71 protein-coding genes, 5 tRNA genes, 3 pseudogenes and 1 riboswitch are annotated in these 88,879 nt (G+C 60.1%); of the genes and pseudogenes, 56 read left to right on the forward strand and 23 right to left on the reverse strand.

Going from position 1 to position 88,879, the window contains the following annotated elements:
• Positions 1-103: 103 nt before the first annotated feature.
• The gene (locus tag Q7L05_RS01190; RefSeq protein WP_303900986.1) at positions 104-979 is read right to left on the reverse strand and encodes a PfkB family carbohydrate kinase; all 876 of its coding nucleotides are present in this window, start codon (positions 977-979) and stop codon (positions 104-106) included.
• 4 nt (positions 980-983) lie between these two features.
• Positions 984-2,081 (reverse strand): tRNA epoxyqueuosine(34) reductase QueG, encoded by a 1,098-nt coding sequence (gene queG / locus Q7L05_RS01195; protein WP_303900987.1) that lies wholly within the window; start codon positions 2,079-2,081, stop codon positions 984-986.
• Between the two features lie 19 nt (positions 2,082-2,100).
• Here queG and Q7L05_RS01200 point away from each other — a divergent pair, with 19 nt between their 5' ends.
• The 12 genes from Q7L05_RS01200 to Q7L05_RS01255 all read left to right on the forward strand — a co-directional run bounded on the left by Q7L05_RS01200 (position 2,101) and on the right by Q7L05_RS01255 (position 15,612).
• Positions 2,101-3,582: an NAD(P)H-hydrate dehydratase gene (locus tag Q7L05_RS01200; protein ID WP_303900988.1), complete on the forward strand. Its 1,482-nt coding sequence runs from the start codon at positions 2,101-2,103 to the stop codon at positions 3,580-3,582.
• A 44-nt stretch (positions 3,583-3,626) separates the two neighbouring features.
• Positions 3,627-4,049, forward strand: a complete 423-nt coding sequence (gene tsaE, locus Q7L05_RS01205) for a tRNA (adenosine(37)-N6)-threonylcarbamoyltransferase complex ATPase subunit type 1 TsaE (RefSeq protein WP_303901054.1) — start codon at positions 3,627-3,629, stop codon at positions 4,047-4,049.
• A gap of 197 nt (positions 4,050-4,246) precedes the next feature.
• Complete coding sequence (locus tag Q7L05_RS01210; RefSeq protein ID WP_303900989.1) at positions 4,247-5,536, forward strand: N-acetylmuramoyl-L-alanine amidase; 1,290 nt, start codon at positions 4,247-4,249, stop codon at positions 5,534-5,536.
• Positions 5,537-5,712: 176 nt separating this feature from the next.
• On the forward strand, positions 5,713-7,440 hold the full coding sequence (mutL, locus tag Q7L05_RS01215; RefSeq protein WP_303900990.1) for a DNA mismatch repair endonuclease MutL: 1,728 nt from the start codon (positions 5,713-5,715) through the stop codon (positions 7,438-7,440).
• A 60-nt stretch (positions 7,441-7,500) separates the two neighbouring features.
• A complete protein-coding gene (gene miaA / locus Q7L05_RS01220) occupies positions 7,501-8,448 on the forward strand; it encodes a tRNA (adenosine(37)-N6)-dimethylallyltransferase MiaA (protein ID WP_303900991.1) in 948 nt (315 codons plus the stop codon).
• Positions 8,449-8,599: 151 nt separating this feature from the next.
• Entirely contained in the window at positions 8,600-8,875 is a 276-nt protein-coding gene (gene hfq, locus Q7L05_RS01225; RefSeq protein WP_303900992.1) for an RNA chaperone Hfq, read from the forward strand.
• A 38-nt stretch (positions 8,876-8,913) separates the two neighbouring features.
• Positions 8,914-10,200 (forward strand): ribosome rescue GTPase HflX, encoded by a 1,287-nt coding sequence (gene hflX, locus Q7L05_RS01230; protein WP_303900993.1) that lies wholly within the window; start codon positions 8,914-8,916, stop codon positions 10,198-10,200.
• 234 nt (positions 10,201-10,434) lie between these two features.
• Positions 10,435-11,619, forward strand: coding sequence for an FtsH protease activity modulator HflK (gene hflK / locus Q7L05_RS01235; RefSeq protein WP_303900994.1), 1,185 nt, complete (start codon positions 10,435-10,437; stop codon positions 11,617-11,619).
• Positions 11,616-12,497, forward strand: coding sequence for a protease modulator HflC (hflC, locus tag Q7L05_RS01240; protein WP_303900995.1), 882 nt, complete (start codon positions 11,616-11,618; stop codon positions 12,495-12,497). The genes hflK and hflC overlap by 4 nt, the downstream gene beginning before the upstream one ends.
• A gap of 67 nt (positions 12,498-12,564) precedes the next feature.
• Positions 12,565-12,753, forward strand: a complete 189-nt coding sequence (locus tag Q7L05_RS01245) for a DUF2065 domain-containing protein (protein WP_303900996.1) — start codon at positions 12,565-12,567, stop codon at positions 12,751-12,753.
• A 2-nt stretch (positions 12,754-12,755) separates the two neighbouring features.
• A complete protein-coding gene (locus tag Q7L05_RS01250) occupies positions 12,756-13,934 on the forward strand; it encodes an ATP phosphoribosyltransferase regulatory subunit (RefSeq protein WP_303901055.1) in 1,179 nt (392 codons plus the stop codon).
• Between the two features lie 367 nt (positions 13,935-14,301).
• Positions 14,302-15,612, forward strand: coding sequence for an adenylosuccinate synthase (locus Q7L05_RS01255; protein ID WP_303900997.1), 1,311 nt, complete (start codon positions 14,302-14,304; stop codon positions 15,610-15,612).
• A 215-nt stretch (positions 15,613-15,827) separates the two neighbouring features.
• On the opposite strand, the gene Q7L05_RS01260 is transcribed toward Q7L05_RS01255, so the two are convergent.
• Positions 15,828-15,914: transfer RNA gene (locus tag Q7L05_RS01260), tRNA-Leu, on the reverse strand.
• A gap of 148 nt (positions 15,915-16,062) precedes the next feature.
• Between Q7L05_RS01260 and rnr the strand changes: the two are divergent.
• The 10 genes and pseudogenes from rnr to radA form a co-directional block, all read left to right on the forward strand.
• Positions 16,063-18,237, forward strand: a pseudogene (rnr, locus tag Q7L05_RS01265) (ribonuclease R); the annotation flags it as partial.
• Positions 18,237-18,989 carry a 23S rRNA (guanosine(2251)-2'-O)-methyltransferase RlmB gene (gene rlmB / locus Q7L05_RS01270; protein WP_303900999.1) on the forward strand — a complete coding sequence of 251 codons (753 nt, stop codon included), beginning with the start codon at positions 18,237-18,239 and terminating at the stop codon, positions 18,987-18,989. The pseudogene rnr and the gene rlmB, both read left to right, overlap by 1 nt.
• Positions 18,990-19,692: 703 nt before the next feature.
• Complete coding sequence (gene rpsF / locus Q7L05_RS01275) at positions 19,693-20,142, forward strand: 30S ribosomal protein S6 (protein WP_303901000.1); 450 nt, start codon at positions 19,693-19,695, stop codon at positions 20,140-20,142.
• Positions 20,143-20,212: 70 nt separating this feature from the next.
• On the forward strand, positions 20,213-20,437 hold the full coding sequence (rpsR, locus tag Q7L05_RS01280; protein ID WP_092991802.1) for a 30S ribosomal protein S18: 225 nt from the start codon (positions 20,213-20,215) through the stop codon (positions 20,435-20,437).
• A 49-nt stretch (positions 20,438-20,486) separates the two neighbouring features.
• Entirely contained in the window at positions 20,487-21,395 is a 909-nt protein-coding gene (locus tag Q7L05_RS01285; RefSeq protein WP_303901001.1) for a DUF2232 domain-containing protein, read from the forward strand.
• Positions 21,396-21,478: 83 nt separating this feature from the next.
• On the forward strand, positions 21,479-21,928 hold the full coding sequence (gene rplI / locus Q7L05_RS01290; protein ID WP_303901002.1) for a 50S ribosomal protein L9: 450 nt from the start codon (positions 21,479-21,481) through the stop codon (positions 21,926-21,928).
• Positions 21,929-22,345: 417 nt separating this feature from the next.
• Complete coding sequence (gene dnaB, locus Q7L05_RS01295) at positions 22,346-23,740, forward strand: replicative DNA helicase (protein WP_303901003.1); 1,395 nt, start codon at positions 22,346-22,348, stop codon at positions 23,738-23,740.
• A 1-nt stretch (position 23,741) separates the two neighbouring features.
• Positions 23,742-24,875 carry an alanine racemase gene (gene alr, locus Q7L05_RS01300; RefSeq protein WP_317623075.1) on the forward strand — a complete coding sequence of 378 codons (1,134 nt, stop codon included), beginning with the start codon at positions 23,742-23,744 and terminating at the stop codon, positions 24,873-24,875.
• Position 24,876: 1 nt separating this feature from the next.
• Complete coding sequence (locus Q7L05_RS01305; protein WP_303901004.1) at positions 24,877-25,320, forward strand: NUDIX hydrolase; 444 nt, start codon at positions 24,877-24,879, stop codon at positions 25,318-25,320.
• Positions 25,321-25,419: 99 nt separating this feature from the next.
• Complete coding sequence (gene radA, locus Q7L05_RS01310; protein ID WP_303901005.1) at positions 25,420-26,775, forward strand: DNA repair protein RadA; 1,356 nt, start codon at positions 25,420-25,422, stop codon at positions 26,773-26,775.
• Between the two features lie 25 nt (positions 26,776-26,800).
• Here radA and Q7L05_RS01315 read toward each other — a convergent pair whose 3' ends face one another.
• The 3 genes from Q7L05_RS01315 to Q7L05_RS01325 form a co-directional block, all read right to left on the reverse strand.
• Complete coding sequence (locus tag Q7L05_RS01315) at positions 26,801-27,403, reverse strand: FHA domain-containing protein (RefSeq protein WP_303901006.1); 603 nt, start codon at positions 27,401-27,403, stop codon at positions 26,801-26,803.
• Positions 27,404-27,525: 122 nt separating this feature from the next.
• A complete protein-coding gene (locus tag Q7L05_RS01320) occupies positions 27,526-28,812 on the reverse strand; it encodes an HlyC/CorC family transporter (RefSeq protein WP_303901007.1) in 1,287 nt (428 codons plus the stop codon).
• 71 nt (positions 28,813-28,883) lie between these two features.
• Positions 28,884-29,687, reverse strand: coding sequence for a cytochrome C assembly family protein (locus Q7L05_RS01325; RefSeq protein WP_303901008.1), 804 nt, complete (start codon positions 29,685-29,687; stop codon positions 28,884-28,886).
• Between the two features lie 280 nt (positions 29,688-29,967).
• On the opposite strand from Q7L05_RS01325, the gene Q7L05_RS01330 reads away from it, so the two are divergent.
• From Q7L05_RS01330 to Q7L05_RS01380, 11 genes are all read left to right on the forward strand, one after another.
• Positions 29,968-30,735: an MBL fold metallo-hydrolase gene (locus Q7L05_RS01330; RefSeq protein WP_303901009.1), complete on the forward strand. Its 768-nt coding sequence runs from the start codon at positions 29,968-29,970 to the stop codon at positions 30,733-30,735.
• Positions 30,736-31,015: 280 nt separating this feature from the next.
• Complete coding sequence (gene ffh, locus Q7L05_RS01335) at positions 31,016-32,386, forward strand: signal recognition particle protein (protein ID WP_303901010.1); 1,371 nt, start codon at positions 31,016-31,018, stop codon at positions 32,384-32,386.
• Positions 32,387-32,561: 175 nt separating this feature from the next.
• Complete coding sequence (gene rpsP / locus Q7L05_RS01340; protein ID WP_303901011.1) at positions 32,562-32,810, forward strand: 30S ribosomal protein S16; 249 nt, start codon at positions 32,562-32,564, stop codon at positions 32,808-32,810.
• Positions 32,811-32,826: 16 nt separating this feature from the next.
• On the forward strand, positions 32,827-33,339 hold the full coding sequence (gene rimM / locus Q7L05_RS01345) for a ribosome maturation factor RimM (RefSeq protein WP_303901012.1): 513 nt from the start codon (positions 32,827-32,829) through the stop codon (positions 33,337-33,339).
• Complete coding sequence (gene trmD / locus Q7L05_RS01350) at positions 33,306-34,082, forward strand: tRNA (guanosine(37)-N1)-methyltransferase TrmD (protein ID WP_317623076.1); 777 nt, start codon at positions 33,306-33,308, stop codon at positions 34,080-34,082. The genes rimM and trmD overlap by 34 nt, the downstream gene beginning before the upstream one ends.
• 38 nt (positions 34,083-34,120) lie before the next feature.
• Entirely contained in the window at positions 34,121-34,465 is a 345-nt protein-coding gene (rplS, locus tag Q7L05_RS01355) for a 50S ribosomal protein L19 (protein ID WP_303901014.1), read from the forward strand.
• A 5-nt stretch (positions 34,466-34,470) separates the two neighbouring features.
• On the forward strand, positions 34,471-36,321 hold the full coding sequence (locus tag Q7L05_RS01360) for a hypothetical protein (RefSeq protein WP_303901015.1): 1,851 nt from the start codon (positions 34,471-34,473) through the stop codon (positions 36,319-36,321).
• On the forward strand, positions 36,314-36,790 hold the full coding sequence (locus tag Q7L05_RS01365) for a methylated-DNA--[protein]-cysteine S-methyltransferase (RefSeq protein WP_303901016.1): 477 nt from the start codon (positions 36,314-36,316) through the stop codon (positions 36,788-36,790). Before Q7L05_RS01360 ends, Q7L05_RS01365 begins: the two co-directional genes overlap by 8 nt.
• Positions 36,777-37,679 carry a site-specific tyrosine recombinase XerD gene (gene xerD / locus Q7L05_RS01370; RefSeq protein WP_303901017.1) on the forward strand — a complete coding sequence of 301 codons (903 nt, stop codon included), beginning with the start codon at positions 36,777-36,779 and terminating at the stop codon, positions 37,677-37,679. The genes Q7L05_RS01365 and xerD overlap by 14 nt, the downstream gene beginning before the upstream one ends.
• A 206-nt stretch (positions 37,680-37,885) precedes the next feature.
• A complete protein-coding gene (locus Q7L05_RS01375) occupies positions 37,886-38,368 on the forward strand; it encodes a YajQ family cyclic di-GMP-binding protein (protein WP_303901018.1) in 483 nt (160 codons plus the stop codon).
• Between the two features lie 138 nt (positions 38,369-38,506).
• Entirely contained in the window at positions 38,507-39,241 is a 735-nt protein-coding gene (locus Q7L05_RS01380; RefSeq protein WP_303901019.1) for a DsbC family protein, read from the forward strand.
• Positions 39,242-39,532: 291 nt separating this feature from the next.
• Here the strand turns inward: Q7L05_RS01380 and Q7L05_RS01385 are convergent, their stop codons facing one another.
• The 4 genes and pseudogenes from Q7L05_RS01385 to Q7L05_RS01400 form a co-directional block, all read right to left on the reverse strand.
• Complete coding sequence (locus Q7L05_RS01385) at positions 39,533-42,949, reverse strand: UvrD-helicase domain-containing protein (RefSeq protein ID WP_303901020.1); 3,417 nt, start codon at positions 42,947-42,949, stop codon at positions 39,533-39,535.
• Between the two features lie 611 nt (positions 42,950-43,560).
• Positions 43,561-46,512, reverse strand: coding sequence for a PD-(D/E)XK nuclease family protein (locus Q7L05_RS01390; RefSeq protein ID WP_303901021.1), 2,952 nt, complete (start codon positions 46,510-46,512; stop codon positions 43,561-43,563).
• A gap of 3 nt (positions 46,513-46,515) precedes the next feature.
• On the reverse strand, positions 46,516-46,839 hold the full coding sequence (fdxA, locus tag Q7L05_RS01395) for a ferredoxin FdxA (RefSeq protein ID WP_303901022.1): 324 nt from the start codon (positions 46,837-46,839) through the stop codon (positions 46,516-46,518).
• Positions 46,840-46,961: 122 nt separating this feature from the next.
• Positions 46,962-48,067, reverse strand: a pseudogene (locus Q7L05_RS01400) (ISAs1 family transposase).
• A gap of 635 nt (positions 48,068-48,702) precedes the next feature.
• Here Q7L05_RS01400 and Q7L05_RS01405 point away from each other — a divergent pair.
• Both Q7L05_RS01405 and Q7L05_RS01410 read left to right on the forward strand, forming a co-directional pair.
• A complete protein-coding gene (locus Q7L05_RS01405; RefSeq protein ID WP_303901023.1) occupies positions 48,703-49,566 on the forward strand; it encodes a substrate-binding domain-containing protein in 864 nt (287 codons plus the stop codon).
• Positions 49,567-49,576: 10 nt separating this feature from the next.
• Positions 49,577-53,287 carry an EAL domain-containing protein gene (locus Q7L05_RS01410; RefSeq protein WP_303901024.1) on the forward strand — a complete coding sequence of 1,237 codons (3,711 nt, stop codon included), beginning with the start codon at positions 49,577-49,579 and terminating at the stop codon, positions 53,285-53,287.
• Between the two features lie 197 nt (positions 53,288-53,484).
• Here Q7L05_RS01410 and mutS read toward each other — a convergent pair whose 3' ends face one another.
• The gene (gene mutS, locus Q7L05_RS01415) at positions 53,485-56,061 is read right to left on the reverse strand and encodes a DNA mismatch repair protein MutS (protein ID WP_303901025.1); all 2,577 of its coding nucleotides are present in this window, start codon (positions 56,059-56,061) and stop codon (positions 53,485-53,487) included.
• Between the two features lie 332 nt (positions 56,062-56,393).
• On the opposite strand from mutS, the gene Q7L05_RS01420 reads away from it, so the two are divergent.
• From Q7L05_RS01420 to Q7L05_RS01490, 15 genes are all read left to right on the forward strand, one after another.
• Positions 56,394-56,879 carry a CinA family protein gene (locus Q7L05_RS01420; RefSeq protein ID WP_303901026.1) on the forward strand — a complete coding sequence of 162 codons (486 nt, stop codon included), beginning with the start codon at positions 56,394-56,396 and terminating at the stop codon, positions 56,877-56,879.
• Positions 56,866-57,414 carry an RNA 2',3'-cyclic phosphodiesterase gene (gene thpR, locus Q7L05_RS01425; protein WP_303901027.1) on the forward strand — a complete coding sequence of 183 codons (549 nt, stop codon included), beginning with the start codon at positions 56,866-56,868 and terminating at the stop codon, positions 57,412-57,414. Before Q7L05_RS01420 ends, thpR begins: the two co-directional genes overlap by 14 nt.
• Before the next feature lie 167 nt (positions 57,415-57,581).
• Positions 57,582-58,628, forward strand: coding sequence for a recombinase RecA (gene recA, locus Q7L05_RS01430; protein ID WP_303901057.1), 1,047 nt, complete (start codon positions 57,582-57,584; stop codon positions 58,626-58,628).
• 89 nt (positions 58,629-58,717) lie between these two features.
• Complete coding sequence (locus Q7L05_RS01435; protein ID WP_303901028.1) at positions 58,718-59,170, forward strand: regulatory protein RecX; 453 nt, start codon at positions 58,718-58,720, stop codon at positions 59,168-59,170.
• A 49-nt stretch (positions 59,171-59,219) separates the two neighbouring features.
• A complete protein-coding gene (gene alaS / locus Q7L05_RS01440) occupies positions 59,220-61,823 on the forward strand; it encodes an alanine--tRNA ligase (RefSeq protein WP_303901029.1) in 2,604 nt (867 codons plus the stop codon).
• A 328-nt stretch (positions 61,824-62,151) separates the two neighbouring features.
• On the forward strand, positions 62,152-63,393 hold the full coding sequence (locus Q7L05_RS01445) for an aspartate kinase (RefSeq protein ID WP_303901030.1): 1,242 nt from the start codon (positions 62,152-62,154) through the stop codon (positions 63,391-63,393).
• A 127-nt stretch (positions 63,394-63,520) separates the two neighbouring features.
• Positions 63,521-63,709, forward strand: coding sequence for a carbon storage regulator CsrA (gene csrA, locus Q7L05_RS01450; protein ID WP_303901031.1), 189 nt, complete (start codon positions 63,521-63,523; stop codon positions 63,707-63,709).
• Positions 63,710-63,765: 56 nt separating this feature from the next.
• A tRNA-Ser gene (locus Q7L05_RS01455) sits at positions 63,766-63,857 on the forward strand.
• A gap of 593 nt (positions 63,858-64,450) precedes the next feature.
• Positions 64,451-64,527, forward strand: a tRNA-Arg gene (locus Q7L05_RS01460).
• 281 nt (positions 64,528-64,808) lie between these two features.
• A complete protein-coding gene (locus tag Q7L05_RS01465) occupies positions 64,809-67,094 on the forward strand; it encodes an MASE3 domain-containing protein (protein WP_303901032.1) in 2,286 nt (761 codons plus the stop codon).
• Positions 67,095-67,205: 111 nt separating this feature from the next.
• The gene (locus tag Q7L05_RS01470; RefSeq protein WP_303901033.1) at positions 67,206-67,634 is read left to right on the forward strand and encodes a response regulator; all 429 of its coding nucleotides are present in this window, start codon (positions 67,206-67,208) and stop codon (positions 67,632-67,634) included.
• A gap of 25 nt (positions 67,635-67,659) precedes the next feature.
• Entirely contained in the window at positions 67,660-68,073 is a 414-nt protein-coding gene (locus Q7L05_RS01475) for a response regulator (RefSeq protein ID WP_303901034.1), read from the forward strand.
• A 499-nt stretch (positions 68,074-68,572) separates the two neighbouring features.
• The gene (locus Q7L05_RS01480; protein ID WP_303901035.1) at positions 68,573-69,193 is read left to right on the forward strand and encodes a response regulator transcription factor; all 621 of its coding nucleotides are present in this window, start codon (positions 68,573-68,575) and stop codon (positions 69,191-69,193) included.
• Between the two features lie 65 nt (positions 69,194-69,258).
• Complete coding sequence (locus tag Q7L05_RS01485) at positions 69,259-69,609, forward strand: PilZ domain-containing protein (protein ID WP_303901036.1); 351 nt, start codon at positions 69,259-69,261, stop codon at positions 69,607-69,609.
• A gap of 86 nt (positions 69,610-69,695) precedes the next feature.
• Positions 69,696-71,066 carry a diguanylate cyclase gene (locus Q7L05_RS01490; RefSeq protein WP_303901037.1) on the forward strand — a complete coding sequence of 457 codons (1,371 nt, stop codon included), beginning with the start codon at positions 69,696-69,698 and terminating at the stop codon, positions 71,064-71,066.
• Positions 71,067-71,071: 5 nt separating this feature from the next.
• On the opposite strand, the gene Q7L05_RS01495 is transcribed toward Q7L05_RS01490, so the two are convergent.
• From Q7L05_RS01495 to Q7L05_RS01510, 4 genes are read right to left on the reverse strand one after another with little or no spacing between them, the layout of a single operon-like run.
• Positions 71,072-73,474 carry a sucrose synthase gene (locus Q7L05_RS01495; protein WP_303901038.1) on the reverse strand — a complete coding sequence of 801 codons (2,403 nt, stop codon included), beginning with the start codon at positions 73,472-73,474 and terminating at the stop codon, positions 71,072-71,074.
• The gene (locus Q7L05_RS01500; protein WP_303901039.1) at positions 73,471-75,630 is read right to left on the reverse strand and encodes an HAD-IIB family hydrolase; all 2,160 of its coding nucleotides are present in this window, start codon (positions 75,628-75,630) and stop codon (positions 73,471-73,473) included. Before Q7L05_RS01500 ends, Q7L05_RS01495 begins: the two co-directional genes overlap by 4 nt.
• A complete protein-coding gene (locus Q7L05_RS01505; RefSeq protein ID WP_303901040.1) occupies positions 75,623-76,543 on the reverse strand; it encodes a carbohydrate kinase family protein in 921 nt (306 codons plus the stop codon). Before Q7L05_RS01505 ends, Q7L05_RS01500 begins: the two co-directional genes overlap by 8 nt.
• Before the next feature lie 16 nt (positions 76,544-76,559).
• Entirely contained in the window at positions 76,560-77,948 is a 1,389-nt protein-coding gene (locus Q7L05_RS01510; protein WP_303901041.1) for a KamA family radical SAM protein, read from the reverse strand.
• Between the two features lie 318 nt (positions 77,949-78,266).
• On the opposite strand from Q7L05_RS01510, the gene Q7L05_RS01515 reads away from it, so the two are divergent.
• The 3 genes from Q7L05_RS01515 to Q7L05_RS01525 all read left to right on the forward strand — a co-directional run bounded on the left by Q7L05_RS01515 (position 78,267) and on the right by Q7L05_RS01525 (position 79,183).
• Positions 78,267-78,342: transfer RNA gene (locus Q7L05_RS01515), tRNA-Ala, on the forward strand.
• A gap of 21 nt (positions 78,343-78,363) precedes the next feature.
• Positions 78,364-78,440, forward strand: a tRNA-Arg gene (locus Q7L05_RS01520).
• A 293-nt stretch (positions 78,441-78,733) separates the two neighbouring features.
• Positions 78,734-79,183, forward strand: coding sequence for a DUF1249 domain-containing protein (locus tag Q7L05_RS01525; protein ID WP_303901042.1), 450 nt, complete (start codon positions 78,734-78,736; stop codon positions 79,181-79,183).
• Positions 79,184-79,271: 88 nt separating this feature from the next.
• On the opposite strand, the gene Q7L05_RS01530 is transcribed toward Q7L05_RS01525, so the two are convergent.
• The 5 genes and pseudogenes from Q7L05_RS01530 to Q7L05_RS01550 all read right to left on the reverse strand — a co-directional run.
• Entirely contained in the window at positions 79,272-79,580 is a 309-nt protein-coding gene (locus tag Q7L05_RS01530; RefSeq protein ID WP_303901043.1) for a hypothetical protein, read from the reverse strand.
• 263 nt (positions 79,581-79,843) lie between these two features.
• The gene (locus tag Q7L05_RS01535; protein WP_303901044.1) at positions 79,844-81,043 is read right to left on the reverse strand and encodes an MBL fold metallo-hydrolase; all 1,200 of its coding nucleotides are present in this window, start codon (positions 81,041-81,043) and stop codon (positions 79,844-79,846) included.
• A gap of 112 nt (positions 81,044-81,155) precedes the next feature.
• Entirely contained in the window at positions 81,156-81,833 is a 678-nt protein-coding gene (locus tag Q7L05_RS01540; protein ID WP_303901045.1) for an SOS response-associated peptidase, read from the reverse strand.
• A complete protein-coding gene (locus Q7L05_RS01545; protein ID WP_303901046.1) occupies positions 81,833-82,474 on the reverse strand; it encodes an ATP-dependent DNA ligase in 642 nt (213 codons plus the stop codon). The genes Q7L05_RS01540 and Q7L05_RS01545 overlap by 1 nt, the downstream gene beginning before the upstream one ends.
• Positions 82,475-82,535: 61 nt before the next feature.
• Positions 82,536-82,772: pseudogene (locus tag Q7L05_RS01550) on the reverse strand (winged helix-turn-helix transcriptional regulator); the annotation flags it as partial.
• Between the two features lie 599 nt (positions 82,773-83,371).
• Positions 83,372-83,460: riboswitch (cyclic di-GMP riboswitch) on the forward strand.
• A 255-nt stretch (positions 83,461-83,715) separates the two neighbouring features.
• On the opposite strand from Q7L05_RS01550, the gene Q7L05_RS01555 reads away from it, so the two are divergent.
• The 3 genes from Q7L05_RS01555 to ybgF all read left to right on the forward strand — a co-directional run bounded on the left by Q7L05_RS01555 (position 83,716) and on the right by ybgF (position 85,830).
• Positions 83,716-84,075: a hypothetical protein gene (locus Q7L05_RS01555; protein WP_303901048.1), complete on the forward strand. Its 360-nt coding sequence runs from the start codon at positions 83,716-83,718 to the stop codon at positions 84,073-84,075.
• A gap of 40 nt (positions 84,076-84,115) precedes the next feature.
• Complete coding sequence (locus Q7L05_RS01560) at positions 84,116-84,394, forward strand: hypothetical protein (protein ID WP_303901049.1); 279 nt, start codon at positions 84,116-84,118, stop codon at positions 84,392-84,394.
• A gap of 689 nt (positions 84,395-85,083) precedes the next feature.
• Positions 85,084-85,830 (forward strand): tol-pal system protein YbgF, encoded by a 747-nt coding sequence (gene ybgF, locus Q7L05_RS01565; protein ID WP_303901050.1) that lies wholly within the window; start codon positions 85,084-85,086, stop codon positions 85,828-85,830.
• Between the two features lie 523 nt (positions 85,831-86,353).
• On the opposite strand, the gene Q7L05_RS01570 is transcribed toward ybgF, so the two are convergent.
• The 3 genes from Q7L05_RS01570 to Q7L05_RS01580 all read right to left on the reverse strand — a co-directional run.
• Positions 86,354-86,977, reverse strand: coding sequence for a hypothetical protein (locus Q7L05_RS01570; protein ID WP_303901051.1), 624 nt, complete (start codon positions 86,975-86,977; stop codon positions 86,354-86,356).
• A 40-nt stretch (positions 86,978-87,017) separates the two neighbouring features.
• Entirely contained in the window at positions 87,018-87,530 is a 513-nt protein-coding gene (locus Q7L05_RS01575) for a hypothetical protein (RefSeq protein ID WP_303901052.1), read from the reverse strand.
• Positions 87,531-87,676: 146 nt separating this feature from the next.
• The coding region (locus Q7L05_RS01580) for a YfjI family protein (protein ID WP_303901053.1) at positions 87,677-88,879 on the reverse strand (1,203 nt) is incomplete at its 5' end.

Here is an 88,879-nt window from a genome sequence, read left to right on the forward strand (position 1 = left end):
CCCCATTCCCCATTCCCCATTCCCCATTCCCCACTCCCCATTCCCCACTACCCACTACCCACTCCCCACTACCCACTACCCACTACCCACTACCCACTACCCACTACCCACTACCCACAATCCCTTCAATTCCCTCCTGCCCGCACTTGTGGCCCGCCAGCCTTGCCGCTGCAACCAGCGATGACTGCAGCGATTCCCCCCGAAGCCGGGCATCGATCACTCCGGCATTGAAGACGTCGCCGGCGCCGAGGGTATCCACCACCCGGGGAGGTACGAAGGCGGGCGTGGCCACCGGCTGACCCCGCCGGGTCAATCCGCAGGCGCCCTGTTCGCCCCAGGCGCAGACGAGATCGGATTCCGGTGCCTCATTGTGGATGCTTTCGAGGAAAGACTCCGCGGAGTCCGCCGCTCGGCTCTCCGCAAAGGTGCGCGAGAACAGCAGTAGATCCACGTAGTGGAAGAGCGCGTCGATTCCCGGCCGGTGCTTTTCCACCTCCAGCGAACAGGGCAGTTTCGGGCGTTCGGTCTTTACCCGTTGCAGCATTCGTTTTACCGCCTCCGGATTGCGGCCTTCAAAATGCACCCACTCCAGTTCCTGCAGGCCGATGCGCGCAAAGTGCTCGAAAGCATACTCCGGCAGGTCGCGGTAGTGGACGATGGTGCGCGAGCCGGTTCTCTTGTTCAGGGTTACATAGGAGGTCGGCACCTTGCCGTGAGAGATAGTGGCGGCGGCAGCGGTATCGATGTGGTGGCGTTCGAAATCATCCAGAATGGGCCGGGCGTCCCGTTCCTCGGCGAGGGTGCCTGCCCACCGGCAGCGGTGTCCGAGCTGGCTGAGCACCACCAGGCTATTGGCCGTATTGCCCCCGCGGTAGATGCGCTGCGCCTCGGCGCGGACCTCGTCGTCCTCGGCCGGGTAGCCATCCACGACATTGATGATGTCCAGGGTGGCGTTTCCCACTCCCAGGATGTTCGCCATTGCCTTACCCTGCTGATTCCGAAGTTGCGATACCGTGCTGGTTCAAGGCCCATTCCACATGCTCCCGTACCAGGGGGGAGCAAGCCTCGCGCCGGGCCTGCAAGGCCTCGATGATGGCCGGTTCCGAAGGGGCGTTGCCGAGCGCTACGGCGATGTTGCGCAGCCAGCGTTCGTGGCCGAGCCGGCGAATCGCCGAACCTTCGGTGCGCTGCAGAAAGCGGGCTTTATCCCAGGTAAACAGCTCCACCAGCGAAGTGCTGTCGAGTTCGTGACGTGGCTCGAAATCACCCTCGGCCGTATTGGCGGTGAAGCGGTTCCAGGGGCAGCACAGCTGGCAGTCGTCGCAGCCGTAGATGCGGTTGCCGATGAGCGGGCGCAGCTCTTCGGGGATCGAGCCGCGCAGTTCGATCGTGAGATAGGAGATGCAGAGCCGGGCATCGACCGCATAGGGGGCGACAATGGCCCGGGTGGGGCAGGCGTCCATGCACGCCCGGCAGGAGCCGCAGTGCGGTTCGGTCGCGGTGTCGACCGGCAGTGGCAGATCCACATAGATCTCGCCGAGAAAGAACCACGAACCCTCCCGGTGCAGCAGATTGGAGTGCTTGCCCACCCAGCCGAGCCCGGCCTTCTCGGCCAACGGCTTCTCGAGTACCGGCGCGCTGTCGACGAACACGCGATGGTCGAATGGACCCACTGCCGCCTCGATACGCCTGGCCAGGTTGGCCAGCCGTTTGCGCATCAGTTTGTGGTAGTCGCGGCCCAGTGCATAACGGGAGATATAGCCCTGGCGTGAATCCGCCAGCACGGCATCGGCATCGGCCGCCCCTGCGGGTCGATAGTCCATTCGCACGCTGATGACCCGGCAGGTGCCCTCCACCAGCTCCGCGGGACGTGAACGCCGGGTGCCGTGGCGGGCCATGTACTCCATGTCCCCGTGAAAACCCGCCTTGAGCCAATCGAGGAAGCGCCGCTCCGCGGCGGAGAGATCGATGTCCGTAATGCCGACCGCCTGAAACCCCAGTTCCCGCCCCCAATCGCGAATGTGCCGGGCGAGGTCGTTCGGCTCCAGGTTCTGCCGGTCCATGTTATATGAAATTGCCATAGTCGCTATGATAACGGTTATGACTGAATTACCGCTGGAACTTTATCGTGCCGAACAGGTTCGCGAGTTGGACCGCATTGCCATCGAGGAGTGCGGAATCGATGCCCTCACCTTGATGAACCGTGCCGGCAGGGCGGCATTCGACGGGTTGCGCCTGCTCTGGCCCGCCGCCAACCGGCTGGTTGTGCTCTGTGGCCCCGGCAATAACGGCGGCGACGGCTATGTGGTGGCGCGGCTTGCCCATGAGGCCGGTCTGCAGGCAATGGTCCTGAGGATAGCCGGCGTTCGCGAGCCGGGCGGCAGTGCCGGACAGGCCCGGGAAGCCGCCCTGACCGCCGGCATTCCTGAAGCGATCTTTTCGCCAACGATGCTGGCGGGTCAAGATTTGCTGGTCGATGGGTTGCTGGGCACCGGGTTGAGCGGAGAGGTGACGGGGGATTTTCGCCGGGCCATCGAGGCATTGAATGCTGCACCGGCACCGGTGTTTGCCCTGGATATCCCTTCCGGGCTGGGGGCCGATACCGGGACGGTACTCGGTGCCGCCGTGAAGGCCGAGGCGACCATTACCTTTATCGGCCTCAAACAGGGTCTCCTGACCGGTGATGGCCCGGAGCAGTGTGGCAAGTTGCGGTTCGATACCCTCGATGTCCCATCTTCGGTTTACGCCACTATCGAACCTTCCGCCCGGCGTATCGGCGCCGGGGCATTGACCGCTTCTCTCAAGCCACGCCCCCGCAACGCCCACAAGGGATGCTACGGCCATGTACTGGTGGTTGGGGGCGACCGGGGAATGGCGGGAGCTGCCCGGATGGCGGCGGAGGCGGCAGGGCGGGTCGGCGCCGGTCTGGTCAGCATCGCTACCCGGCGGCAGCATGCCGCCTGGATCAGTGCAGTGCACCCCGAGGCCATGGCCCACGGTGTCGAAGCGGGATCCGATTTATCGCCTCTGCTGGAGCGGGCCACGGTGATCGCCATCGGTCCGGGGCTCGGCCGGGACGCCTGGGGGCGGCAGATGCTTGCCCGGGTGCTGGAAACCGGAAAGCCCCTGGTGATGGATGCCGATGCCCTTAATGCACTGTCTGCCGAGCCGGTCTGCAGGGGTCAGTGGGTGCTTACACCTCATCCCGGAGAGGCCGGCCGGTTGTTGAACAGTGGAGCGGGCGAGGTGCAGACGGATCGCTTCGAGGCGACTCGAAAAATCCAGCAACGTTATGGCGGCGTGGTGGTGCTCAAGGGTAGCGGGACCCTCGTGGCGGACGAAAATAACCATATTGCGGTCTGCAGCGCCGGCAATCCCGGCATGGCATCGGGGGGGATGGGGGACCTGTTGACCGGTGTGATTGCCGGCCTTCTGGCACAGGGGCTGTCACTGGCGGAAGCGGCCCGGGTGGGCGTGTGCCTGCATTCGACGGCGGGCGATCGGGCTGCAGCCGAAGCTGGCGAACGCGGTCTGATTGCCTCGGACCTGATCCCGCAAATGCGACGGTTGGTAAACCCATGAGGGAGCAAAGCGTGAGTGAACACACCGTCGTGTCAGGGGATGCGATGATGATGCTCGGCGAACGTCTGGCCAGGTGTACGTCCGCGCCACTGACCATCTACTTGTGCGGCGATTTGGGGGCGGGGAAGACCACGCTGGTGCGGGGTTTCCTGCGGGGGCTTCACTTCACCGGGCCGGTCAGGAGCCCAACCTACACACTGGTCGAGCCCTATGAGACGGAACCGTCGGTCTTTCATTTCGACCTCTATCGCCTTGGTGATCCCGAAGAGCTGGAATTCCTGGGTATCCGCGACTATTTCGAGGAAGACTCGGTCCGTCTGATCGAATGGCCTGAGCGGGGTGCGGGTGTCCTGCCGGCGCCCGACCTGGAAGTGTTCATTGATTACACCGGGCTCGGCCGACATGTGCGGTTGCGGGCCTACACAGAGCCCGCACGGAGGTTAGTCAGCTGTTTGGTCCGCTCTTAAGCAGAGGGTGAGGTTCCCATCACAGTTGTTTGGGTCAGTGAGATTGATTTTTTGCACCTTTCATTCTAAGTTAGCATCATAAGCTCACGAAGAAATCGAAGAAGACGTTCTAAGTCATTAGTTCACAAGAAAAATCATGTTAGGGTGCCGGGCGCTTTCGAATCGATGGAAACGGTCCCGACACCGGGAGACGGGAGATGCGCTGGTCCAAGGTGCTATGCACGTTTGTTCTGCTGCTGTTCGGTGGCTCTGGCTTTGCCCAAGAAGGGGTCGATGGATTGCGAGCGTGGCCGGCACCGGATCACACCCGCCTCGTTTTCGACTTGAGCGGTCCGGTCAAACATAAGCTTTTCACCCTCTCCAACCCCGAGCGGGTCGTCATCGATATCGAAGATGCGAGTCTGACTACTTCTCTGAAACACAAAAATTTCGGAAAGCTGCTGAAAGGCATTCGCTCCGGTGTCCATAATCAAACCGATCTGCGTATCGTCCTGGATTTGGATGAGAAAATCCGGCCAAAGAGTTTCGCCCTGAGTCCGAATGACAAATATGGGCATAGGCTGGTAATCGATCTGGAGAAATCCGGGGGATCATCGCACCCCGTGCGCCGATTAAATCAGGTGGAGCGTGCCCGGGAAGTCCTGGTGGCCATCGATGCCGGTCACGGCGGTGAGGATCCGGGGGCCTCGGGGCCCAGCGGTGTTCGGGAAAAGACGGTAGTTCTGGCGATAGCCCGCAAGTTGGCCGGCCTGATCAACAAAGAGCCCGGAATGCGGGCGATTTTGACCCGGGATGGCGATTACTACCTTAGTCTGTTGAAACGGGTCGAAAAGGCGCGGCAGGCCAACGCCGATCTGTTTGTTTCCCTCCACGCTGACGCATTCCGGGACTCCCGCGTGAAGGGTGCTTCGGTTTTCATACTCTCCAACCGGGGGGCCTCGAGTGAACACGCCCGTCTGATTGCCCATAAGGAGAACTCTTCGGACCTTATTGGTGGTGTCAGTCTGGACGGTAAAGACAGCCTGCTAGCCTCCGTGCTGCTGGATCTGTCGCAGACGGCAAGTAATGAGGCGAGTTATAACGTCGCTGAACAGGTTCTTCAGGACATCAAAAAAGTCGGGAAAATCCACAAATACAAAGTGGAGCGTGCGGCGTTCCGGGTTCTGAAGGCGCCCGACATTCCTTCTCTGCTGATAGAAACCGCTTTCATTTCCAACCCTTCCGATGAGCGTGCGCTGGTTTCGTCGGATCATCAGTACAAAATGGCCCGTGCGATTAAAAACGGTATCCGCAATTACTTCCAGCAGTATCCTCCGCCCGGCACGCTGCTGGCCGAACGCCAGACTTATGTGATCTCCCGTGGCGACACGCTATCGGAGATCGCCCGTCAGTATCGCGTCAGTACCGATGCCATCCGCCATTTTAACGGTCTCAGCGACAACACCATACGTGTCGGACAGGTGCTACAAATTCCCGGTGGTGGATAACGCTCAGTGGCGAGTGGCTAGTAGCTAGTGGTGAGTAGCTAGTGGTCCATGCGGGGCTCTGATTGCCACACTACTTCCCGCATGGACTGCTAGGCTGTTGCGATCACCGCCTCGTTACTCGCTACTGCTCGATTGGCTTGTAGCAATTGCCGAAACGTCCGGTTAACCTAACGCACATGGACGCCGCGCCGCGACGCATTCGACTGCTCTCCTCCCAGTTTGCCAACCAGATCGCTGCCGGCGAGGTGGTGGAACGCCCTGCGTCCGTCCTCAAGGAGTTGCTGGAAAATAGCATCGATGCCGGTGCCGACCGTATCGAGGTCGAGGTTGAGAAGGGGGGTGTGGGTCTGATCCGTGTGCGTGACAACGGTGCCGGTATCCACCATGAGGACCTGGCCCTGGCCCTCAGTCCCCACGCGACCAGTAAAGTGGCCGATCAGAATGACCTTGCCCATTTGAAGTCCCTTGGGTTTCGTGGTGAAGCGCTGGCCAGTATTGCTTCCGTGTCGAGGCTCTCCATCACCACGCGGCGCAAGGCGGATGAGCAGGGCTGGCGGGCAGAGGGCCCTGCGGCTGAGATAACGCCGGCTGCTCATCCTCCGGGCACCACGGTCGAGGTTCGCGAGCTGTTTTTCAATACACCGGGCCGACGGAAATTCCTCCGTTCCGAGTCGACCGAATGGGGCCATCTGGAACAGGTGTTCCGACGTCTGGCATTGAGTCGATTCGAGGTGGGGTTTTCGTTGACGCATAACCGTCGGCGGATTCTGCAAGTGCGCTGTGGCAGGGAATCGGATGCCCTGGAACGGCGTATCGGCGAGGTCACGGGCCGGGCTTTTTTGAAAACATCCGTATCGGTCGACTTTTCCGCGGCGGGACTGCACCTTTGGGGGCGGGTCGCGGGACCCGAAGCGGCACGCAGTCAGGCCGATCTGCAGTATTTTTACGTGAACCACCGGCTGGTTCGTGACCGGCTGATCGGTCACGCCCTGCGACAGGCCCACCGGGATGTCCTCCCGGTGGGGCGCTATCCCGGCTATGTCCTTTTTCTCGAGCTGGACCCGACCCAGGTGGACGTCAACGTCCATCCCACCAAGCACGAGGTCCGGTTTCGGGAGGCGCGGCTGATCCATGATTTTCTTTACCGGGCCGTCCGCGATGCACTCGAGCCGGGCCTGTCGGCTGCGGTACCTCAGGTCGAGCAGCCCGCCATTCAGGTGACGCCCTATCCGAAAACCGAATTGCGCCCCGCCTCCGAAACCGCCATTCGTGAATCGATCACCGGTTACGCCCGCCTCCTGGCCGGAACGGCCGCTGTTCCGCGCTCGACGCCGCGCAGTACGGCGGAGCCGAAGCGGACACTGGGGCGGCTGGTGGACATTCTTTTTGAAAACTACCTGCTTACCGAGCACGTCGATGGCGCGCGTCTGATTGACGGCGGCGCTGCGCGGGAGGCAATCGCCTGTCATCGACTGCAAGCAGCCTGGCACGACCAGACGATCCGTCCCCAGCCGCTGCTGGTTCCCGAGTCGCTGGAGGTGGAGAGAGCGGCGGTCGTCCGGCTGGAGCAGGAACCCGAACGTCTTTCCCGTCTCGGATTCGAGCTCTCACCGATCGGCGAGACCACACTGATGATTCGACAGCAACCGGCGCCATTGCGCCGTGTGCAACCGATTCCCCTGGCCCGGGCACTGCTTGAGGCCATGGAAACCGGAGTTGATGAGCCTGTGCTGCTCAGGAATCTGGCCCGATGTGCCAGCACCGCCCATTGCCGAACACTGGATCGCGCGGCGGCAGAGGAGCTGTTGGCGGAACTGGAGCCGCTGGCGGGGGAACTGTCCGGATGCTGGATCCGTCTCACCCCTGAAATCCTTGCTCGCCTGTTCGAGACGGATTCAGTCTAACCAATCCTGATTACGCCTTTGCGTGATTTTGTTGAAATATTTGGGCTCAATCTTCCAATCATGTCCGATATGAATACCCGACCCGCTGCTATTTTCCTCATGGGACCAACCGCCTCCGGCAAGACCGATCTGGCGGTTGAGCTCTCTGAACGGCTGCCGGTGGAAATCATCAGCGTTGATTCAGCGTTGGTCTACAAGGAGATGCATATCGGTACGGCCAAACCCGATCCGGAAATCCTGGCACGGGTGCCGCACCGTTTAATCGATTTCCTCGACCCGGCCGAAAGCTATTCGGCCGCGCGCTTCCGGGAAGATGCGCTGCGGGAAATGAACGGAATTCGTGCCGCTGGACGCATTCCTCTTCTGGTGGGGGGCTCCATGCTTTACTTCCGAAGCCTGGAGCAGGGGATCGCGCCGCTGCCCGTCGCCGATGCGGAACTTCGAGGACGCTTGAGTGACGAGGCGGCCGAGATTGGCTGGAATGAAATGCACAGGCGTTTGGCGACGGTCGACCCGGAATCTGCCCGGAGGATTCATCCGAACGACCCGCAGCGATTGCAGCGGGCGCTGGAAGTCTATTACCTGACCGATCGCCCGATGAGTGAGCTGTGGCGGGAGGCTGAGGCGTCGGCACTGCCTTTTGCCCCGGTGAAACTGGCGATTGCGCCGACGGACCGGGTGGCGTTGCAGGAACGCATTGCGCTACGGCTGCAACAGATGATCGAAGAAGGCTTCGTCGAGGAAGTCGAGCGGCTCTACCGTCGGGGCGACCTGACGCCGGAGCATCCCTCCATTCGCTGCGTAGGCTATCGTCAGATTTGGAACTATCTTGCGGGTGAGTGGGATTTCGACACCGCCGTCGAGCGGGCAGTTATCGCTACCCGACAGCTCGCGAAACGGCAATTTACCTGGCTTCGCAAGGAAAAAGGGCTACGCTGGCTGGAATCGGAGGACCCGAATCGACTCGCGAAGGCCTTGAAAACCGTGGACTACGGGCCCATTGCCTAGAGTAGGATTATCCGGACCGCCTTTACCGGGTGAGTGAAATGCTATGATAACTAAGTACGTCGTTTAAATAACTAGCAAAATACGTCACGTGATGAGCTGTCACCTTTTGGGGGCGCGTCTTGCGCCACAGAATAATGAGAGGAGAACTCCAATGAGCAAAGGGCAAGCGCTGCAGGATCCCTTTCTGAATGCCCTGCGCAAAGAACGGATTCCAGTTTCCATTTACCTGGTCAACGGCATCAAGCTGCAGGGACAGATCGAATCTTTTGACCAGTTCGTGGTCCTATTGAAGAATGCCGTAAACCAGATGGTTTACAAACACGCCATTTCCACTATCGTGCCTGCACGCAGCGTTAAGGTGAGCTTTGCACCACCACCGAATTCTTCCTCACAACCGGATGAGTCTTCTTCGCCCGGCAATTTCTGATTGGATGGCTGTCTCTCAGGACAGCGTGGGAGGCCGCCTTGCTTGAACGTCCTACCGGCGGCGAACGTGCTGTCCTGGTGCATTTGGATCTGCTGCCCGAGAGCGAACGTGAGGACCTCGAGGAGTTTGAGGAACTGGTCGTTTCGGCCGGAGCCCAGCCCGTTTCCGTCGTGACCGGATCAAGGCGCCAACCCGAACCGAGATATTTCGTCGGTAGCGGCAAAGCCGAGGAAATCCGCGACCGGGCAGAGCGGGAGGAGGCCGATATCGTCTTGGTCAACCACCCGCTTTCGCCTTCCCAGGAACGAAATCTGGAGCGTTTGGTCCAATGCCGTGTTCTGGATCGGACGGGTCTGATTCTCGATATCTTTGCCCAGCGTGCCCGCTCTCATGAAGGTAAATTGCAGGTGGAACTGGCTCAGTTGCAGCACCTCTCCACCCGCCTGGTTCGGGGATGGAGCCATCTGGAGCGCCAGAAGGGCGGCATCGGACTACGCGGTCCCGGCGAGACACAGTTGGAGTCGGATCGGCGTATGCTCGGTGAGCGCATCAAGTCCCTACACCGGCGACTGGAAAAGGTGCGGCGGCAGCGTGAACAGAGCCGCCGTGGGCGGCGGCGTGCGGAGATCCCCACGGTTTCTCTGGTCGGATATACTAATGCCGGCAAATCGACTCTGTTCAATGGACTGACAACCGACACGGTCTACGTTGCGGATCAGCTTTTCGCGACCCTGGATCCGACGCTACGGCGGCTGCCGCTGCCCGGTGGCGATGCGGTGGTACTGGCCGACACGGTGGGGTTCATTCGTCACTTGCCCCATGACCTTGTCGAGGCGTTTCGGTCCACCCTGCAGGAGACGCGCGATGCGGACCTGCTGCTGCACGTGATCGATGCCTCGGATGATGATCGACAAGCCAAGGTCGAGCAGGTCAACGAGGTCCTTGCTGAAATCGGCGCCGACAAGGTGCCGCAGATCGAGGTTTACAACAAAATCGACCTGCTGCCGAAGAGCCGGCCTCGCGTTACTAGCGACGCTGAGGGCCATGTTCGCCGGGTCTATCTCTCGGCGGCCCAAGGCACAGGGATGGAAGGTATGCTGGAGGCGCTCGATGAGCATTTCCGGCATTACCGGGAGCGGCGTTCACTGCGCATTCCGCCCGAAGCGGGGCGATTGCGGGCGCGGCTCTATGAAGCGGGCGCGGTCCGTGAGGAGTCAGTGGATAACAGCAGTGGTGATTGGCTGCTGGAGGTGGAAATCGAGCCGCAGATCCTCGATTACCTGCGAAAGCAGGAAGAGTTTGCTGTCCTGTTACCGCCGGCTTAAGCCTGTCGGAGGCTGCCCACAGCCTGTACCATCAGCGCGTGCCGACAGGTGCAGGGCTAACAGGGTGCAATGATTTAGAGCGATACAGGAACAGAATGCTGAAGTGATTATTCTCAAGTTCGACAGGCTGCTAGAATTTGCAGCCGATTTGAAGTGCTTTCTTAACCGGAATTTTGTGCCTGGGGGCGTCAGAAATTCCGGTGTTAACACGCAATATGCGATTGGAGTGTCTTAATGGCCTGGAATGAACCGGGTGGCTCCGGCGGGCGAGATCCGTGGGGCGGCCGTAATAATGAGCAAGGACCACCGGACCTGGACGAGGTTGTTCGCAAACTGCAGACCAGATTCAAAGGTATTTTCGGTGGCCGTGGCGGCAAAAGCGGTGGCGGAGGCGGTGCTTCCGGTGGCGGAGTGGGAGCAGCCAGTCTGGGAGTGGTGCTGGTCCTGGCCCTCGTGGTCTGGGGGCTGTCGGGCTTCTATATCGTCGAGGAGGGTAAACGCGCCGTGGTTTTGCGCTTCGGTGACTATCAGTCGACGACTGGACCGGGCCTGCACTGGTATCCACGTTTCATCGACAAGATGGAGCGTGTCGATGTGGACTCCATCCGTAGTATCGAACTCGGTTATCGGGCCGATGAAGCCCTGATGCTCACCCAGGACGAGAACATTATCGACATCAAGTTCGCTGTCCAGTATCGGGTGGGTGATCCGAAGGAATATCTGTTCAATGTTCGCGATCCTGACGAGACACTGCGCCAGTCCCTGGAGAGTGCCGTCCGCGAGATCGTGGGCAAGAGCAAGATGGACTTCATCATTACCGGTGGCCGTAGCGAGATCGTCGTACGTGCCCAGAAACTGCTCCAGGAGATCCTGGATGATTACGGGGCCGGGCTGATTGTAACGACTCTCAACATGCAGGATGCCCAGGCTCCGGAACAGGTACAGGATGCCTTTGCCGATGCCGTCAAGGCTCGTGAGGATGAGGTACGCCTGAAGAATGAGGCGGAAGCCTATTCCAACGATATCCTGCCCCGGGCCCGTGGTGGTGCTGCCCGCATCATCGAGGAGGCGAATGCCTATCGAGAGCAGGTCATTGCCAGGGCCGAGGGTGAAACCGCCCGCTTCACCAACGTATTGGCCGAATACACCAAGGCTCCGGAGGTGATGCGCAAGCGTCTCTATCTGGATACGATGGAATCGGTGCTGTCCAACAGTAGCAAGATTATGATCGACTCCAAGGACAGCAATAACCTGATGTATCTGCCGATCGATAAAATGATGCAGCGCGGTATTACCGCGGGTGACCAGAGTTCGCCGGAGTCCGGCGTGACCCGCACTCTCGGAAGTCGGGACAATTCAGGCTCGCAGCCTTCGTCCAATGTCCGAGATAATCTGCGTAGTAGGGAGGTGCGCCGATGAGCACTAAAATGACCGTATCCCTGATACTCGTCGCCGTGGCCGCGTGGTTGCTCTCGATGTCGATGTTCACCGTCGACGAACGGGAGAAGGCTGTGAAGTTCCGGCTTGGTGAGTTCCAGGATGCAACCTATGAGCCGGGGCTGCACTTCAAGATCCCCTTCATCAACAATGTGCGCAAGTTCGAAGACCGGATCCTGACGCTGGACTCCGAACCGGAACGCTATCTTACCTTCGAGAAGAAGAACGTCATCGTCGACGCCTTCATCAAGTGGCGTATCGACGACGTCTCCAGCTTCTACAAAACTACTAACGGTGATGAGCGCCAGGCCGGTTTGCGCTTGTCTCAGGTGATCAAGGATGGGCTGCGGGCCGAATTCGGCAAGCGAACCATCCAGGAGGCGATTTCGGGTGAGCGCGCGGAAATCATGAGCGTGATTGCCGGGAAGATTAAGCAGGATGTCGACCATTTCGGCATCGACGTCGTCGACGTGCGCATCAAACGCATCGAGCTGCCCGCGGAAGTCAGCGATTCGGTGTACCAGCGTATGCGCGCCGAGCGCAGCCGCGTAGCCAAGGACCTGCGCTCCCGGGGTGCCGAGGCCGCCGAACGCATTCGTGCCGATGCCGACCGTCAGCGAACGGTCATCCTGGCCGAGGCGTATCGTGATGCCGAACGTACCCGAGGTGAGGGTGATGCGACAGCGGCGGAGATCTTTGCCCAGGCCTTTGGCCAGGATGAAGAATTCTATGCTCTGTACCGGAGTCTCGACGCTTACCGAAACGTATTCAGCTCGAAAAACGATATGTTGGTACTCGATCCGGACTCTGAATTCTTCCGCTATTTCAAAGCGGCGGTCGGCTCCGAAAGCGCCCGCTGATAAGAGGCAAGGACCGGCCGGGCGGCCCGTAAGGGCCGTCCGGCCATTTATTTGATCGGGGGAGTGGATGTGGGTTGACCTTGGGGTTGCTGTCTCTTTGGTGTTGGTGCTGGAAGGTCTGCTACCGACACTCTCTCCCGGCTATTTCCGGCAGTTGATGGTTTCGGTCGCCCGAATGGACGACCGTGCGATTCGCGTCTCGGGGCTGATTAGCATGGCCCTCGGGGCGATGCTGCTTTATTGGCTGAGGCACTGAAGATGGTCGACACTGATCGCTGGCTGCTCCCCGAAGGCATCGAGGAACTCCTTCCTCCCGAGGCAGAACGTCTTGAACGGGTCCGTCGCGGGTTACTGGAGCTGTTCCATACCTGGGGTTACCGCCAGGTCATTCCTCCCTTTATCGAATACCTGGATTCGCTATTGACCGGCGCCGGCAATGATCTGGATCTGGAAACTTTCAAGCTGACCGATCAGCTGAGTGGAAGGTTGATGGGGGTGCGTGCGGATATGACACCGCAGGTAGCTCGTATCGATGCCAGCCAGTTACAGCGTGAGGAACCGACCCGTCTTTGCTATCTGGGTACCGTGTTGCGTACGCGCCCGGCATCCCACGGCGGCACCCGCAGCCCGATGCAGGTGGGTGTGGAGCTCTATGGGCACGCCGGTCCGGAGAGTGATCGCGAAGTATTGACGTTGATGGTGGAAACACTGTTCAAGGCGGGACTGGAGCACGTTTATCTCGACTTGGGGCATGTGGGTATTTTTCGAGGTCTGGCACGCCATGCCGGGCTTGATGCCGATACGGAGAACCGCCTGTTCGATGCGTTACAGCGAAAAGCCAAACCGGAAATCGCCGAAATTCTTGCCGCTGCCGATCTCGGGAAAACGGCTGCGGATGCCCTTGCAGCGCTTGCCGACTTGAATGGTGGCCCCCAAATCCTGGAAGAGGCCCGGGAGGTGCTCTCCGGTGCCGGCGAAGAGGTGAAAGTGGCGCTGGATAACCTGCGGCGGGTGGCCGTTGCGGTCGAACAGCGCCCTGACGTGTCCGTGCACTTCGATCTGGCGGAACTACGGGGGTATCATTACCACACCGGGGTGGTGTTCGCCGCTTTTGTACCCGGCCGCGGTCAGGCGATTGCCCAGGGAGGCCGGTACGACGGCATTGCCCGCGTCTTTGGGCGGGCCCGACCGGCCACCGGGTTCAGCGCCGACCTGCGGGAGGTGCTCTCCCTGGCCACTGACGATACCGGGCCGATTCGTGGTATCTTTGCCCCTTGTGCCGACGACGCCGTACTGGATGCTGCCATTGCAAAGCTGCGCGAGAACGGCGAGCGCGTCGTCCAGGCGCTTCCCGGCCAGCAGGGTGCAGCGGCCGATATGGACTGCGACCGGCAACTGGTCGAGAAAGACGGAAGCTGGAAGGTCGAAGGTCTCTAGGAGCCTGTCCGAGAATAGACTAACCTACTGCGGCCAAGCCTGATTGGCCGGATTTCTCGCTCATTTTCGTTAAATCGAACCACTATTCGCCTCAAATGACCGAAAAATCTGACCCAATCAGTCTTGCCTTCGTGACGGTCGCTATTCTCGGACAGGCCTCCTGGCACCGCAAAGAGTGCCAGCGGCATCGATATTCTCGAGGAATCTCCCTTCGCTGTCATTGCGAGGAGCCCGGCGACGAAGTAATCTGGTAAACCAGCCGGGGCTAGCACGACCGGCCAGCAGTTGCGAAAGCTATTCCAAATAACACGCCAAGGCGATGACCCCGCACCGAAAATGCGGGGTTCTTTGTGAGAGAGAGCGGAAAATGGGGAAGAATGTAGTAGTCATCGGTACCCAGTGGGGCGATGAGGGCAAGGGCAAGGTCGTTGATCTCCTTACCGAAAAGGCCAGTGCCGTCGTGCGCTTCCAGGGCGGTCACAATGCCGGTCACACGCTGGTCATCGACGGCAAGAAGACGATTCTTCACCTCATCCCTTCGGGCATTCTCCACGAGAGTGTCCTGTGTCTGATCGGTAACGGTGTCGTACTGTCGCCCGACGCGCTGCTCGAAGAGATGGCGATGCTGAGAGCCAGCGATGTGGATGTCGAAAGCCGGCTGCGCATCAGCGAGGCCTCCACGCTGATCCTTCCCTACCACATCGCGCTGGACCAGGCGCGGGAAAGGGCGCGCGGCAAGAAGGCCATCGGCACTACCGGACGTGGCATCGGCCCCGCCTATGAGGACAAGATTTCCCGCCGCGGCCTGAAAGTAGGAGACCTGATGCATCGCGAGCGCTTTGCCGCGCGGCTGGGTGAGGTACTCGATTACCACAACTTTGCGCTGAAGCACTACTTCAAGACGGAGCAGGTGGACTTTCAGGAAGTGCTCGAGCAGGGCCTGGCCATGGCAGAGCGCATCCGCCCGATGGTGGCCGACGTCACCGGGCTGCTTCACAAACTCCGCGCCGACGGTAAGGACGTCATGTTCGAGGGGGCCCAGGGCACGCTGCTGGATATCGATCACGGGACCTATCCCTACGTGACGTCGTCGAATCCGACGGCCGGCGGTGCATGCACCGGTACCGGCGTCGGCCCGCGCGATATCGATTACGTGTTGGGAATTACCAAGGCGTACACTACCCGCGTCGGTGCAGGACCGTTCCCGACCGAACTCTATGATGGGGCCGATCTGTCGGACCCCATCGGCAAGCGCATGGCCGATCAGGGGCACGAATTCGGCTCCACCACTGGCCGGCCGCGTCGCTGTGGATGGCTGGATGCCGTGAGCCTGCGACGCTCGGTGCAGATCAACAGTCTTTCCGGGATCTGCCTGACCAAAATGGACGTGCTCGACGGCCTTGAAACCCTGCGTATCGCAGTAGGCTACCAGTGTGACGGTGAAATTCTGGATGCCCCGCCCGTAGGCGCCGATGCCTACGAACAGTGCCGTCCCCAGTACATCGACCTGCCGGGCTGGAGCGAAAGCACGGTGGGCGTGCGCGATTACGATCGATTGCCGGAGAACGCCAAGGCCTACATCCGCAAGATCGAGGAGGTCGTCAACATACCTGTGGATATTATTTCCACCGGCCCGGACCGCGCCGATACTATCGTACTGCGCAGTCCATTCGGATAGCCGGCCGCTAAACCGACTGCAACCAGCCCGATGGTCATGCGCCGTCGGGTTTTTTTTATTGACGCCTCTGGTAGAGGGATTCAATGGGCTACCTGTCACGCGTAGGCGATTGATTGTTCTCGATTTGTATCGAGATTTGCGGCGCGTCTTGTGACCTGTGGGACAGTTTGGCGCCCATAAAAAAAGGCCGCTCAAAGAGCAGCCTTTCAAAAAGATGGTGCCGAGGAGAGGACTCGAACCTCCACGGGGTTTCCCCCACTAGCACCTGAAGCTAGCGTGTCTACCAATTTCACCACCTCGGCTCCGAGACGCTTACGTCCCGAGAGGCGGGCACTTTACTTGGCCATCCAGTGATTGTCAATAGTTGGGCGGTAGGCGGAAACTTTTCATCGCAGCCGCCCGGAATTGGTACAATTATGTATTTAAACGAACCGACAACAAGAGCCCTTTATGGCGAAACGTTTTTCCAATAAGAAGGACCCGCATCAGACACGCGAGGCCCGCAAGTACGAGAATCCCATTCCCAGCCGTGAGTTCATCATGGACATGCTGGCCGAACAGGGGCGCCCGATGACCCGCCAGCAGATCGCCGCGGCACTGAAGCTGGAAGGGGATGAGCCTCTGGAGGCTTTGCGCCGCCGCCTGCGGGCCATGGAGCGCGATGGGCAGTTAATGCAGAACCGGCGCGGCGGCTACGGCCTGATTAGCAAAATGGATCTCGTTCGGGGACGTGTGGTTGGCCATGCGGACGGCTTCGGATTCCTTATCCCCGATGAGGGGGGCGAGGACCTGTTTCTTTCACCCAAGGAGATGCACGGTGCACTGCATGGTGATCGGGTGGTCGCGCGGGTATCGGGGATTGACCGACGTGGTCGTAAGGAGGGCACCATTGTCGAGGTGCTCGAACACGGCAATACGCACGTGGTCGGCCGCTATTACGTGGAGGGTGGCGTCGGCTTTCTGATTCCCGATAACAAACGCATCAATCAGGACATTCTGGTGCCTCCTGATCAGGTGTACGGGGCGGAGTTCGGCCAGCTGGTTACGGTCGAGCTCATTGAGTATCCCACTCGTTATCGCCAGGCCATTGGTCGCGTCATCGAGATCCTCGGGGATCACATGGCGCCGGGGATGGAGGTCGATCTCGCCATTCGCGCCCATGGCCTGCCCCATGAGTGGTCGGTATTCATGGATACGGAGATTGCCGAGCTGCCGCGGGAGGTCGCTGAGAGTGACAAACAGGGGCGGACCGATCTTCGCGAGATGCATCTGGTCACTATCGATGGGGAAGATGCAAAGGACTTCGATGATGCTGTCTTCTGCGAACCCCACGGTGACGGGTGGCGCCTGGTCGTGGCGATCGCCGATGTTTCGCATTACGTGATGCCTGGCGGTGCACTGGATGTTGAGGCGCGGATGCGGGGCAATTCGGTCTATTTCCCCGGTCGTGTGATCCCGATGCTGCCGGAAGCGCTTTCCAATGGCCTTTGCTCGGTGAATCCGAACGTCGACCGGTTGGTGATGGTGTGCGACATGGAGGTCAGCTCCAGGGGAAAGCTGGAGGGATATCGGTTCTATCCCGCCGTGATGCGCTCCCATGCCCGGCTGACCTACAACAAAGTGGCCGCGATGCTGGTGGATAAGGACCGGGAGCTGCGCGAGCAATATCGGAGTGTCGTCCCCGACCTGGAACATCTCCATGATCTCTTCCACGCGTTGCATGCCGAGCGCAAGCGTCGCGGTGCCATCGATTTCGAGACTACCGAGACGATGATCGTGTTCGGTGAGAACAAAAAGATCGAGCGTATCGTGCCGGTGGAGCGTAATGATGCACACCGTCTGATCGAAGAGTGCATGTTGATTGCCAATGTGGCGACGGCCGATTTCCTCAGCAGCTCCGAACTCCCCAGTCTCTACCGTGTGCACCCCGGGCCCAGTCTGGAGAAGCTGGAGAGGCTGAGGGAGTTCCTTGGCGAACTTGGGCTTTCGCTGGGCGGGGGTGATGAGCCACAGCCGAAAGACTACGGGGTCCTTCTCGACCAGGTGCGCGGACGTAGCGATGCCCACCTGATCCAGACCGTGCTGCTACGTTCACTCGCGCAGGCGGTTTACACGCCGGATAACAAGGGCCATTTCGGTCTTTCGTACAAGGCATACGCACACTTTACCTCGCCAATCCGTCGCTACCCGGACCTTTTAGTGCATCGAGCTATCCGCCATCGGCTGTCCAAAAAATCGGCGGAAGACTTTCATTACTCGATGGAAGACATGGTCCTGCTCGGCGAGCACTGCTCGATGACCGAGCGTCGCGCCGATGATGCCACGCGGGATGCAACCGACTGGCTGAAATGCGAGTTCATGATGGACCGGGTAGGAGACGAGTACGACGGGATCATCACCGGGGTGACCGGCTTCGGCCTGTTTGTCACCCTCGATGACATCTATGCCGAAGGACTGGTCCATGTGACCGCGCTCAGCAACGATTACTACCACTTCGACCCGGCCAAGCATCGCCTGACCGGGGAGCGCACCCGACGCATGTACCGTCTCGCCGACAAGGTTTGTATCCGCGTTCTGGCCGTCAATCTGGATGAGCGAAAGATCGATTTTGAAATGGTCGAGGAATGAAGGAGGAAACCGTTTTCGGCCTGCACGCCGTGCAGGCCGTGATCGAGCTTCAGTCCGACAGTATTACCGCCCTTTGGCTGGATAGCCGTCGCAAGGACAAGCGACTTCGCCATCTGGCCCAACTCGCCGAACGGGCGGGCGTGGGGGTTGAGTGGCTTTCGAAGCCGGAGCTGGACCGTCTGACGAACGGCGGGCGTCATCAGGGCGTGGTAGCCCGTATTCGCGGCGAGGCCCCGCGGGACGAGTCCTTTCTCGAAAACCGGCTCACTACGATGGAGGAGCCGCCTCTTCTGTTGATCCTGGACGGAGTCACCGATCCGCACAATCTCGGGGCGTGCCTGCGTACCGCAGACGCCGTCGGGGCTCACGCGGTGGTCGTGCCGCGGGATCGGGCCTGCGGATTGACACCAACGGTGCGCAAGGTGGCCAGCGGTGCCGTCGGATCGGTACCCCTGGTCTCTGTCACCAATCTTTCCCGAACCCTGGCCAGCTTGCGCAGCGCCGGGGTATGGGTGGTGGGGACGGCTCTTGAGGGCGCCAGCGGCTACCTCTACCAGGCGCAACTGACCGGGCCATTGGCACTGGTACTGGGTGCGGAGGGGCAGGGGCTGAGACGTCTGACGGCCAAGGGCTGCGACGAGCTGGTCACGATTCCGATGCGGGGAACGGTTCAAAGCCTGAATGTCTCCGTGGCGGCGGGGGTCTGCCTGTACGAGGCGTATCGCCAGCGTCTGGTTGCCGGTTGCTAGGAGCCTATTCTCTGACAGGCTCCCGGTAGCCTGTCAGACCAGACCCACTCGGCTCGGGCATTCTCGAGAATAGGTTCCAGACATTCTCTACTACCGCCACTATGGCGGCATGCTCTAACGCGGAAAGGCGGATATAGGCCGAATTTCGCTTGGACGTATTGCGGTTTCTGTCGCTCCTGGTGCGCGTGAAGGGGTTTTGACCGCCTCGCTACAGGCTGCTAGTGCTGATAGCCAGGGTAAACGCATACTCACAAGCCTGGTGCTTGGCGAGCGAAGCAAGTGCTGGGTATCAGGTGCGCCGTGAATACATCCCTGTAGGCTCGACGGCAGCATCCCTGCTGCCGATGACTTGATATCAAGCACTTGCATCATTGGTTTCAAAGTATGCGGCTGCCCTGGGCTGCCCTGCAGGGTAAACGCATACTCACATTTTTGATGCCGGCGAGCGATATAAGTCCTTGACAGCAGGTACGCTGTAAATACATCCGTGTACGCTCGACGGCAGCATCCCTGCTGCCGACGACCTGCTATCAAGGACTTACACCGCTCGCTTCAAAGTATGCGGTTGCCCTGGGCTGCCCTGTTGCACAATTGCCCACGCCCCTTGAGTCGAGTACAATGGCCGGCTTTTCCCGGGTGTTGCCCGGGATCTCCTTGCTTCAGGCAATGGGCCTGAGGCTGCATAAACCGTAAGGAGCTATTAATGCGACATTACGAAATCGTCTTTCTGGTCCATCCGGACCAGAGCGAGCAGGTCCCTGCCATGGTTGAGCGTTATCGGTCGACCATCGAGTCCACTGGCGGGCAGATCCATCGTCTGGAAGATTGGGGCCGCCGCCAACTGGCTTTTCCGATTGCCAAGATCCACAAGGCGCATTACGTGCTCATGAATGTGGAGTGCAACGGTGAAGCGATGGCCGAGCTGGAGTCCGCGTTCCGTTTCAACGACGCCGTTATCCGTAACCTGATCCTGCAGAAGAAGGAAGCCGTGACCGAAGCTTCGCCGCTGGTCAAGGTCAGAGAAAGGGACGAAGGGGAGACACGGGAAAGCCGGGGCGAAGCCAGACCCGAAGCCAAGCCCGAACCTCAGCCCGAAGCCAAAGAAGAAGGTGGTGAAACGGCCGAGAGCGAAGGGCAGGCCGCCTCCGAATAACGGCTCGGCTTACCGACCGTATTCCCTTGCATTGTCCGAATCGTGACCGAATAGAGATCAGGAGACCGAAATGGCTCGTTTTTTCCGACGCAAAAAGTTTTGCCGTTTTACCGCCGAGGGCGTGAAAGAGATCGATTACAAGGATCTTGCCACCCTCAAAAATTACGTCACCGAATCCGGTAAAATCGTTCCCAGCCGGATCACCGGCACCAAGGCGCGCTATCAGCGTCAGCTCGCCCGTGCCGTCAAGCGGGCTCGCTATCTGGCGCTGCTGCCGTATAGCGATAAGCACTGATAGGACTACCCTGCCGTAGGCTCCGGTCTACCCAGGGGTTGGGAGAGCTATGAAACTGCTCGCGGCCTACATCATGCGCGGCCGCATGCAGGCGATTTTGGTTACGACTGTCGCTGCGATGCTGTCCCTGCTGTTGCCGCCGTTCAGTTACTTCAGCGGTGCGGCAGTGGGTCTGGTAACACTCCGAACCGGACCCGGGAGTGGACTCACTGTGTTCGCCGGTTCATTGCTGGCCGTTGGCCTGCTGGCAGCGGTGATCCTGCAGCAGCCTTTGATTGCCGCTGGTTTCGCCATTGTGCTGTGGCTGCCGGTGCTGGTGCTGGCGACGGTATTGCAGCGAACCGTAAGCCTGTCCAGAACCGTTGCCTTGTCGGGACTTTTCGGCGGGCTGCTGGTCCTGGGGGCCTACTTAGCCTTTGACGACCCGGCCAGCTGGTGGATGGAAACCTACCGGCAGTTGCTGGCGCAAGCCGGAACCGAGGCACCCGGGCCGGACATGGAACCGGTGCTGCGGGAGGTGGCCGGGATTATGACCGGGGCGGTTGCCGCGGCACTGACGCTGAGCACACTCGGTGCGCTCTTCATCGCCCGCTGGTGGCAGGCGTTGCTATATAATCCGGGCGGCTTCCGGGAGGAGTTTCACCGTCTGGCTGTCGGCCGGCCGCTCACCCTTGTGGCCCTGGTGTTGATCGGGGCGGCAGTTGTTCTGGGCGACCCGGCCGCGGCTATGGCAGCTGAACTGCTGGTGGTAATCATGCTGCTGTTCCTGATACACGGGTTAGCCGTGGTTCACGGTTTGGTGGCCGGCGTCAGGGCAAGTGTCGGTTGGCTGGTGGCGGTTTATTTGCTACTCCTCTTGGCACTGCCGCAGACGGCAGTTACCTTGGCGGTACTGGGGATGGTGGATAATTGGTTCGGCTTTCGCACTTATTTCGGCCGTTCCGAAGATGATAAATGACAGTGTGGTTGCCTGGCGCCGGGGGCGCGGGGCGATAAAGACTATAGAGAGTCATAAAGACTATAGAGAGTCGAGGTATCGAGATGGAAATAATCCTGCTGGAGAACGTTCGCAACCTGGGCAACCTGGGCGACAAGGTTGCCGTGAAGTCCGGATATGGCCGGAATTTCCTGATTCCGACCGGTCAGGCGGTCATGGCGACAGCTAAGAATCTGGCTGAATTCGAAGAGCGTCGTGCCGAGCTGGAAAAGAAGGCGGCCGAAGTGCGCTCCGCTGCACAGGCTCGCGCCGATAAACTGGCTGAGCTGGGAACGGTGACCCTGAAGGCCAATGCCGGCGAAGAGGGCAAGCTGTTCGGCTCCATCAGTTCGGCGGATATCGCCGATGCCATTACGGCGGCCGGTATGGAAGTCGAAAAGCGCGAAGTGCAGATGCCCGAAGGCCCGCTGCGCGCCGTTGGCGAGTACGACATCGATGTCCAGTTCGAGTCGGACGTCTATCAGACGATCAAGGTGGTGGTCGAGGCTGACTGATACCTGGATGCCTGTCCGAGAATAGCGACCGTCACGAGGGCAGGATTGATTAGGTCAGATTTTTCAGGCATTTGAGGTGAATACGACTGCATGGACGCAGTCGTTAGAGCGATGCATCCCGCCGTGGATGGCGGCAGTAGAGAATGTCTGAACCTATTATCGAGGGTGCCCGAGCCGACGAGTGCAGGGAAGCACTCGGTAGAGCGAAGCAGGATGCCCGAGCCGATCAGTCTATTCTCGGACAGGCTCCTGGATGCCCCCGGACTGCCACTCATGCGGTCCGGGGAATACAGCGACGGATATTCGCATCCGAAGTGCGGAATGGCGCAAATCGTCGGGATCGAATAGCTTGTCGTGGGCCGGATTTCCCGGCATTCTGGTGACCTCATCCTCCGGGTGTGATTCTGGCTTATGCCCATGCAGGAAAGTACAGTACCATTCGCCCGCGATGACGCTACCGCGGCGCTGAAAGTCCCTCCGCATTCGATTGAGGCCGAACAGTCGGTCCTCGGCGGTCTCATGCTCGATAACGGGGCGTGGGAAAAGGTGGCCGATCGGGTCAGCGATCCCGATTTTTACCGTCGTGACCACCGTCTGATCTTTCAAGCCATCCGCCGCCTGGCGGAAGAGGCCAAACCTTTTGACGTAGTCACGCTGGCGGAGTGGCTGGACAACTTGGGGGAACTCGAACATCTCGGTGGGATCGCCTACCTGGGTTCGCTTGCCAGTAACACCCCCAGTGCCGCCAACATCAAGTCCTACGCGAATATCGTTCGTGAACGTTCGGTGTTGCGCCAGCTTATTGATGTCGCAAACACCATCGCCGACAGTGGTTATTATCCGGAAGGGCGTCCGGTTCATGAACTGCTCGATCAGGCGGAGAAACGCGTCTTCGAGATTGCCGATCAAGGCAATCGCGACCGGGCCGGTTTCAAGGGCATCAAGGAACTGCTGGTCGATGCGGTCGACCGCATCGATTACCTGTTCAGCCAGGACAACGCCATCACCGGCGTGCCCACCGGCTTTACTGACTTTGATGACAAGACCTCGGGCCTTCAGCGTTCCGACTTAATCATCGTTGCCGGTCGCCCCTCCATGGGCAAAACCACATTCGCAATGAATATCGCCGAGAATGCGGCGATCAAGCATCAGGTTCCGGTGGCCATTTTCTCCATGGAGATGCCTGGCGAGCAATTGGCCATGCGCATGATGTCCTCCCTCGGGCGCATCGATCAGCATAAGGTTCGTACCGGCAAGCTGGGTGACGACGACTGGCCGCGGCTGACTTCGGCGGTCGGTATTCTCTCCGAAGCCCCCATCTATATTGACGATACCCCTGGACTCACCCCCACCGATCTGCGGGCCCGTGCCCGGCGCCTCGCGCGGGAGCACGGTCTGGGACTGATCGTCATCGACTACCTGCAGCTGATGCAGGTCGTCGGGGGTGGTGAAAACCGCGCCACCGAGATTTCCGAGATCTCCCGCTCCTTGAAAGGGCTCGCGAAGGAGCTCAACGTCCCGGTTATAGCGCTCTCTCAGCTCAATCGCAGCCTGGAGCAGCGTCCCAACAAGCGGCCGATAATGTCGGATTTGCGTGAGTCCGGAGCCATTGAGCAGGACGCGGATGTGATCGCCTTCATCTATCGCGACGAGGTCTACAACGAAGACAGCGCCGACAGGGGCACCGCCGAAATCATCATTGGAAAACAGCGTAACGGTCCCATCGGAACCGTGCGTGTGGCCTTCCTCGGCCAGTACACTCAGTTTGCCAATTTTGCGGGCAACGATTACGGAGCGTCGGGAGGCCATTGACGTGATCGCTGGGTCCTCCTCGTCGGCAACCGGAGTCTCCGCGGCTCAGGCCATTGTGGGCCGGGCAACGCGGGTGACGATTGACCTGGGCGCACTACGACATAACCTTTCGGTCGCCCGCGTTATCGCGCCCCGTGCCAAGATCATGGCGGCCATCAAGGCCAATGGCTACGGCCATGGGCTCGAGCGTGTGGCCACGGCCCTGCAGGGCGCCGATGCCTTGGGGGTAGCGTGCATCAACGAGGCCCTGGCCCTGCGCATGGCAGGCATCGAGGCCCCCATCACCCTTTTGGAAGGTTTTTTCCAAGCCAATGAGATCCCGCTGCTTCAGGCTTACCACTTCGAGGCAGTAGTCCACGAGGCCTCTCAGGTGGAGGCGTTGGAGCGTAGCCACTACGGGCCGGTTCGGGTGTGGATCAAAGTGGATACGGGCATGCATCGGCTGGGCTTTGCGCCGGGAGCGACCCGAGGCATTTGGCGCCGTCTAAACGCGCTGGAGGGTGTCGAGGTGGTGGGATTCATGACCCACCTGGCCTGCGCCGACGACCAAACCGATCCGGCCACGCCCCGGCAGCTCGCCCTGTTTGAAGAGACGGTTCAGGGATTGCCGGGCGAGCGGGCGATCGCTAATTCCGCCGGTGTGCTGGGATGGCCGGAAAGTCACGTGGAGTGGATCCGTCCTGGAGTGATGCTCTACGGGATTTCACCTTTCCTGGAGGGAAGGGGCCCCGAGGCAAAGCTGCGCCCGGTGATGACGCTGCATTCCGAGCTCATTGCCGTCAATCACATCCCCAAGGGGGGAGCCGTAGGATATGGAGGTACCTGGCGTGCGCCGGAGACGCTCCCGGTCGGTGTCGTGGCCGTCGGTTATGGCGATGGCTATCCCCGGCATGCCCCGGCCGGTACACCGGTGCTGCTCAACGGCAAACCGGTTCCACTGATTGGCCGCGTCTCGATGGATATGATCACGGTTGATCTCCGTGGTCAGCCTCACGCCCGGGCGGGTGATCCGGTAGTGCTTTGGGGCGAAGGGTTGCCCGCGGAGCTCATCGCCGAGCGCGCCGGGACGATAGCTTATGAGCTGCTGTGCGGCGTGACTCAGCGGGTTCGCTGCGAAGAAGTGACATCTGACTGATATGGCCAAAGGCCCCAAGAGGTCGCCGATCCTGGGGGTGGGGGCTGTGGTTCGGCGGGCCGATGCGGTCCTGTTGGTAAAAAGGGGGCGAGCGCCAAATCAGGGAGAGTGGGCCATCCCCGGCGGACGGGTCGAGTGGGGGGAAACCCTGGTCGCCGCTGCCGAGCGGGAGCTGATGGAAGAGACCGGCGTGACCATTCGTGCGACCGACCCGGTCTACACCTTCGAGCACATTGAGCCGACCGAAGGGGGAACCCCCGACGTTCATTACGTGGTTATCGATCTGTATGGCGAATACGTCGCAGGCGAACCTTGCGCCGCCAGCGATGCCGAGGATGCGGCTTGGGTGAAATTGTCCGAGTTGGGGCGTGTTCCGGTAAACCGGACAACCCGGAACTGCCTCGCCACCCTCTATCCGATGGAGGTCCCGCCACCATCCCGGTGATCGGGTGTAATGCGCCAGGCGAGTAGTGCATGACCTGGGTTGAAGCGACTAAACCCTTGCGCTCTTTGCAGTTGACCACTCAGGTGTTCAGGAGAAATTTTGGCCAAGGCAAAAACGGTTTTCAGCTGTCGCAGTTGTGGCGCCCAGGCCCCGAAGTGGGCGGGGCAGTGTGCCGACTGCGGCGATTGGAATACGCTCGAGGAAGACGTCGAGGTCTCTGCACCGGTCCGCCACCGGGGCTATGCCGGTGCCGCCGGACCGGCCAGGGTGCAGCGGCTTTCTGATGTGCCGGCAGACCATGTGGTACGGACCCTCACCGGAAGTGGCGAATTCGATCGGGTGCTCGGCGGTGGCCTGGTGCCGGGTTCGGTGGTTCTTTTGGGGGGTGATCCGGGGATCGGGAAATCCACCCTGCTGCTGCAGACGCTGGCCGGTCTAAGTGAGCGGAATGCCACGCTCTACGTGAGTGGCGAGGAGTCGCCCCAGCAGGTGAGTCTGCGGGCCCAGCGACTGAATCTGGCCGCGGAGCACCTGCAAATGCTTCCGGAGACTCGTGTCGAGGCGGTCCTTGCCGCGGCCCAACAACACCGGCCCCGGGTGCTGGTCATCGACTCCATTCAGACAATCTATACCGAGACGCTTCAGTCGGCCCCCGGCGCGGTAGGTCAGGTTCGCGAAAGTGCTGCACAACTGGTGCGGTATGCCAAAGAGAGCGGCGCGGCGCTGTTCCTGGTGGGGCATGTCACCAAGGACGGACAACTGGCAGGCCCGCGGGTGCTGGAGCATATGGTGGACACCGTGCTCTATTTCGAGGGGCAGAGCGGCAGCCGTTTTCGCGTGATCCGTGCCTTCAAGAACCGTTTTGGCGCGGTCAACGAGCTTGGCGTCTTCGCCATGAGTGAAACCGGCCTGAAAGATGTCTCGAATCCTTCCGCAATCTTTCTCTCGCGCCATCAAAGCCCCATATCCGGCTCTGCGGTAATGGTGACGCTCGAGGGCAGCCGGCCACTGCTTGCCGAAGTACAGGCTTTAGTGGACGAGAGCCATTTGTCCAATCCCCGCCGGGTTACCGTCGGGCTGGAGCAGAACCGTCTGGCCATTCTGCTCGCCGTTCTGCATCGCCACGGTGGGGTCGCTACTTACGATCAGGATGTCTTCGTCAATGTGGTTGGTGGCGTGCGGGTCACCGAAACGGGTGCCGATCTGGCGCTGCTTTTGGCCATTCTCTCCAGCTTGCGGGACCGGCCGCTCCCGGAGAAACTGATAACTTTCGGAGAAGTGGGACTGGCCGGCGAAATCCGCCCGGTGCCAAATGGTGAGGACCGCCTGCGGGAGGCGGTCAAGCATGGTTTTACCCGCGCCATCGTACCCGCTGCCAATGCGCCCAAAAAGGCCATGGAGGGTATCGAGGTGGTCGGTGTCGCCCGACTTTCAGAGGCGCTGGACGCCCTGTAGGGGTGCACTCTTTGTCGACCGCTCCCTACTGCAGATAGAACTGCATTTTCACGTTTCCGATCTGGATGGTATCGCCATCTTCCAGAAGCCAGCTGTGATCGCCGATCGAGGTATCGTTAACCTCCGGTGGGTGATCGCCTTCCAGATGGGAGAGAAAGAAACCCTCGTTACGTCGAGCGATTACGGCCGCCTGCACGCCGGGTTTGCCCAGATTGTAGAGGTTTCGATTCAGGCTGATGGTTTTGCCGACATTCTGGCCGTTCAGCAACTGCAGCCAGGCGTTTTTGGCTTTGCGGGCCGGTATCAGGTCGCTGTCGCTGGCGATCGTCTCCGGCATGGGGACGTCGAAGTCCGCTTCCAGCGTATGCTTGCCGATAGCTATCTCATCACCGCTTTCGAGGGTTTGAACGTCGATCTTCTTCCCATTGACAAAAGTGCCGCCGGGGCTATCCAGGTCCTTGAGCCGCCAGTTGCCGCCGCTGCGATCCAGGCGCGCATGCTTCTCATGTACTGCCAGGCTGTCGATAGTAATGTCACATTCCGGCGAACTGCCGATGACCACCTCTTCCTTTTCGAGAGGGAAGATCTTCAGCATCTTGCCCTTGAACGAGAGGGTCAGTCTGGACACGGATTGCTCCAAAAACTATTGATTGGCGGCGCCATTATAGGCTTTGTAGAAGTCCGGGTGTAGGGGGATGGCAAGGCGTTGTGACCAGCGGCGCATTTTTCTGGTCAGGAGGCGGATGCCCGCTATTCGGTGTCCTTGTGGCGGGCTTTTCGGTACAGCGGATCCACACGTACGGTTTTGATGGCGCTGGCACCGGTCTGCACCACTTCCAGGGGATAGCCGTTCAGCAGAACGCTGGTACCCGGTTCGGGAATGGTTTCAAGATACTCGATCAACATTCCGTTGAGGGTTTTGGCACCCTCCGTCGGGAGGGACCAGTTCATGATGCGATTCAGCTCCCGCACATTGGCGCTGCCGTCCACCAGATAGGTGCCGTCTTCCTGGGGGTGGATCTCCTTGAGAGTGGTTCCGGGGCCGGTGGTGAATTCACCCACGATCTCTTCGAGGATATCGTCGAGGGTGACCAGACCCTGGATATCGCCATATTCGTCCACCACCAGACCCATGCGGTGCCGCTGTTTTTGAAAATTCAGCAACTGGGTGTTGAGACGCGTGGCTTCGGGAATGAAATAGACCTCCCGAATCCGATCCATAAAGCGTTCCATGTCCAGTTCGCTGTGCTGCTGTAGCGCGAGAAGGTCCCGCAGGTGGACGATGCCCACCACATTATCGATACCGCCCCGGTAGACTGGCAAGCGGGTGTGCTGGCTGTTGGTGAGCTGATCAACGATATCAGTCCATTCGTCCTCCAGATCGATCCCGGCAATCTCGTTGCGCGGGATCATGATGTCCTCCACGGTCGCCTTTTCCAGATCCAGGATATTGAGCAACATCTTCTGGTGACGGCGCGGAATCATGGTACCCGCTTCATTCACCACGGTCCGAAGCTCTTCAGAGGAGAGATGAGAGCTGTCTACGTCCCGCGTCGAAACGCCGAGCAGGCGCAGCAGGCCGTTGGCGATAATGTTGATAAGCCATACCAGCGGATAGAACACTTTCAGCAGCGGGCCAAGGATAAAACTGGCGGGGAAGGCTATCCGTTCCGGGTGCAGCGCAGCCAGGGTTTTAGGTGTGACTTCGGCAAAAAGCAGGATGACGACGGTCAGCACCGCCGTGGCCACCAGGGGACCCGCTTCGCCCACCAGCCGTATGGCGACAATCGTTGCCAGCGCCGAAGCGAGAATGTTGACGAAGTTGTTGCCGAGCAAAATGAGTCCGATCAGCCGATCCGGACGCTTGAGCAGGCGGCTGGCCCGCAGTGCTCCGGGGTGACCATCCTTTGCCATATGCCGCAGTCGATAGCGATTCAGGCTGATGAGGCCCGTCTCGGAACCGGAGAAAAACGCGGAGAGGATAACAAGAAAGACGAGAGCGCCGAGTAGGGCGCCGATCGGGATGTCGTTTAGCAAAAGGGTGAAAGCCTCGACTTAAACTCGATAGAGTATTACTAAGGGGTCGACCGGTCCGTGTCAACAGTACACTAGCGAAGAACCAGTTCCAGCACCAGTTTACTGCCGAAATAGGCCAGTACGAGCACCATGAAACCTCCCAGCGTCCAGCGGATAGCCGTGCGCCCGCGCCAACCGAACTGCAGCCGTCCCCATAGCAGCACCGCGAACACGGCCCAGGCGATGATGGAAAGTACGGTTTTATGCACCAGATGCTGGGCAAAGATATTTTCCAGGTAATGGGCGCCACTGATGAGCGAAAACGTCAGTAGCAGATAACCGACGCCGATCAGCCGGAAAAGCAGTATCTCCATGGTCTCAAGCGGCGGAAGCGCTCGAATAAAGCCTCCCGGGCGGCGGTTGCGCAGCTGTCGGTCCTGCAAGGCGAGCAGCATCGCCTGCAGTGCGGCGATAGCCAGCAGACTATAGGATGCCAGGGAAAGCAGAATGTGGATCTCCAGACCCACCGGGGTCCGTGGTACCAAAGTCGGATTCACCGGCGCCAATACTTGCGCCAGCAGCCCCAGGGTTGCAATCGGAAAAATGGCAATTGCCAGGTTCTCCACCGGTTGTCCCAACGCAGACAGGAGTACGAGGAGGGCGATAAGCCAGCCAGCCAGCGAGAGCACATTGAAGAATGAAAGGTTGAGGGCCTCCGGACCGAGCAGTGCCCCGTAAAGGACAACTCCATGGGCGAGCACGGCACCAAACCCCAAAACAAGGGGCAGGTATTTACTTTGCTCTCCGGCCCGGGAACCGCGCGCCATGCGCCGTCCCAGAAGTCCGGCGGCTCCCAGATAAAAGAGTAGAGCTACTGTGACCAGAACCGTATCCATTCGTGTACGCTTTAAAAAAGAAAACAAATGTTCTCATAACCGAAGGGTTACGTGAATGGGCTTGCCTCACTATTAAAATGCCAAACCCTCCACATACCGCAATACCTGTCGACATTTAGCCAGTGCTACGGTTCTCGGATTCGTCATTCAGCGTTTGTCGCTGTTTGCACAAACATGCTACAAAGAGCAGGTTAGATCAAAAACTCCCCGGCGTGGCTCCGAAAAGCGCCGAACACGCATAAAACTTAAGTGAAATAGAGAAAGGCCTCCGGAGAACCTGATGCAACTGCGGATTTTAGGCTGCAGCGGTGGTATCGCTGCTGGTCACCGGACCACTTCCTTTCTCGTTGATGACGATGTCCTCATCGATGCCGGTAGCGGTGTCGGTGATTTGACCCTAAGTGAGATGGAGCGGATCAAGCATATCGTGCTAACCCACTCACATCTCGACCATGTACATGCGATCCCGCTGCTGCTGGACAGCATGTTCGATCGTGCCGAAGAGCCAATTACGGTCCATGCTCTGCCGGAAACCATCAGTGCACTTCGTGAGCATATGTTCAATTGGGTAGTCTGGCCCGATTTTACCAGCCTCCCGCATCCCGATAGCCCGGTGCTGCGCTACGTTCCGATGAAACCGGGTGAAGAAGCGGTTCTGGACGGTCGGCGCTTTCGCATGGTGCCGGTCAATCATGTTGTGCCGACGGTCGGTTACATCGTCACCGCCCGGGACGGCGGGGTTTTCGCGTTCAGCGGCGATACTACCTGCAATCACACCCTCTGGAACGCTCTCAATGGGCTGGAACGGTTGGATTTGCTGATCGTGGAGTGTGCCTTCTCTAATGCGCGGCAGGAGCTTTGCCGACAGGCACGCCACTACTGCCCGAATATCCTTGCCGAAGATTTGGTCAAACTAAACCACCGTCCCGCGGTCTATCTTTCCCATGCAAAACCCGGCGAAGAGCGTCAGATTATGGATGAGTGCCGGGCGGTGATCTCCAACCGCAAGCTTGAGCAGTTGTCGGGCGGAGAGATTTTTACGGTATAATGATACTTAAATCTCTTTCATGAATTCGCACCGATCTCGCTTGTCTCTTGATTCTACAAGAAATATTTTCTTAGTCGGCCGTAATCTCGGCTCGGGCATCCTGCTTCGCCCCAACAGGTCCGTCCATAGACCTGGCCGATTCGCCGTTCCTTTGAAAAGTTCCTCATGAAAGCAATACCTTGCGCGATCTCGGCACGAATTCATGAAATCTTCTGGATAGTTCTTTTTCGGGCCGGTCCAATCGCCGATTGGCGCCGTTCCCATGATGCGGCTGGTTGTTATGTTTGAAAACCTCACTGAACGACTTTCCAAGACCCTGCGTAACCTCCGCGGGACCGGTCGACTGACCGAGGAAAATATCAAGGACACCATGCGCGAGGTGCGCATGGCACTGCTGGAGGCGGATGTCGCCCTGCCGGTAGTGAAAGAGTTCGTCAATCATGTGCGTGAGCGCGCCGTCGGCAAGGATGTTCTGGAGAGTCTCACACCCGGCCAGGCCCTGGTCAAGATCGTCAACGATGAGTTGGTGGCGATCATGGGCGAGGCCAATGAAGACCTCCAGCTCGACGTCCAACCTCCTGCCGTTGTGCTGATGGCGGGCCTGCAGGGCTCTGGTAAGACCACCAGCACGGCCAAACTGGCGCGCTTTCTGCGCGAACAGCGAAAAAAATCGGTTTTGGTGGTGAGCACCGACATATACCGTCCCGCCGCCATCGACCAGCTGGAGACCCTGGCGCGGGAGGTCGAGGTAGAGTTCTACCCCAGCACCACTGACCAGAAGCCGGTCGATATCGCCCGCGGTGCCGTTGAGCATGCCCGCAAAAAGCTTATTGAAGTGGTGATCGTCGATACCGCGGGCCGCCTTCACATTGACGAGTCGATGATGGGTGAAATCCGGCGCCTGCACGAGACGGTAGAGCCGGTCGAGACCCTCTTCGTGGTCGATAGCATGACTGGCCAGGACGCGGCCAATACGGCCAAGGCCTTTGGCGATGCCCTGCCGCTGACTGGCGTGGTGCTGACGAAGGCGGACGGCGATGCGCGCGGCGGTGCGGCATTGTCGGTTCGGCATATCACCGGCCGCCCGATCAAATTCCTGGGTGTCGGCGAGAAGACCACGGCTCTGGAACCCTTCCATCCGGAACGGGTGGCCTCCCGTATTCTGGATATGGGCGATGTGGTTTCGCTGGTCGAGGAAGTTCAGCGCACGGTCGACCATGAAAAGGCAGAGAAACTAGCCACCAAGTTCAAAAAGGGCCAGGGCTTTGACCTGGAGGATTTCCGTCAACAGCTTCAGCAGCTCGGGAGCATGGGTGGCGTGGCCGGCCTGATGGACAAGCTGCCCGGGATGTCCGGTGTCCCCGATGCGGCCAAAAAGCAGGTCAATGACAAGGAATTCCGCCGCATGGAGGCCATTATCGGCTCCATGACGCCCTTCGAACGGCGCAAACCGGACCTTATCAAGGGCTCTCGCAAGCGCCGGATCGCGACCGGTTCCGGGACGCAGGTGCAGGAGGTGAATCGTCTGCTCAAGCAGTTCGCGCAGATGCAGAAGATGATGAAGCGCATGAAAAAGAAAGGCGGCATGGCCAAGATGATGCGGGGCCTCAAAGGCGGCGGCGGAATGCCGCCCGGAATGCCGCCGTTCTAGTGTTGGGCCACCGTGGAGTCGGCAAGGCAGCGCAGTGACTGTCCATCATTGCTGCTCCCGCGCATTAGCTACTAGCCACTAGCGAATAGCTGTCGTACAATACCCGGCTTCTTAGGGTTCTGGCGGGTCGCCAAAGGCGGCCCCGTTTGTTTTTGGAGACGAGGATCTAGCGAGAATGGTAACCATTCGTTTAGCTCGCGGCGGCGCCAAGAAGCGCCCTTTTTACAGCATCGTCGTGACCGATAGTCGCAACCGCAGGGACGGTCGTTTTATTGAACGCATCGGCTTTTTCAACCCGGTGGCGAGCGGCAAGGAAGAGCGGGTCCGCCTCGATCGTGAGCGGGTCGATTACTGGTTGTCGAAAGGGGCCAAGGCCTCCGAGCGCGTGGCCGATCTGATCAAGCAGAGCGCAGCTGCCGCGTAAGATCGGACAGCGCCCCATGGGCAATGCGGACCCGGATAGCTACGTGCTGCTGGGCCGGGTATCCGGTCTCTATGGTGTTGGGGGTTGGGTAAAGGTGTTCTCGCACACGCAACCGCGTGAGAACATTCTGCAATACTCGGCCTGGTATCTGCGTGAGGGTGATCGGTGGGTTCGGCATTCGCTGCTCAAGGGGCGGCGGCACGGTAAGGCAGTGGTCGCCCTCCTGGAGGGTTGCGATGACCGTGAGGAGGCACGGGCGCTGATAGGCGCCGACATCGCCATCACACGTGAGCAACTGCCAAAGGCGGGACCGGGAGAGTACTACTGGTCGGATTTGATTGGCCTTGAGGTGGTGACTGTCGGCGGTGAACAGCTGGGGCGAGTCGATCACCTGATGGAGACCGGGGCCAATGATGTACTGGTGGTCGCCGGCGAGCGGGAGCGGTTGATCCCGTTTGTCGATGAGGTGATCATCTCGGTGGATCTGGAGGGCAGATGCCTGACCGTCGACTGGGATCCGGAGTTCTAGCATTGCGGATCGATGTCATGACGCTGTTTCCGGAGATGTTCGAGGCAGTCAGCGGTTTCGGCGTTACTGGACGGGCTGTCGAGCGTGGCCTGTTGCAGCTGGGTCTTTGGAACCCGCGCAATTATACCCACGACCGGCACCGCACGGTGGATGACCGCCCCTACGGCGGTGGGCCGGGGATGGTGATGATCTATCCGCCGCTGTACGAGTGCCTGCAGGATGTTCGGCACACCAGCGGCAGTGGACGGGTTATCTACCTCTCGCCACAGGGTCGGCCACTGACGCAGTCGCGTGTGCGGGAATTGGTGCATGAAGAGCATCTGATTTTACTCGCCGGGCGCTACGAGGGCATCGATGAACGCTTTATCGAGGCCGAAGTGGACGAAGAGTTGTCTGTCGGCGACTACGTCCTGTCAGGGGGTGAGCTCGGCGCCATGGTGGTCATTGACGCGGTGACGCGCCTGATCCCGGGGGCCCTCGGCCACAGCGATTCGGCAGAACAGGATTCGTTCAGTGACGGACTGCTGGATTGTCCGCACTACACCCGGCCGGAGAAAGTGGCGGACCGGGAAGTGCCGGAGGTACTGCGTTCCGGTGACCATGCGGCTATTGAGCGCTGGCGGCTAAAGCAGGCACTGGGCCGTACCTGGGAACGGCGCCCGGACCTGTTGGAACAGGTGGAGCTGGATGACGAACGCCGCGCGCTCCTGGCGGAATATCGCCGGGAGACACCAAAGAATTGAAAATTAACAGTTTACGGACTCATTCCGGGAGCGAGCAAATGAGCAATATCATCGAACAACTCGAAGCGGAGCAGATGAACCGCGAGGTGCCCGAATTCGGCCCGGGCGATACGGTTGTGGTTCAGGTGCGGGTAAGAGAAGGAGAACGCGAACGTCTGCAGGCCTTTGAAGGTGTCTGCATCGCCAAGCGTAATCGTGGACTGAACTCGGCTTTCACGCTGCGCAAGATGTCCAGCGGAGAGGGTGTGGAGCGTGCGTTTCAGACGTACAGCCCGCAGCTTCAGGAGATCAAGGTCAAGCGCCGTGGCGTCGTACGCCAGGCCAAGCTGTACTATCTGCGCGGCCGTACGGGTAAGGCAGCACGGATCAAGGAAAAGCTGTAAACGAATTGCAGCTGCCTGGGCTGGTCGAGGATATGATGGGAGACGGCTTCTCCATATCTCGGCGCGCTGGCCGCAGAAGCGGACGCCACCTGGTCGGTGGCGTCCGCTTTTTTTTCGTCCTGCTGTTGCTGACAGGGTCCGTAATGGCGGTGGATACTGCGCCCCTGGATGATGCAGCGAGGCTTGCCCGCGCGGGAGCCCCGCAGCTGGCTCTGTCGGTGCTCGACCGAAGTCAGCCGAATGCGGCGGACGATTTCGATGCGTGGAGCACCTGGCAGCGGGAGCGCGCCGTCATCCTTCGGCGGCAAAACGCGTGGGAGGAGCTGGCTGCCGAGCTGGAAGTCGTCCCCGACGCTGCCCCGCCAACGTATGGAATCTGGGCCGCCACCGAGCGTGTAAAGGCACTGCTCCATGCTGCCGACGCTGTGGCGGCGCGGCAGGAGCTGGCGGCCCTGATTTGGCAGCGCAGGGCCGGTGCCGAGGAGCTGCGCCAGTGGCGTCAACTGGTGATTCGCAGCTATGTCGTCGAAGGGCGGTCGGGCGACGCCTACACCGCCATGTTGCGTCACCGTCAGGATTACGGGGATGGCGGAACGGAAGATGCGGTTTTGCGAGCCAGAGTCCTGCTCGGCGCCGGCCGGCCGGGGGACGCGGCAGCCGAACTCACCAGCGTTGGCAACTCCTCGGCGCAGGCGCTGCTGGCCTTGGCTCGCCTGCGTGATGGAGCCGGTCCCGAGGGGATTGCTGCGGAGGCAAAGAAGCAACTCGAAGACGATGGCGGTGAAGAAGAAGCGCAATGGTATTGGCGCGGTGTCGCAATCGAAGCGGCGGCCGCCAATGATGATTTCGCCGGTCTGATCCAGGGACTCGAGCCTCTCATTGCCGAAGAGAGTGATGGCAACGCTTTGCGGGGACTGGTCAGGGTGAGTAGCGATCGGCTCTGGAATGCGTACCTGGATTATGCCCGACAAGTCGGCAATCGGGAGCAACTGCTGATGGGTGATGATGCTGCCTGGCAGCGTTTGGCCGCAACAGAAAGCCGCAAATACCCGATCCGAGCCCGCTCGATATACGCTCTGTTGTCGGTGGAGGCGCGTAGCGAAGCCGGGCGGGCGAAAGCCGGTGAACGCTTCGCCGAAAACCTTATTGCGTTGCCCTCCGGTGACAAGCTTCTACATGCGCTCTATCGGCAGTCGGATCGGTACGGCACAACCGAAGCGATCCCCGCTACAATACGGCGGATACTTGCCGATCGTGCGGTAGACGGTTCCGATCTCGCCGAAGCAGCAAAGCTGATGAAGGGGCTGAAGCCACCGCCAACGGACAAGGGAAGGGTGATGTGGGAACTGCGCCGGGCCAAGATATTCCTCCTTGGCGGGGAGTTTCAGCGAGGCGAGGCCGTGCTTACCGAAATGGTCGGACGCGCCCGCGGACTGGAAACCGTCCTGCTCGATCGGCTCGTGCAGGTGATCTTCGATTTGCAGACCCTCGATCGCCATGATACCGCCTATGATCTCCTGCAGACCCTGTACGCGAAGACCACACATCCTCGTCTGCAGCGCGAATTGCTCTACTGGATGGCAGACTCCCGCAAGGCCCAAGGGAATCTGCGCGTCGCCGCACGTCTCTATCTGCAATCGGCCATCCTGCCCGGCGCCGAGTCAATGGACCCCTGGGCCCAGACCGCGCGTTATGAGGCGGCCAAGGCGCTTTCTGAGTCCGGTTTGTTCGCCGACGCCGAAGTCATTTACCATCAGTTGCTGAAAGCCACCGAGTCATCGCAACGGCGCGCCGTTCTGGGCCGGGAACTCGAGCAATTGCGGTTGCGCAATAGTCCCTCTCAGGTTAGTGATTAGCTTTGATGCAGTGATCGCCACGCCGCTGCCGGGTGCCTGGCGTCTGGGGTTTGGTTTGCGGGATGGCCGACTGCAGGCGCTTGATTTCCTCCCTGCGCGAATGGCTCTCATCGCACCTCGGGAGCCGGAAGTGGAACGCATCGCCGAGCTGTTGACTGAATACTTCAACGATCCGCACGTTGCATTCCAGAAGATCCCCCTGTCCCCTGCGCGAACACCATTTCAGGCACGGGTTCGTGAGGTCATGTCGGCGATACCGGTCGGCCAAACCCGCAGTTACGGCGAGCTGGCCGGACAGCTTCGTACCGCATCACGCGCGGTCGCCGGTGCTTGCCGGGCCAACCCGGTGGCGTTGATAGTACCCTGCCATCGGGTCGTTTCGGCGTCAGGCCCGGGAGGGTTCATGGGGGCCCTTGACGGACCTCCTCTGGAGTTGAAAGCCTGGTTGCTAAAGCATGAAAGCGTCTGATGGTGACACTGCACACGTTGAAAAATTTCTCGATGCGCTCTGGCTGGAGCGAGGGTTGAGTGAAAACACCCTGGCCGCCTATCGTAGTGACCTGCTGCATCTCGCCCATTGGCTGAATGGAGAGGGGCGCGACCTGCTGACTGCCGGTCGAGGCGATCTGCTGGAATACATGCACCGGAAAACGGAGGTGGGTGCCCGGCCCCGCAGTACCGCTCGGCTGCTTTCCAGTGTGCGCCGCTTCTTCCGTTATCTGGTCCGCGAGGGACGGCTCGATGAAGACCCTTCGGCGCGCATCGATGCACCGCAGTTGGGTAGGGGTTTGCCGAAATCATTGACTGAGGAGGAGGTGGAGCGGCTGTTGCTGGCACCTGATGTAGGGACTGCTTTGGGTCTGCGCGACCGAGCCATGTTGGAGGTCCTCTACGCCAGTGGTCTGAGGGTTTCTGAACTGGTGGGCCTGCAGATGGCTCAGGTCAATCTGCAACAGGGATTGGTCAGGGTGCTCGGCAAAGGGAGTAAGGAGCGGCTGGTACCGCTCGGTGAAGAGGCCCTGACCTGGATAGAGCGTTTCATCCATCACGGACGGCCGCAGCTGATCGCCGACGCGACAGCAACAGCGCTGTTTCCGACCCGACGCGGGCGGGGGATGACCCGACAGGCCTTTTGGCAGCTGATTAAACGCTATTCCTTGCAGGCGGGGATCGGCAAGAGCCTGTCACCCCATACCCTGCGCCATGCTTTTGCCACCCATCTTCTTAACCATGGCGCGGATCTGCGGGTGGTTCAGCTGCTGCTCGGGCACAGCAGTCTCTCCACGACCCAGATCTACACCCATGTGGCGCGAGAGCGACTAAAGTCCTTGCATGCGGAACACCACCCTCGCGGGTAGTGGGGCTGGCATACATTGAATCGAAATGGAGACCGTCGCTCTGTTGCCCTCATATTGCAGCGGGTGCAGGGAAAGAGTCCAGTCAACGGGTGTAAGCCCTCGGTTCGGGTGGAGGGCGGAAGTGATTTGCATGTTGCTGCCGAAGCTGGGCTGTTTGCGCTTCTGCCGTTACTATTTCTTGTTCTTGCTGACAGGAGTTGAAGTGAATGCCTTCGTTTGATGTGGTATCCGAGATTGACGGTCACGAGCTGACCAACGCAGTGGATCAGGTCAACCGTGAAGTGGCCAACCGTTTTGATTTCAAGGGTTCCGATGCCCGAGTGGAGCAGAGCGAGGGCGGATTGACCCTGGAGGCGCAGAGCGACTTCCAGATCCGGCAAATACTCGAAATCCTCTATCAGAAGATGAGCAAGCGGGGTCTTGATGTCGGTTTTGTAAAGGAGGGCGATGTGGAAGAGCGCGGAATGCGGGCGTACATGGAGGTAAAATTGAGTGAAGGCATCGACAAGGAACTGGCCAAGCAGATCGTGAAGCGGATCAAAGAGGCCAAACTCAAAGTTCAGGCGGCCATTCAGGGCGAACAGGTGCGCATTACGGGTAAAAAGCGCGATGATTTGCAGGCGGCGATGGCCATGCTGCGGCAGGCCGATTTGGGGCAGCCTCTTCAGTTCACCAATTTCCGGGATTGACAATAATCTTCACCGCAAAGCCGCCAAGCGCGCAAAGAAAATGAAGCAGAATGCGGCGAGGGGCTTACTGTTGAAATATTCGCTCCTCTGTGTTCTGTGGAGTGAAACAGTCAATCATTCGAATCGATGTGAGGTTTTATGAAACGTATTCTGTTGTCTTTGGTCGGTCTCTTGCTGACGACTGCCGCCGGCCTGACCGCAGCGGCTCCGGCCGAACTCAAGTCCTTTCTGTCGCAGATGGTGCCTGGACAGGCGCCCGACGCCATTGAGGAAACGCCTCTGCCGGGGATCTACCAGGTGGTTTATGGCAGTGATATCTTTTACTTTTCCGAAGACGGACGGTACATGCTGCGGGGAGATCTGGTCGATCTGAAAACCAATACCAATCTCAGCGAGCAGACTCGCTCGACTGGACGGAAAGCGGCTCTGTCCCGGCTGGATGAAGAGACCATGATCGTTTATCCGGCCGAGGGTGAAACCAAACATGTGCTGACGGTTTTTACCGACATCGATTGCCCCTATTGCCGCAAGCTGCACGGTGGCATGGCGGAGATGAACGGAATGGGGATCGAAGTGCGTTATCTGGCATTTCCTCGCGCCGGAATCGGTTCGCCGACCTTCAAAAACATGGTCTCTATCTGGTGCGCCGATAACCCGCGCGCGGCCATGGATGTCGCCAAGAGTGGCGGGACGGTGGAATCCGCCGATTGTGATCATGGCATCGAGGAGCACATGAAGCTGGTTCGGGAATTAGGCATCAACGGCACCCCGGCGCTGCTCCTTGATGACGGCCGACTGATCGGCGGTTATGTGCCGCCGAAGCAGCTGCTGCCGATGCTGGAAGGCAAGACGGCAGTTCCCGGCCGCCGCTGAAGACGAGCCACGGAGGGCACCGAGGATAGCGACTGAAGAGTTTCTCTGTGTGCCCTCTGGCTTAACGTTTTAAAAGATGGTAACTGCTCGCCCGGGTGATCGCCCCCGGCCCCGGAAATCCGTCATCCTCGCGTAGGCGGGGATCCAGCAGTCGATCTCAGAATACATCCTGCCAAGAACCGTCATCCCCGCGTAGGCGGGGATCCATTTTGGGCCATGCTTCTGTTCTCTGGATTCCCGCCTAGTTACAAAAGATGTTCGATGCCCCGCCTTTGCGGCCGTTTTTTTCGGTTAGTTGTGTGCAGTGTCGGCGGGGGCGTTTTCGACCGTCATGTCGTAGAGGGCGCCTGCCGCGGTGAATAGCAGACTGGCACGCACCGGCCGTCCCGGCCAGAGTCGGGCGATGCCTTCGGCGTAGAGACGCAATTGTTCCTCGTAGGGCTCCGATAACTTGGGCAGGTTCCCCTCGCAGGCGCGGGTGTGGGTTTTGTAGTCCACGACCCAAAGTTGATCTGCGGATACGATCAAGCGGTCGATGATGCCGTGTACGACACGACCGTCCTCCCGACGATAAGTGACCGGGACCTCGCAGAACGCCTGACACTCGGCACCGGGCCGGAACAGCGGGGCCAGATCGGCCTGGGTCAAAAGCGATTGTGCCTCCTCCCACCAGGACCGGAACTCCGGCTCTTGCGCATCGAGGCCGAACTCCTGGGCCACCGATTCGTCGCCATGGGGATTGCCTTCTTCCACCAGCAGTTCGAGCATGCGATGGATCACCACTCCTCGCAGCAGTGCATCCTCCTCCATTAGCCCGTTCGGACCGCCATGGGCAGCTGCTGCCACCCGGCTGCTGGGTGCCACTTCAAGCGGCAGAGGCGGTGGATCGATGGCGCGGCCCAGGGCGGCCGGAACAGTAACCGGTCTGCTCTCCCGGGCTACTCCCTGCACCGAAGGGTCGGGACGTTCACCGCTCTCGAGCACGGCTGGAGCGGTCGTCCCGCCCTCGATGGCTAAAGCCGTCGCGAGCAATCCGTACCATCCCAACTCCTCGCCCCGGCGGGGCCGGCAACCGGAAATAAAGAGCATTTGCCGCGCGCGGGTGAGTGCCACGTATAGCAGATTGGCCTGTTCGCGCTGCTCGGCCGCCTTGTCCAAGTCCAGTTGGCCTCGGGTAATCGTATCCTGCTGCGCCTTGCGGCCCACAAGCAGTAGTCGTTCCGGGTGGGGTGCGCCGGCCGGCCAGTCCACCAGTGCCCGGAACGGAGAATCCTTTTGCCGTGCGGCGGCGGCATCGGCCAGAAAAACCACCGGAGCCTCGAGCCCCTTGGCTGCATGGATGGTCATCACCCGCACTCGTTCGCCACCGCAGGCCGGCGCCTCGTCCGGTGCCTCGCCGGTGAATTCCCGCAGTTGGGAAAGCCTGGCGACAAAGCCGGTCAGACTTGGATAGCGACCGGCATCGATTTCCAGGGCCAGTTCAAGGAAGCGCCCCAGATTGGTGCGTATTCGCGGCTGCAAATGCGCCGGGAAGGCCGCCTCGTAACGGGCCAGGACATTGCCGTCGCCATAGATGCGATCGAGGAGGTCGTGAATGGGCAGCCGGCCGGCAAGGCGGCGCCAGCCATTCAGTAGTCGATGGGCACGCGCCAGGGGAGCAGCCGGAGGAAGTTCGATGGCCCCCTTTGCCAGGCGCTCCAGCCAGCCGCCCTTGCCGAGGGCCAATGTGACCAGATCGCCGTCGCTGCAGCCGAAAAGGGGTGAGCGCAATACCGTTGCAATCGACAGGTGATTGTAGGGGGTGATCAATACCTCCAGCAGGGCCACCAGATCGCGCACCTCCAGTGCCTCCAGCAATGTCCCCCGATCCGCCCCCACATAGGGGATCCCGGCTTCCCGCAAGGCCGCCTCGTACACTCCGGCATGGGTTCGGCTGCGGACCAGAATAAGCACATCCCCGTAATGCATCGGGCGAGCCTCATCGCTATCCCCGACCGGTGTGGCGTCGGCCACCAGTGCGGCGATACGCGCGGCGATCTGACGCCCTTCCTGCCGGTAGCGTCCATCGTTGGCGATACGTCTCGGTTCTGTCAGGGGGTCCCGCAGCCGGTCGCTTTCGGCCTCTTCGGGTGGTTCGCTTGTCTTGTTCTCCTCCACCAGCGGCAGCATTTCCACACGCCCCCAAAGATCATCATGGAACGTGTCGTGCTCGGCGAATTCGGCCAGGCCTTCCGCCAGGGGACCCTCCGGTCCGAAGACCCGGTTGACACACTCGATAACCGCCCCCGCCGAACGGCGGGAGATATGGAGGGTATGGCCGTGGGCGGCCATGGCACCACTCAGCCATTCATGGGCGGCGGGCAGCAGGCGCGGGTCGGCACGGCGGAACCGATAGATGGACTGCTTGACATCGCCGACCAGGAATACACTGCGGCGTCGCTCACTTTCGCCTGCCGCCATCTCCTCGAGCAGGGGCAGCAGCAAACGCCACTGAGTGGGGTTGGTGTCCTGGAATTCATCCACCAACAGGTGATCGATGCGCTGGTCCAGTTTGAACTGGACCCAGTGGGCATTGTCCGCATCGCTCAGCAGCCGGTAGGCACGCCACTCCAGGTCGGCAAAGTCGAGCAACCGCTGCTCCTCCTTGAAGCGCTGAAAGTGCCCGATAAGGCGCTCACCCAGGCGGTACCAGGCGCTGGTGGACGCCACCGTCTCCCGGCGGGAGAGGGCGTCCCGCACTGTCAACACCTTTTCGCTAAGCGTGGCGTGGAGTTCCAGAAAACGCTCCTGGCCGGCTTCGGTCATTTTTTTGGCCTGGGCCTGGCTGGCCTTGCGCGAGCGCAGCTCGCCATCCTTTCGGAGGAATGCCGCGGCGGCGGCTTCGAAGCGGGCTTCGAGTGGGGTCTCCTTGTGGACTGCCATGCCCAGGCCCTCGGCGAGATTCGGATTGTCGCGAATCGGATGGCGCAGGAGGAGTTCGGCGAATGCCTGTAACTCCTCGGCGTGGGTCCCCAGGAATCCGCTCCGGGGATCCGGGTCGTCCGGATCACTCTCCAGGTGGCGGGCCGCCTCCGAGACGGCCCATGCGACGGGTTCGTTGCGATTTTCGGTATAGGCCCACCAGTCGCTGCGGCGACCGAGAAAGTCGGTCAGGGCGCTGCTCAGGCCGTCTAGGCTGCCGCAGTACTTCAGCAGCCGCTCAAGGTCCTGTCCCACAGCCCCGTCGGGTTCGGCCGTGGCTTCCGCCATCAGGTGTTCCCAGGCCGCACGCTCCAGCTCTCCGGTGCGCTCGATCAGCTCGAATCCGGGTGGCACGTCGGCCTCCAGCGGAAAGCGGCGCAGGACCTCCTGACAGAAGGCGTGAAAGGTGGTGGTTCTAACCGGTTGACGCGCCCTCAGGGTCCCCTCGTAGAGGCCGCGGGCGCGCCCGCGGGTCTCCGCATCCGAAGGCGCCCCCATCATCTGCAGCAGTTCGCTCTGGCGCTTCTCATCCGTGCAGGCAAGTTCGAAGAGACGCTCATTGAGGCGGGTCTGCATCTCGGCAGCGGCCTTGCGGGTAAAGGTGATGGCGAGGATCGCGTCTGGTCGTACCCCGTCGAGCAGCAACCGCACGAGACGGGTCACCAGCAGCCAGGTTTTCCCGGTACCGGCCGAGGCCATGACGGTGGCGTTGATGCCGGGTGAGCCGGCGGAGAGCGGGTTGGTCATGCGGCAAGCATACGGACCGGGCCCGCAACGGTAAACCGCCAATCCGGTCTACCCGGAGGTGACTGATAGTGGCGTAGAGTTCGCGAAGTGCAGAACACGTGAAGCACGACAACCCGTCTTGTGAACGCGTACCTCAGCGATCGCGCGTACCTCCCGAGCATCCGTGTAGGACAAATCTGATAACGTCGTAGGTGATTTGCCCGGGATAATGGTGATCTTCGTTATGGTTGTTGTTAGCCGGGAACGCAATACATTGAATTTGCACAAAACCTTCAACCGAGGTGGTTTGGGGGCGGTGAAACCGCTTTTTTTGTTGGGTTGTTGCTGCGGTTTTGAGTGCTAATCTTCGGTCAAAGGGAATTGTTGTACCAGCCAGGGACGGCGTGCCGCAGGGAAGCGGTGAACCAGGGATGGCCCCAGAACAAACGGGTTCCGAGTGGCTCGAGCAGTTGCCAGGAGGCGTCACCACAGGGATGGTGGTGAACGGCATGGAAGCCGGGAAGGGATTGAGAGGGCGGCAACACCGCCCTTTCTTTATTGTGAAAGTACCGTCCAAAAAGCCGATGATTGCAGTGCAATCTGCACAATGCACCGACAGGCCTGCAAGATGATCAGTGGGGAAGAGGATCCTGTCGTTCCTGTTCCTCGTCGCTGTGCCAGGCCTGCCGCCGGCAGAGTCCGTCCATGGGACAATATCCGCAGATGGTCGCATCGCCCCAAGCGGGCATTTCTGCCCCCGACTTCAGGCGTTCGAAGAGTTCGGAAAGGCGCACGTCGACCGCGTTCTTCAGCTCGTGCAGTCGATCCCCTTCCAGGATGGCGCGGCTTTTAACCTTCTCTTTTCCCAGCTCCAGATATTGCACCTGCTCGACCGCCATTCCCGTTTCCGCCTCGGCCAGCAGGGCGTAGCAGGGTAGCTGCACCGCTTCACCCGTCAGCACATCCGCGTCCGACGGCACCCGGCCTGTTTTGTAATCGGTGACCGCAATCCGGCCTTCGGCTGCATCGAGTCGGTCGAGCCGGCCCTGGAGCGTCAGGCCGTCCGGGGCCTCGCGCCGTGCGCTGACCTCTGCGGACTGCACCCGCCACTGCTGGTCACGCCGAAGCTGCCAGTCGATATAGGCTGGAATCACTACCCGCCAGCGCTCCAGCCAACCCCGGTGAAGAAAGTTATCCTCCAGATCGTCGGCAAATACGGCCTCGGCAATGGTTTCCATGGTATGGATGGCACGGTCGCGATTGGCCCGCGTAACCGGCTGATCAAATGGCCCGGGCAGCCCTTCGCCGCCCTTGTGGAAGGCCTCCAGACAGCGGTGGACGCGCTCGCCATAGTCCGACTTTTCAAGGGCTTCGCGAATGGCATCGGGCGGCGCAAGATGCAACAGGCGCGCCGCAAAGAACTGATAGGGGCAGTCCATCAGCTGTTGATAGCCGCTGGCGGAAAGGGTGTGGGGAAGCAGGGTCGCTTCGGCGCGAGGTCGGGGCGCGGTCTCTGTGCAGGGCAAAGGGGCGCTGCGGTTGACGACCTCGGCCTCCGGCGTACGGACCAGTAACGCCAGCTCGTCATCGCCGAGACCCTCGTCATAGGCGAGCCGGTGAAACGCCTGCAGGCTCTCTACCCAGGGGCTGGGTGCCACCGGCTCGCCGTCCTGCTCCCGCCGGCAGGTCACCAGAATCCGGGGTGCTGCCTCCAGCAATCGTCGAAAGTGATAAAAACGCTCGCTGCGTCGTGTATCGCCTTCGGGCAATCCCAGATCCCGCCGCACCCCATCGTTAAAAAAGGGTGATTGCCCGCCACTGCCCGGCAGATGGTCCCGTTCGGCCCCGGCCAGTACGAGCGCTTCGTAGTGCCCGAGTACGCTTTGCGCCAAGTCGGTGAGGACCACCGGGCTACCGGTCACCGGGGGACGGAAGTGGGTATGTTCCAGGCTCGCGCCCATCCAGGTGCGAAGTTCGGTCCAGTGCAGCATGGTGTCCTGTTCTCCGGCGGCCCGCTGTAGCGATGCCAATGTCTGCAGCACCCGGGCGCCGGCTGCATCCTCTTCCAGAGCCCTGGTTGCACCGAGCTTCTCGAGACTGTGCAGAAGGGCATCCAACACCTCGGCCGGCGGGCTCTCGGTGCCGATGAAACGCCGCAGCGGCTCGGCGGCGCGTCGCAGGTGTTCCAGCAGTTCGGCCACGGGCTGCAAGGCCGCGCCGGCAGCATCGGGCAGTCGATGACGCCGGTAATCGAGCCGGCGCCGATAGGCCGCAAGGCCCCGGCCGACATTTTCATGCAGGATAACGTCGCGTTCCAGGCGGTAGACGGTGGCGAGATGGCGTTCGCGCCGGTGTTCCGCCACCAGAAACGGCGATTTGAGCAGGTCCAGCAGCGCCAGATAGGGGAAATCCTCCTCCAGGCACTCCAGCCAGCGCTCCACCAGGGCGGCGGCACTGGTGGTGGAGAGGGCCCAGCCGCCCCGGTCCTGTACCTGAATGCCGGCGCGTTCGAGCAGTGCCCGCACACGGCGGGCCAGGCGACGGTTCTCGGTGACTACCGCCAGGCTCTGTTTCCCCTCCAGCAGCCAGCGGCGTATCTGCAGTTCTACCGAACGTGCCTCCTGTTCGGTATTGTCGGCCTGGAAAATAGTCAGTCGGCCGTTTGCGGGCGACTCGGCTTCGGTGGCCAGGAATGCCCGCGCACGCTCTACCAAATCCCTGGCAACATCGCTGTAGCCTGCGAACACCGTGTCGAGGAAGCGCGTATAGGCCGAATTGCAACGGAGTGCCCGGTCGGGTTTTTCGCCCAGGTTTTGCAGCAGCGCAGACGGAATGGCATCGGGATGCTGCAAGGCGGGAGCATCGCCACGGCCATGAACCACAACCGTGACCGGCCGACAGGCGGCCAGCCCGGAGAGCCATTCCACTTCGGGGGCCTCCAATATCGGGAAACCCGCGAGATAAACGGCACCCGTACCTGCGGAGGCCTGACTGGCGCCCAGGCGCATCAGGTCCGCAGCAGCGCGGTCGATATAGGCGCCGGCGGCCAACTGTTCATGCCAGGCGTGCCAGAGTGTATGTACGAGCCGCGCCTCCATTCCCAGCCCAGAAGGGAAAGCGTCATCACTGCCATAGGCCTGCACCAACCGATCGGTAAAGGCCTGCAGGTCCTCCGGCACCCCCACCCGCCGGCGGGTCATGTCATCGAACAGCTCCAGCAGGCTTTCGGCCAGTGCCCACAGACTGGCCTTGCCGAACAGGGTGCGGTGGTTGCGCAGGGCCTCCACCAGCATCAACTCCCGTTCGGGCTCGTCGAGGATGCGTCGCTCGGGAATGGCAAAGCCCGCCAGCCAGTCCGAGAGGCGTGTAATCCTGGGGCCGAGCAACGCGGCATGACCGTGCATCGCGACGCGTTCGAGTAGCAAACGGCGCAAACGGGGCCCGGCGTCGAGATCGGGCACCAGCACCAGCACCCGATCCAGCACCGGCAACTTCCCTCCGGCGTCTTCAACTATCCTATCGGCGAGGAGGGCCAGGGGGTCGTTGGCGTAATCGGCCTGCAGGATACAGGGGCTTGGCGGCATACGTCAGCGTTCCAGGTATTTCAGTTTGTTGGGGACTCCGTCCCACTCCTTGGCGTCGGGAGGCGGCTCTTTCTGTTCCGATATGACCGGCCACTCCCGGGCAAGCTCGGCATTTAGCTCCAGAAAGTGTGTCTGATCTTCGGGTAAATCGTCGTCGGCGAAGATGGCGTCTGCCGGACACTCCGGGACACAGAGGGTACAGTCGATGCACTCTTCCGGATCGATGGCCAGAAAGTTGGGGCCCTCGTGGAAGCAGTCTACCGGACACACCTCCACGCAGTCCGTATATTTGCAGCGAATGCAGTTGTCGGTCACCACATAGGTCATAAGCTCTCCGGTTGTCCTGAACACGTATCGTTAACGCAGGGTAAACGCATACTCACAAGCTTGGTGCGTGGCTCGCTTCAAAACAGGTTGCCCTGATCGTTAATGCAGGGCAACCGCATACTTTAATCATTGATTCCAAAGACTAATTCTTCACGGAAGTCGTCATCCCACCCGGCACTCTTGAGTTTTCCCCGCATGGAGTCCTTTTTGGGGTGTAATCTGGCCAGGTTCATACACAACCTTCGAACAATGGCAACGTTCTCTGCGCCATTGCCGCGGCGGATGCGGGAGTCGTCCTCTCTATAAACAACATCCAAGACCCAGTGGACCTTGTTCTCGACCTGCCAATGGGAACGAATGGCTTCGGCCATGAATACGGCATTGGGTGCGTGGGAGGAGATGTAATAGACGGTTTCGATGCTTGTCTTGTCGCCGATTTGGCGTTCCCGTTCGACCTGCACAATGCTCTTTGCATCGCACCAGGAAGAGGCTTTGAGTAGTTGTTCAGTAATAGGCAGCTGAGTATAGCGGCGCACCTCGATGCGTCCGTGACCGACATCCGTCTCCTCGAAGGTGGATACCTCTTCGGGCCATCGCCCATCGAACCCTTCAAACCACCATTCAACTTCTTCCCGCAGTCCCTTCTGATTGCCCTTGATACACAAGACGTAGTCAGCTTTTCGCCTGCGGATCAGCGTGGCGGTGCCCTTTTGGCAGTGCATCGCATCGAGAGTGACCGTTGTATCCGCCACTTCCAGCATCTGAATCAGGTTCTGAGCCCCCTTGATTTCATTCTTCTTGCCGACCGATTTCTGCTGGCAGAACACCAGGCCCTGTTCGCGTAGCCAAACGGTAATCGAGTGCAGCGCGTCACTGGGTTGCGCATCATGACTGTGGCGCAAGGTCTTGCCGTCAATGGCGATAAACTCATGGCCGGCTTCACGGCGCACCTCATGACCCATGCGATGAAGCATTCGGTCATCTTCGCCGGCTCCAGGGCCCGGATGGTCCGGGCGATCGTGTCATCCACCGGGATCCCGTCGTCGAATGAACGGAATTTCCTCAGCCATTTCAGCTTTTTCGTCCCGAACTTCTCGATATCCTTCCAACCCTCAGCGCCAGAGAGAACGGCACAGACGGTAAGGAAAATAATATCAAGCAAGTCGTACGTCCGATTGATATGGGAGCGCGGATCCGGCAAATCGGCGAAGTGCTTTAGGAAACTCATCGTAGGGCTCTCGATTAGAAAACCCCTATTCGATCATCTATTGATCCCTTGCACCACTAAACATTATCGATCCACCCATAAACGAATTTGATCTCCTCCGCAGCCCTGGTGGTTTCCGGACACGACTCGCAACTGAATAACCCTACAATTTGTAGTACGATCTTGCCCTGATCGTTAATGTTAGCCGCCGCGGCCGTCGGCATGAGGTATGGTAACGTGTTCGGTTGCCCCCTGCGCAAGCAGAGGAGCGCCGGTGACTCGGGTAATCCCGCCTCGAAGGGCCATGGTTATCAATACTGTCTACCCTTATTCAAGAGTGTACACCGGGCGTGCCGGGATCGGTGCCATGATAGCGGCCGCCAATATCTGCCCCGAGGCGGCCTATGCGCTTTCTTCTCAACGCCCATGATCCGATCGTGCACGGCGTCAGCCCATGTAGCCCGGCCCCCCTGGTGAATCCGTCCTGTTGTTCGACAGGGGGGCCGTGCCGCGCCCGATACCCCCGTGACGGGATTTCGACGCAGGGGTGTGCCTCCTGCCGGAGGCGGTACCCCGATGGTGATTCCGTTGGTCTCCCCAGTCTCCCCACCCTCCTGGTGTTTCTCTCTCTTTGCCTGTTACCCGTTTGGCCCGCCGTGGCGGACTTGGGTGCCCGTTTCGTGGTGGGATTTGCCCAGGATACTCTGGACAACGACTGGCGCCTGGCCCAGGTCGATGAATTAAAGAGGCGTATGGCCGCGCATCCGGAAATCGAGTTTCTAGTCACCGATGGCCGTGGCAGTACGGCTCAACAAATCCAGGATATCGAAGACCTGATCAGTCTGGATGTGGATGTGCTCGTCACCAGCCCGCGCGATAGCAGGGCGATGACCCCCGTCCTGTCCCGGGCTTATCAGCGGGGGACGCCCGTGGTGCTGCTGACCCGCCGTATCCTGACCGACGACTACACCACCTTCATCGGAGCAGACGACCGGGCCATCGCTTCCGACGCCGCCGAATATATGGTCAGGCAAATGAACGGTACAGGGACCATTCTAATGCTTCAGGGCGTTCCCACTGCCACCACCGCCATCGACCGCACCGAAGCTTTTCTCGACGCGACAGCGGATTATCCGGATATCCGCGTGATAACGAAAGTGGGGAATTATCTGCGGGCAGACGCTGCCGCGGCCGTGGAGGAGCTCATCTTTCAAGGTTGGCGCTTCGATGCGATTTATGCACAGAGCGACAGCATGGTGCAGGGGGCACTGCTCGCTCTGGAGAAAGCCGCTATCGATCCGGAGCCGCTTGTGATTGTCGGTATCGACTATATCAGCGAAGCGCGCGAGGCGATTCGGGCCGGAAAGCAGGATGCCTCATTTGTCTATCCGACCTGTAGCGAATCGGCCGCGCGGGCGATTCTGGCCATTCTCGAGGGGCGCGAAGTGCCGAGGAGAATAACGCCCCCCAGCATTATGGTCACGAGGGATAACGTCGATACGGTAGAACCGATATTTTGATGAGCAGCCTATGACCTTTCGACGCTTCGGCTTGCGCCACAAGTTGGTCGCTCTCATCGTGATGGCCCTGGTCTTCGCGTTGGGCGTCGCCGGTTTCTGGCTCAGCTACATCCTCGGTGCTTATCACAGGGATCAGGCCCAGGCCCGGTTCATTGAAGCGTTTGGGACCATTACCTCCAATCTGCAACGTTCGGAACTTCGACTGGAGCGTGATGTGAATGTGCTGGTCCGTGATCGTGACGTGATAGCTTCGGCTAATATGGTTTCCGGATATGCCTCGGTCGAAGATTATCAGGCCATCATTTTTGATCCCGAAAAGAGGAGTATCGCCCGGGAGTTGGAGAGTGTGCTCCGTGTCACCTCGACCGACCAGCTTGCCGTCTATCAGGATACGGGAGATTTGATGGCCTTCGGTTTTAAGGAGGCGGATAGCATTCGGGTCGGGATCATCTCCTATGAAAATGGGCATCCCGTAGTGATGATCTCTGACGACCTCGCTTCATGGGAGGAAGGGGAACTGCCTGCTTCTCTGGCGCGCACGCGCCCATCCAATGGTCTCGAAGAGACGGAATATCAAAGCGTCGGGGCCGGGCTCATGGCGGTTACGGGAGAGTCGATCCTTCGACACTTCCCCGGGGGAGCTGAAAGTACCGTTGGCTACGTGATCGGCGCTGCATTTGTCGACGAGGGCTTTGTCGAAAATATTGGCCGGGAAACTCAGGTGACTCTCACGATCTCGGTTCCCGGAAGTGAGCCGGTCGGGGAAATCGCAGGGCTTGCACAGGTGCCGGAGTTGGAACGGGTGCCGACACTTGAGGAGGCTGCACGAGCGGTCCAGTTGACCGACCGGGAGGATTTCTTTCTGAGTGCCGCTTACCTTCCACTTGCTTCCGGCAATCAGGCCTACTTCCTGCTGGGCCAGCCGAAAGATGAGGTCAACGCGCAGATCCGGAGGACCCGTACCGTGGTGCTCGTAGTGCTCGGCCTTTCGGCACTGCTGATGGTTCCGCTGGGAACGGCGATTGCGCGCCGCATGATTTCGACGCCCCTGGAGCGGTTGGTTTCGGCGGTCGAGGAGTTGCGCCGCGGCCACTATGGGATCGTCGTGCGTATCGAGTCCAAAGATGAAATCGGCGAGCTGGCCGACGCCTTCAACGTGATGTCCGAGACTATTCGGCAGCGCGAAGGGCAGCTCAAGGAGAGTGAAGCCAATTACCGGCGTCTCATCGAAACCTCGGAAGAGGGGGTGTGGGTGACCGACGCGCAGGGGCGGACGCTGTTTGTCAATCCGACCATGGCCGGGATGCTCGGTACGACCGTGGAATCGATGCAGTCATCATCGCTATTCGAATTTCTCGATGAGGAGTCGCGGCAATGGGCGGAATCCCAGCTTTTGCTGCGGGCACGCGGCTCCCCGGAGCCGCGCGATATTTGCTTCCATAGGCGGGATGATCGTGAACTTTGGGCCATCGTCTCCGCAAGCCCGATCCAGGACGATGAAGGTCGTATCGCCGGTGCCCTGGCAATGGTTACCGACATTACCGAGCGTAAACGTAACGAAGATACCAACGTGCTGCTGCAAAGCATCAATCAACAGGTTCTGGAGGGCATGGAGCCCGATGATGTATTGCAAATGGTCTGTGTGGAAACGGTCCGAATGTTCCAGTTCCCACTGGTTTGGGTGGGTATCAAGGAAGACGACGGGCGGGTGACGGTTGCCGCACAGGCCGGTGAAAAAACGGATTATCTCGGTCGAATCGAAGTGCGCTGGGATGCTGGGCCGAAAGGTAGGGGCCCGACGGGGCATGCCATCCGAACGGGTGAAGCCCGCGCGGCCACGATGGATGATCCTTCCAACGAGGCGTGGCGGGAAGCGGCAGCCGACTACGGCTTTGCCGCTTCGGCGGCACTGCCGCTGGTTGCGGTTAAAGGTGAAGTGATTGGGGCGCTTACTATCTATTCACAACATGTCGATGTCTTCACGCCATCGGCCATGCAGCGACTCGGTGACCTCGCCAATCGTGCAACGGTGGCGTACACACTGGCTGTCGATCAGGCACGTCTGCGCCTGCAGGGAACGGCCATGGACGCCGCAGCCAACGCCATTCTGATTACCGACCCGGATGGTTACATCGAATGGGTCAATCGCGCCTTCGTCCGTTTCAGTGGCTACCGACAGAACGAGGCCATCGGAAAAAAGCCGAGTCTGCTGAAATCGGGTCAGTATGACCGCTCATTTTACGAGTCGTTGTGGCGGACGATTTTGCGCGGTGAAGTCTGGCAGCATGAACTGGTTAACCGGCGCAAGGATGGCAGCCTTTACACGATTGAACAGACGATTACGCCGTTGCTGGATGAGGACGGCAGCATTTCTCATTTCATTGCCATTCAGGAGGACGTGACGGCCAGGAAGGAAGCCGAGGCCCACATTCGCTATATGGAGCAATATGACCGATTGACCGGATTGCCCAATCGGATGCTTCTGCTCGACCGCTTGCGTCAGGCGCTCGCTCATGCCGAGCGTAACCGCCGCCAGGTCGCAGTGATTCAGCTGGATCTGGATCGCTTCAAGGATGTTAACGATAGTCTGGGCCCCAGTGCCGGTGACGAGTTGCTCAAGCAGGTGGCGCAGGTATTGACCCAGTGCGTTCATGCCGATGATACGGTGTCACGTCAGGGCGGCGACGAATTCACGCTGCTGCTGGACGACCTGCGGGATGCCGATCAGGCGGTTGATGTCGCCCAGAGAATCGTGACGGCGTTTGGCCGGCCCTTCGAAGTGGTGGGAGAGGAACTCTTTGTCACCTGCAGCATGGGAATTGCGCTCTATCCGATAGATGCCCAGACGCCGGATGGTCTCATCAAGGCCGCTGATACCGCGATGTTCGGGGCCAAGGCGCAGGGCCGCAATAGTTACCGGTTCTTCACGACCGACCTCAACCTACAGGCGACTGCCCGGCTTAAGCTGGAAAACGCGCTGCGGCGCGCGCTCGAACGTGGAGAATTTATACTCCACTACCAGCCGCAGGTCGATGCAGCTGATGGTCACATCATCGCCGCCGAGGCGCTGATCCGTTGGCAGAGTCCGGAGATGGGCCTGGTTGCTCCTAAACAGTTCATTCCCGTTGCCGCAGATACCGGTTTGATCGTTCCCATCGGGGAGTGGGTACTGCGAAATGCCTGTCGAACGGTACGGCAATGGCACGATGCCGGTTATCCGTTACGAATGGCGGTGAATCTTTCCGCGATTCAGCTATATCGAGGGGATATGGGTTGGCTGGTCGGCGACGTGCTGAAGGAAGAGAGTCTCGAACCGCACTGGCTGGAGCTGGAGATCACCGAAAGCGAGCTCATGCGGAGTCCAGAGGCCGCGCGCAAGACTCTGGGTCGGCTGAAGGAGATGGATGTGCATATCGCCATCGATGATTTCGGGACCGGCTATTCCAGTTTCAGTCAGCTGCGCAGCCTGCCGGTACATCGCCTCAAGATCGACCGTTCGTTCGTCGATGACGTTTCCAGTGCAGATGGTGCGGCAATCACCGCCGCTATTATCTCGCTTGGCCATAGCCTCAAGCTCGAGGTAATCGCCGAAGGGGTGGAAAACGAGTCACAACTCATCTGTTTGCGGGAACAGGGCTGCGATGCCCTTCAGGGCTATTACTTTAGCAAGCCGCTGCCAGCGGACGCTTTTGAGGCGCTGTTAAAAAGCCCGGGAGACTAGGATTCAGCGACCAGCGCCCTCTGCATCCGCGATGAATATCCGGAGCTAAATAGCTGTTCCGGAATGGTGTCCAACACGCTCCTTTGGTGACATACCGAGATACATGTAGGAGCGGCGGAAGCCGCGATTCAACATTTCGCGACTTCCGTCGCTCCTACATGCATGGACACCAATTTGGAACGATTTGGAACACGTATTTAGCTGGTCAGTCGTTTCAACCGGTAAAGCAGGTCGAGCGCCTGCCGTGGCGTAAGTTCGTCGGGGTCGGCTTCACCGAGCGCAGTGACTGCAGGGTGAGATTCCGGCCTGGAGAACAGGGCCATTTGCCGGGCGGGATCGTGTGCCGTTTGATCATGCGCACTGTCGTTTTCCAGCTCCATGAGCTTGCTGCGTGCCTGTTCCACCACACGGCGTGGAACGCCGGCCAGGGCCGCGACCTGCAGGCCGTAACTTTGGCTGGCCGGACCCTCTTTAACGGTGTGCAGGAAGATAATGCGATCCCCGTGTTCCACCGCATCGAGATGGACATTCACAATGGTTTCGATGCTGTCGGGCAGCGTGGTCAGTTCGAAATAGTGGGTGGCGAACAGCGTGAAGGCGCGCAGGTTGCGGGCCAGCTCCAGGGCACACGCCCAGGCCAGTGACATGCCATCAAAAGTACTGGTGCCACGGCCGATCTCGTCCATCAGCACGAGACTGCGGTCGGTGGCGTTGTGGAGGATATTGGCGGTCTCGGTCATCTCCACCATGAAGGTGGAGCGGCCGCTGGCAAGGTCGTCCGAGGCGCCGATACGGGTGAAGATGCGGTCGAATGGGCCGATGCGGGCCGATTGGGCCGGGACAAAGCTGCCAATGTGGGCCAGCAGCACAATCAGCGCGGTCTGGCGCATATAGGTGGATTTGCCGCCCATGTTGGGGCCGGTAATGATCAGCATGCGGCGCCCATTGTCCAAGTCGACATCGTTGGGCACGAAGGGCTCGTCCATCACCTGCTCCACAACCGGATGGCGCCCCCCACGGATGCTCAGTCCGGGTTCATCACCCAAAGAGGGCCGGACCAGATTCAGCGTGTCCGCACGCTCCGCCAGATTGTTGAAGGCATCGAGCTCCGCCAGGGCCGCGCCCGTCTGCTGCAAGCGCTCCAGATCCTCGCAGAGGCGCTCGACAAGTTTCTGGTAGAGGACCTTCTCGCGAGCCAGGGCGCGTTCGCTGGCTGACAGCACCTTGTCTTCGAAGGTCTTCAGTTCCGGGGTGATGTAACGTTCCGCACCTTTGAGGGTCTGGCGGCGGATATACGTTGCCGGGACCCGGTCGCTCTGCCCCTTGGTAACTTCGATGAAGTAGCCATGGACCCGGTTGAAGCCCACTTTGAGGGTGGAGATCCCGGTCTGATCCCTCTCCCGCGTCTCCAGCTCCACCAGAAACTTGCCGGCGTTCTCCTTGAGGGAGCGTAGTTCGTCAAGGTCGGAATCGAAACCGGGCGCGATGACGCCGCCGTCACGAATCACCACTGGCGGATTGTCCACTACCGCCCGGACCAGGTGCTCGTGGAGTTCAGGGTAGTCGCCGAGTTCTGATGCGAGACTTGAAAGCCGGGGTGCTGCCAGTCCCTCCAGTTCGCCGTGCAGGGCAGGCAGGCGTCCAAGGGCCTCGCGTAGCTGCGTCAGATCCCGGGGTCGGGCCGTATGGATGGCGATGCGGGCCAGGATCCGTTCCACGTCGCCGACACCGCGCAGGATGTCCCGCAGGCCATCGAAGCGGCCGGTCTCCAGCAGCACCTGCACGGCGGCATGCCTTTCACCGACCGTGTCGTGATCACGCAGGGGGCGGTTGATCCAGCGCCTCAGCAGGCGGCTGCCCATCGGCGTTGCGGTGCGGTCCATGACCCCGGCCAGGGTATGGGCGGCATTGCCTCCGAGGGAGGTCTCCAGCTCCAGATTGCGACGGCTCGCTGCATCCAGGGCGATTGCTTCGTCGTGCTGCTCCACCCGCAGGCCGCGGATGTGGGGCAGGGCGGTGCGCTGCGTCTCCTGCACATACTGCAGCAGCGCGCCGGCAGCGCCGACTGCCAGTTCCAGGTGTTCACAGCCGAAACCGGAGAGGTCCCGGGTTTCGAATTGTACCGTCAACAGGCGGCGGGCCGCCTCGCTTTCGAAATGCCAGGGTGGCAGGTGTTTCAGTCCCCGCTGTTCGGCCAATAGCGAAAGCTCCAACCCTTCGGCCACCAGTATTTCCGCAGGAGCCATTCGGGCCAGTTCGGCGGAAAGGGTCTCCGTGCCTCCCAGTTCCTGGACCGTGAAGCGGCCACTGCCGATATCCATGGCGGCCAGACCGAAACGCTCACCATGAACAGAGATCGCAGCCAACAGATTGTCCCGGCGCTCCTCGAGCAGGGCTTCGTCAGTGACGGTGCCCGGGGTGACGATGCGCACCACCTTGCGTTCCACCGGCCCCTTGCACTTGGCGGGATCCCCCACCTGTTCGCAGATGGCCACCGACTCCCCCAAGCGGATCAGCCGGGCCAGATAACCCTCCGCCGAGTGGTGAGGAACCCCCGCCATGGGGATCGGTTCGCCGGCAGACTGGCCACGGTGGGTCAGGGTGATATCGAGCAGTTCCGCGGCGCGTCGTGCATCGTCGTGAAACAGTTCGTAAAAGTCCCCCATGCGATAAAACAGCAGCAGATCGGGGTGTTCTGCCTTGATGCGCAGGTATTGCTGCATCATAGGCGTGTGCCGGGTGTTGTCAGGGGCTTGGATGCTGGCTGTGGTCATGGGGATATACTTTACCAGAGGTACAGGGCGTTAACAGGCCGGCTCCCGGGTGAATACGGGGGAGCCGGCGGTTGCGTGTTCGCGGGAGGTCTGATAGCTATGGCTCCGAGCTGCGGGTGCTCCATGGCCGATGGTGAGTCGCAAGCACCTGTGCAGGTATTGACGGTCGATTTCGTTGAGCGATGGCCGCGGAAGAAAGGCGGTTTCAGGACCTGTCCCAGGGATACTGATCTGCCCCCTGATCTTCGCTCGGCGGGTCGACGGACACTATCTCAGGGGATACGCGGGGCAGCATCCTTGTGGTGGGATCTTCGCAAAATCGGGTATGCAGGATGGATGAGCAATTGGCAGAGCTGGCGGGGCGGGTGGCAGCACGGCTTTCCGGGAAGGGAGTGATGCTGGCTGCGGCCGAGTCCTGTACCGGTGGCTGGGTGGCCAAGGTTTGTACCGATCTGGTCGGCAGTTCCACCTGGTTCGAGCGCGGTTTCGTCACCTACAGTAACGAAGCCAAGCGGGATATGCTGGGCGTCTCGCCCGGGACTCTTGCGGCCCATGGCGCCGTCAGTGAGGCGACCGTGCGGGAGATGGCATCCGGGGCTCTGGCGCGCAGTCGGGCCCGGGTGAGCCTGGCGATCAGCGGTATTGCCGGACCCGGCGGCGGCACGGATCGTACACCGGTGGGGACGGTCTGGTTCGCCTGGGCTACCGCCGACCGGCTTCAGACGCAGCATAAATGCTTCGGTGGGGATCGCGAGGCGGTGCGCCGTGCCTCCGTGGTTACCGCACTTGAAGGAGTGCTGGATATTGTCGGAAGCTGAAATACCGCGCCAGCGGCTGTTCTTCGCGCTCTGGCCGGAGGTCGCCATTCAGCAGCGCATGGCCTATTGGGCCGAGCGCTGCGCCAAGAGCTGCGGCGGCAAGCGGGTGCCCGAAGCGAATATCCATCTCACTCTGGCCTTTCTGGGTGGTGTGGCGCCGGAGCAGCGCGGCTGTCTGGAGGCGGTGGTGGACGAGGTGACGGTCGCACCCTTTGAATTGTCGCTGGACCGGATTGGCTACTGGTCGCGCTCCCGTGCGCTTTGGCTCTCCACGACCCACACCTCCCCGGAACTGCTGGAGCTGGCAATGGCCCTCCGTGCGGCCATGTCCGTATGTGGGCTGAAGGTGGAAGAGCGGCCCTTCAGGACCCACCTGACCCTGCGTCGGCGCGCTCACCGGGGGCCGCGCTTCCGGGAGATTGATCCCATTGTCTGGCATGCAACGAACTTCGCGCTGGTCGCCTCCGAAACCCACCCCGAGGGCGCCCGCTATCAGGTCCTGCGTCGCTGGCGGTTAGTGGCGAGTAGCGAGTAGCGAGTAGCGAGTATTCGGTGCTCTACCTCAGGTGTTCCCTCGCAACTGGCCACTCGCAACTCACAACTGATCTAGCCGCTGGCCCCCAGGCTATGAAATAATCTCGCCTCGAGATATCCCCGGCGGTGCATGGAAGTGGCTGCCGCTACCCAATGACGGAGGCGATGATGGACGACAATAAGCGGAAGGCGCTCAGCGCTGCCCTGAGTCAGATTGATAAACAGTTCGGCAAGGGCTCGGTGATGCGCATGGGTGATGCCGGTGCCGTGCCGGATGTGCAGGCTGTATCCACCGGCTCGCTGGGACTGGATGTTGCTCTGGGCATCGGCGGACTTCCCCGGGGCCGCGTCGTCGAGATCTATGGTCCGGAATCCTCCGGCAAGACCACGCTCACCCTGCAGGTTATCGCCGAGGCCCAGAAGTTGGGCGGCACCTGCGCCTTCGTGGATGCCGAGCACGCCCTGGACCCCGGCTATGCCGGGAAACTGGGCGTGAATGTGGATGACCTGTTGGTATCGCAGCCGGATACCGGTGAGCAGGCGCTGGAGATCAGCGATATGCTGGTGCGTTCCGGCGCCGTGGACGTGGTGGTGGTGGACTCTGTGGCCGCCCTTACGCCCAAGGCGGAGATCGAGGGCGAGATGGGAGACTCCCATGTCGGACTGCAGGCCCGCTTGATGTCCCAGGCGCTGCGCAAGCTCACCGCGAACATCAAACGCTCCAATACCATGGTGATCTTCATCAACCAGATCCGCATGAAGATCGGGGTGATGTTCGGCAGTCCGGAAACCACTACTGGCGGTAACGCCCTCAAGTTCTACTCGTCCGTTCGGCTGGACATCCGCCGCATCGGCGCCATCAAAAAGGGTGACGAGGTGGTCGGCAACGAAACCCGGGTGAAGGTGGTCAAAAACAAGGTGGCTCCGCCTTTCCGGCAGACCGAATTCGACATTCTCTACGGTCAGGGGATCTCCCGCGAGGGCGAGATCATCGATCTGGGCGTAAAACAGGGCATCGTCGACAAGTCCGGAGCCTGGTACAGCTACAGTGGTAACCGAATCGGTCAGGGCAAGGATAACGTCCGTAATTTCCTCAAGGAGAATCCGGAGATCGCCGCCGATATCGAAGGCAAAATCCGGGAAAAACTGCTCCCTGATACGACTAAATCGACCAAATCCGATGAGCTGCCGGTGGCAGAGTCGGAAGAGGCCTGAACGGTTTACTGAACCACAGAGCGCACCGAGGGGGATCAAAAGGTACCTCTCGGGCTTCTGTGTCTCAGTGGTGATCGGTTTTGTTGGGTATGGCATCCGATGCAGACGTCCGGGAAACGGCCATCCGGTTGCTGGCGCGTCGTGAACATTCGCGGCGGGAGCTAGCCTTTAAGCTCAACGGGCGTGGATTCGCCCGGGAGCAGGTAGACCGGACCCTGGACGATCTTGAATCCCGGCGCCTGCTCTCCGATGAGCGTTTTGCCGAGTTCTTCGTCCGCTCCCGGGTCGATAATGGATGCGGACCGCTTCGTATTCGTGCCGAATTGCGGGAGCGGGGCGTAGAAGACGGGATCATTGCAGGTCAGTTGGCCGAAGTTGATGCCGATTGGTGCGCTTTGGCCGCGGAGGTTCGCCGCAAGCGGTTCGGGGAGTCAATCCCGGAAGTATTCAGGGAACGCGCGAAACAGATGCGCTTTCTGCAGTACCGTGGTTTCGAAAGTGAACAGATCCGCGCCGCCGTGCGCGGGGACGAGTGGGATTGAGATGCTAGGCTTCTAAGTTGTTCCTAACATCTCCAACGGGTTGGAGCTAATGAACACCAGTGCAGAGATTCGCACCGCGTTTTTGGAGTTTTTTCGCGGACAGGGCCACCAGGTGGTCCCCAGCAGTTCGTTGGTTCCCGCCAACGACCCGACGCTTCTGTTCACCAATGCCGGTATGGTCCAGTTCAAGGACATCTTTCTGGGGCTGGAACAGCGCGGCTACAGCCGGGCAACGTCGGTGCAGCGCTGCGTGCGGGCCGGCGGCAAGCACAATGATCTGGATAATGTCGGCTACACCGCCCGGCACCACACCTTCTTCGAAATGCTGGGCAACTTCAGCTTCGGCGACTACTTCAAACGCGAAGCGATCGGGTACGCCTGGGACTTCCTGACCCGGACCTGCGGGCTGCCGGCCGAGAAGCTGTGGGTTACCGTCTATGAAGATGATGATGAGGCGGCGGATATCTGGCTCAAGGAGCTGAAGGTCGATCCCGGGCGCTTCTCCCGCTGCGGCGCCAAGGATAATTTCTGGTCCATGGGGGAGACCGGTCCCTGCGGCCCCTGCTCGGAGATATTCTACGATCACGGCCCCGAAGTTCCGGGCGGTCCGCCGGGAAGTCCGGACGAGGACGGCGATCGCTATATCGAGATCTGGAATCTCGTATTCATGCAGTACGACCGTGACGCGAAAGGGGAGCTGAAACCGCTTCCCAAACCCTCGGTCGATACCGGCATGGGGCTGGAGCGCCTGGCTGCGGTTATGCAGGGGGTGCACTCCAACTACGAGATCGATCTGTTCCAGCATCTCATCAAGGCGGCGGCGAAACTGGCTGGAATCGGCGACTTGGAAAACAAGTCTTTGCGGGTCATCTCCGATCACATCCGCTCCTGCGCCTTTCTGGTGGTGGACGGGGTCATTCCCTCCAACGAGGGGCGCGGCTATGTGCTGCGTCGCATCATCCGCCGTGCTGTCCGCCACGGCCATAAATTGGCTTTGCGTGAGCCCTTCTTTCACAAGCTGGTAGCGCCGCTGGCCGAAATGATGGGGGATGCCTATCCGGAGTTGTCGGAGTCCCGGGCCCGCGTCGAGCAGATCCTGAAGCAGGAAGAGGAGCGTTTCGCGGAGACCCTGGAACAGGGGATGGCCATTCTCGAGGAGGCCATCGGCGGGCTCACCGGCAGGGAGATCCCGGGGGAAACGCTTTTCAAGCTATACGATACCTACGGTTTTCCTGCCGACCTGACGGCGGACATCGCCCGGGAACGGGGCCTGTCGGTGGATATGGCCGGATTCGAGCGGGAGATGGAGATACAGCGTGAGCGTGCCCGATCCGCCAGCCAATTCAGCGGCGGGTATGCCTATCAACTGGAAATCGAAGGTGAGACCGAGTTTACCGGTTACGACTCCCTGACCGACTCCGGCGAGATTCTCGAACTTTACCTGGATGGCAAGCCGACCAATATCATGCACGAGGGGCAGGAGGGCCTGGTAGTCCTGGACCGTACGCCTTTTTATGCCGAATCAGGTGGTCAGGTGGGTGACTGTGGCACACTGAGCGCAGAGCAGGGCAGCTTTGACGTGCGCGACACCCGGAAATTGGGCCGGGTCCACGCCCATTTCGGCATGGTCAGCCACGGGGAGCTGCGCAAGGGTGGCATGGTCAAGGCGCATGTGGACCCCGATCTGCGGGGTGATACGGTCCGTCATCATTCGGCCACCCACCTGCTCCACGCGGCTCTGCGCCAGGTCCTTGGCGAACACGTCCAGCAGAAGGGTTCACTGGTCGCAGCCGATCGGCTGCGCTTCGACTTTTCCCATTTCGAGGCAATTACCCCGGAGCAGCTCAAGGAGATCGAGGCGCTGATCAACAGGCAGATCCGCGAGAACGTACCCGTCGAAGCGAAGGTCATGGCATTGGAGGAGGCCAGGGAGTCCGGGGCCATGGCTCTGTTCGGGGAGAAATACGGCAACGAGGTGCGGGTGCTGCGGATGGGCGACTTCTCCGTCGAGCTTTGTGGCGGCATTCACGTGAAGCGTACCGGCGATATCGGTCTCTGCCGGATCATCTCCGAGGCGGGGGTGGCTGCGGGCGTACGCCGCATCGAGGCGGTCTGTGGAGCGCAGGCCCTGCGTCACCTGGATGATACCGACGCACGGCTCGATCGGGTAGCGGGCCTGGTCAAGGGGAGTCGCGAATCGTTCGTCGAAAAGGTCGAACAACTGGTCGAGCGCAGCCGCGGTCTGGAAAAGGAGTTGGAGAAGCTCAAGGCCAAGTTGGCCAGTGCCCAAGGCTCCGATCTGGCCTCGCAGGTAGTGCAAGTCGATGGCGTCAAGGTGCTCTCGGCCAACCTCGAGGGAGCGGATCCCAAGTCACTGCGCGACACAATGGACCAGCTCAAGAACAAGCTGGGCTCGGCTGTCATCGTGCTCGGCACCGCCGGTGATGGCAAGGTAAACCTGGCGGCCGGGGTTACAAAGGACCTGACCCATCGAGTCAAGGCCGGCGATTTGGTGAACGCCGTTGCCGGACAGGTGGGAGGCAAAGGTGGTGGGCGGCCCGATATGGCTATGGCTGGCGGAAACCAGCCGGAGGCACTCAATGAGGCCCTCGGTTCGGTCGAAGCATGGGTTCGTGAGCGACTCGGCGGCTAACCACCTTGCACGCCTGGTACGGTGCAGCGGCTGTGGGTAAAGGTATCGAGCGGGACGATTCGCCCCGAAGGGCTGGTCTCCCATGAGAGGGGTAAGGCCCGTGCACACGCGTCCGGCTCTTTAAATCGGGGCTGATTTAGTGTTTAATCAGCGACCTTTTCAGGTCGCGCGCTTTTGGACTCCATGTCCTCGCGGAACACCGTCTATCGTGGGCATAATCCGCTTCCGGACATCCTGTCCTTGCGGATATCGTCCATCTGGACATTTCCATTTTTGGACATTGTGTCTTCGCGGCATACCGTCCATTGTGGACATAACGGCTGAATATATGGCGTTAATCGTACAAAAATACGGCGGCACGTCCGTCGGCAGTGCAGACCGAATCACCAACGTTGCACGAAAGGTCAAGAAATTCCGTGATCGCGGCGATGATGTCGTCGTTGTGGTTTCGGCCATGAGCGGCGAAACCAATCGGCTCACCGATCTGGCCAAAAGCATTATGCCCGAGCCGGATGTGCGGGAGATGGATGTGCTGCTCTCTACGGGTGAGCAGGTGACCATCGCACTTCTGTCCATGGCGCTCCAGCAGTTGGGTTGCGAGGCCCGCTCCTATACCGGTGCGCAGGTGAATATTCTCACCGATAGCGCTCATAGCAAGGCCCGTATCCTGGGAATCGACGAGGAACGGGTGCGTGATGATCTGGGGGCCGGTCGCGTAGTGGTCGTCGCCGGCTTTCAGGGGATGGATGAAGAGGGCAATATCACGACCTTGGGGCGAGGTGGTTCGGATACCACGGCTGTGGCACTCGCGGCGGCGCTCCAGGCCGATGAGTGCCAGATCTATACCGATGTGGACGGCGTCTATACCACCGATCCACGGGTAGTCTCCGGTGCACGCAGGCTGGAACGGATCACCTTCGAAGAGATGCTGGAGATGGCCAGCCAGGGTTCAAAGGTACTGCAGATCCGCGCCGTCGAGTTTGCCGGAAAATACAATGTCCCGCTCCGGGTCCTCTCCTCTTTTCAGGAAGGTCCCGGAACGCTGATTACCTACGAGGAAGACGGAATGGAAGAACCGCTGATCTCCGGTATCGCCTTTAATCGTGACGAGGCCAAGCTGACCATTCAGGGGGTGCCGGATCAACCCGGCATCGCCTCCTTGATTCTCGGGCCGATCGGTGAGGCGAACATCGAGGTCGACATGATCGTTCAGAACGTCAGTGCCGATGGTTCCATGACCGATTTCACCTTCACCGTGCACCGCAACGATTACGAACAGGCACTGCAAATGCTGCGCGAGACCGCCACAGCGGTGGGGGCGCGTGAGGTGGCTGGCGACAACAAGATCGCCAAGATTTCGCTGGTCGGTGTGGGCATGCGTTCCCACGCCGGGATCGCCAGTACCATGTTCGCGGCTTTGGCCAAAGAAGGTATCAACATTCGGATGATCTCCACCTCGGAAATCAAGATTTCGGTGGTTATCGACGAAAAATACCTGGAGCTTGGCGTACGTGCCCTGCACAATGCCTTCAAGCTCGAGCAGGAGCCGGTTGCGTCCACGGAAGCGTGATTCAACGCACACATCGTGCGCAAGACAGTTCAACGACAGCACTCTGTGGCGGATAAGCTGTCGAACAGGAAAGTGTGAGGCATTCACGCTAATGGAAAAACGGATTGTACTGAGGAGAGTATAGACGATGTTGATTTTGACTCGGCGGGTGGGTGAAACACTCGTGATTGGTGATGAAGTGACGGTAACCGTTTTGGGTATCAAGGGTAACCAGGTACGTATCGGGGTGAATGCTCCCAAGGATGTCTCGGTGCATCGTGAGGAGATCTATGAACGGATTCAGCGTGAGAAGAACGGTGAAGAAATCCCTTCCTGAGGGATAAGGCCCTTTACGTTGGCCCTTCTCATTTAGTATCCTTGCGCGCTCGCAAAGGAGAGATGGCCGAGTGGCTGAAGGCGCTCCCCTGCTAAGGGAGTATGGGGTTTATCCCCCATCGAGGGTTCGAATCCCTCTCTCTCCGCCATACAAAGAAGCGATACGTAGCCGGATAGCACCGGTCCATGGCGGAGCCCGCCCGAGAGGGATTTGAACCCGACAGAGGGTTTGACCGAATCGCCTGGAGCGATTCGGAACGACCGCAGGTCGGCCCCGAAGGGGCGGAGGGCAGGACGCCCGGAGTAATCCCTCTCTCTCCGCCATACAAAGAAGCGATATGTAGCCGGATAGCACCGGTCCATGGCGGAGCCCGCCCGAGAGGGATTTGAACCCGACAGAGGGTTTGACCGAATCGCCTGGAGCGATTCGGAACGACCGCAGGTCGGCCCCGAAGGGGCGGAGGGCAGGACGCCCGGAGTAATCCTCTCTCTCTCCGCCAAATTCAAGGAAAGATAGTTAACGCCGTGACAATTTGAGTCGCGGTACCGGAAAGAGGGAACCGAACCCCCGACCGGGGTTCGACCGAAGCGAAATGGCCGACAGGGTGGGGACAGAAGGTCCAGAACAATCCTCTCTCCCCGCCAATAAATCGACTTCATTTTGGTATACGCAATCTTCCAACAGAGCGGCAGCACCGCTTGACAGGGGAGTGGGGCTTCACCATAATGCACAGCCGTTTCAGCGCCCGTAGCTCAGCTGGATAGAGTACCTGGCTACGAACCAGGCGGTCCGAGGTTCGAATCCTCGCGGGCGCGCCATCTTCCGAAAGCCCGCGCTCAGGCGTGGGCTTTTTTGTATCTCGCTTTCCCCTCCGCTCATGCAGGATTTTGTGCGGGATACCTGGCAGGTTTGCCGGTATCACCTGGCGCGCTGATATTAGTGGGCGTACCTTATCTCTCGGGCCATAATCCCCTGTTTGGAGGGAGGAATCCCTCAGTGATATCGTGGCGTCCGGTGATAACTCCAGCACCTCCGATCTCCAATACGGGCTTCCCGCTGAGGGGTTATCCTTGATGAACGGAAAAGGTGAGGAGCGGAAGTGGAAAGTCGCATTCCCCAAGTGAAGATGCGATACGGACTCGATCTTGGTTTTGGCGTCTGGGGTCTGTTGTTGATGGCCGGCCTGCTGATCTCAACGGTCTCCTATAACTACCTGCTGTTCCATACCCTTGTCGAGCTCTTCGCGGTCATCGTCGCCATTTTGTTGGCGGTGGTCGGTTGGCAAACCTATCCCTTCTCACGCAATGGCTTCCTGGTATTTCTGGCAGCAGGGTATTTTTGGGTCGGCGTTATGGATCTGCTGCATACCCTTAGCTACCAGGGCATCGGGATTATCGAGCCCGATGCCGCCAATACCTCTACGCAATTCTGGGTCGCAACACGCTACCTGGAGGCCTTGGTGTTACTGGTTGCACCTGCGTTTGCGGTGAACGGCCTGCATCGGGGTCTTGCCTTTGCAGGTATCGGAACGTTCGCGGCGGTTGTCTCGGTGCTGATCTTCGCAGGGGCATTTCCCGATGCATTCGTTGCGGGGCAGGGATTGACGCGGTTTAAAGTGGTCAGTGAGTACGTCATTATCGGCCTGCTGATCGTCGCCCTTTGGCACCTGTGGATGCGGGGCGGAGAGATCGATCAGCGAGTCGTCAAGCTGATGGCGCTTGCGATCAGTGTGACCGCACTATCCGAGTTCTTGTTTACGTTATATGAAAGCGTCTATGGCCTGGAGAATTTCGTCGGCCACGTCGGCAAGCTCTTATCTTATTGGCTGGTTTTTGTGGCCATCGTCGAAACCTCGCTCAATGAGCCGTTTCGCCTGCTCTCCCGCGGTGCGACCACCTATGACGCAGTGCCCGACCCTGTCGTGGTGGTCGATCAAAATGGGGTTATCCGGCAGAGCAACCGGGCCGCCCGGGTGCAGGTTCGCGACACTCAGCCGGTTGGACGGTTTTGTCACCAACTGCTGCATCCTCGGGAGTGGTCGGAGGAGGACTGCCCCATCTGCCGGTGTATTCGCGGAGACCTCAAAGAACTGATGACGTTCGAGGTCCCGTTCAAGGATACCGGGATCTGGCATTCGGTGACGATTACGCCTATCGAGCAGCCCGGCGGGGCTGCACAGGCCGGGGTAGTCCATGTCAGTCATGACATCACCGTTCGCAAACAGGCCGAGGAGAGTTTGCATAACAAGAATGTGGAACTGCACTCCATTTTGCAGTCCGTGGGGGATGGGATTTTCGGCGTCGATCGGAGGGGCAGGACCGTTTTCGTGAATCCGGCTCTGGAGCGGCTTACCGGCTGGAGCGCGGAGGCGCTCATCGGCAGGAATGCGCATACGACCCTGCATCAGCCGCCCGGGGGGCTGGAGGAGCATCCCAGAGAGGCATGTGCTGTCTTGCTGACCCTGAAGGACGGCAAGGTCCGGCATTCGGATGATGACCTGTTCCACCGACGTGATGGAGCAGCATTCCCGGTGGCGTTCACCAGTGCCCCGTTGCGAGGAGACGATGGGGACATCACCGGTGCCGTGGTGGTGTTTCGGGACATTTCTGAACGCAAGCGCATCGAACAGGGACGGGAGCGCTACGAGCAGCAACTGGAATCGATGGTAGCGGAGCGTACCCGGGAACTGCAGGAGGTGAACCGGGAAATGGAGACCTTCAGTTATTCTGTCTCCCACGACCTACGGGCGCCGTTGCGGGCCGTCAACGGTTTCGGGCAGGCCCTGCTTGAAGATTACAGCGGCCAACTCGAAGAGACGGCCCAAGACTATCTTGGGCGGATGCGGGCTGCCTCAATCCGCATGGGCCAGATGATTGACGGTCTGCTTGGCCTTTCCCGTGTTTCACGCCGGGAAATCCATCCCGAAGCTGTCGATGTCAGCGCCCTGGCAGCGGAGTTGTCCGACTTGGTAACGGCTTCGGACCCCGGGCGTCGGGCCGAGTGGCGCATTCAGCCGGGTATGGTTGCCCACGCGGATCCCATTCTGCTGCGCCTGCTGCTGCAGAACCTGCTCGAGAACGCATGGAAGTTTACCGCCGAGCGCGATCCCGCAGTGATCGAAGTCGGTTGCATGGATACCGAGGTAGGAGCTGCCTTTTTCGTTCGCGACAACGGCATCGGCTTCGAACAGGAGGTCGCCAACAGCCTCTACCAGCCGTTCCAGCGACTGCATCGGGGCGAACAATATGAAGGCAGCGGCATCGGGCTCGCCACGGTGCAGCGGATAGTGCACCGGCACTTCGGCCGGACCTGGGCTGAGGGACAGCCGGGGAAGGGAGCCAGTTTTTTCTTCACTTTGCCCGATGGGAGTGAAAGCATTGAATAATCGTCTAACCTATACTAGGAGTTTTCCGATTGGCATCGGCCATCGCTGGGTGGTTGGTTTGCAGTCGAATCCGTTGAAATGAAAACTCCTGGTGGAAAGGAGCACAATAATATGGAGAATCCCTCGATCCTCTTGGTCGAAGATGATCCTAACGATGAAGAGCTGATTTTGCGCACATTGCGAACGCGGGCGCTGCAGGATAAGGTTTTCGTGGCCCATAACGGCCGTGAGGCACTGGATTATCTCTTCGGTTCGGAACGGCCGCCGCGGCTGATCCTGCTCGACCTGAAACTTCCCAAGATGGGCGGGTTGGAGGTTCTGCAGGCGCTGCGCGTCGATAATCGTACCCGCCTCACCCCCGTGGTGGTCTTCACGTCATCCGTCGAGCAGACGGACGTGACCACCAGCTATGATCTGGGGGCAAACAGCTATGTGAGAAAGCCCGTCGATTACAAGGAATTTTCCGAAGCGCTCAAACTGGTCGTCGATTACTGGCTGGGGCTGAATATGCCCTCACCGAAACGCCAGGACCGTCATTAGTGTATCAGGGGTCGTACTCGTATCTATGAACAAACCGCCCATTTTGCTGGTTGAGGATGATGAAGTGGATGTCATGATGGTGCAGCGTGCGTTCAAAAAGCACGGTATTGACAACCCTCTTTACGTGGCCGAGTCGGGTGATAAGGCGCTGGAGCTCCTACGCGGGCAGAATAGACCGAAACTGGTTCCCAAACTCATTCTGCTCGACTTCAACATGCCGCGAATGAACGGGATCGCATTTCTGAAGGAACTCAGGGCCGATCCCGAACTGAAAGCGTTCCCGACCGTTGCGTTGACCTCTTCGAGCCAGCCATCGGATAAAGCGACGGCTTTTGAATACAACGTCGCTGGCTATTTTATCAAGCCGGTCTCTTACGAGGCGCTGGTGGAGCTTTTCGGGACCATCGGCCGTTATTGGCAACTGAGCGAATACGTGTAGCAAGTGTCAGCTTGTCGGAGTTGTGCCCGGTTTACGGCAGAAAAAAGGATATCGACCGGCTCTCCGTCCTCCTGGTCCTAATCTCGAATCTTTCATAAATTTGCACCGGTCTCGCTTGTCTCTTGATTCCACAAAAAATATTTCCCTCAGTCGGCGTAATCCCCGATACGCCGCTCCTTCGAAAATTTCCTCGTGAAACAAACATTCTGCGCGATCTTGGCACGAAGTTATGAAATCTTCGGGCTAAATGGCTACGTTATTCGTTGAAGGATCGAAATAACCGGCCGCATCCCGCTTTTCCTCTTACGACCTATGCCAACAGGCTGCTATGGTGTAGGTACGGTTCACTCCTGCGAGGGGGCGTCTCTGCTTGGGTTGAACCAGCCGCCTCGGCGGAGCTTGGCAAGGGGCACAAAAGAAAGTCAGGGAGACTTTGATGGGGCGCCGGAGAGCAGTCTCCGGCGAGGCGAAACGGACATAGCAGAGGGGTCGAGACGGCATGGAAGCCGATACCGAACCTTCCACCTTATTGATCGTGGATGACGATGCAGTCGATCGTGAAACGATACGCCGGGCACTGGAGAGCGCGGTTCCGGATTCTCCTATTGATCAGGCAGGCGAATCCGAGGCGGCTCTGAACAAGCTGCGGCGGCGCGAGTACCTGGCGGCCTTCGTCGACTACCGGTTGCCCGGACGATCCGGCCTGGAGCTTCTCCAACAAGTACGGAGGGAGGGTCTGACGACCCCGGTTATCATCCTCACCGGCTATGGCGACGAGCTTTTGGCTGTTGAAGTGCTCAAAGCCGGGGCCGCGGACTATCTCCCCAAATCCCATCTCGCACCGGATCGAATCCTGATGTGCCTGGAAAGCGCCAAGGCCCTGGCACGGGGACGGATTCGGCCCTGTCGACTGGATCGCCTGACCGGCCGTGAACGGGAAGTCATGAACCTGCTGGTCACAGGCAAATCCAACAAGCAAGTTGCCTCCGAGCTGGGAATCAGTCGACGTACGGTGGAAAGCCATCGCGCCCATATTATGGAAAAACTCGAGGCTGGCTCCCTCGCTGAGTTAGTGCGCTGTGTTCTCCAGGCAGGCCCGCAGGGACTGTCGCCTCCGTAATGATCCGGATTTCCATTGATGCCCCAAGGAGTTGAAATGAAGACTCTTTGATGAGAGGCGTGGCAATGGAACATCGTAGAGGCAGGCGGAAACGTGTCCAAATGCACGCCGTGGTGCGGTATGAAGAGTTGGGCTTGTTCAGTGGGCGGGTCCGGGATATCGGCACGGGTGGCATGGGAATTGAAACCGGTCCCATCGTGATCCCGCGGGATGCACGGGTCGAAGTCCATTTCCGGTTCCCTGGTGATGATCAGGCGGGATATGCGCTTGCGGCAGCCATCGCCTGGACTGCGCACGGAGAGATGGGGCTAGCCTTTCAGGAACCGGCACCCGAGGTAATGCAGAAGCTGTATGCTGAACTCTACGGTGCGCGTGCCGGCAGTGCACGCGGTTTCAGCAAGCGGTTTCACGGGTGATGAAACTCCGTTGTGATCGCAGGTCGGCCTTCTGGTCCTGCAATCGAGCGACCCGACGATTGGCAGTGGGATAGGCTAAGCTTACGATGCAAGGACTTATACCGCTCGCTTCAAAGCATGCGGTTGCCCTGCGGGATCTGGAAGAGAAGAGCCTGAACATGAGCGAGGAGGGCCTAACGGTGCTCGTCGTCGATGATGACGAGTATGACCGCATCGCCATGCACCGCGCGCTGGCCAGGACCTCGCCGGATGCGGAGGTCCATGATGTCGGCTCGCTGAAATCGGCCCTGTCGCTCCTGACCAAGCGCTCCTTTGACTGCGCCTTCGTTGATTACAAACTGCCTGATGGTGATGGCCTGAGCCTGCTTCGGAGTGCACTCGGCCTGGGTATTACCACGCCTATAGTGCTGTTCACTGGCCTTGGCGATGAGGCACTCGCGGTGGACGCCCTGCATGGCGGCGCAGTCGACTATCTCCCCAAATCCGAACTTACTACGGAGCGCCTGCGGCAATCCCTTGACCGGATTGCCGTGAGCCGTACTCGGCCGCATAAGGCCCGTGTGGCCCGACTGGATAGCTCGCTCGGCCACCTGTTCCGTGCGATCGATAACGCTGCGGAAAGCATGATGATCACCGATTCCGAGGGGCGCATCGAATACGTGAATCCGGCCTTTACGGTACTGACCGGTTACGCGAAAGAGGAGGTTCTCGGGCAGACACCGCGATTGCTGCAGAGCGGAAGTACTCCGGCGGCACTCTACGCCAGATTGTGGCAGACCGTCATGGCGGGAGGGGTATGGCGGGGCGAGCTGACCAATCGCCGCAAGGATGGAACCAGCCTGGAGAGCGCCTTGACGGTTTCTCCGATCTTTGACGAACACCGGCGTCTTGAAGGCTTCGTGGCCACTCACCGGGATATCACCAGGGAAAAAATCCTTGCTGCCTGGATGGAGCGGCTGGCCAATACCGATGGGCTGACAGGCCTGCTCAATCGCCGACACCTGGCGGCTCGCATGGAGCAGGAGCTCGCCCGGGCACGTCGCTATTCCCGGCCCCTCTGTCTGATGCTCGTGGATCTGGACCATTTCAAGCGGATCAATGATCGCTTCGGACATCTGGCGGGGGATGAGGTCCTGGCCGGAAGCGCGCAAGCCATTCAAGAGGTTTCCCGGGCTTCGGATCTGGTAGGCCGCTACGGCGGGGAGGAGTTCGCAGTGGTGCTGCCCGAGACGGCTATCGAAAAAGCCGAGCCGATGGCTGAGCGGCTGCGTCGGCGATTGGCCGCCAAATGCTACAATCTGTACTCGGATGCGGCTGTCGCGGTATCGGTGACCTGTAGCGTCGGTGTGGCCCAACTCGGTGCCGAGGGTGGCGCCGAGTCGCTGATTGCCGCCGCCGATGCGGCGCTGTATTCCGCCAAAACAGCCGGGCGCGACCGGGTGGAAGTGGCCGGCTAGTAAATCTATTGGTTATCGACGGCCGGGTTCCGCACGGTTTCCGCCCTCTTTCGGTAAGAGAGTCCATAGAACATCTCCAGATATCGACGGGTCTCATCGCGGTCGAGGTTGGTCACGTATTTCCAGAACCCGTAGATGCAGGATAGTGAAAGCAGCCGGTTGGCGTAGAGCTCCCAGGTATAGTGCTCGTGGATCCGCCTCAAGCCGGCTACAGAGACTTGCTCCCAGTAATCCGGGTCCGTTTTGCAGCGGCGGAAGAAGTCGGCGATCTCTTCGGCGGCCCGATCGCCGTGGTTGGGATCGATGTGGAAACCGGAGAGCCCGTGCTGGATGATCTCCAGCGGGCCACCATAGAGGGTGGCAAAGGTAGGAAGGCCCGAGCTCATCGCCTCCACTACGGTCAGGCCGAAGGCTTCAAACAGTGCCGGCTGCACGAACACACCGCGCCGTTCCGCGATGTACCGATAGAGTTCACCCGCCAGGTGTTTGTCCAGGTGAACGCCGAGCCAGCGCACCTGATGGTCGAGGCCGTAGTCGTCCATCAGCCCGTGCATACACTCGATCTGATCCCGCTCCTCGCGATCGCCGGATTCTTCGACATTGACATGGCCGGCAATAACCAGCAGGTTGGCCTGTTCGCGTAAGTTCGGGCTGCGGCTGTACCACTCGACCAGGCCGCTGATGTTCTTGATCTGGTCGAGACGTGCCATGGTAAAGATAACGGGTTTATCGGCGTCTTCGAGTCGACCCCGGGAGTTGGGCCAGTCGCCACCGAACACCAGCTTTTCGATCTCCTCGTGCAGGCCGGGCAGTCGGCGTCGAGTCTCGGTGTAGGGGAAATAGACATCGGGATCCGCCCCCGGTGAGACGATATTGAACTTGGGGTCGAAGACATCGATCCCGTTCAACACTCGATAGAGCCCGGGCATGGTGAAGGCACCATAGGATTCGTACTGGCCGACGCTCTCCGTGGTGCCCGCGATCTCCTGATAGGTGCTGGTGACGATGAAATCCGCCGCATTCATGGCGATAAGATCGGCGGTGAACTGACAGGAAAAGTGGTATTCGGGCTCGTTTTCCTGCCAGTAAAGGTCGGCGTAGAGGTATTTCGTCTTCTCCAGGGCGTGGGCGATGTTGCACTGGGTTACGTGCAGGCGTTGTGAAAGCAGCGTCGCCACCAGATTGCCATCGGAATAGTTGCCGATGATAAGGTCCGGACGGGCCCCCAGCTCCGCCAGGATCTCCCGCTCCACATCAAAGGAGAAGCGTTCCAGATAGGGCCAGACCTCGAAACGGGAGACCCATTGGGGGAGAATCTCGCCGTTCCCGGTCCTAAAGGGAACGCGCAGGATGCGGGCATTTTGGGTGCCGACAATGGGTTCCAGGCGTTCGTCGCAGTTGGTTTTGCCGGCTTCGGGAATCAGGCGACTCACCACCAGGATTTGCGGCTCGATCTCCAGGCCCTGTTCATCGATCCTGCGGCGGATCTCCTTCTCGAGGGCACGCACCTGGTCGAGAATATACACCACCTGGCCGCCGGTATCGGGAAGGCCCAGTACATTCGACTGGCCGAAGAAACCGTGGGGGGACAGTATCACCAGATTGAAGATCATGGGCATCTCGCCAAGGAGGCGTGCCAGGGGTTCGGGCGCGGGCGCCTCGAGGATATCCGTCAGCAGTGACAACTGGTCTCGCATTCGGGCCGCGGTGCGTCCCCAGCCGGGCTCGAAACCCAGCTGCTGAAGCGCATAACCGACACTTTCCCATTCGTCATCGGGAGGCTGGTCCGACAGATACTCCTCCGCCTGGTGCAGGGCATGGCGAAGTGCCGCTACGTCGGCGATCCGGTTGTTCAGCATCAATTGCCGACCCTGGCACTGGTGCATGCGGAGAAATTCGAGTAGCCGTTTGTCCCCTTTTCCGATCTCCTGAAACAGCTGCGACGAGAGCCGCCGATTGAGAAATTCCACTCCGCGTCCGATGGAGCGGGGCTCTTTCAGCCTGGGGAATTCGCGGTTGAACGGACCCAGGTCGATCTCGAGCATCCATTCCTCATTTCGGCCACCATTATGTACCCGCTCCTTGAAGTACAGAAATTCGGATGTGGTCGCCTCTTCATGGTCAAGCGTATCGATATGGAAGCGAAGGTAAGTCCATCGGGCGATTCGCGACCGTACGGCGAGATACACCCACGGGGCCTCGATAACCGCCTCTTGGCTGGACCGGATGACTCGAGCTACCGAGGAGTCGCAAAGGTGTTGATGCTCAGGCTTTTTGCAGAAACGGGAGAATTCGTCCCAAAGCTCCGAACGCAGCAGAAACGGCTTACCCAGCCCAACGTAGTGGCGCAGAAGCGAATAGATGGCATTGCGGTGCTCGCCGAGAGACTCTCCGAGGCTGGGGATCACGAGTTCTCCTCCAACACGACCGGCTCATTCCCTGTTTCGAGGAAGGCATAATGACGCAGACCTTCCAGTACTCCGAACGCATAGTGGGCTTCGGCGAAATAGATCCCCGGCTCGCCCCGCAGTCGTTCGAGTTCACGGCTGTAATTGCCGACGACCACCCCGAGGATATCGCCCCGCAACATTTCGATGTCGTTGCCGGAATCGCCGGCCACCACCATCCGCTCCGGAGGAATGCCCCATTTCGCGGCAATATATCTCAACGCCTGGCCCTTGGAAGCACGGATCGGCAGCAAATCGAGAAACGATCCATGGGAGTAGATGACATTGGCGTGCAGATCGAGGTTGCGTAGATAGCGGATAATCTTGCGGACCGGCGGAGCCGTGTCGGGATCGATGAAATAACTGATTTTGTGGTCACGCTGATTATCCGCCGCCTGGAGGCGAATGCCGGGAATGTTTTCCATGGCCTGCCGCAGGCGCTCCGAATCCCACCGATACTCGATGTGCTTCCGCCAGCCGCGGTCCTCCACCATGCGGTTGCCGTAGTAAATCTCACTGCCTACGGAGGTGACGATAAGGTCGGGCCGCTGTACGCCCCATTCGTCGAGGACCGCCAGGGTACTCTCCAGGTGTCGGCCGCTAACGACTCCGAACCCCACCCGGTCGCCGGCTTTTTCCAGTGCCTCGAGCAGGGCCCTGAGGCCCGCGCGGTCGCCCAGCAGGGTCTGGTCGGCGTCACAGACCACCAGCCGCTCGATGGTTGGCAGGCGGCTGGTGTGGGGTCGTACCGGACGAGCCTTGTGGTGCTTGCCGAGTATCGCTCGCACCTCTTTGAGATACTGATCCACATGGCTGCGCCAGGAATAGAATCTATGTGCCCCCCTGGTGCCGTGGCTCGACCAGTCTTTCCACTGTTTGCGGTCGCTGATGGCTTCCAGCAGCGCTTCCCCCAAACGGTCGGCATCGAGCGGATCGACCAGAAGTCCGTTGTTACAGTGAGCGACGATATCGCGCGGACCGCCATCCTCGGTGGCTACGATGGGAAGTCCGGTGGCCGCCGCCTCGATGAGTGTCAGGCCGAAGGGTTCGGTGAGCGCCGGATTGACGAAGACGCCGTGGCTCTCTGCCGCCAATCGGTAGAAGTCCGGGACATCATTGGCGTGGTGATGTTTGGGATAGGCGACGTGGCCGTAAAGGTCGTAACGGTCGATGAGCAACAGAAGCTCGGTGAGCACCTTGCGGGGACCACGGTCCATCGAACCGATATCGTCGCGGTTGCCGGCAACAATCAACAGATTGGCTGAATCCCGCAGGCGTTCGTTCTCTCCATACGCCCGCACCAATGTCTGAAGGTTTTTGCGTTCATCGGCGCGGGAGAGAGCGAGAATGACGGGTTTGTCCGGGTTGGTCAGAAAACGTCCGATCATGCCCTTGACTCGCGAGTTGTCGCCCAGTGGTTCCTTCGGTGGATGGAAGCGATTCAACTCCGTGCCCGGGGGAATCACCCGCATGCGACGAGGGTGGTAGTTTTCGTACAGGCTGTACTGCTCCTCGACTTCCTGACGGGTGCTGGCGATCACCCCGCTGGCCATATCCATGGCCATCTCTTCCGCATCGATGCGCTCGCTGATGTTGTAGTGTTTCTCGATCTGTTGTGGCTTGACGTTGCGGTCCAGCAGCCGCCGCCGCTTCTCGCGGCCGAGCGAGTGGCCGGTATGGATCAGCGGTACACCCAGGAGTCCCGCCAGCCGGGCGCCGACGTAACCGGCATCCGCATAATGGGAATGGATGATATCGGGGACACGGCCCATATGGCGGACATGCTGTAACGCCTGATCGGCCATGGAATCGAGATAGGGCCAGAGCACCTCTTTGCGCAAATAGCGGCGCGGGCCACAGGCGAGACGCACGATGTTGGCATTGGGGGCTATCGGTTCGAGGGGAATGGCGTAGTCGGCGGAAACCTTTGGATCGATGACCCGGCGTGTCAGCAGGTCCACATGCGCTACATCGGGATGTTTGGCCAAGGCCCGGGCCAGCTCCACCACATACGTGGTCTGACCTCCGGTATCCGCATCCCGGCCCAACTCCAGATCGTGGCCGCGAATCAGGCCGTGAACACTGACCAGTATGATGTACAGACCTTCGTTATTCATCGATCCAGGAATTCATTCGGGTTTGGTAGAAATCCTCGTCGGCGATGGTCGCACCGCGGACGCGGCAGACTTCCGCGGCGAAACCCAGGGCACGATGGAGTATTTGCGGGAGTGACCAGTCGTATATCAGTCCGAGAATGCATACTGCGCTGAAGGCATCTCCCGCCCCGACGGTATCGGCCAGGTCGGTGACCGGTGGCGGATGGTCCCGCCATACCCCTTTGCGGTCGAGAATGAATGCACCTTCCTCTCCCAGGGTGACAATCAACGTCTCGATGCCAAACTCCAGGCGTAAAGCATCGGCGCCCTCCTGCAGCTCATGGTCTTCGAGCACCGGGCCTGTGGCCAGTTGCACCACTTCGTCGCCGTTGAGCTTGACCCAGCGGCACCCGGTCAGATGCCTGGCCAGTGTCTGCCTGTCCCACCAGGGTGCTCGCAGATTGACGTCTACGAACAGCGGCGCGGCCATATGTTCGCGCAGCAGGTCGAGGGTGGCGGCGGAGATGGTGTGGCGCGCGGCCAGGCTGCCGTGATAGAGCAGGGCGGGACGCTCGGGAATGGCTGATAACGCCTCGGCATCGTCGATGAAATCGTAGGCCCGGTCGGGCAGGATGGAGAAGGTAGGTTGACCGGCCTCGAGAGTGATGCGGACCTCGCCAGTGGGGTGTCGTGAGTCGATCTGCAGGCCGCCAGTACTCATGCCCCACCGGGCCATGGCCCGACGCACCTGTCGGCCCCGTTCGTCATCGCCGATACGGCTGATGAAGACGGGTTCCAGGCCAAAGCCCTGCAGGTGCCAGGCTACATTGAACGGGGCACCGCCGAGAAGGCTGGTGCCCTGCTTCTCGAAACAGTCGAAAAGCACTTCACCGAAGATGACCGGCCGTCCCCGCGGCAATCGCTCTTCGCGCAAGATCTCTCCCCCTGCATCAGTCGAATTCGAACATGGCTTCCCGGCACATCGTGTCATACTCGTCCTGGAAGAAGAACTTCTCTTCGCCAAAGGCGGGCTTCAGTTGGTGCAGCCATGTGGCATCGGGATTGAACCTGGCGAAGAAGGGGCGCTGAACCCAATCGGGATTCCGCCCCTGAATAAAGCGCAGGACAAACACCTTTTCTCCTGCCACTTCGGCGACGCCTTGCACCTCGATTTTGCCCGGGCCGGCACTCATGCTCGGTCCACGGGCGGTGCGGGCCAGGCCTGAGACCTGCTTCATGGCGTCGCGATAGATTTCCCAGGCACGAACCAGGGGCAATTCAAAATAGCGCTTCGACCCCGTATCGCGCTCGATAAACATGTAATAAGGATAGACCCCCAAGCGGGTCTGTGTCCGCCACATGCGTGCCCAGACATCGGCGTCATCGTTGATGTGGCGAATCAGCGGCGATTGACTGCGGATGACGGCTCCGGTAGCGCGTATGCGGCGAATAGCCTCATGGCAAAGCTCCGTCTCCATTTCACGCCAATGATTGAAATGAGCCATGAACGCTACCTGTTTTCCGGCGCCTACCGCCCTTTCGATCAGCCCAAGGAGCTCTTCGGCATCGCCGTCGGTGACAAAACGCTGCGGCCAAAAGGAGAGTGCCTTGGTGCCAATGCGAATATTGGTGACGTGATCGAACGCCGGTTCCAGCAGAGGTTCCAGATAAGCCTTGAAGTGCCGGGTCTTCATCACCATCGGGTCGCCTCCGGTGATGAGTAGATCGGTGACTTCGGTATGCTTGCGCAGATAGTGGTGCAGCTGACTCGCCTCGTTGGTGGCGAAACGCAACTCCTTGTCACCGACAAACTGTGCCCAGCGAAAGCAGAAGGTGCAATACGAGTGGCAGGTCTGGCCCTGGCTGGGGAAGAAAAGTACCGTTTCTCGGTATTTGTGCTGTATGCCTTCGATCCGCTCTTTGTCGACCTTGGGGACGTTCAGCTCCCGTTGCCCGGCCGGATGGGGGTTGAGGTCATCGCGGATGGCACTGGCAGTCTCCCGGATAACGGTGCGGTCGGCGCCTTCGCGGAACAGTGCAGCCATACGCCCGAACTGTTCGGGCGTCAGCATCCCCGGCTGCGGGAACGTCAGCTGAAAGAGAGGGTCCTGCGGGATATTGCTCCAGTCGATGAGTTCATCGATGACATACTGGTTGACCCGAAACGGAAGAACACTGGCCACCACACGCATCGCGAATCGCTGTTCTTCCGGCAGCTTCTGGACTTGCGGAATCTGATCGATGTGCCGCTCGGTATAGACCTTGAAGCGCTTGGTCGAACCGAAAAGTCCTTCCGGCGTCACTGACGGTTGTTTGATCTGTGCTGCTATCTTGGTCATAAAGCGAGAAAAATCCGGGCTCGAAAGATTGACTGACAGTGCCTGTGGGAGGCACAGAATCACGGGAAGAGATTATTTGAAAAACGCAGAATGTCCCGCTATTGGCGGGAGAAATTCTTTATAACAAAAAAGGGTAGGCAGAAGCAAAAAAAATTCCCGCTCGAAAATTACGGGAATAGGGGGTTTGGGCGCGCTTGCGGCCCGTGCGAAGAAAACCGGGTGGCAGGTTCTGAAAATACGGTTTGAGAAGGATTATCTCGGTTAGCTCGTGCCTGTGGCATCGTTTCTTCCGCAAATGCTAGAATGTGGGGCTATTGCGGGGCCGTAGCTCAGTTGGGAGAGCGCAGCAATCGCACTGCTGAGGTCAGGGGTTCGACTCCCCTCGGCTCCACCAGATGACCAGTACCATCCCTTCGTCCCGGTAGCTCAGTAGGATAGAGCATTCGCCTCCTAAGCGAAGGGTCGCAGGTTCGAATCCTGCTCGGGACGCCATTTTTCTTTTGCTTGCTCTGCTGCTCCACCTGCCCCGCAGGGCGCTTCACTTTGCGACGACGAATTGAACCTCGAGGAGCCTGCCGTGGTCCTCAAGGTAAGCAAATCTCGTGTCAATCACACCCTTCAGGCAAACGTAGGCCGCCTCCCGGATGTGACGGACCCGTTGCGCCTGACCGGGTTCGCAGTTTCGGCCTGTCTGGAGCCGGTTTCAGCCATGAGCAGTGCCGGGCGTGTGTTAGACTGAACACAAGTCAAAGCACGGGCGAATGATTACGCTTCGGGTGCCGTTAATGAGCCATACGATTGTCGGCGTACCTCCTCGTAATCCGATGTGGATCTATGAGGAGAACTACAGATTGCTTCTGCATCTCCTACCGGAACAGACGAAGGAGGGGGATACTTTTGCGCTGGCCTCGGATAGCACCCAGGGCGAGCTGAACGTGCACGTGCTAGAGGTGACCCGCTACACCGCCACACTGCTGCTCGCCAAACCTTTTTGCGTGGATCATGATTGGCTTTCCGACCTCTTAATGAAGGTGCGCGTTTACGATGATGCGGGCGTCATGGAGGTGATGGGCTACCAGGGCTGCGATCGCATCCCCGCTCGTTATCAGGTCGCCGACGCGGGTCGCTTTCATCGTGACGAAAAGCGCCAGGTCAATTATCTGCTGCACGATCTGCTACGCCACTGCCTGCGCCATGGCTACCGGCTTAGCAGTCCCGGCATCACGAACGCCTGAAAGTTGCCCGAACGCGGTATCACCTGCCGTTTAATGCACCAACGAAGAGACACACCTTTTCAAGGCAGCATAATCCGAACGTCTTTTCCTACGCCTTCCGCTCGCTGGGATCGGTCTGCATTTTCAGATAGTCGTACAGATCGCTCAGGAAAAATTGCCGGTTTTCGTCATGCTGGAAGTGGGACAGCGTGTGAAGCTCGCCCCGGCTATAGCGCCGTGCCACATCCAGAAAGGGGGCCGGCAGGGTCTGATTAAACGGGGAGGGTTCGCCAAGGAGGCGAATGACTTGCAGGAAAAGCAGTTCGAACCGATTGCCGCCGGTCTCCGTCACCTGACGGAGATCAGTACGATACAGCCGCAACAAAGCGACATAATCTTGTGCCCGGGGCGGTCTCATGGCCGGAATTATCCGATATCTGGTGCTATTTATCCCAAAAACCGGTCGCCCACACAAGCACGACATGTCTCGAGCTGGCGTTTTGGAGCCTCAGGCGAGCTTTTCTGTGTAGTTAAAGCGAATAAGCCTAAATGGGCATTATTTAAATGTCCATCCCCTGACTGGCTGATTGCGGACCAGGGCCGGTCCGTCCGCCCCGATGACAAGGGGTGGCTGGCGGGTCGTGACCTGTCCATGTGCATGGCCGTGGAGCTATGCCGGTCTTATTTGCCCACCGCGCAAATGTTCTTGCCCAGTTCGAGCTCCTGCGCCTTGCGCGCATCGGGACTGGCTAGGCCCGCGTTGGCCCGCTTGATCTCCACGTAGGCCTCGGGAAACTCCGGCAGACTGGACAGGACATAGTCGCGGAAGGCCGCTTCGCCCTCGGCCAGCTTGCGCAGCCCGGGGTTGTGCTGCTTGAGCTCACCGAGTGAAGCGCGATAGACGCCGTTTTCGTCTCCGGCGGAGAGTTCGCTGAAATGGGCCGGCAGTACCACCGTTTCGTCGGGCAGTTCCTCCATCCGCTTCAGCGAGGCGTACAGCAGCGGCGTCCACGCGTCGGCCTTGCCGCCCAGGTCGGGGCGCGCGATGGACTCCAGGAAGAGGCTGTCGCCGTTTAGCAGAAAGTGTCCGTCGATGAGAAAGGCGACCATGCCCAGGGTGTGGCCGGGATAGTGCAGCACCTTGATATCGGCCCGCCCGAGGGTGAACGTCTGCTGTGACTCCAATGGCCGATACGGGATGCGCGCCGGCAGCATGTCCATAGGGTGGATGGCATCGTAGGGGTGCAGGTGGTACGGGACGTGGTCCCGCTCGCTCAGCTCCGGCCCGCCGCTGAGGTGGTCGGCATGGAGGTGGGTATCCAGCACCCGTTCGATCGTGGCACCAAGGTCTGTGACCAGCCGGTGATACTCCTCGATGTGCCGTAGCGGATCGAAGATGGCGGCGCGGCCGTCGCTCACCAGGACGTGGCTCACGCAACCGCGGGCCGGGCGCACCACCTGGAAGAGCGAGTAGCGCTCGTTCCGATCCACAGGGCGCGAGTAGTAGAAATTGCCCCAGCCCTCCATGCCGCCTTCCATGTTCATGGCATCGAATCCCAGGCGGTGCAGACCCTCGGCGACGTAATCCGAGGTATGGCCCTCCGCACACACCGCGAGAATCGGGCGGTCCCCGGGGAGCTGGTCCTTGATCTGCGCCTGCACGCCGCGGACCACCGCTTCGGTGATATCCTCGTCCTCGTCCTCCAGGTCGAGAAGATCAAAGTAGGGGACGTTCAGGGTGGGTACCGGGTGGGGACCTTCCACCCTCCAGGTTTCAAACTCGTCACGGTTGCGCACATCGAGGATGAACATCGGCTCGTCGCGCAGCAGTCGCTCCCAAACCTCTTGTGGATTCGCGGCGGGAGTGGCCCTCTTCAACATGAGACGCCTCCTTTTGGAGCAGGGCATGTGCGGACATCGGGCGATGTCGTCGCTTCGAATTATAGTCGACCGGTCTGGGCGGCTTGTGTCGAATTCGGAATGAGATGACCGATCATTCCGGCTGTATGGTCTCCCTCCCCTTGTTTTTGGGGTCGTTCACAGCGCGGGAGACCCGGACTACCTCCATCTCACTCGCCGGGTAGGGTTCCAAAAGGATTTGGTGAAGCTCGGCAAGATTCGGGGTGTCCGGATTTAACCATCTTCGATGCCACTCCATCTTGAGGACCGCGGGCATCCGGTCGTGATACCGAGCGGCGAGCTCGTTTGGCTCCGTCACGATAATGGTGAAGGTGTCGCGGGGTGGCCCCTCACCGGACCAGCGATCCCAGAGTCCGGCAAAGAACATCGGCTCTCCATTCCGGAACCGAAAATAGTACGGCTGCTTGATGGTTCCCTCCTTCCGCCATTCGAAGAACCCGTCTGCCGGCACCAGGCAGCGGCGGCGCCGGAACGAATCCCGGAACATCGGCTTGGTATTGACGCTCTCGGCCCGGGCATTGATAGGCTTCGGGCCCTTGCCTGGATCGCGGGACCAATGGGGAATAAGGCCCCAGTAGAGCGTTACCAGCTCCGGGCCGCCTCCATATTCGGACCAGCGTGCCACCAGGGGCGCTTCCGAAGGAGCGACGTTGTAGCGCGCTGCCAGGTCGCCGTACTGCCGATCGGTCGGCATCCCGAGCCGCTCCGCGTAAAAGGAAGTGGGGTGGTGCTGGTCGAATCGTCCGCACATCACAGCCGTCTGCGCAGGTCGTCGAACCTTCCGGAGTCATAGTCGGGCGGCTTGCACTTCACCCAGGCGGGCGAGCGGCGACCGGGGGTGTACCGGCTGTCGCGCCGCTTGGCGACAATCCCCTCAAGCCCCTGCCCGATGGCAGCGACGTAGAGGGCAGTCCCGGAATCGAAGTGCTCCGGGATGCAGACAGGGCCGTCTTCCGGCTCCAGCTCAAGCAGGTGCCGGCGCCGCTCCTCCAGGGGCAGCGCCATCATTGGACTGCCAGCCAGATAGAGGAGGTCAAACACCATGAAGGTGGTAGGCCGGTCGGTAGCGGTGTGGAGGATCTTCTGCGGATTGCGCATCGCGATGCGCCGACGAACGGCCTCGAAGCTGGGGCGGCCACCCTCGAACACCACCAGCTCTCCGTCGAGAACCGTCCCCTCAGGGAACTGCCGCAGCGCCTCGGCCACTTCCGGGAACTGCGCGGTCACCGTATGGAGCCGGCGGGTCTGCAGGCAGACCGCCTCGCCCACGTGCCCGATACACCGAATCCCGTCCCACTTGATTTCGAACAGGTGCGCAGGGGAGTCGAACGGCTCCGGTGCAGCCGACAGGAGCATCGGGGAGATTACCGAGGGAATAGGTTGAGTATTCATGCCGGATTTGACCGGTGCGCGGCGGGCGAGTTCTCGGACGGGCGGGCTCGGTCAAATTGACCTACCTGTCCGGCAGTTCCGTGCCACGACTCATGATCTCGATATAGCCCGCGTAGCTGAACAGGCGGTTGCGTTTCCGGGCGGTCAGCTCCTTGACGATGCCGAGCTGTTCCAAGTGGCCGAGCGCCTTGTTGACCGTGGCCGGAGTGATGCCGGTCTCTCCCACCAGCGAGCTCGAAGTGGTGATGGGATGCTCCATCAGCGCTCGGTGGACCTGCAGGGTGGATGCCGCCGCCCGAGCGCTAGCAGCGCCTGATCGAACTTGCTGCGCAGCTCCGGCGTCCAGTCGATGGGCAGCGCGGTGGGAGCGGCGCTGGCACGAAGGCCTGGGCCTTCTCACCCACTGTTGATATGGTTACGTATCTGCCTTGGAGTTCCCGCTTCACCCTGCCTGCCTCGAACCTAAAATAAGATACTTCTTTATTTTATCTTTAACGCATATCCAAAAATAAAAAGTCGGGAAGGAAAAATCAAGCGGATTTCCCGATTGGCCGTTTCGATTCCCCGGACGACGTTCGACTCGCGACGCACATCCAAAGCAGAAAAAAGTTCGAACCACGGGGTGTTGTAGACCAAGAGGCGGAGGATAGTCTCGCGGCCATCTTCCGGTTTGTGATCAGCTTCGAGGGTTCTCCGGATGGGATGGTTATTGCGGTCGTTGACCCGTCGCCCCAGGTGCGCCGGGGGTATATCCCATGAGGATGGTGGGTCTCGTTGTCGACTTGTCCGAGCAGTTCCTGGAATGTTTTCGGTACACCAACTCGCGCATCGAATGATGACCTAAGCCAACCACCAAAAACGGCAACCAGCCGGGAACTCATATCAATCAAGAATGTAGCTTTATAAAGGCCAACCTGTCGAAAGGCAGGGGCGCAAAGCCACCGGTCTAAGGGTTCTTCGGAATCTATGATCGCGGGGCTGCCAGGTCTTCATCCTTTTCACTGCTACCCGCAGCTTCCGCAGCGTAAGGCAGGCGTTCACTGGCGAGCGCCCAACGACATCACCGATAAGGCGTTAGAGCGACCGGGGCATCCAGGGGACAGTTAACGCTAGGTGCGGCTGTACTTACCAGCATGGGAGCACGACGATTCGCTTCCGGTACCCGGCGGGTGATAGAGTTATTGACTGGTCAACTGCCCCGAGACCGGGCACATCGGTCTCGTAAAATCCCAGGAGAGCGCATGATTCGAAATGTCCTGCTTTTGGCGGCGCTTCTCGCGTTCGTCCCGTCCGGTGTATCGGCCCAGTGCGTGGAGGTTTCCGATACCAGCTTTTCCCTTTCGAAATCGGACTACGGCCTCTCGAAAATCGTCTGGAAGGCACTCCTGACCAATGGTTGCGAGGACGTATACGATGTGGATCTCATGGCCAATTTCCTGAACACCAAGGACGATCCCATTTATCGGCTGCGCTCCTACGCTAGTGTCGGGGCAGGGCGAAAGGTACGAGTGGTCAAAGACTCTCATATTCCGGACCGTTATCACGATAAAATCGTCGGTCTCGGTGTGAAGATCACTGATACCAGGAAGCGGGTCTACTGAAGAAATATATCCTTGCTTCGAATTAATCTGGAGACGGTAAGTGCGGGACTTTAGACACCTGGTCGAGGATAAAGATGAATTTCTGGGACGCCGCCGCCGGCGGCTGACATGGCGTGGCTTGCTGACGGTCATGGGCCTCTTGGCACTCAGCGCCGCTCTTACAGTGGGCATTTTCTTCTCGGACAAATTCTCCTTGGGCGATAGCTCCGGGGCGGCTGTGAGCCCCCTGAAGGAGAAGGTGGCTGATAGAGCGCCCAAAGAAGAGGAAGCCGACCTGCCGGTTCGGACCTTCGATCTGAAAATTCCACCGGCCTCCTGAAGAAAAGCCCCACCAATCGGCTGGAAGGAACTCTGCAGGAGCGGAGCTGTCACACCCGATGTTGGGGTTTTAGGGAGGCATACCAATAATGCTGCAATTAATCGTATTCGGAGCGGCCGCTCTGTGGCTGGCTTCACTGCTTGCCATCGTCTTCGGCCTCATCCCCTTGGGTAAGTAAGGTCTCATTCATCCGCACTGGTTCTCCGGCAAGTCCCTGAGACTCCGGTTTTTTTGCGACCGGTTACTGTCTTTTTTTTCCAAGGGAGGAACCGTGCTCCGTTCTGGAAGCTTGTACATTCTCGTCGCCTACATCGCAGGGCTCTACGCCGTGGCTTGGGCCCACTTGACGAACCGATTGAATGACGCCCAGCTCTATTTTTACGGCTCGGTTGTCTCTCTCATCGCAATCGCTGCCTTCGTTCTATTTCTCTGGCGCTCACTGCGCCAACGGTCGCATCCGAGATCGAAGCCAACCCGAGAGCACAGCAACGGTGAACAGCTTCGCCGCTAGTATCCAATTTCGATATTTGCGTACTCATAATCGGGTGCGATTCTGTTGAGGTTCGGGCATGTTAAGCTTCTCGCAATTGAGACAGACCCTAACCATTCACAACGCAGTCCCAGAGAACGGCATGAGGCGAATGGGACCTTGGAATCGTAGGTTGAACATGGTTTTTCGAAGTATCGAAATGTCGAAGTTGCGCTATCTGCTGCCGGCACTGCTTGCTTTTGGAACGAGCCAGGGCGCAGAAGGCAGTTTGGAGCAAAGGGTTCAGAGGCTGGAGCGGGTATTGGCGAGCCAGCCGTTGCTGGAGATGCTAACCCGCCTTGACCAGCAGCAGCGGGAGTTGGCGACCCTGCGGGGCACGCTTGAGGAGGTTCGCCACCAAATCGAAAACCTCAAGGAGCACCAGCGAACGCTCTATCTCGATACCGACCGCCGGCTCGTCCGCTTGGAGCGCGAAGGCATTACTTCAGAAAGGCTGGAGGCGGGTGCGGAATCCGATATAGCAGAGCCCGGAAGGCCCACGCCCGACTCCGGCGAGCTAATCGCCGAACGCGAGGTGTATCAAAAGGCCTTCGATATCCTGCGCGAGTTGCGCTACGAACCGGCCATTGCCGCATTCGAAGCATTACTCAAGCAGTATCCGGATGGCCGCTACGCCCACGTCGCCCGGTACTGGATAGGCGAGGCGAATTACGCGCGCGGGGAGTACAACCGGGCAATTGGCGCCTATCGCGCCCTGGTGGACAAGCACCCCGACAGCCCCAAAGTGGCGGAGGCCCTGTTGAAGATCGGCTACAGCTACCACAAACTCGAACAGAACGGAAAATCCCGCTCTATCCTTGAGAAGTTAACAAAAACCCATCCCGGCACCACCGAAGCGCGCCAGGCGGAGGCGTTGCTGGAGCGATTGGAAAAGCCGAACGCCTGATGCGGCGCTACCTCCATCCCGCCTAAACCTACACCGACGTCGGCGTTGGCGACGCTCATGACGCGATAGCCGTTGTAAAACGGGAATTGCGATAAGTAGAAGAAGGCTCTCCACCCGGTTTGATTAGGCCCTCCCTCCGCGTTTCACAAAGCGCCTTTGCCGCCACCTGCTGCGGATTATGGGCCGGCCCGCCCGCCCCGATGACAAGAAGTCGCGGGCGGGTCGTGACCTGTCCATGCGCATGGCCGTGGAGCTATGCCGGCCTTATTTGCCCACCGCGCAAATGGTTTCCGGCAGACGAGACGCTGCGCAGCGATCATGCGCTTGCGCGTAGGGTGGATGGCGAACTTTCCCGTTGAATTCAGGCAATAAAAAAGCCGTCCTGGGACGGCTTTGGGGCGGCGACTACCGAAAAGCGCGCGTATCCGATTGATTGTACTGGATAAGATGTTTTCGGTTTATCGCGGTTACCCCGATAGTTACCCCTGAATATTCCATGTCATTGCCGTTTGCTGTGCTCATCTTACATCCAATCATCCAGCGATTCCCCAAGCAGGTTTAGCTTCGCGGCCATACCGGCCAATGAAATCTGTACGAAAGCATCATGCTGGGCGGTCAGCCGCTCGAATGTGTCCCAGTGCATCCCCTTGGGCTTCCAGCCGTTGCCATTGAGGATGCCCGGCTCCCATCCCAGCTTGTCGCGGATTCTGTCCGCCCGCCGTGCCATCCTGTCGTAGCCCGCTTCCCGCTGGCTTGGGTATACCAACTGGTAACAGTGACGACAGGCGAAGATACCGCCGCCGTAGAGGATCGCCACGCGCCGGCCACAACCACGGGCAGGGCATAGAAACCAGGGCCGTTGCCCGCCAAGGTGGCAGGCGGTCCAGTCGAGATAGACAGGATAACTTTCGTCCCTCCAATCGTCGCCGCCGCTTCGGTGTCGATAGGTAAGGATTACCCGGTGCGGTTCAGTGCGCACGCGGATGGAGGCGACTACATCGCCATGCCGTGACCACTGCCAGCCGAAGGACTGGTGCGGGGTGAGCAGGCCATCCCGTTTCCAGCGCCGCACGTCGATGGAGCGGTAATCGTCGGTGGTGTCTTTCGCGCCCCAGTACCAGTGTCGCCCGCTACCCATGCCGCCCATGTCTGCCTCCAGATTTTTTAACCGAAATCATTTGGGAAATTCACCTTTTTGTTTCGGCCCTTGCGGGCCTTGGTTGGTCGTTATGGGTTTGCTGTGGCCTTGGTAAAAAGCGTTCGCAATATCGCCGGTCCGTATCCCACAATCCGGCGATGGCTTCCGGCTCACCTTTGGCGCAGTGGCCAAGGTGTGGGTGCCCGTGCGGTGATTGAATGCGCTCGAAGTGGATGCAGTCGCCGCAGCGAACGGAGCAGGGTCGCGGTATGGGTTTATTCGCTGCCCGGTTCCAGCACCACGGGCAGCCCAGCACCTCGCCGGTGAACCACAACCAGATCGGCCCACAGTGTTTGCATGTGGCTTGCTCGGTGTAGTGCTCCGGGCGTTTGCCCCGATCCATCTCCCGCCGTTGCGCCAGTGAGCGGGCGAACGCGGCCAGGGTATCGGCGCTGATCGCGCCCTTGCGCCAGTCGTCGATGTCTTCCGCTGCCAGTGCTTCCTTTACCTCGGTGGGTGTGATGTCGATTCCTTTGCAAGCGTCAGCCAGTGCCTCCAGCAACTTGGAGCTTTCCTGTTCTGAATCCCTATGCGCAGAATCCGCAATATCCGCACAATTACCTTGCTTGGTGGGTTTCTGCGTATTCTGCGAATTGTGCGCATAGGGTGTTTCCGCCAAAGGAGTCACCCCGAGGGTTTCGCGCCAGCTCATCGCCAGGCCCTCGCAATCTCCGGCCTTACCCGCACCATGGGCGAGGGAGGACGGCCAGGCCCATCACGCGGCGGTTCAATCACCTCCAGATAACCGCGTTCTTCCAGCGCCTCCAGGGCTTCGCGCAACATGGCAACACGGGGGAAGGTGCCGCGCAGGGCGTTGAAGGCTTCGCGCACGGTGAAGCGATCCAGTCGGCCCCGTTCGATCCAGTCCCACACCAGCCGGGCGGCAGCGATGGTGGGATCGGCCCCCATCATGTCCAGCGCCGCCAGACTGTGGCGGGTGATGATGGCCATGATCTCCAGAGCGGCGGTCATGGTCTCGGCGGTGATGGCGGCCTCCCAAGGCGTGCCGTGGGCGTGCTTGATCCCGTGCAGTACCCCGGCCAGGCGTGCCGCCGCTCCCGGTGCCTTGCCGGCCCAGTCGGTGAAGTGTTCCAGTTCCCGGCCCGGTTGCATCTGTACCTCGATGGCCTGGGCGAAGGCGTACCACTCCGCATAGGCTTCTTTGCTCAGGCGCAGCAGGTGGGGGCGTTCCTCGCCGTGTTCGTCGATGGCCGGTTCCCAATCCAGGATGGCGCGCAGTCCGGCGGCATAGGCATCTCGTACCCCTTCGGGGACGGGATTGGATTGCAGGGCGCGATAGCCCAGAGGGGAGGGCGGCAGCAGATAGAGAAACCGCCCTAGTAGTCCACGCCCCCGGAATCCCGGCTTGGCCGCCAGCCCCCGCAATACATCTGGCTGTGGGCTCAGGCCGATACTCAGACGCGGGCCTTTCAGGAAGACCGGCGGACGGCTGCCCCGGTCCACCCGCTCGGCATCGCCGCTATGGGCCTTCAACACCAGGTCCAGGTTGGGGATGCCGTTGGAGTAGCGGCCTTGCAGCAGGTCGAAGACGCCGCCCTCCGATGAGAGCCATGCCATGCACTCGCCATGCTCTGCCAGTAGTGCCCCCAGCCGTTCCGGTGTGGCGTCGGATGTCCATATCTGCGGCGGAGCGGGGGGCTCCGGCAGCTCGGCCTCGATGTCGGCAGCCTCCCGCGCCAGTTCCGCCGCCTTGCCGTTCTCCTTCTCCTTGGCGGCCTTGCCGCGCACCTCCTTGGCGCGGGCCTCCCGGGTTTTGCGCTCGCTGGTGATGCGCCTGATCTCCGGCTCCAGGATGGTGGCCTTATCGCGCTCCCAGGCCACCAATGGCGC

Source organism: Thiohalomonas denitrificans, assembly GCF_016841685.1.
In the GTDB taxonomy this organism is placed as follows: Bacteria; Pseudomonadota; Gammaproteobacteria; order Thiohalomonadales; family Thiohalomonadaceae; genus Thiohalomonas; species Thiohalomonas denitrificans_A.

Bases quoted from the DNA above. Each gene is read 5' to 3' on its own strand.
- Q7L05_RS01530 (WP_303901043.1), bottom strand. From the start codon at position 79,580: ATGAGACCGCCCCGGGCACAAGATTATGTCGCTTTGTTGCGGCTGTAT.
- Q7L05_RS01250 (WP_303901055.1), top strand. From the start codon at position 12,756: ATGGTCGACACTGATCGCTGGCTGCTCCCCGAAGGCATCGAGGAACTC.
- Q7L05_RS01200 (WP_303900988.1), top strand. From the start codon at position 2,101: ATGACTGAATTACCGCTGGAACTTTATCGTGCCGAACAGGTTCGCGAG.
- Q7L05_RS01245 (WP_303900996.1), top strand. From the start codon at position 12,565: ATGTGGGTTGACCTTGGGGTTGCTGTCTCTTTGGTGTTGGTGCTGGAA.
- Q7L05_RS01385 (WP_303901020.1), bottom strand. From the start codon at position 42,949: ATGACCAACCCGCTCTCCGCCGGCTCACCCGGCATCAACGCCACCGTC.
- Q7L05_RS01485 (WP_303901036.1), top strand. From the start codon at position 69,259: ATGGAACATCGTAGAGGCAGGCGGAAACGTGTCCAAATGCACGCCGTG.
- Q7L05_RS01525 (WP_303901042.1), top strand. From the start codon at position 78,734: ATGAGCCATACGATTGTCGGCGTACCTCCTCGTAATCCGATGTGGATC.
- Q7L05_RS01470 (WP_303901033.1), top strand. From the start codon at position 67,206: ATGGAGAATCCCTCGATCCTCTTGGTCGAAGATGATCCTAACGATGAA.
- hflC (WP_303900995.1), top strand. From the start codon at position 11,616: ATGAGCACTAAAATGACCGTATCCCTGATACTCGTCGCCGTGGCCGCG.
- csrA (WP_303901031.1), top strand. From the start codon at position 63,521: ATGTTGATTTTGACTCGGCGGGTGGGTGAAACACTCGTGATTGGTGAT.
- Q7L05_RS01420 (WP_303901026.1), top strand. From the start codon at position 56,394: ATGGATGAGCAATTGGCAGAGCTGGCGGGGCGGGTGGCAGCACGGCTT.
- Q7L05_RS01435 (WP_303901028.1), top strand. From the start codon at position 58,718: ATGGCATCCGATGCAGACGTCCGGGAAACGGCCATCCGGTTGCTGGCG.
- Q7L05_RS01490 (WP_303901037.1), top strand. From the start codon at position 69,696: ATGCAAGGACTTATACCGCTCGCTTCAAAGCATGCGGTTGCCCTGCGG.
- mutL (WP_303900990.1), top strand. From the start codon at position 5,713: ATGGACGCCGCGCCGCGACGCATTCGACTGCTCTCCTCCCAGTTTGCC.
- alaS (WP_303901029.1), top strand. From the start codon at position 59,220: ATGAACACCAGTGCAGAGATTCGCACCGCGTTTTTGGAGTTTTTTCGC.
- Q7L05_RS01555 (WP_303901048.1), top strand. From the start codon at position 83,716: ATGATTCGAAATGTCCTGCTTTTGGCGGCGCTTCTCGCGTTCGTCCCG.
- Q7L05_RS01190 (WP_303900986.1), bottom strand. From the start codon at position 979: ATGGCGAACATCCTGGGAGTGGGAAACGCCACCCTGGACATCATCAAT.
- hflK (WP_303900994.1), top strand. From the start codon at position 10,435: ATGGCCTGGAATGAACCGGGTGGCTCCGGCGGGCGAGATCCGTGGGGC.
- dnaB (WP_303901003.1), top strand. From the start codon at position 22,346: ATGCAGGAAAGTACAGTACCATTCGCCCGCGATGACGCTACCGCGGCG.
- rpsF (WP_303901000.1), top strand. From the start codon at position 19,693: ATGCGACATTACGAAATCGTCTTTCTGGTCCATCCGGACCAGAGCGAG.
- Q7L05_RS01535 (WP_303901044.1), bottom strand. From the start codon at position 81,043: ATGTTGAAGAGGGCCACTCCCGCCGCGAATCCACAAGAGGTTTGGGAG.
- Q7L05_RS01410 (WP_303901024.1), top strand. From the start codon at position 49,577: ATGACCTTTCGACGCTTCGGCTTGCGCCACAAGTTGGTCGCTCTCATC.
- Q7L05_RS01380 (WP_303901019.1), top strand. From the start codon at position 38,507: ATGAAACGTATTCTGTTGTCTTTGGTCGGTCTCTTGCTGACGACTGCC.
- queG (WP_303900987.1), bottom strand. From the start codon at position 2,081: ATGGCAATTTCATATAACATGGACCGGCAGAACCTGGAGCCGAACGAC.
- Q7L05_RS01285 (WP_303901001.1), top strand. From the start codon at position 20,487: ATGAAACTGCTCGCGGCCTACATCATGCGCGGCCGCATGCAGGCGATT.
- hfq (WP_303900992.1), top strand. From the start codon at position 8,600: ATGAGCAAAGGGCAAGCGCTGCAGGATCCCTTTCTGAATGCCCTGCGC.
- Q7L05_RS01255 (WP_303900997.1), top strand. From the start codon at position 14,302: ATGGGGAAGAATGTAGTAGTCATCGGTACCCAGTGGGGCGATGAGGGC.
- rplS (WP_303901014.1), top strand. From the start codon at position 34,121: ATGAGCAATATCATCGAACAACTCGAAGCGGAGCAGATGAACCGCGAG.
- Q7L05_RS01330 (WP_303901009.1), top strand. From the start codon at position 29,968: ATGCAACTGCGGATTTTAGGCTGCAGCGGTGGTATCGCTGCTGGTCAC.
- recA (WP_303901057.1), top strand. From the start codon at position 57,582: ATGGACGACAATAAGCGGAAGGCGCTCAGCGCTGCCCTGAGTCAGATT.
- Q7L05_RS01375 (WP_303901018.1), top strand. From the start codon at position 37,886: ATGCCTTCGTTTGATGTGGTATCCGAGATTGACGGTCACGAGCTGACC.
- ybgF (WP_303901050.1), top strand. From the start codon at position 85,084: ATGTCGAAGTTGCGCTATCTGCTGCCGGCACTGCTTGCTTTTGGAACG.
- rimM (WP_303901012.1), top strand. From the start codon at position 32,827: ATGGGCAATGCGGACCCGGATAGCTACGTGCTGCTGGGCCGGGTATCC.
- Q7L05_RS01480 (WP_303901035.1), top strand. From the start codon at position 68,573: ATGGAAGCCGATACCGAACCTTCCACCTTATTGATCGTGGATGACGAT.
- Q7L05_RS01305 (WP_303901004.1), top strand. From the start codon at position 24,877: ATGGCCAAAGGCCCCAAGAGGTCGCCGATCCTGGGGGTGGGGGCTGTG.
- Q7L05_RS01325 (WP_303901008.1), bottom strand. From the start codon at position 29,687: ATGGATACGGTTCTGGTCACAGTAGCTCTACTCTTTTATCTGGGAGCC.
- Q7L05_RS01500 (WP_303901039.1), bottom strand. From the start codon at position 75,630: ATGAATAACGAAGGTCTGTACATCATACTGGTCAGTGTTCACGGCCTG.
- Q7L05_RS01475 (WP_303901034.1), top strand. From the start codon at position 67,660: ATGAACAAACCGCCCATTTTGCTGGTTGAGGATGATGAAGTGGATGTC.
- Q7L05_RS01210 (WP_303900989.1), top strand. From the start codon at position 4,247: ATGCGCTGGTCCAAGGTGCTATGCACGTTTGTTCTGCTGCTGTTCGGT.
- Q7L05_RS01540 (WP_303901045.1), bottom strand. From the start codon at position 81,833: ATGTGCGGACGATTCGACCAGCACCACCCCACTTCCTTTTACGCGGAG.
- rpsR (WP_092991802.1), top strand. From the start codon at position 20,213: ATGGCTCGTTTTTTCCGACGCAAAAAGTTTTGCCGTTTTACCGCCGAG.
- ffh (WP_303901010.1), top strand. From the start codon at position 31,016: ATGTTTGAAAACCTCACTGAACGACTTTCCAAGACCCTGCGTAACCTC.
- tsaE (WP_303901054.1), top strand. From the start codon at position 3,627: ATGATGATGCTCGGCGAACGTCTGGCCAGGTGTACGTCCGCGCCACTG.
- rpsP (WP_303901011.1), top strand. From the start codon at position 32,562: ATGGTAACCATTCGTTTAGCTCGCGGCGGCGCCAAGAAGCGCCCTTTT.
- rplI (WP_303901002.1), top strand. From the start codon at position 21,479: ATGGAAATAATCCTGCTGGAGAACGTTCGCAACCTGGGCAACCTGGGC.
- miaA (WP_303900991.1), top strand. From the start codon at position 7,501: ATGTCCGATATGAATACCCGACCCGCTGCTATTTTCCTCATGGGACCA.
- fdxA (WP_303901022.1), bottom strand. From the start codon at position 46,839: ATGACCTATGTGGTGACCGACAACTGCATTCGCTGCAAATATACGGAC.
- mutS (WP_303901025.1), bottom strand. From the start codon at position 56,061: ATGACCACAGCCAGCATCCAAGCCCCTGACAACACCCGGCACACGCCT.
- trmD (WP_317623076.1), top strand. From the start codon at position 33,306: ATGCCTGACCGTCGACTGGGATCCGGAGTTCTAGCATTGCGGATCGAT.
- xerD (WP_303901017.1), top strand. From the start codon at position 36,777: ATGAAAGCGTCTGATGGTGACACTGCACACGTTGAAAAATTTCTCGAT.
- Q7L05_RS01545 (WP_303901046.1), bottom strand. From the start codon at position 82,474: ATGAATACTCAACCTATTCCCTCGGTAATCTCCCCGATGCTCCTGTCG.
- rlmB (WP_303900999.1), top strand. From the start codon at position 18,237: ATGAAGGAGGAAACCGTTTTCGGCCTGCACGCCGTGCAGGCCGTGATC.
- Q7L05_RS01570 (WP_303901051.1), bottom strand. From the start codon at position 86,977: ATGGGCGGCATGGGTAGCGGGCGACACTGGTACTGGGGCGCGAAAGAC.
- Q7L05_RS01445 (WP_303901030.1), top strand. From the start codon at position 62,152: ATGGCGTTAATCGTACAAAAATACGGCGGCACGTCCGTCGGCAGTGCA.
- Q7L05_RS01510 (WP_303901041.1), bottom strand. From the start codon at position 77,948: ATGACCAAGATAGCAGCACAGATCAAACAACCGTCAGTGACGCCGGAA.
- Q7L05_RS01390 (WP_303901021.1), bottom strand. From the start codon at position 46,512: ATGCCGCCAAGCCCCTGTATCCTGCAGGCCGATTACGCCAACGACCCC.